The following is a 109,992-nucleotide window of genomic DNA, read 5'->3' on the forward strand; positions in this document are numbered from 1 at the left end:
GCGGTGGCCCAGGCGTGCGCCGCCAACAGCCTGGCGGTGGCAGTGCCCTGTCATCGGGTCGTACGCAGTGATGGCAACCTGTCCGGCTACCGCTGGGGCGTGGAGCGCAAGCAGGCGCTCCTGGCCCGGGAACAACAGCCCAGTGACCTGTAATGATCAGCCCTGGCTGCAGCCATCGCCCATGGCGCGGTACTCGATGGTGTGGCGCTGGCCCTGATGGTCTTCATAGGTCATGGTGGCCGGCACCACTTCGCAGACATTGGGCAGGGTCGAGAGGCTGATCACCCGGGCGATGTCCAGGTTGGTCGAATAGTCATATTGCTCGACCACCGGCTGCGCAGCAGCGGTCTTGACCTCGTCCGCCAAGGCGAACGAAGAGACACCCACCAATACAAGTGCAAGTAAGGTTTTCATGGTATTAGGCCTGCAAAGCAATCAAACGAAGTGTTTGACTTCATCAGCCGAGTTGGCGCGGAGAAGTTGTCATATCAACGAATGGACATAACACGAAGTACCGATCCCGTTACGCTTCTAGTTGCTGGGATGGGTCAAGTTTATAAGGTTGCGAAGGTGGTTGAAGCCCGAAGCCAGACATTCACTGTTACCGCCTCGGTAACAATAACAGCACGACAAGCCCTCGACAGCCTACCCAAGCCCGTGTAAAAGCCCGTGCCAGAGCCCTTGCTGGAAACCGCCGTGAGTGAAATACGCTACAGCCTGCTAAGCGCTGCCGAGCGCCCTTTGCTGAACAAATTCTATCGCGCCGAAGGTACGGCCATGCGTGCCAGTGCCAAGGGCGAGGCCTGGGTGGCGCGTGCGGGTGAGCTTGTCGCCGCAGTGAACATGAGCGCGGTAACCGAGGGGTTCTGGCTGACCGGCTTGCTGGTGGCACCCGCCTGGCGCGGCCGGCGCATTGCACGACAACTGATCGAGCATGCCTGCGCCGGCAAGCCGGGCACGGTGTGGCTGTTCTGCCACCCGGACCTGCTGGCCTTCTACCAGCCACTGGGGTTCAGCCCTGCCGGCGCACTGCCGCTGCAGCTCAATGAGCGCCTGGCGCGCTATCAGCGCAGCAAATCGTTGATCGCGTTGGCGCGGGATCAGTCGTCGCTGGCCGGGTCCAGCCCCGGGAACAGCACCTCGGTATAACCGAACTTGCTGAAGTCATGAATGCGCGAGGGGTACAGGCGACCGATCAGGTGATCGCATTCGTGCTGCACCACCCGCGCATGAAAACCCTCTGCCGAGCGCTCGATGGGCTGGCCCTGCGGGTCGACCCCGCTGTAGCGAATGTGCCGGTAGCGGCTGACCACGCCGCGCAGGCCGGGCACCGACAGGCAGCCCTCCCAGCCATCCTCGACCTCGGTGCCCACCGGGGTGATCACCGGGTTGAGCAGAATGGTCTGCGGCACGGGCTCGGCATCCGGGTAGCGCTCGCTACGCTCGAAGCCGAAGATCACCAGTTGCAGGTCGACCCCGATCTGCGGCGCCGCCAGCCCCACGCCGCCCACGTGCTGCATGGTGTCGAACATGTCGGCAATCAGCTGCTCCAGCTCGGCAGTGCCGAACAGGCGGGCCGGTACGGGCGGTGCAACGCGCAACAGGCGCTCGTCGCCCATCTTCAGGATTTCACGAATCATGCGGGGCTCGGCTCACGGGTTCAGGCGCGGAATCGGACGGGATGGAGTGATCGCGCCCCAGCCCGGAAACATGCTTTTTATCATGTTCCGGCGCATCGTCGTCGGGCATTTCCTTCTCGCCAGGGTCCTTGCCTTCGGCCGACATGTGCTCGATCACCGCATTCATCTCCGCCCCCAGCAGCAATACTGCGGCAGAAATATAGAAGTACAGCAACAGCACGATGATCGCACCGATGCTGCCGTACATCGCGTTGTAGTCGGCAAACGTCTTGACGTAGTAGCCAAACCCCAGCGACGCGATGATCCACACCACCACCGCCAGTACCGAGCCGGGGGTGATGAAGCGAAACTCCTGCTCCACATCGGGCATCACGTAATAGATCAATGCCACCGCCACCATCATCAGGATGATGATGGCCGGCCAGCGCAGGATGGTCCACAGCGTGACGATGAACTCCTGCATGCCTACCTGCGAGGCGATCCACTCCATCACCTGCGGGCCGAGCACCATCAAGGCGGCGGCGGCCAGCAGCATGCCGGCGATTCCGACGGTATACAGCACCGACAGCGGGATGCGCTTCCACACCGGGCGCCCTTCCACCACGTCATACGCGGCGTTCATCGCGCTCATCATCAGGCGCACGCCCGCCGACGCGGTCCACAGGGCGATCACGATACCTACCGAGAGCAGCCCGCCCTTGGATTGCTGCAACTGGTCGATCACCGGGTTGACCTGCTCCAGCGCCTGGGGCGGCAACACCAGTTCCGACTGCAGGCGCAGCCAGGTGAAGAAGTCGGGCAAATGCAGAAACCCGATCAGGGCGATCAGGAACAGCAGGAAGGGGAACAGCGAAAACAGCATCTGGTAGGCCAGGGCCGACGCATAGGTGGACATCTCGTCATCGAGAAACTCGCTTACCGTGCGCACCAGAACACGATGCAACGGCAGGCCGTGCAAGTTGGGGAAAATCATAGCGTCTCCTTTCGCCGCTCCACTGTCATAGGCAGTAATCCAAGCGTTGGGGGGTGTTTTACCTGACGTTAGTCTAGTAGACCACGTCTGTGAGGTTACGATTGATTGCCACAGACAGCAGAACGGCCACCCGAAGATGGCCGTTATCGGCTACACGCGCAGCCGGTCAGGGCTTTTTCACAGCATCCTTGACCGCATCCTTGGCCTTGCCCACTGCCTGCTGGGTTTCGCCCTTGACTTCCTGGGCCTTGCCCTCGGCGCGCAGTTTATCGTTATCGGTCACCTTGCCCACGCCTTGCTTGATGTTGCCTACCGCTTCGTTGGCCAAGCCTTTTGCTTTGTCCGAAGTGCTGCTCATGGCATTTCTCCTGAAGGGGAACAGATAGCTGTCAGTGTCGACAGTCAATGGACCCGCCCGCTTCTGCGAGAGTTTCAAATATTTTTGTGCGGTGTGGATTCCCACAATGGATAAACAGCGGGCGAATATCGCACCCAATCGTGCCTGGCCTGCGCCAGGGGCTGTCGGCTTTGCCTAGAATCGGGCACCAGCGCCCTGCAGCCCGGGCGCGATAAAAACAACAGACACAGTGATCACTACCCATGCGTATCTCCCCCTTGCTGGCAGCCCTGCTGCTGGCCGTACCTGCCCATGCCCTGCACGCAGCACCTGCCGTACAGCCCGCCGCCCTGACCACCCTGGTGGTCGATCGCTATGCCGACGACGAGCAGCCCGGCAGCCTGCGCTGGGCCATCGAGCGCAACAACCAGGCGCCCGGCACCTACCGGATCGAGATCCGCCCGGTCGGCCAGCCGCCCTACGTGATCAAGCCCGCTTCGGCCCTGCCGCCGATTCTCGGCCCGGTCAGCCTCGAAGGTGCGGCCTGGAAGCGCAGCGGCGAGTACATCGCCATCGACGGTTCGGCCTATATCGTCGGCAACGGCACGCGCGCATGCCCTGGCGCCGTGCCCGGACAGTTCGGCACCAATGTGCGCACCACCACCGGCCCGGGGCTGGTGATACGCGATACCCAGGGCGTGGAGATTTCGGGCCTGGATGTGCGTAATTTCTGCATCGGCATCCTGGTCAACCGCGCCAGCCACAACGTCATCCAGGACAACCGCATCACCGCCAACAAGGGTGGCGCCGGCATCATGCTGACCGGCGACGACGGCCAGGGCAATTCGACCGCCACCACCACGGTGAACAACAAGGTGCTGCGCAACCAGCTGGTGGACAACGGCGACGGCCTGGAGCTGACCCGCGGCGCGGCGTTCAACCTGGTGGCCGACAACCTGTTTCGCTCCACCCCGGCCAACGCGGAGCCCTCCCAGGGCATCGAGATCCTGTGGGGCAATGACAACACGGTGGTGCGCAACCGCTTCGAGGACTATTCCGACGGTCTGCAGATCAACTGGGGCCAGCGCAATTACCTGGGGGCCAACACCTTTACCGGCAACTCCATTGGCGTGAGCGTCAGCGGTGCGGGCAACATCCTCGATGGCAACCTGATCCACGGCAACCGCATCGGCGTGGCGCTGCGCCCGGAGCCGACCTCCACCAGCAACCGCCTGACCGCCAACCGCATCTGGAGCAACAGCCAGGATATCCGGCGCTGCGAAGCGGGCGGTTCGTGCGTGCCCGATCAGCGCACCGGTGCCATCGTGTTTTCGGTGCCGGCGCTGGAGCATGCGATCTATGTGGGCTCGCGTGGCATCGGTGTCGACCCGTCGGGCACCAACCGGGCGATCATCTGCACCGACAAGGCCGCACCGCAGGGTTGCCAGCCGGTACCCAATCACGATCAGGCGGCCCCGCTGCTCAAGGCAGTCAAAGGTGACCGCTTGCTGGGCCAGGTGAGTGGCGAGCCCGACAGCCTGTTGCGGGTGGAGGTGTTCGGCAATGCTGACTCAAAGGCCAGTGAAGCGGAGCAGTATCTGGGCGAAGTGATGGTGGCGACGGATGCCAGGGGTCAGGCGCAGTTCGAGTATGTATTGCCGCAAGCAGATGGGCTGCAGGCGTTCACCGCGACGGTCACCCGGTCCGACGGGGCCACCTCGGAGTTGAGCAAGGCGCTGGCGCGCTGAGGACCGCGGGGCGGCCATTCGTCGGCAGGGATTGTCTGCAAATGGTCGGCCCTGTCAGCAGGCCCCGCTTTAGTTTTCAGCGCAATCCCAGCACAATGGCCGACCTTTCAAGCGTCACCCGTAGGAACCTGCATGAAACTCGACAAACCCACCGCCATCGCCCGTCGCAACCAGGCGCTGGAACGCCCTGTGCTCAACAGCGACAACACCCTGTTTGCCGTGCTCGATACCAAGCGCAGCCTGTGGTGGTTCGATGTGCCGGTGAAGCTGGTGCTGCCCAAGAGCGTGGCCGACTGGGTCAACCTGCTGCTCTACACCCCGGAGACCGACCAGTTGCAGCACCTCAAGGTGCCGGTCAACTTCCTGCGTGCGCACCTGGAGAAGATGGAAGTACGCAAGCCGGGCAAGCGTCGCTCGACCATCAGCCTGGCGCTGAGCGCCGACCGCGACTCGCTGCTGCAGGACTTGCGTCCAGGCGGCGAAAACCTGAGTTTTGCCGCCTTCGTGCAGGTCTGATCAGACCAGTTCGATGCGGTCGGCGTGAATCACGATGCGCCCGTCCTTGTACAGGGCGCCGATCGCTTTCTTGAAATTGCCCTTGCTCACCCCGAACAGGTCGCTGATCACCTGCGGGTCGCTCTTGTCGCTGACCGGCAGCACGCCGTTGGCGGCCTTGAGCTTGTCGAGGATCTTGTCGTTCAGCGTGCTGGCCAGGGCCTGGCCGACCGGCTGCAGGCTCAGGGCGATCTTGCCGTCGCTGCGCAGCTCCTTGATGTAGCCCTTCTCCTGCTTGCCCGAACGCAAGAACTTGAACACTTCGTTCTTGTGGATCAGGCCCCAGTGCTTGTTGTTGATGATGGCCTTGAACCCCATCGGGGTTTCCTCGACCACCAGCAGGTCGACTTCCTGGCCCACGCTGTAGTTGGCCGGCAGCTTGTCGAGGTAGCGGTCCAGGCGCGCGGTGGCGGTGATGCGCCGGGTGCGCTTGTCGAGGTAGGCATGCACCACGCAGTACTCGCCCGCCTTCATCTGGCGTTTTTCTTCGGAGTACGGCATCAACAGGTCCTTGGGCAGGCCCCAGTCGAGGAAGATGCCGATGCTGTTGATTTCCACCACCTTGAGGCTGGCGAACTCGCCCACCTGCAGTTTGGTCTTCTCGGTGGTGGCGATCAGCTTGTCTTCGCTGTCGAGGTAGACGAAGACGTTGAGCCAGTCCTCGACCTCGGTGGGCGTGTCCTTGGGGATGTAACGGTTGGGCAGCAGGATCTCGCCGTCCGCCCCGCCGTCCAGGTACAGACCGAAATCCGTGTGCTTGACCACTTGCAAAGTGTTGTAACGCCCAACTAAAGCCATTTGCTGAAATCCTCGTTGCGAGGCTGGCATTCTACACGCTACGGGAACCGCCAGGCGCGCCGTTGTTCTATAAACACAAGCACGCCCCTGCAAGGATATGCACCCATGGATGCCTGCCTGTCCACGTTGTTTCGCTGCCTTTCGCTGCTGGTGCTGTCGACGCTGCTGCTGGTCGGCTGCAACCGCATGGACCTCGCCTACCGCAACCTCGATGTACTGGTGCCCTGGTCGCTGAGCGACTACCTGAGCATGAATCGCCAGCAGAAAGGCTGGCTGGACGAACGACTCAAGGCGCACCTGGCATGGCATTGTCGTACACAGCTGCCGGGCTATCTGACATGGCTGGGCGATATTCGACAGATGGTCGCGCACAACGAGGTCACCGACGCGCAGCTAAGGCTGCGCACCGAGCAGGCCAAGCAGGCCATCGCCGAGGTGGCCGACCAGATCATGCCGTCGGCCACGCAGCTGCTGCGCGGCATGGACGACCAACAGGTCAGCGACATGCGCGAGGCGTTTGCCGAAGACATTCGCGAGCGCGAGGCCAAGTACGTGAAGACGCCGCTGGCCAGGCAGATCGAGCAGCGCCAGCAACGCATGGAAAAACGCCTGACGCCATGGCTGGGCGAACTGAACCCGCAGCAGCGCCTGCGCGTGGCGCAGTGGTCACAGGCGTTGGGCGAACAGAACCGTCAGTGGATCGCCAACCGCGCACACTGGCAGGCGCAGTTCACTGCGGCGATGGAGCAACGGCGCAGCGAGGCATTCGAACCAAGGCTGGAACAACTGCTCAAGCAGCGCGAAAGCCTGTGGACGCCGGAGTACCGCATGGCCTACCAGCGTACCGAACAGGAGGCGCGCAGCCTGCTGGTGGACCTGATGGCGCAGAGCAGCGAGCAGCAACGTCAGCACCTGCAGGGCAGGCTGGCCAAGGTGCAGCAGGACTTCAGCAAGCTCAAGTGCCTGCAATCCTGAACCGATTCGCCGGCAAGGCCGGCGAAGCTGCTCAGTTCTCCCGGCACTTGCGCCGGTACGGGAACACATCGATCACCTTCCCCTCCCGTATCGCCGCCTGCAGCCCCTTCCAGTAATCGGCGTCATACAACTCGCCATGCAGCTGGCTGAACAGGCGCCGCTGGCCGATATCGGCAAACAGGAACGGCGGGAACTCCTCGGGGAACACGTCCAGCGGCCCGATCGAGTACCACGGCTCACTGGCCATCTCGTCCTCGGGGAAACGCGGCGGCGGGATATAGCGGAAGTTGGCTTCGGTCAGAAAGCAGATCTCGTCATAGTCATAGAACACCACCCGCCCATGCCGGGTAACGCCAAAGTTCTTCAGCAGCATGTCGCCGGGGAAGATGTTCGCCGCCGCCAATTGCTTGATCGCCAGCCCGTAGTCCTCCAGCGCCTCGCGCACCTGGGCCTCGTTGGCGTTTTCCAGGTACAGGTTCAGCGGGGTCATGCGCCGCTCGGTCCAGCAGTGGCGGATAAGCACCGTGTCGCCCTCCACCACCACGGTCGACGGCGCCACTTCCAGCAACTCGGCCAGGCACTCGGGCTCGAACTTGCCCAGCGGGAAGCGAAAGTCGGCGAACTCCTGGGTATCGGCCATGCGCCCCACGCGGTCGACGCTCTTTACCAGGCGGTACTTCTCGATGACCGTGGCGCGGTCGACACTCTTGGACGGCGAGAAGCGGTCCTTGATGATCTTGAACACGGTGTTGAAGCCCGGCAGGGTGAACACGCTCATGACCATGCCGCGCACGCCGGGGGCCATGATGAAGCGGTCGTCGGTACTGGCCAGGTGGTTGATCAGCGCCCGGTAGAACTCGGACTTGCCGTGCTTGTAGAAACCGATGGAGGTGTACAGCTCGGCGATGTGCTTGCCCGGCAGGATGCGCTTGAGAAAGCCCACGAACTCGGCCGGCACCGGCACATCGACCATGAAGTACGAGCGAGTGAACGAGAAGATGATCGACACATCGGCTTCATCGGTGATCAGCGCATCGATTTCGATGCCGTGGCCTTCGTGGTGCAGCAGCGGAATCACCAGCGGCCACTGTTCATCGTGGGTGAACAGCCGGCCCACCAGGTAGGCCCCCTTGTTGCGATAGAGCACCGAGGAAAACAGCTCCACCTGCAGTTGCGGGTCCTTGCACACCCAATCGGGCAGGTTCTCGCGCAACTGCGCCTCCAGGCGCGCCAGGTCGCCAGGCAGGTCGGCGAAGGGCACCGCGAAGGCGTAGTCGGCGAAGACCTGCGCGAGCATCTCGCCCAGCCCGCCCTGGGGGCGGTAGGTGCGGGTCTGCGCGGCGCGCTCATGGGCGCGCAGTGCCGGGCGCGTGGTATGGATGAACATGCAGCCGTCGCTGATCAGGTCATGGCTGAACAGGCTGCAGAAGATCGAGTTGTACCAGGTTTCGGAAAGCTCATCGTCCAGGCGCGGGTCGATCAGGCTGATGTAGGCGCTCTTGACCAGCGGCCAGAACGTCGCATCCAGCAGAACCTCGGGCTCGAAAGCGCCGGCCAGCCAGCCGCTGACCTCGCAGACCTTTTCCTCGTAGAGATTGATACGTGCCGCCGAGGCCGTCTGGATCTGCTGCCATTGCGCGAGCTCGAAGCGTTGGCGTGCCCCGTCGGTGATCTGGCGAAAGTGCTCACGGTAGCTGTCGAAGCCATCGAGAATCATCCGGGCGATGGCGGCGGCCGGCCATTGTTGGGGCATGGGTAAGACCTCTGCGGGAATTTCAAAGACCTGAGCTTAGCCAGTCACGCAAGGCTGCGATAGCCTACTTAGGAACCGTTTCGCGCCCTTCGCCGGCAAGGCCGGCTCCTACAGATGCCGCCCCCACAGCAGGAGCCAGCGGTGCTGGCGAAAGCGCCCGAATTGACACCGCAAGAAAGCGAGAGAGCCCACCCTGGCTTTTACCGTAAACTCCCGCCCCTGCCCCTGTTACCCGGAGAACCCCCGTGAGCCCCATCGCCATCACCCGACTGTTGATTCTCGCTGCCGTGTGGGGGGCCAGTTTTCTGTTCATGCGCATCATTGCGCCGGTGCTGGGCACCCTGCCCACCGCCTTCTTTCGCGTCTCCATCGCCTGCGCCGGGTTGCTGGTGATTCTCGCCCTGCTGCGCGTGCGCTGGGACTTCCAGGGCAAACTCAAGGCCTGCCTGTTTCTGGGCATGATCAACTCGGGAATACCCGCAACGCTCTACTCGGTGGCCGCACAGGTGCTGCCCGCCGGCTACTCGGCGATCTTCAACGCCACCACGCCGCTGATGGGCGTGCTGATCGGCGCGCTGTTCTTTCGCGAGGCCATGACCCTGCCCAAGCTGGGCGGCATCTTCCTGGGCCTGTTCGGGGTCGGGATTCTCAGTGGTGCGGGGCCGGTGGCCTTCGACGCCAGGCTCATGCAGGGCGCCCTCTCGTGTCTGGCGGCCACCACCTGCTATGGCTTCTCGGGGTATCTGGCGCGGCGCTGGCTCGACCAGCAGGGCGGCCTGGACAGTCGCCTGTCGGCGCTGGGCAGCATGATGGGCGCCACCTTGCTGTTGCTGCCGCTGTTCGGCTTCAGCGTGATCACCCAGCCACCTGCCAGCTGGGGCGGCTGGCAGGTGTGGTTGTCGCTGCTGGGGCTGGGCCTGTTGTGCACCGCCTTCGCCTACATCCTGTACTTTCGCCTGATCAGCGAAATCGGCCCGGTAAAATCCACCACCGTGACCTTCATGATCCCGGCCTTCGGCGTGCTGTGGGGCGCGTGGCTGCTGGACGAGCCCCTGTCGATGGCGCACCTGTATGGCGGGCTGCTGATTGCCGTGGCCTTGTGGCTGGTGCTCAAGCCGGCCCGCCAGGCCCGTCAGCTGGTCAGCGACTGATCCACCGTGTCAGGCTTGGTCGCGGGCTTGCGGAACACGAACAGCAGGCCCACCACGATCAAGCCCATGCCCAGCAGGCTCAAGGCCGCCAGGCGATTGCCGAAGATCAGGTAGTCCATCACCGCCGTCACCGCCGGCACCAGGTAGAACAGGCTGGTGACGTTGACCAGATTGCCCTTGGCGATCAGCCGGTACAGCAGCAAGGTCGCCAGCAACGACACCACCAGGCCCATCCACAGCACCGAGAACACAAAGCTGGCATTGGGGTTGACCGCCAGCGGCTGGAACGGTGCAAACAGCGCGCACATCAGCAGCCCCGCCAGGTACTGCAAGGGCAGCGTGCCCACCGGGTTGCTGGTGATGCGCTTCTGCATGATCGAGCCGAACGTCATGCTGGCCAGCGCCAGCAGCGCGAACAGCATGCCCGCCAGCGAGATGCCGCCCAGGCCGATGCCCTGGTACACCACCATCACCAGCCCGATCAGCCCCAGGCTCAGGCCGAACAGCCGGCTGAACGAACGCTTGCGCTCCATCAGCACCACCGTGAGGATAGGCTGCACGCCCATCACGGTGGCCATGATGCCGGGCGTCACCTTCAGGTCCAGCGCCAGCAGGTAGAAGATCTGGTAGGCGCCGAGCAGCACGCAGCCGGTGGCGATGGCTTGCAGCAACGGGCCGCGACCGCGTGGCCAGTGCAGGCGCAGCAACGGGCCGAGCAGCAGCAGGCCGACAAAGGCAATCGCAAAGCGGATCAGCAGAAAGGCAAAGGGCGAGGCCTGCGCCAGGCCGAGCTTGGAAACGATGGCGCCGCTGCTCCAGAGCAGGACGAACAGGCTGGTGGTGGCCGCCGAGGCCACGGATTGTTTCGAGATAACTGACATGAAATGCCACCTGTATTCGGGCAAGTAAGCCGAACGGTCGAGCTGCGCGGTGCAGCCGGCCGTATTCAGTAGGGTTCAGGTGTGGTGGGGGCGCAGCCAGTGGCCGCTCAGCCCAGCACTACAACCACGCCGGGTGGTGCGACAACGCACGCCACGGGGCTACTGACAGGTGGTGGGTAGTGGCTGATCATGACCGGCTGCTGGGACCCACGCACGACCACGACCGCGTCGGGCGCGGTAGCGAATACGGTGGTGGGGCAGGAAGCTGGCATGTGCAGGTCTTCGGTGAGGTGAACTGTGGGTGAATATAGCCACACTCGCGACACGGTGCAAGGCCCGCCCCGGCAGGGGCCAACCTTGCACCGAGTGTGGTCAGAACAGCCAGCGGTACAGCAGGTAAGCAACCAGCACCGCCAGCACCGGGCGCAGCACGCGGTAGGCCTTGGGGTTGGCGCGCTTGAAGGTCTTGACCCGGCTGCTGATCACGGTACTGAAGCGTTTGCTCCAGGCATACGCCTGGTTGATGCCGCCCACGCGCTCGTCGTCGGTGTTCTGCGGCGCGGTGGCCCGGCCCAGGAAGGCACTGACCTTGCGGTTGATGCGGGTCATCAGCGGGCTGGTCAGCGGTCGCTCGATATCGCAGAACAGGATCACCCGGGTGGTCTCGGTTTCGTTCTTCACCCAGTGCACGTAGGTTTCATCGAACATCACGTCTTCGCCATCGCGCCAGGCGTACACCTGGCCGTCGACATAGATGCGGCAGTCGTCCGAGTTCGGCGTGGACAGCCCCAGGTGATAGCGCAGCGAACCGCCGAATGGGTCGCGGTGCGGGTTCAGGTGGCTGCCGCCCGGCAGCAGGGCGAACATCGCGCCCTTGACGTTGGGGATGCTGTTGACCAGCTCGACGGTGCGGGGGCACAGCGCCTCGGCCGATGGCAGCGCCTTGTCGTACCACTTCAGGTAGAAGCGCTTCCAACCCTTCTTGAAGAACGAACCGAAGCCGGCATCGTTGTCTTTTTCGGCGGCTCGGATGTAGCCCTCGTCGAACAGGTGCATGGCCTCCTCGCGGATCACCTGCCAGTTGTCCTTGAGCACGTCCAGCTCGGGGAAGCGGCTACGGTCCAGGTAGGGCTTGGAAGGCACCCCCGAAAACAGGTACATCAGGGCGTTATAGGGGGCGAACAGCGCCGAATGGTTGACGAACTGGCGCAACACGGGCAAACGCGCCTTGCCGCGCAGGTGCACGTACAGGGTGCTGCCGAAGAACAGCAGCAGTACACCTGCCTTGGCGACAAAGGAAAAGGTCATGCAACACTCCTTGAATTTCGATCAGGCCATCGCTGCCGGATAATCGGACATGATAAACCGATCCGGCCCCGGTAAAAACAACCGGGGCCGGACATTCAGTGTTGGCAATTGTGCAACAACGCAGTGCGCCGAACATTGAGGCGGATCAGCCTCGGTGGAGCCTGGCGGTGGTTACTGCTGGTTTTCCTGCTCGGTGAACAGGTCGCTGAAGAGCATGCTGGACAGGTAGCGCTCGCCCGAATCGGGCAGGATCACCACGATGGTCTTGCCCTGCATTTCCGGCTTTTCGGCCAGGCGTACCGCCACGGCCATCGCCGCGCCACAGGAGATACCGCACAGGATGCCTTCCTCCTGCATCAGGCGCAGGGCCATGGCCTTGGACTCCTCGTCGCTGGCCAGCTCGACCTGGTCGACCATCGACAGGTCCAGGTTGTTGGGTACGAAACCTGCGCCGATGCCCTGGATCTTGTGCGGGTTGGGCTTGATTTCCTGGCCGGCCAGGGCCTGGGTGATCACCGGAGACACCAGCGGCTCGACCGCCACCGACAGAATCGGCTTGCCCTGGGTGTTCTTGATGTAGCGCGACACACCGGTGATGGTGCCGCCGGTGCCCACGCCGGCAACCAGCACATCGACCCCACCGTCGGTGTCGTTCCAGATTTCCGGACCGGTGGTCTTCTCGTGAATGGCCGGGTTGGCCGGGTTGTCGAACTGCGCCGGCATGAAGTAGGTGGCCGGGTCGCTGGCTACGATTTCGGCGGCCTTCTCGATCGCGCCCTTCATGCCCTTGGCAGGCTCGGTCAGCACCAGCTCGGCACCCAGCGCCTTGAGTACCTTGCGCCGCTCGATGCTCATCGAGGCCGGCATGGTCAGCATCAGCTTGTAGCCGCGCGCAGCGGCCACGAAGGCCAGGCCGATACCGGTGTTGCCCGAGGTCGGCTCGACGATGGTCATGCCCGGCTTGAGCCGGCCGCTGCTTTCGGCGTCCCAGATCATGTTCGCGCCGATCCGGCACTTGACCGAATAGCCGGGGTTGCGCCCCTCGATCTTGGCCAGGATGGTCACGCCCCGCGGGGCGATGCGGTTGATCTGCACCAGCGGCGTGTTGCCGATGGAGTGCGCGTTGTCAGCGAAGATACGGCTCATGGCTTGGGTCCTTTTGGCACCGTGCGAAAACTTCAAGGGTATGCCTGCCCCTGCGGTGCGTCCACCCCGAACGAACCGATGCGCCCATGCGGCGGTCAACCGATCATCCTCAATCACGGAACCCACGCCGATGAAACGCCGCTACCGCTGGCCCCTGTGGGGGCTGCTGGGCATTGCACTGTTGCTGCTGGCCCTGCACCTGACGCTGCCGATCCTAGTACGCAACTACTTGAACGAAAAGCTCGCCGACATGGGCGACTACCGCGGCCAGGTCACCGATGTCGACCTGGCCCTGTGGCGGGGTGCCTACAAGATCAACGGCCTGACCATCGTCAAGACCACGGGCAAGGTGCCGGTGCCGTTTCTGGAGGCGCCGCTGATCGACCTGTCGGTGAGCTGGCATTCACTGTGGTACGACCATGCCGTGGTGGCCGAAGTGACCTTCCTGCGCCCGAAACTGAACTTCGTCGATGGCGGCAACACCCAGGCGTCGCAGACCGGTAAGGGCACCGACTGGCGCGCGCAGCTGAGCAAGCTGCTGCCGATCACCCTCAACGAGCTGCGCATAGACGACGGCACCCTGACCTTTCGCAACTTCAATTCCAAACCGCCGGTCAGCCTTGAAGCGACCCAGCTCAACGCCAGCGTCTACAACCTGACCAACGTGGTGGACGTCGAAGGCAAGCGCGACGCCCGCTTCGAGGGCAAGGCCCGGCTGCCGGGCGACGCGCGGGTGGAAAGCACGGCCACCTTCGACCCGCTGAGCAACTTCGAGGACTTCCAGTTCCGCCTGCGCGCCACCGGCATCCAGCTGCGCCAGATGAACGACTTTGCCAGCGCCTACGGCAAGTTCGACTTCAATGCCGGGCACGGCGACGTGGTGATCGAGGCCGAGGCGAACAAGGGCCAGCTCAAGGGCTACATCAAGCCGTTGTTGCGCGATGTCGAAGTGTTCAACTGGCAGCAGGACGTGGAGAACAAGGACAAGGGGTTTCTGCGCTCGATCTGGGAAGCCCTGGTGGGCGGTACCGAAACGGTGCTCAAGAACCAGCGCAAGAACCAGTTCGCCACGCGCGTGGAGCTCAGCGGCAGCGTGCATCACAGCGATATCAGCGCGTTCGAGGCGTTTTTGCAGATTCTGCGCAACGGCTTCGTGCAGGCATTCAATGCGCGGTATGAACAGGGGCCGCCGAAAGCTGACTGATCCATCGCGGTACTGGCCCTTTCGCTGGCAAGCCAGCGACGAGGCCAGGCCTGCCACCCCGGTTCCATGACCAATCATCCACAGACTGAATACCCCGTCCGCGTTCACAGCCACGCAAGCCCCGCGTTATAGTCGTCGCATGATAGTCACCGCATGACCATTTTTTGAGGATCGGTACATGAAGTTCGAAGGCACCAGCGCATACGTCGCCACAGATGACCTGAAACTGGCCGTCAATGCGGCGATCACCCTGGAGCGCCCGCTGCTGGTCAAGGGCGAACCCGGCACCGGCAAGACCATGCTCGCCGAGCAACTGGCCGAAGCCTTCGGTGCCAAGCTGATCACCTGGCACATCAAGTCCACCACCAAGGCCCACCAGGGCCTCTACGAGTACGATGCGGTCAGCCGCCTGCGCGACTCGCAGCTGGGCGTGGACAAGGTGCACGACGTGCGCAACTACCTGAAAAAGGGCAAGTTGTGGGAGGCCTTCGAAGCCGAGGAGCGGGTCATCCTGCTGATCGACGAAATCGACAAGGCCGACATCGAGTTCCCCAACGACCTGCTGCAGGAACTCGACAAGATGGAGTTCTACGTCTACGAGATCGACGAGACCATCAAGGCCAAACAGCGCCCGATCATCATCATTACCTCCAACAACGAGAAGGAACTGCCCGACGCCTTCCTGCGCCGCTGCTTCTTCCACTACATCGCCTTCCCCGATCGCGCCACGCTGCAGCAGATCGTCGACGTGCACTACCCCAACATCAAGCAGGACCTGGTCAGCGAGGCGCTGGACGTGTTCTTCGACGTGCGCAAGGTGCCGGGCCTGAAGAAAAAACCCTCCACCTCCGAGCTGGTCGACTGGCTCAAGCTGCTGATGGCCGACAACATCGGCGAAGCGGTACTGCGCGAGCGCGACCCGACCAAGGCCATCCCGCCGCTGGCCGGTGCGCTGGTCAAGAACGAGCAGGACGTGCAGTTGCTGGAGCGCCTGGCGTTCATGAGCCGGCGCGGCAACCGCTGAGCCAACGGGGTCATTGCCATGCTGCTGAACCTGTTCAATGAAATGCGCGCGGCCAAGGTGCCGGTGTCGGTACGCGAGTTGCTCGACCTGCTCAATGCCTTGAAGCAGCGGGTGACCTTCGCCGACATGGACGAGTTCTACTATTTGGCGCGCGCCATCCTGGTCAAGGACGAGCGCCACTTCGACAAGTTCGACCGGGCCTTCTCGGCCTACTTCAAGGGCCTTGAAAACCTCGACCACCACCTGGAGGCGCTGATCCCCGAAGACTGGCTGCGCAAGGAATTCGAGCGTTCCCTGACGGATGAAGAGCGTGCGCAGATCCAGTCTCTGGGCGGTCTGGACAAGCTGATCGAAGCGTTCAAGAAACGCCTGGAAGAACAGAAGGAACGCCATGCCGGCGGCAACAAATGGATCGGCACCGGCGGTACCAGCCCGTTCGGCTCGGGCGGCTTCAACCCCGAGGGCATTCGCGTGGGCGATGCCGGCAAGCGCCAGGGCAAGGCGGTCAAGGTATGGGACCAGCGCGAGTACAAGAACCTTGACGACGGGGTGGAACTGGGCACGCGCAACATCAAGCTGGCCTTGCGCCGGCTGCGCAAGTTCGCCCGTCAGGGCGCGGCCGAAGAGCTGGATATCGACGGCACCATCGACCACACTGCGCGCGATGCCGGGCTGCTCAACATCCAGATGCGTCCGGAGCGGCGCAACAGCGTGAAGTTGCTGCTGCTGTTCGACATCGGCGGTTCGATGGACGCCCACGTGAAGATCTGCGAAGAGCTGTTTTCGGCCTGCAAGACCGAGTTCAAGCACCTGGAGTACTACTACTTCCACAACTTCGTGTACGAGTCGGTGTGGAAGAACAACCTGCGCCGCACCTCCGAGCGCACCTCGACCATGGACCTGCTGCACAAGTACGGCGCCGACTACAAGGTGGTGTTCGTGGGCGATGCGGCCATGGCGCCCTACGAGATCACCCAGCCCGGTGGCAGCGTGGAGCACTGGAACGAGGAAGCCGGGTATGTGTGGATGCGCCGCTTCATGGAGAAGTACAAGAAGCTGATCTGGATAAACCCCTACCCCAAGGACACCTGGGGCTATACCGCTTCGACCAACATCGTGCGCGAGCTGGTCGAGGACCGGATGTTCCCGCTGACCTTGCGCGGGCTGGAGGAAGGGATGCGGTTTCTCTCCAAGTAGCGGTGAACCCTTCGCCGGCCTTGCCGGCGAAGAGGCCCTGTCAGTCGGCAAACCTCTGCAGATAAACCTGCTGCTCTCGCCATGCCATCTCCTGCACCACGGCCCGCAACCGCACCACACGCCCCGGCAGCAACTGCGCCAGGCCGGCCAGCGCCAGCGGGGTCAGCGCCCCCAATCGCGGATAGCCGCCAATCGTCTGCCGATCATTGAGCAACACGATCGGCTGCCCATCCGGCGGTACCTGCACCGCGCCCAGCGGTATCCCCTCCGAGATCATCGGCTGCCCCTGATACTGCAACGCCGGGCCCAGCAGGCGCATGCCCATGCGGTCGGCGCGGGTGTCCAGGGTCCAGTCGCGGTTGAAGGCATCGAACAGGCTCTGCCCGGCAAACTCGCCGATCTGCGCCCCCATCACCAGGTCCAGCACGGTGCAGGTACCAGGCACGGGTCGAAGCCCTTCGGGCACCTCACGCACACCCGGCGCGTTGCCGGCGTAGCCCAGGCACTCGCCTCGGGCCAATGCCCTGCCCAGTCCCGTCAGCCCGCCCAGCTCCTCGCGCACCACCGTAGCGCAACTGCCCAGCACCTGCGGCGCAGCGAATCCCCCTGGCGCCGCCAGGTAGGCCCGCACACCCTGCAGCGGCTGGGTGAACTGCAGGCGCTGCCCCTTGTCCATCACGAAACTGCGCCACGGCGCCAGCGGCTGGTCGTCGAGCCGTGCGCCCAGGTCAGCACCGGCCAGTGCCAGGCAGCACGCCTGCTCGGCCACCAGCGTCAGCCCGCCCAGGGTGATCTCCACCACCGCCGCCTGCGGTGCATTGCCCAGCAGCCAGTTGGCCCAGCGCATCGATACCCAGTCCAGACCACCGCCCTGGGTCACGCCCAGGTGGCGCACGCCAAAGCGCCCGGAATCCTGCAACAGGCACAGCGGCGTGCTGGCCTCGATCAGCAAGCGGCTCACGGCGACACCTGCAGGGGCGTGTCGTCGCCGCCGAGTGCAAGGAATTCGGCACGCTCCACCGCCACGAAGCGCACCCGGTCGCCCGGCTGCAGCAGGCTGTAGCCCTCACGCTGGCGATCGAACAGGCGGCTGGGGGTACGCCCGATCAGGTTCCAGCCCCCGGGCGACACCGCCGGGTAGGCCGCCGTCTGGCGCTCGGCGATGCCCACACTGCCGGCTGCCACGCGCTTGCGCGGGGTGGCCAGGCGCGGCGCGGCCAGCGCCTCCTCGACCAGCCCCATGAACGCGAAACCCGGGGCGAAGCCCAGGGCGAACACCTGGTACTCGCGCGCGCTGTGGCGGCGGATCACCCCCGCCACGGAGTCGCCGCTGCGCTGCGCCAGCAAGGCCAGCTCGGGCCCGACGCTGGGGTCGTACCACACCGGAATGTCGTGGCGCTGCCCTGCCCCGCCCTCGTCGGGGCGAAGACCTTCGAGCGCCTGCGCGATACGCTCGCGGGCCTGGGTGGGCGACAGGTCGAAATGCACCATCACGGTGGTGTACGACGGCACCAGATCGATCAGCTGCGCCGCAAAGGCTGCACGCAGACGCTGAGTGGCAGCGAGCATCCAGGGCATGTTGGACTCGTCGATCGCATCGAACAGGCGCACCATCAGGCAATCGACAGCAACCACCTCGACGCGCCACTTCATGGCGCCGCCTGCGCATCGAGAGCCTGACGAATCTGCCGCACCGCAGCCACCGAGCTGGCATTGTCGCCATGCACACACAGCGTATGGGCCTGCAGGCGCAGTGCGCTGCCATCACTGGCAACCAGCGGTTCGCCCCGTGCCAGGCGCAGGGCCTGCTCGACGATCAGGGCCGGGTCGTGGTGCACGGCACCGGGCAGGCGCCGCGACAGCAGGCGTCCGGCGGGGTCGTAGGCACGGTCGGCAAAGGCCTCGAACCACAACGTGACGCCATATTCGTCACCCAGTGCCTGGGCCGCGCGATTGTCGGCCGTGGCCATCAGCATCAGCGGCAGGCTGCGGTCGTAGGCGGCCACCGCCTCGATCACCGCACGCAGCTTGCCCGGCTCGGCCATCATGTCGTTGTACAGCGCGCCGTGGGGTTTGACGTAGGCCACCTGGGTCTTCTGGGTACGGCAGATACCGTCCAGCGCGCCGATCTGGTAATGCAGCAGGTCGCGAATCTCTTCATTGCTGCAGGCCATCGAGCGGCGCCCGAAACCGGCCAGGTCCTGGTACGCCGGGTGCGCCCCCACCAGCACGCCCCCGGCCACGGCCAGCGCCACGGTGGCGCGCATGATGCCCGGGTCGCCAGCATGAAAACCGCAGGCGATGTTGGCGCAATCGATAAAGGGCATCACTTCGGCATCCAGCCCCATGCTCCAGCTGCCGAAACTTTCACCCATGTCGCAATTGAGTAGCAGGCGGCTCACGCGCGTTGCTCCTGTGTCGGGTGGGGGGGCGGCCCGGAGGCCGTCTAGCGCCAGCTCGGCTCCACCGGCTTGCGCCGACCGCCGAGGATCGCCCAGCCGATCAGCATCAGCAGGCTCTCGATCACCAGTGCCAGCAGCATGGCGCTGGCCAGGCCCCAGGCCATCGCCTCGGGCGCCAGCAGGATCTGGTAGCTGTAGCCCTTGAGGGTTTCCTCGCGCAAGGCCGGGTCGGCCGCCACCAGTACGTGCCAGGTGCGTACCAGCCACGGGCGCTGCAGGGTCTGCCACTCTTCTTCGAGCAGGCGATTGCGCGCCACCAGGCTGTCGATGCTGTCGGCATCGCTGTTGAACACCGGGTCGTCGCTGGCACGGTAGTGACGTACCAGCGCCTGCAGGTCGCCATTGAAAAAGCGCTGCGCGGTCTGGTTGAAGCCCTTGAGGCCCTCGCGCGATTCGAGCAGGTGCGCCTCGACCCGCTGGGTGTAATCGTTGATCAGCCCGGGGATCTGCACACCGACCAGCAGGCCGAAGGTAAACAACAGCAAACGCAGGTAACTTCTGAACATGAAGGCTGATCCTTAGCTGGCCTGACCCTGGGCAATGCATTCACCGCGCCGCCACAGGCCCCACTGGCCAGGCTCGTAGCGGTGCCAGATCTCGTCCTCGGTCAAGGCCTCGGTGGCAATGACGGTGACCACGTCGTTGGGCGTGGTCTCGGCCTGGAAGTCGACGATCATGTCCACGTCCTTGAGCCGCGCCGGGCCGAACGGTGCGCGCCGGGTGATGTGTACCAGCTTGGTCGAACAGAAGCAGAACAGCCAGTCGCCATCGCTGAGCAGGCAGTTGAACACGCCCTTGCCACGGAACTCGGCGCAGGCCTGCACCAGCACCGGGATCAGCTCCTCGACCTCGACCGGCTCGGGGAATGCCTCGCGGATGCGGTTGAGCAGGTCGCAGAAGGCGGCCTCGCTGTCGGTATCGCCCACCGGGCGGTAGAAGGTGCGTTGCCCCTGGAAGTCGCCCAGCTGGCCGTTGTGTGCGAAGCACCAGTTGCGCCCCCACAGTTCGCGCACGAACGGGTGGGTGTTGGACAGGCATACCTTGCCCACGTTGGCCTGGCGAATGTGGCCGATGACCACCTCGCTCTTGATCGGATAACGCTGCACCAGGTTGGCGACTTCCGACTCGCAGCTGGCCGCCGGGTCCTGGAACAGGCGCAGGCCACGGCCTTCATAGAAGCCGATGCCCCAGCCGTCACGGTGCGGCCCGGTACGTCCGCCACGCTGCATCAGCCCGGTGAAGCTGAACACGATATCGGTAGGGACATTGGCGCTCATGCCCAGTAATTCACACATGCAGGGGTCGCTCCAGGGCGGATCTTACAAACGCGGTTCGAGGCGCTCGCGGCTGCCGCCGGCGGGTGCTTCAGGGGGTTCGCTGCGGTAGCGGTCACGGCTGTCGGCGGCGAACGGCTGGTCGTCCAGCGGCTCGTCGGCATCGCGCCTGGCGGCGGCTTCGGCAGCGGCGCGGCGGGCCTTGGCACGGCGCTCCAGCGGCCAGCGCAGCAGCACGAACACGGCATACAGGATGAACGCGATCATGCCGTACATGGCCAGGTCGGACGCGGCGCGCAGCACGTTGTTGCCGACCTTGAAGGCCAGGTCCAGGGCAGTGATGGCAATGGCCGGGGCGAACTTCTCCTTCACCGGGTCGATGATGGTCGGGGTCAGCAGCAGCACTGCCATGATCACCCGCAGCGGCTCGCGCAACCAGCGCCACATCCACGCGGTCAGGCGAAAGCCCACCAGCAGGCAACCCAGGGCGGCCAGGGCATAGAGTCCCCAGGCGAGCAGATAATCGTTCTCGGTCATGGCGTCCGTGGCAAGCTAGGCAAATAGATGCTTATGATAACGACTTTTCAGCGCGCAGGCGCGCCCCAGCAAAGAGAACCCCGCATGTCCGCAGCTGCCAACGCCCCCCAAGCCCCGATCGCCCGCCAGGATGCCGGCACCGATCCCTATGCCTGGTTGCAGGCCCGGGACACCCCCGAGGTGCTGGCCTACCTGAACGCGGAAAACGCCTATCAGGAGGCGCAACTGGCCGACCAGGCCGGGTTGCGCGAGCAGCTGTTCGAAGAGATCCGTGGCCGCATTCTCGAAACCGACCTGTCGCTGGCCTCGCCCTGGGGCCCCTACCTTTACTACACCCGCACCACCGCCGGCGACGAGTACCCGCGTCATTACCGCTGCCCACGCCCGGCAGACGATTCGCCGACGGTCGATGAAAGCCGCGAAGAGCTGCTGCTGGACCCCAACCTGCTGGCCGCCGGTGGCTTCCTCAGCCTGGGCGCCTTCAACATCAGCCCCGACCACCAGCGCCTGGCCTACAGCCTGGATACCAGCGGCGACGAGGTCTACACCCTGTACGTCAAGGACCTGGCCAGCGGCGCGGTCGAGCAGCTGCCGTTCGAAGACTGCGACGGCAGCATGACCTGGGCCAACGACAGCCAGACGCTGTTCTTCGCCGAACTGGACGACACCCACCGCCCGCACCGGCTGATGCGTCATCGCCTGGGCACCCAGGGGGCGGTGCAGGTGTTCGAGGAGGCCGACGGTCGCTTCTTCCTGCACTGCTACCGCGCCAGCTCCGAGCGCCAGCTGATCCTGCTGCTCAACAGCAAGACCACCAGCGAGGCCTGGGTACTGGATGCGCACACCCCGGAACAGGCGTTCACCTGCCTGGCACCACGGGTCGAAGGCCATGAGTACTACCCTGACCATGGCCAGTTGAACGGCCACTGGCACTGGTTCATCCGCAGCAACCAGCAAGGCATCAATTTCGCCCTGTTCCACGGCCCGGCCGACACCCTGCCAACCCACGAGCAGTGGCAGGTACTGGTGCCGCACCGCGACACCGTGATGCTCGAGGGGCTGACCCTGAACGCCAGCGCCCTGACCCTGAGCCTGCGCGAGGGCGGCCTGCCGATCATCGAGGTGCGCCCCCACGGCCTGCCCACCTACCGCGTCGAGCTGCCGGATGCAGCCTACAGCCTGTACGTGCAGGACAGCCTGGAGTTCGACAGCCCACGCATCCGTCTGCGCTACGAAGCGCTGAACCGCCCTGCGCAGGTACGCCAGCTGACGCTTGCCGATGGTCAGCAGCAGGTGCTAAAGCAGACCCCGGTGCTCGGCCCGTTCGACCCTGACGCCTACGTCAGCCAGCGCCTGTGGGCCACCGCCGGCGACGGCACGCAGGTACCGATCAGCCTGGTTCAACGCCGTGAGGACCTCGGCAAGCCGGTGCCGCTGTACCTGTACGGCTACGGTGCCTACGGCGAAAGCCTGGACCCGTGGTTTTCCCATGCGCGCCTGAGCCTGCTGGAGCGCGGCGTGGCCTTCGCCATTGCCCACGTGCGCGGCGGCGGCGAACTGGGCGAGGCCTGGTACCGGGCCGGCAAGCAGGAGCACAAGCCCAACACCTTCAGCGACTTCATCGCCTGCGCCGAACACCTGATCGCCACCGGCGTGACCGATGCCGAGCACCTGGCGATCAGTGGCGGCAGTGCCGGCGGGCTGCTGATCGGCGCGGTGCTCAACCAGCGTCCCGAGCTGTTCAAGGCGGCGATTGCCGAGGTGCCGTTCGTCGACGTGCTCAACACCATGCTCGACCCCGATCTGCCGCTGACCGTCACCGAGTATGACGAGTGGGGCAACCCGCAGGAGCCCGAGGTGTATGCGCGCATCAAGGCGTATGCGCCCTACGAGAACGTGAAGGCCCAGGCCTACCCTGCCCTGCTGGTGGTGGCTGGTTACAATGACAGCCGCGTGCAGTACTGGGAGGCGGCCAAGTGGGTGGCCAAGCTGCGCGTGCACAAGACCGATGACAACCTGCTGCTGCTCAAGACCGAGCTGGGCGCCGGGCATGGCGGCATGAGCGGGCGCTACCAGGGGCTCAAGGACGTGGCACTGGAGTACGCGTTCGTATTTAAAGTGCTGGGCCTGGTGTAATTCAGGATTTCTGTTGTCTGAATCAGCAATTCGCCGGCAAGGCCGGCTCCTGCAAGCTATGCACTGGCCATTGCAGGAGCCGGCCTTGACGGCGAAAACCAGACACCACAAACCTCCAAGAAAAAGACCAACCGCGATGCCCGACCCGACCTCCCTGAACAACGAAATTCGCGACATGCTCATGGACTGCGGCCTGTTCGACCAACTGCTGCCGCCTGACTTTCAGACCGCTGCCGGCTACTTCAGCATCAGCACCATCGCCCAGGGCGAGGAAATCTTCCACGAAGGCGATGCCGGCACCTTCATGTGCATCATCCACTCGGGCCAGGTATCGGTACGCAAGACCGACCCCGACGAGCATCAGGTGGAGATCGCCACCCTGCGCAAGGGCCGCGCCTTTGGCGAGATGGCCGTGCTGGACGGCGAACGCCGATCGGCCAGCTGCGTGGCCGCCAGCGACTGTCAACTGCTCAACCTGGGCAAGGACTCACTGGAAAAAATGCTCAACGAAACGCCCAAGGTGGCCGCCAAGATCATCCGCGCCCTGGCCGTGGCACTGTCGCGTCGCCTGCGCATGCTCGACGGCCAGCGTCTCTCGCAGCAGGTCTAGCCCTCGCGCGGTTTGTCCTTGCCGGCATCCGGCGCAAGCCCTGGCAGCGGCTGGTCCTTCGGCGGGCTGGGCAAGGGAATCGGCGGCAACAGCGGCGCACCCGACGAGCCCTGCCCTGCACGAGGGATGGTCGACGGGGCCACCTGCGGGTAAGGGGTGGGCGTGGGCGTACCCGGTGCACCCGGTACCGGTGCGAGGGTGCGTGGCTGCAGGTCCGCAGCCTGGGCCTGGCCGAGCCAGGCAATCAACAGCAGGGCAATGCTCGCATGGCGCATGGGGCGGGCTCCTGGAGAGTGCTACCTACAGGCTACGCGCAAGCGCTGCGGTTTGCCTGTCCGAAATGCCCGTCATGGCGCTAAACTTCACGGCATAACCGTAACAAGCCCGAGAAAGGTACAACCATGAGTTCGGCAACCTCTTCCGCCGCCGCCACCGCGCGGCTGGACCGCATCCTCGCCGATGCCAAGCGCGACAAGGAAATGGGCTACCGCGACAAGGCCCTGCGCATGTACCCCCACGTGTGCGGCCGCTGCGCCCGCGAATTCACCGGCAAGCGCCTGAGCGAACTGACCGTGCACCACCGCGACCACAACCACGACAACAACCCCCAGGACGGTTCGAACTGGGAACTGCTGTGCCTGTACTGCCACGACAACGAGCACTCGCGCTACACCGACCAGCAGTACTTCAGCGAAGGCTCCACCGCCAGCCCAAGCATCGCCAAAGCCACCCATAACCCGTTCGCCGGGCTGGCTGGTCTGCTCAAGAAAGACTGACCCTGCGCCCCACCCGTGCCGGCAAGCCCGTATAATCGCGTCTTTTTTCTCAAGGGCCCCGGCACGTGGCGAACAAACGGTACAGCTGCATTGGTCTGTTCAACCCCAAATCAGCGGAGAACGTCGGTTCGGTGATGCGTGCGGCGGGTTGCTATGGCGTGAACTCGGTGTTCTACACCGGCAAGCGCTACGAGCGCGCCCGCGACTTCGTCACCGACACCAAGCGGGTGCACTATGACATCCCGCTGATCGGCATCGACGACCTGCAGAAGATCATCCCGCTGGGCTGCACACCGGTTGCCGTCGAACTGGTCGAGGGTGCCCGCCCGCTGCCCGAATACACCCACCCCGACCGCGCGATCTACATCTTCGGCCCTGAAGACGGCTCGCTGGATGCCGACGTGCGCGCCTGGTGCGAAGAGACCATCTACATCCCGACCAATGGCTGCATGAACCTCGCTGCCACCGTCAACGTGGTGCTCTACGACCGCATGGCCAAGGGCCTGAACACCCGCTCCGGGCCCAAATTCAAGTAATCCGGGGGAACGTCCTGGCAGCCCTGGCGGTCTGCTGACTATCCATGCCCCCACAGGAGTACGACCATGTCCCAGAACAAGACCCTGACCCTGGCCACACCGTTTCAGAGCAAGACCGAACACAACGTGCAAGGCTGGGAGCGCGCTGGCTCCCTGGCCACGGGTGTGGTGATGGTCGGCAAGGGGCTGCGTCGCGGCGGTTTCTTCGGCCTGATCCAGATCGCCATCGGCGGCGTGGCGCTGGCCCGGGGCATCACCGGACACAGTTCGGCCAAGAGCCTGATCGAGCGCGGGCGCCGCGACCTGGATCAGATCCGCAGCAAGATCGAACGCACCGGTGAAGAGCTCAGCGTGCTGAAGGCCAATGCGCAAGCGGCCACCCACAGCGCCACGGTCACCGGCAACGACTCGCTCAAAAGCCCCAAGGCCTAACGCAACAGCTTGGTGTCCAGCACCTCGGAGCCACGCCCCAGCACGTTTTCACTGAGCTGGATGAACTCCGCGGTGCTGACGCTGTTGAGGCGCATCAGGCCCTGGGTCACGTCGTCCAGCGAACGCTGGTTATGCGTGTGCAGGCGGATCTCGCGGTCCAGCGCCTGCAGCAGCAACACCGCACGGGCCACCCCCGCATCGGTGATCTGCTTGCCGCGCAGCGTGGTGACCTTTTCACCCTGCCTGGCCAGCCGGGCCTGCACCGCCTGGTAGCGGTCCTCGGTGATGCCGCCGGCACGGCGCAGCAGTTCGATGCCGTAGTATTCGGCCAGCCCCTCGCCAATCCAGTCACTGCGCTCCTGGTCGTTGACCTGGGCGAACACCCGCACCAGTTCGCGCAACAACGGGCTGCTGCCGTTCTCGTTGACCAACGGGCGATTGCTGTTGAGGTAGATCGAGTGGTAGCCGGCCCGGGTGCCGCGCCACAACTGGTCGCGGGCGCCCACCAGCAGCAGCTTGGGCGGGTTGCGCGGGAACACGCTCTGCAGCTGTGGCCACACGAAGGTCAGCAGGGTCAGGGTGTCCATGCGCCGCAGGCCCTGGCCCTGGGGCCCGGCGACGGTGACTTCGGTCTCGCCCAGACGGGTGCGCCGGCTGCCCAGGTTGCCGGCGAGCATCCAGCCGGTAGGTCGGTCGAACAACCGCGAAGGGTTGTCGATGCGGAAACGCTGCTTGCCAATCCGCGGCCAGGGCGTTTCGACACTCTTCCAGTCGCCCGGCAACTCGAACACCAGGCGCGCGACCAGCTCGGTGCCGTCCTGCTGGTCGAGGCGCGCGGCAGGCACCAGGTCATCGCCCCGGAACAAGGCCCATTGCGCAGTGATGCGGCTGTCGTAGCCGGCGTTCTTCAGGGCATGGTTAAGCTGTACCCGGTAGCTCAGGCTGGACACTCCTGCCCCCGGCTGCCACAGGCCACGGCGTGCTCCGGCCTGCAACTGCCAGGCGCCATCGGCCTTGAAATCGCTGTAGACGGCTTCCTTGCCCAAGTCGAAATCCAGGCTGCGCACCGCTGCGCCGTCGGCCAGGGTCAGGCGCACCTCGGCCTGCCCGCTCTGGGGCAGCAGGCGCACGTGGTAATCCAGATCGACCTTCTTCGCCCAAGCGCCATGGCTCGCCAGCAACAGCGCAGCCCCCAGCAAACAGCGACGTATCTCCATTCACATCCCCTTGCGCCGCAGCCTCAGCCGGCGCGGAAAATCAGATAGTCTTCCCAATCGTCTTCGGCCACGCTGTCTTCACTGAGCATGCGGCCAGACCACGAAATGCGTTGCTTGTGCACCTGCTCGCGATCGCCACTGACCAGGTGATGCCAGCTGGGCAGGTCCTTGCCCTCGCTGACCAACCGATAGCCACAGGTGGGCGGCAGCCACTTGAACTGGTCGGCCTTGCCCGGGGTGAGCTGGATGCAGTCGGGTACCGAGGCAAAGCGGTTGGGGTAATCGCTGCACTGGCAGGTCTTGAGGTCGAGCAGCTTGCAGGCAATGCTGGTGTAGTAGACGCTGTTGTCGTCTTCGTCCTCGAGCTTTTGCAGGCAGCACAGGCCGCACCCATCGCACAGCGACTCCCACTCCTGGCGATCGAGCTGATCGAGGGGCTTGCTGATCCAGAAGGGTTGGGTGGCAGGCATGGTGCGTTTTGTCCTGTTTCAATTCAAGTGCGCGCGCGTGGCGGCGCCAGTCTAGGGCGTGTGGCCGGGCTTTGCCAGACCGCTTGTCAGGGCTGGCGCCACGCAGTAGTTTGACAGGCTGTGTGTTTCCCCACCCCGTCAGGAACCCCTCCATGAGTGCCAACCCTCGCGTTGCCGACTATGCCATTGCCGAGCAGTTCATCCAGCGCTGGTCGCCCCGGGCGTTTACCGCCGAACCGATTGCCGAAGACACCCTGCTGAGCTTCTTCGAAGCGGCGCGCTGGGCCCCCTCGGCCTACAACTCGCAGCCGTGGCGCTTTCTGTTCGCGCGCCGTGACACGCCGAACTGGGAGCGCTTCCTGGGCCTGCTCAACGAATTCAACCGCAGCTGGGCCCAGCACGCCTCTGCGCTGGTGCTGGTGATTTCCAAGACCACCTTTACCGCCCCTGGCGCCAGCGAAGAAACCCCGGCGCTGTGGCACACCTTCGACACCGGCTCGGCCTGGGGCCACCTGGCGTTGCAGGCCAGCATCAGTGGCTGGCATACCCACGGCATGGCCGGGTTCGACCAGGCGCTGGCGCGCAAGGAGCTGAAGATTCCGGACGGCTATGAACTGCATGCGATGGTCGCCATCGGCAAGCTGGGCGACAAGGCGAGCCTGGCCGAGTACCTGCAGGCCCGTGAAGTGCCAAGCCCGCGCAAGCCGTTGAGCGAGCTGGCGGCCGAGGGTGATTTCAGCCTGTAGGGCTGAAGTTCGCGGCGCCCCTTTCGCCGGCAAGGCCGGCGCCTAAAGGATCTCCTGTAGGCGCCGGCCTTGCCAACGAAGGCTGCGACGCGGTTTCAGTCAGTAGCCCCGCTCGAAATCCACCTCGCCACGCAACGCCTGCCCCGCCTCGTATGCCCGCAGATTCTCCACGAACAAACGCACCATCGCCGTCGGCGAGGTCGGCGCCGAGCTGTGCCCGGTCAGCAGCAGGCCCCAGGCGGTCCAGAACGGATGACGCTGCGGCAGCGGCTCCTGGCGGCAGACATCGATCACCGCGCCCGCCAGGTGCCCCAGCTTCAGCGCCTCGACCAGGTCGGCATCGACCACCGATACCCCACGCCCGGCATTGATGAACAGCGCCTGGGGGTTGAACCTGGCGAACAGCGCGGCGTTGTACAGGTCGTGGGTGACAGGCGTGTCGGGCAGCAGGTTGACCACATAATCCACCTCGCCCACCAACCGCCCCAGCTCATCCAGGCCGGCCACCTCGACAAACGGCGCCTGTACGCGGGCCTGGCTGGCCACGCCATACAAGGTGACACCGAAGGGCAGCAGGAACTCGGCAACCTGCTGGCCGATGTCACCGGTGCCCACGATCAGCACGCGCCGCCCTTCCAGGCTGCGCCCCAGGCGCCCGTCCCACTTGCGTTCCACCTGGCTGAGCACGCGCGCGAGCACCTCGCGCTCATGGCCGAGCATGTAGGTGAGCACGTACTCGGCCATCACCTGGCCAAAGATGCCCACCGCCCGCGTCAGACGATAGCCACGCGGCAAGCCGTCGACCAACAGCGGGGTGATGCCGGCCCAGGTCGACTGCACCCAGGCAGGGCCGTGGCCCTGACGCAGCAGGGTGGCCAGCAGATCGGGCTGGCCGAGCCACACCGGGCACTCTGCTGCCAGCTTCGACAGTTCGGCAGAGTCGCCGCTGGTCACTACCTCGAGGTCCGGTGCCATCTCGCGCAGCAGGCGAGCGTAAAGGGCATGATCCTGTTCAACGATCAGAACGCGCATGTTTTGGATAACCTTGGCATAAACCACGGCGCTGGCCCGCTCACTGCGCGGGCCGCGCCATGCAAGACAGAAAAAAGCTCAGACCGGGTCGTTGCGCCGCAACAGCTCTTCGGGAAGATGCTCGATGTACTCGTCTTCAAGTGGCGGCATCTGCAGGTGGTAGCCCTGCTTCTCCAGATTGGCCAGCACCTGGGTGATGTCTTCGCGGGCCAGTTGGCGTTCGGGGGTCAACACCAGGTCGAAGGCATGCACCGGCTTGCCAAAGGCCGGCAGCAGCCCCTCGGGCACGCGCTCCAGGCCATCGGCCTTGAGCACGTAGAGGTACATTTCATTCTTGCGCGGGCTCTTGTAGATCGAGCAGATACGTTTCATGGCTGGTCTCCGGTGCCGGCCAGGCAATCGAGCAGCGCCTGGCCCATCCGCTCGCGGCGCCAGCCGCGCAACGAATCAGGCAGTTGATAGGGCCCGTTGGGGTAGCCGCTCTTGAGCAGCGCCTCGAGGGTTTTCTTTCGCAGCATCAGTTCGGGCGCGATGCCCAGGCGCTCGCCTTCGGCCTGGCCGATGGCACGCAGCTGCTTGAGCAGCGCCGAAGCCTCGATCGGCAAGGGCTCGGGCAGGGCCGGCGGCCACTCGCTGGGCGGCACGCTGGCGGCCTTCTTGATCAGCTCGAGCAGGAACTCGCCATCCTGGCGAATGGTGCGCGGGTGCATGTCTTCGATCTTGGCCAGGGCCGACAGATTGTCGGGCTGGGTACGGGCCAGAGGCCACAGCGATTGCTCGCGCAGCACCCGGTTGCGCGGCAGGTTGCGCGCACGCGCCTCGCGTTCGCGCCAGGCGCACAGCTCGCGCAGTACCGCCAGTTGCGCACGCGACAGCTTCCAGGCCAGCTTGGCATCACGGTACAGCTCGTAGGGGTCGGTTTCGCGGCGCAGTTGGGCTACCAGCTCGGCGCCGTCTTCCAGCACCCAGGCATTCTTGTCTTCGGACAGCTGCGGGCGCAGGCGCTCGTAGACTTCGGCCAGGTGCACGGCATCTTCGGCGGCGTAGCTGACCTGGGTTTCCGACAGCGGGCGCTGCAGCCAGTCCGAACGGGTCTCGCCCTTGGGCAGCTCGATGCCGAGTACTTCCTGCACCAGTCGCGAGTAGCCCATGGAGAACCCGAGATTCAGGTAGCCGGCGGCCAGTTGGGTGTCGAACAGCGGCGCCGGCAGGCTGCCGGTCAGGCGCATCAGCACTTCGAGATCTTCGCTGCAGGCATGCAGCACCTTGGTCACGGCGCTGTCTTCGAGCAGCTCGGCCAGCGGCTGCCAGTCGCCGATCAGCAACGGATCGATCAGAAAGGCACGCTGCCCGTCGCCGACCTGGATCAAACCGGCGATGGGGTAAAACGTGTCAACCCGCATGAATTCGGTATCAAGCGCTACATAAGGCAACTGCCGCCACTGTCGGCAGTGCTCGGCCAGGCTGCGGTCGTCGCAAATCCAGTGAATATCGATGGCCACAAGGCTCTCCCACGAACAATGGCGCGCAGTATATACGGCGCAGGCCACCGCCGGGAAACCGCTCGACCGCCGTTCCCTCGCCAGCCTGCGCACGCGGTCAGTGTGTAGCGACCACCGGACGGCAACTGGCGAACATGTCCAGTTGCGGGTCGTACACCGAGGTGTGCACCCGCAGCAGGCCGAGCATCGAATGGAACAGGTTGTCCTGGCTCAGCGGCTGGTTGCGCGAGCGCTGCAGACAGTCGGTATCGACGGCGTAGTCCTTGCGATAGCCATCGGAAAACCACGCCAGCATCGGTATGTGCTTCTGCTGCTCGGGAGCGAGCATGTAGGGCGTGCCGTGCAGGAACAGGTTGTACTCACCCAGCGACTCGCCATGGTCGGACAGGTACAGCATGGCGGTGTCGACCTTGTCTTGGCGGCTGCGCAGGACGTCGATCAGCGTGGCCAGCACGTGGTCGGTGTACACCAGGGTATTGTCGTAGCCATTGATGATGCTCTGGCGGTCGCACTTGTCCAGGGCATTGCTGCGGCACACCGGGGTGAAACGCTCGTAGGCCTTGGGGTAGCGCTTGAAGTACTCCGGCCCGTGGCTACCCATCTGGTGCAGTACCAGCACGGTGTCCTGCTGCAGGTTGTCGAGCATCGCCTCCAGACCCTTCAACAGGATTTCGTCGTGGCATTCGCTGTCGGCGCACAGGGCCGGGTCCTTGAGGTTGCTGACATCCTCGAACGCCACGCGATCGCAGGTGCCCTTGCAGCCGGACTGGTTGTCGCGCCAGTGCACCGCGATGCCGGCACGCTGCAGCACGTCGAGCAGGCCCTCCTGGTTCCTGGCCTTGCTGGCGTCATACTGCTTGCGGGTGAAGGTGGAGAACATGCAGGGTACCGATACCGCCGTTTCGGTGCCGCACGAATGCACGTCGCTGAAGGCCACCAGCCCCGCCTCCTTGCTCAGCTGAGGCGTGGTATCGCGGTCGTAACCGAGCAGGCCGAAGTTCTGTGCGCGGGCACTCTCGCCCACCACCAGCACGGTCAACGACTTGCGGGCCTGGGGCGTTACCGCCAGCGGGCGCACGGCATCTTCGCCAATGCGGCGCAACGGTACATGCGCGCTGCCTAGCTGCTCGCTGACATAGGCTACTGCGGCGCCGACATAGTTGCTGGGCACGACCATCAGGTGCAGTTCATGGTGATTGCGAAACAACGAGGAAAGCCCCTGGTAATTGAGCAATGCCACCGCGCCCAGTACTGTTGCGCTGGCCGTACCGACCACCAACTTGCTTAACAACTCGCGTGGGAAGGTGCGATAAAGAATCGGGGTTTTATATAAAAGAATACTCGGCACTACGCCCAGTAACAGGATATAGCCGGCCAACGTGAACGAGAGCAGATCACGCACTTCGGTGGCATTGGTTTCCATGGTATTGCGCAACATGCCCACATCGATCAACACGCCGTAGCGATTCATGAAGTAGGCCACCCCCGCGCTGACAAGGAACAACCCCGCCAGCACCGGCTTGAGCACGGGCCGGAAGGCCACCAGGGTCAGCACCAGGTTGAACGCGCAGAACACCAGCACGGCAAACGCCAGGCGCAGCACCAGGCCCGGGGCATCCCCCGGCACGATACTGAAAACATGCTGCCACAGTACCGCGTTGAAACCGATCAACAGGTACAGGCTGGCAATCAACGTTACCCATTCGGCACGCAGGGGTTTTAACTTGAACATGGCGCTTCGCTTCTTGAAAGTCCGGGACGATGTCATTGCAACATCAATTAAAAACAAGGCGGACTGTAGGCAGGGTGCCATCAATTTTTCGTGAAAAAGACGCCAACAAATAATTGCACTTTATTGAACGAAGGGCAGAACACTTCTTGTTCAGCCTTTATTCAGGAGCAGGGCCTGTCGCCCTGCTCCCGAACAGCGGTCAGGCGGGCAACAGCACCTTGGCGTAGCTGTCACGGTCCATGTCGACCAGCTCGACGCTCAACTGAAGCTCGCGACCGCTCACCTCGACCACCGCATCCTTGAGCACCTCGAGCAGGCTGCCCGAGAGCTGCTTCTTGACCTCCGGGGAGCGGCCGCTGAGCAGCGACAGCCGCACACAGACAAATGCCCGCTCGACCGGGGCCACGCCCACACGAAAATGTTCGAAGGCGCGCGCGCGACTCTTGATATCCAGTTCCTGGGCGAACTGACCACTGCCGACCAGCGCGTGATTCAGGCGCAGCAGAACCTTGTCGACTTCAAGCTCGCGCAGGTTGGCGCTGTATTCCAGGTGCAGATGGGGCATGACTCGGGCGTCCGTCGGGGGAAATGATTCGACAGACTACCCCATCTGCGGGGGGCGGCAAACGCGTCTATCCTGAAGGTTCATGCCCACCAACCTATCAGCAGAGGTGAAGAGATGCCGGTCAAACACGATTTGCTTGCAGACCTGAATCTGACCAGGGAAGCCTTCGACGAAAAAAAGAAAACCGATCCGCGGCTCAGTACGTTGCACGAGAAGTACAACGCGATCGACGCCCAAGTGGTCGAGGCAGAAAGCGGCAGCGCTACGGACGATCAGGTGACGGAACTGCGCAAGAAACGGCTGCTGACCAAGGATGAGATCGTCGACCATCTCAAGGCCTAGGCGTTGTACCGCTGGCCGTGCTGGATAAATCTTGGTTGACCACAACAGTTAATATCATTTTGATATCAACTTTTTGCCAGATAATTGGCAAGCCAAAAAAAACCCCGACACTTGGCGTGTCGGGGTTTCTTGATCAGGCCGCAATGGCCTGATCACGCCAAACTTACTGCTGCTGCGGCAGTTTGTCGATTGGACCGCAGCCACCAATAACCTTGGAGATGGAAACCGAAGGGTGGAACAGGTAATCGTACGAGCAGTTCTTTGGCTGGTTGTACACTTGGCCAGTGCAACCGGACAGCAGGGCAACACCCGAAACAACAGCGATTGCGACCGATGCCTTGATAAACTTTTTCATTCTAAATCCCTTAAATTACGATTCGCCGTCTTACTGATGGCGCGGCGATTGTAGGGAGGTCAGCACAATAAATCAAAAGATTTGTTACACCTTTCAAAGTCTTATGGAACGTTCGTGCTAGTTGCCCGGGCAGGGCCTGCGAATCGACTTCGACGGTCATTCTGATTTTCGGCTCAGATTCTCGAGCTTCACACCGGCGACACTTCGCCTGCTGCCGAGGCTTCGGCGGGCATGGCAAGGCGCAGTGCGCGCCTGATGTCTGCATTGATATCGTCGGTGTCTTCCAGCCCCACAGAGATCCGGACCAACCCGCGAGGTACGCCCATTCGCTCCAGGTCCGTGCCGCCTGCTCGGGCAAAACTACCGTAGTGATAACACAGGGATTCAATGTTCCCGAAGGTGGTACCTGTTCGTATCAATTGCAGTTGACTAACAAAGATTGTGCCCGCTTCCTGCGAAGGCAGCACAATGGCAATAAGACCTGTATGCAATGACGGATCAATGCCGTTGGCCTGTGCGCTCCTGGTCAACCATACGGCACGCCATTGCAACGTGGGAAACTCCTGATTCAACATGGCAATGACAGCAAGTGCATTGTCGGCATGCTTTTTCAATCTGAGCGCAAGTGTTCTCAAACCACGCACCGTAAGCCAGGCCGAAAACGGGTCGAGGATCAGCCCGGCACTTTCCCTGTGAGACTTCAATGCCTTGAACAGATCCGGGTCATTGGTACTTACCATCCCGCCCATTACATCGCCGTGCCCATTGATATGCTTGGTGGTGGAATACAAGGTCACTGCCGCCCCCAGCGACAACGGCTTCTGGCAAAGTGGCGTTAGAAAGGTATTGTCGACAACCAGAAGAACGGCGTTCTTCATGCAAAGTTTCGCCAGTTCCGCAATATTGATGTCCAGAAAAGCCGGGTTGGTGGGTGCCTCGATAAAGATCATTCTGGTGTCGGGCCGCAGGGCCGCCTGAAACGCCGCCGTTTCGTACGCTTCAATGACCGACAGCGTCATGCCACGCTGACGTGTTTCATGCTCAAGCTGTTCGATCACTTCATAGAACAGGCCGCGGGGCACGATGACGTGGTCACCTGCGCCCAGCAGCGCACGAAAGACCAGCAGGCAGGCGGTCATTCCGCTGTTGACTGCCAGACTGTAGGCGCAGTGTTCGATGGCACGAAACTTCGCCTCCAGGACGGAAACGGTGGGGTTGGCGTAGCGCTGGTAGGCAAAGTTTTCCCCCTCTGCATTGCCGAGCATGTCCCTCCCCGCTTCAACGGAGTCCAACAGTGCCGCGGAATTGCAGATCAGTGCGGGCACTGGAAACTGATCCAGGCCCGCCTCATGTTGCCCCAGGTGGATCGCGCGGGTAGCAGCGCCGAGTGGCGAAGACAGCAGATAATCACGGCGCTGCCGTTCACGCGGGCTCACGTTTTTGGTTGGGCTCATGAATGGCCTGATTCCGAAAGAGAGGGCTGATCCAGCCCGTTGATGATGACCTGCCCCTGGCGACCTGAGGGTGGTGCCGTTTACTCGTACTTGTAGCAAGGCACCACTTTTCCACCCAGCGAGACGATGGAGAACCTTTCCATTTTCGGCATGACGGCACAGGCCAGGCTCACTTGGGCCGCGCTGCAATGCAGCTCCTTTACCCAGATGGGATGATCCGCCTTGAAGCACTCGTGCTTCAGGTGCAGCAAATGTTGATCCAGTGGCATTCTGTCCGGGTCGCGTGGCATGGGGGCAGATGTCATCCTGGCGCGCTGCGTCGAATCAAACGCCAGGCGCAGGCACCGCAGCAGCCGTGGGTGCCGTGCCAGGTTGTTCCTTGAACCTGTCCATTCCCGGGTGACCTCTTCCAGGCCTTCGGCGACTTTGTATTGCTGCACCAGCTCCTTGATGGCGCGTGCTGCGGCGTGGCTCGGGTACAGCGAACAGCCACCGCCAACCACATGCACATCGGCGATTGTCTTGTCTGGGCAATAGGCAATGAAAACGGGATAGGGTATCTGGCTGGTGGCGTCGAACACTTCGATCGAGGCCCCGATGGCATCTTGCGCATCGCGCAAGGTTTGCAGCAATGCTTGCGGCATCGAGGCGTGAGCGATCTTTCTTATGGGTGTTTTGCACTCGTAAAAGAAGTGCTGTGCAATAAAGCGGCCGATACCGTGGCGCTCTATGACTTCGCTCGCGGCATGTATCGCCGCCTCGGCGAACCCGTAGCCTGCTGCCACACCCGTACCACAGGAATATCGGCGCGCAGCGCCATAGTCGGTATCATCGCCAGCGATGGCTTCATTGGCATACTGATGATTGATCAGGAATGACGGGTAGTGCAGATCAGCGCCGCCTGATGCTTCATGCGCCGCAAAGTGGATGACAGCCATCTGTGCAGTCTTCGAATGACGAAGCATCTGCACCGGCAGTACGCCCTGCAAGGCCGGTTGGGAAACAACCGAATCAAAACACTGCAAGGCGCTATGGGAGCGTAGTTGAAGTGGCCCCATGCTATGTTCATATGCTTCATACTTGGCGCCGATGCGCGCCTCTACTTCATACCCTTTTCCGCAGCCGACAGACTCCATGTCACGGCTGTCAAAGGGGAATTCAAGCGTTGCCACAGTGCTGGACAGCGGGCTACCGTAACGGTTCAGGGTTACCTGTATTCCTTCGTTGATAAAGTGCTGATCTATCACACTTTCTGCATCTTGCAATGACAACGTTCGTTCGGGAGCAATCATGTTCATCGGCTGGAATTTCCATATACGCTGAAAGAAAAATGAGGCGCAGCAAGCGCCTCATTCATTTTCATCACTCAGCCAGTACAGCAGCTTCTTCTGGCGTGAACTCTTCTTCCAGCTTGACGCTATCCACTTCGTCTTCAGCAGGTTGGTCGACCTTGAACTCGTTGATATACATGCAGCAGTACTTACCCATGGAAATATCCTTTTCATGATGGATTCATGTGCGCACTTGTTTTCAGGTGCAGGTCGAGAGTAATACCGGCCACTTTCACTGCCCATAGGAAAAGTCCTGACTCCAGGCGCGAATACGTGGTTTATGGGGTGTTACTTGAGTGCCAGAATGCGCCGAAACAGGGAACAGTGTTTCCTACGCACAATTGCTGTGCGCACGCGAAAAGCAAAAAGCCCCTGAAACCGTAGGTTTCAGGGGCTCTTGCATGTATGGCGGAGAGATAGGGATTTGAACCCTAGGTACTGTTGCCAGTACAACGGATTTCGAATCCGTCCCGTTCGGCCACTCCGGCATCTCTCCAGTGGCGCGCATGATACCAGCAGTTTTCCCAAACGCAAAGCTTCTTGTGAAAAAAATTCGCGTGGTATCAGGCGCTTGCGTCAGTCACGCGCTTACAGCGGCACGCCCAGACGCTTGGCAACTTCTTCGTAGGCTTCGATCACGTCGCCCAGACCCTGACGGAAGCGGTCCTTGTCCATCTTCTTGCGGGTTTCCTTGTCCCACAGGCGGCAACCATCCGGGCTGAACTCGTCACCCAGCACGATCTCGCCATGGAACACGCCGAACTCGAGCTTGAAGTCAACCAGCAGCAGACCAGCGTCGTCGAACAGCTTGCTCAGCACTTCGTTGACCTTCAACGACAGCGCCTTCATTTTCACCAGCTGCTCGGCGGTGCCCCAGCCGAACGCAACCACGTGGGATTCGTTGATGAACGGGTCGCCCTTCTCGTCGTTCTTGAGGAACAGCTCGAACGTCGACGGCTCCAGCTTGATGCCCTCCTCCACGCCCAGGCGCTTGACCAGGCTGCCGGCTGCGTAGTTGCGCACCACGCACTCGACCGGAATCATGTCGAGCTTCTTGACCAGGCATTCGTTGTCGCCCAGCAGCTTGTCGAACTGGGTTGGAATGCCGGCTTCTTCAAGCTTCTGCATGATAAAGGCGTTGAACTTGTTGTTCACCATGCCCTTGCGGTCGAGCTGTTCGATACGCTTGCCGTCGAACGCCGAGGTGTCGTTGCGAAACAGCAGGATCAAGCGGTCGGCGTCGTCGGTCTTGTACACCGACTTGGCTTTGCCGCGGTAGAGTTCTTCACGTTTTTCCATGATGGGCTCCGCTTGCTAAATTGAAATGGGCTAGGCGATTTCGCGCCAGTCGAGCCCGTAATCCTGATTCGCCACTTGCAGCCAGTCCGGGTCACACCCGAGGGCGTCGACGAAACATTGCCGGGCCAGCTGTGGCAGGTTGTTCTTGCTGCTGAGGTGGGCCAGCACCAGGTGCTGCAGGTTCTGCCAGCCCAACTCCGACACCAGGCGCGCGGCCTGGTGGTTGTTCAAATGTCCGTAGTCGCCACCCACGCGCTGCTTGAGGAACATCGGGTAATGCCCGCGGCCCAGCATGTCGCGACAATGGTTGGCTTCGATCAGCAAGGCGTCCAGGCCCTGATAGCTGTCGAGCAGGGCCGCGTCGTACGAGCCCAGGTCGGTCAGCACGCCAAACCGGCGGCGGCCATCGCTGAACACATACTGCAAGGGCTCCAGCGCATCGTGGCTGACGCCAACGGCGGCAATGCTCAATGCACCCAGCTGCAGGGTATCGCCAGCTGCCAGGAAGCCGCTGGGCTCCACGGGCTTGCGCATCCCGCGCAAGGTGCCACGACTGAGGTACACCGGCACATTGTAGCGCCGCGCCAGCAAACCCACCCCATGCACGTGGTCGGCATGCTCGTGGGTCACCAGCACCGCGCTCAACTGCGCCGCCGACACGCCGAGCAGCGCCAGACGCCGCTCGGTTTCGCGCAGGGAGAACCCGCAATCGACCAGTACGCAGGTACTGCCACTGACAATCAGCGTGCCATTTCCCTGGCTGCCACTTCCGAGTACGGCGAAGCGCACTTAACCCAGGTTGTCCTGGATGACGCTCAGCACGCGACGGGCCACATCGGCCGGGGCCACGGTGTTGATGTTCTTCTCGACCGTCACCTGCACGCTGTCACCCACCTTGCTCAGGCGTACCTGATAGCGCTCGGCGCGGGCTTCACGCTCTTCCTTGCTCGGCGCGCTGCCGAACAGGCGGCTGAAGAAACCAGGCTCCTGGTCCTTGGCCTCGGCTTTTTCGGCAAGGTTGATGTAGTACAGGCCCAGGCTGCGGTTGATGTCCTCAACCCGCCATTCGCCCTGTTCCAGGGCACGGCCGACGCTGGACCACGCGCGATCGAGGTCGGCGCCCAGGTTCAGTACCGGGTTGCCGCTACCGTCTTCGCTCAGGCTGACACGGCTCGGGGTATCGAAGTCACGGGCCGCCAGCAGCGATACCGAACCGCCCTTCTCGGCGCTGCGGGTCATGCTGGCAAGCATTTCGTCGACCAGTGCAGCGTCCACACCGGTGTTCTCGGCGCGTGCCGGAAAGTCCTGTTCGGTGGCGCTGCCGGCAGCACGCTCGACGGTCACCACATAGACTTCACTGGTATTGCGCTGTACGCCCGGCTCGATGCGAACCCGGGCACGGATTTCATTGCTGCTGCTGCCTGCAACACCGCCCAGGCGCTGGGCCATGGACGCCGACAACTCGTCGAAACGCTGCCAGGTGGTGCTGAACTCGCCGGTCTGCGGGCGCTCTTCGGCGATGCGGAAGCCGTTGTCCTCGAAGAACTGGTGGGCCACCGGCCACACCTCGGCCGGGGCGCGCTGGGCCAGGACCCAACGCGAAGCGCCGCTCTTCTGCAGGCTGAAATCGCTGATGTCGGCACCTGCCGCCAACGGCTGTGGACGCGGCACTTCGAACTCGCCCTTGACGTTGTCGTCGGCGACGTTGCGCGGAATCGGCAGCAGCGGGTCAAGACGCTTGACGTTGCTGACATCCGGCGGCAGCTGCATCGGCGGCTTTTGAGTGGCCTCCAGATAATCGCTGCCCCGGTCACGGAAGTAACCCTCTTCGCCCCAGAGCCAGCCACAACCACTGGTGCTGGAGATGATCAAGGCAAGGGCGGAAAGACCAGCCAATCGCTTCATGCGGTGTACGTCCTCAATTAAAACTTCAGGCCGCACTGGCGCATGGCCTGGCGTACCGTATCGTGACAGGATTCGCTCAGCCAGGTCAGCGGCAGGCGGATGCCCTTGTGCATCAGCCCCATTTCGACCAAAGCCCACTTCACCGGAATCGGGTTGGCTTCGACGAACAGGTCCTTGTGCAGGGGCATCAGTTTTTCGTTGATGGCGCGGGCCTCGTCGGCCTTGCCTTCGAGTGCGGCGTTGCACAGGTCGGCCATTTCGCGCGGGGCGACGTTGGCGGTCACCGAGATGTTGCCTTTACCGCCCAGCAGGATCAGTTCGACGGCGGTCGGATCATCGCCGGACAGCACGATGAAATCCTTGCTCACGCCATCCAGGATCGCCTTGGCACGCTTGAGGTCGCCGGTGGCTTCCTTGATGCCGATGATGTTGGGCACGCTCGAGAGACGGATCACGGTCTCGGCCTGCATGTCACAGGCGGTACGGCCGGGCACGTTGTAGAGGATCTGCGGGATGTCGACGGCTTCGGCAATGTGCTTGAAGTGCTGGTACAGGCCTTCCTGGGTCGGCTTGTTGTAGTAAGGCACCACCAGCAGGCAGGCGTCGGCACCGGCGTCCTTGGCATTGCGGGTCAGGTGCACCGCTTCGCTGGTGGAGTTGGCACCCGTACCGGCGATCACCGGAATACGGCCGTTGACCTGCTTGACCACGGCCTTGATGACTTCGATGTGCTCATTGACATCCAGGGTCGCCGATTCGCCGGTGGTACCGACCGCAACGATGGCGTGGGTGCCGTTTTCCAGGTGGAAGTCCACGAGTTTGCTGAGGCTGTCCCAGTCAAGACGCCCTTGTGCATCCATGGGTGTGACCAATGCCACCATACTGCCCGCAATCATGAAGCTGCTCCTGCCGGAAAAAGAGAGCGGTAATGGTACTGGCGCCACAGGGCTTGCACAAGCGAAGCAGGCGGCAGGAGCATTCCCCTCGGCGACCATTTTCGCTACCCTTCTCTCTTTGATCGGTACACAGCGGCCCGCCGGGCTGCCGACAACGCGCCCCGACAGTGCCCGAGCCCTCGATCCTGAGCCACGGAACCACGCCGACAAGCCTATTTGCCCCGTCACGTACCGACCGCTCATCGCTTTAGGAATGCTGCATGTCCACCCCCACCGTTCGCGAACAATTCCTTGTCATCAGTGCCCTGGGCGCCAACCCCATGGAACTGACCAACATTCTGTGCCGGGCCAGCAACGACAATCGCTGCTCGGTCGTCACCTCGCGCCTGACCCGCCACGGCGAGTGCAGCGCACTGGTGCTGCAGGTCACCGGTAGCTGGGACGCCCTGGCGCGTTTCGAAGCGGCGCTGCCGACCCTGGCCAAGAAGCACACCTTCACCGTGAATGTGGTGCGTAGCGCCGAACTCGAAGTGCGCCCGCTGTCGCTGCCCTACGTCGCCTATGTCAGTGCCGCGTACCGCCCCGACATCATCAACGAGCTGTGCCAGTTCTTCATCGACCACAACGTCGAGCTGGAGAACCTGACCTGCGACACCTATCAGGCACCACAGACCGGCGGCACCATGCTCAACGCCACGTTCACCGTGACCCTGCCGGCCGGCACCCAGATCAGCTGGCTGCGTGACCAGTTCCTGGACTTCTCCGACGCCCTGAACCTGGATGCGCTGATCGAACCGTGGCGCCCACAGAACCCCATGTAAGGAAACCCGCAATGGCCGTAGCACTCGACCAACCCGTCGCCGATTTCAAGGCGCAAGCCACCGGCGCCAAGACCGTCAGCCTGAGCGGCCTGAAGGGTCGCCAAGTGGTGATCTACTTCTACCCCAAGGACAGCACCCCGGGCTGCACCACCGAAGGCCAGGGCTTTCGCGACCAGTACGCGGCGTTCCAGGCGGCCAACACCGAGGTGTTCGGCGTATCGCGTGACGGGCTCAAGTCCCACGAGAACTTCAAGGCCAAGCAGGGCTTCCCGTTCGAGCTGATCAGCGACAAGGACGAAGCCCTGTGCCAGCTGTTCGACGTGATCAAGCTCAAGAAGCTGTACGGCAAGGAATACATGGGGGTGGACCGCAGCACCTTCCTGATCGACAGCGAGGGTGTGCTACGCAAGGAATGGCGCGGCGTGAAGGTGCCCGGGCATGTGGAAGCGGTGCTGGCGCAGGCGCAAGCATTGAACAAGGGCTGAAGCGCTTCGCCGGCGAAGCGTGCGCCGCGGCTAGAGCAGCGGCGCCACCACCGGCTCACGCCGCGGCCAGGCGTCGAGCACCGCCTTGAACAGCGTAGCCAGCGGGATCGCGAAGAAGATCCCCCAGAAGCCCCACAATCCGCCAAACAGCAGTACTGCGCAGATGATCGCCACCGGGTGCAGGCTGACCGCTTCGGAGAACAGCAGCGGCACCAGCACGTTGCCGTCCAGCGCCTGGATGATCGCGTACACCGCCATCAGGTAGATGAACTGGTCGCCCCAGCCCCACTGGAACAGGGCAATCAGGGTCACCGGTACGGTTACCACCACCGCCCCCACATACGGCACCACCACCGACAACCCTACCAGCAGCGCAAGCAGCGCCGCATAGTTCAGGCCCAGTGCGATGAACGCGATGTAGGTGGCCACGCCGCAGATCAGGATCTCGATGCCCTTGCCGCGAATGTAGTTGGCGATCTGGCGGTTCATCTCCTCGGCCACGCGGGTCATCAGGGCCCGCTCGCGCGGCAGGTAGCCGCTGACCCAGCGCGCGATCTGCTCGCGGTCCTTGAGAAAGAAGAACACCAGGATCGGCACCAGCACCAGGTAGATCATGATGTTGACCAGCAACGGCAGGCTCGACAGCGAGAAGGTCAGCGCCCATTGACCGAACTTGCCGATCTCGCCGCGCATCGCCTCGATGGCCTGCAGCACCTGCTCATCCGAGACCAGATGCGGGTAGCGCTCCGGCAGCAGCAACAGCAGCGACTGCCACTTGCCAAGCATGCCCGGCAGTTCGTTGAACAGGGTGATCAACTGGTGCCAGAGCAACGGCACCAGCACCAGCAGGAACACCGCCAGCGCGCTCAGGAACAGCAGGAACACCAGCCCCACCGCCACCTTGCTGGGCACCCGCAGGCGCTCCAGCGCATTGACCAGGCCCTGCATCAGGAACGCCAGCACCATGCCCGCCAGCACCGGCGCCAGCATGCCGCCCAGGGTCAGTATCGCGGTGAACCCCAGAAACAGCAGGACCGCCAGCACCACCGCTTCTTCATCCGAGAAATAGCGGTGCAGCCAGCCACGAAGCACTTTGAACATCGGTGATCCTTAAAGAGAAAGGTTCAGGCTTTCTTGAGCCAGTAGGTGTAGACCCCGGCGTCGGCCTGCTCATGCAGCAGCGTATGACCGGCCAGGCGGGCAAAAGTGCGGAAGTCGCGCTGCGAGCCGGCATCGGTGGCCACCACCTTGAGTACTGCACCACTGCCCAGGCGGTTGAGCTCCATCTTGGCCTTGAGCAACGGCAAGGGGCAATTCAGGCCGCTGGCATCCAGTTCGGCGTCGCAGGGTACGGCATCGGTCATCGGGCTTCTCCAGGCAGGTACATGCCCACGGCAGGTAGCGGCATGCACAGACCTCGTAGGATACCGCCACTGGTCGTCAACGTGTGAGCCGGCTACAGTAAGGTTCTTTGTCGACCCGAGCTTCGTGCATGAATTTTCTGCGCCCTACCCTGCTGACGCTGGCTTGCCTGCTGGCTCTACCGAGCCATGCCGACGACCTGCCGTCACTCGGCGACGCCAGCTCGGCCATCGTTTCCCCGCAACAGGAACACCAACTGGGCCGCGCCTGGTTGAGCCTGCTGCGCGGCAACGTGCGCCAGTTGTCGGACCCCCAGCTCAAGGACTACGTCGAAACCAGCGTCTACCGCCTTGCCGAAACCAGCCAGCTGCAGGACCGGCGCCTGGAGTTCATCCTGATCGACAGCAAGGAACTCAACGCCTTCGCCGCCCCCGGCGGGATCGTGGGGGTCAACGGCGGCCTGTTCCTGAACGCCCAGACCGAGGGCGAGTACGCCTCGGTGCTGGCCCACGAACTGGCGCACTTGTCGCAACGCCACTTCGCCCGCGGCGTGGAAGCCCAGCAACGCATGCAACTGCCGATGATGGGCGCCCTGCTGGTGGGCATCATTGCCGCCGCGGCCGGGGCTGGCGATGCCGGCATCGCCGCGATTGCCGGCACCCAGGCCGCCGCCATCCAGGAACAACGGCGCTTCTCGCGCCAGAACGAACAGGAAGCCGACCGCATCGGCATCCTCAACCTGGAAAAGGCCGGCTACGATCCGCGCAACATGCCGACCATGTTCGAACGGCTGATGCGCCAGTACCAGTACAGCGCCAAGCCACCGGAGTTTCTGCTGACTCACCCGGTTACCGAGTCGCGGGTCGCCGACACCCGCAACCGTGCCGAACAGGCCCCCAAGGGCGGTGTGGACGACAGCCTGCGCTACCAGTTGATTCGTGCACGCCTGCAACTGACCTACGAAGGCACGCCGGGCCTGGGTGCCAAGCGCTTCCGCGCCCTGCTGGACGAGAACCCCAACCTGGATGCGGCGCGTTACGGCCTGGCACTGGCGCAGATCAAGGGCGGCCAGCTCAACGAGGCCCGCGAGAGCCTCAAGCCCTTGCTCGCCAAGGCACCCAACGACATCACCTACAACCTTGCGCAGATCGACCTGGACGTCACCAACAACCGCCTGGCCGATGCCCAGCAACGGGTGGAGAAGATGCGAGCCCTGTACCCGGGCAACTACCCGCTGCAGCAGTCACGCATCGACCTGCTGCTCAAGCAGAACCGCCCGGCCGAGGCAGAGAAGGCACTGGATGCGCTGCTCAAGAATCGGCCACAAGACCCGGATGTCTGGTATGAGGTGGCGGAGGTTCGCGGCCTGTCGGGCAACACAATCGGCCTGCACCAGGCTCGCGCCGAATACTTTGCCCTGGTGGGCGACTTCGATCAGGCCTTGCAGCAACTCGACTACGCCAAGCAGCGGGCGGGCAACAACTTTGTGCTGTCGTCGAAGATCGATGCCCGTCAGCGCGAGCTGATGGAACAGCAGCGGATGGTCAAGGACATGATGCGCTGACACGCATCAAGGTAGCGCGCACACCATATCGCGGGTCAGCCCCGCCCCCTTGTGGGAGCGGGCTCGACCCGCGATGCTGCTTTCAGGCGTTGCCGGAGAGCTTGAGCCGCGCCGCCTGGGTGAAGTCCAGCATGCGCTTGAGTGGCTTGAGTGCCTGCGGGATAAGCGCCGGCTCGACGAAGATCTCGTTGCTGCCCTCGCGCAGGCACTGCAAGGTGCGCTCAAGGGTGTTCATCGCCATCCACGGGCAGTGCGCGCAACTGCGGCACGCCGCGCCGTTGCCGGCAGTGGGCGCCTCGACGAAGACCTTGTCCGGGCACAGCTGCTGCATCTTGTAGAAAATGCCGCGGTCGGTGGCCACGATGAAGGTCTTGTTCGGCATGCGCTGCGCAGCCGCAATCAGCTGGCTGGTGGAACCCACCGCATCGGCCAGGTCGATCACCGCCTCTGGCGACTCGGGGTGCACCAGGATCGCCGCGTCCGGGTACAGCGCCTTCATGTCCAGCAACTGACGCGACTTGAACTCCTCGTGAACGATGCAGGCACCGTCCCACAGCAGCATGTCGGCGCCGGTGTTCTTCTGGATGTAACGGCCCAGGTGCTGGTCAGGCCCCCAGATGATAGTCTCGCCATTGTCCATCAGGCTTTCGACGATCTCCAGCGCACAGCTGGAGGTCACCACCCAGTCGGCCCGTGCCTTGACCGCCGCCGACGTGTTGGCATACACCACCACGGTGCGCTCGGGGTGCTTGTCGCAGAACGCCGAAAAGTCCTCCACCGGGCAACCCAGGTCGAGCGAGCAGGTGGCCTCCAGGGTCGGCATCAGCACGCGCTTTTCGGGGTTGAGGATCTTCGCCGTCTCACCCATGAAGCGTACACCGGCCACCACCACGGTCTTGGCCGGATGCTGGTTGCCGAAACGGGCCATCTCCAGCGAGTCGGACACGCAACCGCCGGTCTCCTCGGCCAGGGCCTGGATCACCGGATCACAGTAGAAGTGGGCCACCAGCACGGCGTCCTGAGCCTTGAGCTCGGCGGCGATGGCGGCACGGTAGTCAGCCTCTTGCTCGGGCGTCAGCGGCTTAGGCTGCTTGGCGTCGAGGTGGGCCTGGACCAGAAGGCGTTCGGAAATCTGGGTCATGTTCGCAAGACCTGCAGGCGCTAGTGCGCGTAAGTCGAGTGTATCACCGAGCCCTGGCAAATCGGATAACGGTTCAGCCTGTACGACAGAACCAAAGACCCTCTGCGGCCTCGGGTTTTATGGGTTGCCGAAGGCTACAGTTAATCGAATGAATTCTAAAGGGTTTTTTGCCAAACCAGGCTGGCGGGGCAAGCCCGCCAGCCCAGCGGTCAGTTGCCTGCCGGTTGCAGGCCGCCGAGGCTGGACATCACCAGCGCGGCGAACTCTTCAACGGTCATCTTCTGCCCGTTGAAGGCCACCTGGCCATCGGCATAGTGCAGGTTGGCAATGATGTCATTGCCCTTGAGCGTGGCCAGCTTGGAATACAAGGCCATCTGCCCGACCATCTCGCCGGCCATTGCGGCCTGCTTGACCTGCGCCTCGTCCTGCCCTTCCAGGCTGGCCTGCAAGGCTGCCAGGTCACCGATCATCGGCTTGGACAGCGACAAGCTGCTCTGCAGTTTCTCGATCATCTGGCGCACCAGCTGATCGGAAGGCAGGTCGGCCGACGTCGGCTTGGCCAGGTCCAGGGTGAGGTTGAAGCGACTTTCACCGTTGGCGGTCTTGAAGGAAAGGTCCTCCACGGCCACCTGAGGCTTGCCCGCCAGCAACTGCATCATCTGCACCTGCATCAGCGCCTGCTCTTCGGCATTCAGCTCCAGCTCGGGCGGTTGGCCGGCAGCGGCCGTCTCCTGCAACTGGGGCATGTGCTTCTCATAGATCGCCATGATCGCCTGCAGCGCAGGGATATCGAAGCGGTTGACCGCCACCACCAGTTGCCCGCCGCCCACGGCCTTGCCGTCATAGGTGATGGCGTCGACCTTGTAGGCGGCCCTGGCATCGACCTTGTCGCCGTTGACCTTGTAGGTGTTGCGTTGCTCCACACCCTTGACGGTCAGCGGTACCTGGCGATCGCCAAAGGTGAAGGCGCTGTCGTCCAGGGTCACGTCGGCCTGGCCTTCATAGAAGTCGTAGGGCGTCAGGGTGAGGTCTGCAACCAGTTTCAGGCCCTTGAGGTCGAACTTGAGCGGCGGCGTCTCGCTATCGACCATCGACACCTGCAAGGTGCCCATGCTGCCATCGAGCTTGAGGCGCTTGCCTTCGAAGTCACCGCTCATGCCCAGGTCGAAGCCGGAGAACTTCACCGACGAACCGTCCTTGGCGATGTCCAGCGGCATCAGCCTCAACGTGCCGTCATACGACTGGTCATAGCCCAGGCTGAACTCGCCCTGCACCGGCGAGACATCACCGCTGGCCGCATACCACTCGGCTGTGGTGGCATCCTTCTCGATCGAGGTGCTGGATGCCGCCATCACCGGCATCAGCTTGAATGCCTTGACCCGCTGCCAGGGAAACGGCCCGTGCTCGATGCGATCGACCAGGGTCAGTTCCAGGTTGCTCGGCTCATCGCCCAGCTCCAGGTTCTGCACGGTGAACCTGTAACGCGCGACACTGCTGAACAGGTGTTGCTCCAGCGATACCAGCTCAAGCCGCGCCGTGGCACCCAGGCCCTTGAACGACTTTTGCATCTGCAGATTGGACTGTGCGGTAGCGTGCTCCAGCACGCCAGGCAACTGCTTGCCCGTATACCACGCCCCGGCCGTGCATACGGCCGCTACGGCGACGGCAAGCCCGCACACCACTCCCAGTGTTTTCTTCATGAATTGATCCGTTTGCTATCCATATTGAGGTGAAGCGATGTTACTCGTTGACGTCCATGAACTCCCGCGCCCAGACGATGTAGTCGCCGGGTACGGTGTAGGTATGGGTGAGTTCGGTGGCACTGAGGTCCGAGGCGCTGCTGGTGATGCGGCGCTGCTCGCGCAGGCAGTCGTAGGTGGCCTTGATCGCGGCGAAGTAGGCGCCATGGCCATCCACGGCGATACGCACGCCCAGCTCGGCCAGGCGCGTGTCGTCGTGCAGCTGCGGGTTGCCGTAGGTCACCAGCATCAGCGGCACGCTGACGTGGCGGGCAATCTCTTCGAGGTGATCGAAATCGCGGATGCCGACCATGCACACGCCGTCCGCGCCAGCATTCTGGTACGCGACCACGCGGGCAATGACTTCTTCGACCGGGATCAGCGCGGCATTGGTGCGCGCGATGATCGACAGCTCCTGGTCGACGCGAGCCTCCAGGGCAGCGCGGATCTTGCCCACGCCTTCGTCGATGCTGATCAGGTCGGTGGACTTGCGCCCGAACTGGGCAGGCAGCAGGGTGTCCTCGATGGTCAGCGCAGCCACGCCGGCGCGCTCGAGCTCGGTGACGGTGCGCATCACGTTCAGCGCGTTACCGTAGCCGTGGTCGGCGTCGGCGATCACCGGCAGCTGTGCGACACGCCCGATGCGCGTGGCCTGCTCGGCAAATTCACTCAAGGTGATCAGGGCAAAGTCCGGAGCCGCCAGCACCTGTAACGAAGCCACCGAGCCGCCCAGGATGCCGACTTCGAAGCCGAGGTCGGCGGCGATTCGCGCAGACATCGGGTCGAACACGGAAGCCGTGTGATAGCAGACCGGGGAGGCCAGGAGTTTACGAAAGGCACGGCGCAAATCTTGGTGGGAGGCTCTAGGCATGATCATTCCAGTTTCTTCATCTTCATTCTGGAGGAGAACATACCATTCCTGCCCGACACTCCGACAGTCGCCAGACCCGAACCCAAACAAAAATAAGCGAACAGAAAACGAAAACGCCCCCCCTCCAGAAGCCCTGCACGCGCTGCCCCCCCTCATTCTGAGGGGGAGACCAGTCGCGGCTTGCAGGGCTGTCGAGAGTGACCGCCCAAGGGCACTCTCAGACCGAGGCCACGATGAAGGTGCGCTTGAACGGGAACAGCGTGCGCCCGTCGTCCTCACGCGGGTAGTGCGCTTCCAGAAGCCTGAGGTACTTGCGCAGAAAGGCCTCACGGTCCTCGTCATCCAGGGAGCTGAGCACCGGGCGCAGTGCCGAAACCTTGACCCAGTCGAACACCGGCGACTGGCCTTCGACCACCTGCAGATGCTCGGTTTCCCAGATATCCAGCTTGCTGGTAAGCGGCGCCAGCAACCGGTAGTAGCAGTCCAGGGACAGGACATTGCGCGCCGACATGAACTTGCGCAGCTCCAGCGTGCCGATCACCCGGCCCGCAGGCCCGCATTCGCTCAGGGCCCTGAGCATCAGGTGGTACCAGGGTGCATCCCGCCAGTTGGGCATGTGCAGCGCCAGGTAGCCGCCGGCGTGCAGATTGCCGAGCAGCCGCGGCAGCAGGTTTTCGTGGTCCTCCATGAAATGCAGCACGGCAGCGGCGAACAGCAGGCTTGCCGGCTGCTTGGGCTCCCACTGGCCTATGTCGCTGTTCAGCCATTGGGCATTGACCGGCAGGGCTCGGGCCTCGGCGAGCATTTCTGCCGAGCTGTCGACGCCGAACAACTTCGCCTCTGGCCAGCGTTCGGCCAGCAGCCGGGTGGCGATTCCGGTACCACAGCCCAAATCATAGATGGACGCTGGTGCCTGCAACGGCAGGTGATCGAGCAGCTCGATCACCGGACGCTCCCTCAAACGCGAAAACTGCTGATAGCCTTGCGGGTCCCAGGTCGTACTCCCGCGCAGACCCTGTTGCTGTTTTACAAGCATTGCCACGTTCCTCTCGCTCCATGCGATCAATATTGCCGTCCAAGATTGTTCAACACCCTCAACATCAGCGCGATACCACGTCGCGTTTGCGGCTCGCGCAGCAGTTGCACCAGGCCCAGCAGGCTTGGTGGCTGGGTATCGCTGCTCTGCGCCTGCGCCATGCGCAGCGCGTTGCCCACGGTCCAGGTCAGGGCTGTCACGTCCTCGAACCCATGGGCCAGCTTGTCCACCATCGCGGTGTCGAGCAGGTCGACCAGGTCGGACCCCAGCGACAGCAAGTCGATGATGTTGTCCATGCGACCACTGACCAGCAGCGGTTCGAGTTTTTTCATCAGGGCGTCAACGCCCGGGTGAGCAAGGTGTTCCACGGTAGGTTCGAAGGTTTCCATATCGACGTACTCCTGCACCGCTCGACTCAGATCATTCCACGGGCAACCGCCCAGTAGAGGCCCCGGTTGAATCCATTGCGCAACAGGCCGCCCAGCTTGGTCGGCGGGGTGGGCACCACATCCTGCTGATAGTTGTAGGTCAGTGGCATGCCGGCGTTGAGGCCCATCTGCGCAACGGCCTGGACCTTCCCGTCGTAGACGGCGCAGGGGGTGCCCAGGCGGATCTCGCCGGCGATGTTGTTGGCCACCACCGGTGCCTGGTTATGGCAGGCACCGCCCGCCTTGCTGATGGGCAGGTCCATGGTGTCGCCGATCACGTAGACGTTCTCCAGGCCGTAGACCTGCAGGGTCTCGTGGTTGGTCGGCAACCAGCCCTCGTTGTTGGGGGCCTGGGACGCACCGCTCTGTATCACCGCGTCCACTGCACGAATGGGTGGGGTCGCCATCAGGATGTCGAACGGCTGCGCCTGGCCTTCGGCCGAATAGGCAATACGTTGATCCGGGTCCACGCGGTCCAGGGTGAAGCCACGCTGAAACCTGATGTTCTTCTGTTCAAAAAGGGTGGGCAACAGTTCTCCGGTTGGCCGCTGCATGAACAGACAGTTTCTGAGCAATTGCGCAGTGGTCGGATAGGTATAAACAATTTCAATGTTATTGCGAACACCGCGACGGCGCAGCAAGTCATCCAGCATCAAGGTAGTTTCCACCGGCGCAATACCGCACTGATGCGGAACATTGGGCGTCTGTGGGAAAGAAACGGATATGAAGATGCGCCCTTTTTCAATCGTCATCAGACGTTGCGCCAATTGTCGCGCCGCCTTGTATTGATAGAAATGATCCCCCGCCTCCTGCAGCCCCTCGATGCGCTCGGGAGCGGGTACGCAGCCCGTCGCGATCACCAGAAAGTCATAGCCCACGCGCCTTCCAGAGCGGGTGTGCAGGGTTTGCCCGGTGAAGTCGAAGCGGGTCACCTCCTCCACCTGGAAGTCGATTTCAGGCCGCAACAGCGAACGCTCGGGCCGTTTCAGGTCTTCCTGGAAATAGCTGTTGAAGGCAACGTACATGAAGGCAGGTTTGTAATAATGATCCGGCGAATTCGACAGCAGCTTGACCGTGACCTGATGCTTGAGTATTTCCGGGTATAGTTGTCTGACCAATTGATTGGCGAGCATCGTGCCGCCTACACCTCCCCCCACGACGACAATAGTTTTAGACATAGCCCCACTCCCTGGCTGGTTTTAAATCCATGCCAAGTACCATAGCAACTATAAAAAAATGCCATATACAGAATCGCTATAGCAAAACAGACATTAATTGCTGTTTCAAAAAACAGTACCCTTCCACCGGTGAAACTCTGCCCACTTCGCATTATTCCTTGGCACAGGCAGACTCTCCTCTGCCGCTGACTGCTTTGTGTGAAATTTTATTAACGTTTCAATTTTCACGCCTGATTGCTGTTGACTTCGCTCCCCCTCCTGAGTAAATTGCGCGGGCCGGAAATCCGGCCTTTTTTCAACTCACCAAAGAAGCCAATGGACATAGTATCTAGACGCTGTCTGGTCATTGCCGCTGCGCAACGCCAGGCACTTAACCCTGAAAATGACGGGACTCGACTCCGCGGTCGGGTAAGCTGCGCTAGGGCTTGATGCTCCAACGTGGCTTGCCTCCCCGGTTCGTCCGGTCGCGAGGCACACGTTATGTACTTCACTTCTTCTGCAATACCGGGCGTACGCGCCTTCACTTCAGCCCTGCGGGCCAGGCTTCTGCGCGCGCCCAGGCTGCCCGTGCGTGCGCCAAGCCTCCCCTGCGACTCCCCTGCCAGCAGCGCCTTGCGGGCCCGTTGGCGCATCTGCTCCACAAGCGGCCAACGCCAGCAGCGCTGGAGCCTGGACGACAGTCAGGACCCACCGAGTCGGGGCGCCGCCCTGTTTCTGCAGCACGCCTGATCCAGGTTTGCATGCATTCGGGGTGCGTACTTCCCCTTGAATAAACGGCAACTTTGCGCTTATTAAAAAACGAATTTCCTAGTTGGAAAATTCGCCGGCACTTTATTGCCTTCGCATTAATAAAAATCTGTGGAGCACATTATGGAAGAGGCCAGTAGTCGGTTCGCTGCCTGTGCACGCTCATTCAACAGGCAGCGAACGTCACCGCTAAAGATCCCACTCTTCGAATCGATCGCCTGCCCGCGACTCGACATACTTTCACTCGCCTATGATTAGTTGAGTTGTCGGTGTGTCGTGCCGCGAGCAGGCGGCAGGAGCACAGACCATGACTGTAAAAAACCCAACACCCCGCCACACCCACCCCACCCGTGACAGCAACAAGCTGTCGATGCGCGCCGCGCGCGAGGCCCAGAACGGCCTGGCCGTTACCCTGGCCAACGTCAACTCCAGCCCCGCCGGGCTCACCGAAGAAGAAGCCCAGGGCCGCCTGCAACGGGACGGCCACAACGAAGTCGCCCATGACCGTCCGCCCCATGCACTGGTGCAGTTGCTGCACGCTTTCAACAACCCCTTCATCTATGTGCTGATGACCTTGACCGGTATCAGTTTCTTCACCGACTTCTGGCTGCCGCTGCAGGCCGGCGAAGAAACCGACCTGACCGGCGTGATCATCGTGCTGGTGATGGTGTTGGCGAGCGGCGTGATGCGTTTCTGGCAGGAACACCGATCGGCCAAGGCCGCCGAAGCCCTGAAGGCAATGGTGCGCACCACCGCAGCCGTGCTGCGGCGCGAGCAGATAGGTGCCCAGGCGCGGGTTCGAGAACTACCCATGCGCGAACTGGTGGTGGGCGACATCATCCAGCTGTCTGCCGGCGACATGATCCCCGCAGACATTCGCCTGATCGAGTCCCGCGACCTGTTCATCAGCCAGGCGGTACTGACCGGCGAAGCCTTGCCAGTGGAAAAGTACGACACCCTGGGTGCGGTGCAGGAAAAATCCGCCAAGGCCCAGGCCGCCGACCAACAGGACCTGCTGGACCTTCCCAACATCTGCTTCATGGGCACCAACGTGGTCAGCGGGACCGCCACGGCCGTGGTGGTCGCCACCGGGGCTCGTACCTATTTCGGCTCACTCGCCCGCTCCATCGTCGGCTCCCGCGCGCAGACCGCCTTCGACCGCGGGGTCAACAGCGTGAGCTGGCTGCTGATCCGCTTCATGCTGGTGATGGTGCCCATCGTGCTGCTGATCAACGGCTTCACCAAGGGGGACTGGGCCGAAGCCTTCATGTTCGCCCTGGCGATAGCGGTTGGCCTGACCCCGGAAATGCTGCCGATGATCGTCAGCGCCAACCTGGCCAAGGGTGCGGCCGCCATGGCCAGGCGCAAGGTAGTGGTCAAGCGCCTGAACGCGATCCAGAACTTCGGCGCCATGGACGTACTGTGCACCGACAAGACCGGCACCCTGACCCAGGACCGCATCATCCTCGAACACCATGTCGATGTCGGCGGCAACCGCTGCGACGAGGTGCTGCAACTGGCCTGGCTCAACAGCCACCACCAGAGCGGCATGAAAAACCTCATGGACCGCGCCGTGGTCAGTTTCGCCGAGGACAATCCGCAGTTCACCCCTCCGGCAGCCTGGCGCAAGGTCGATGAACTGCCCTTCGACTTCGTACGTCGGCGTCTGTCGGTGATACTGGCCGATGCCAGTGGTGGTCACCTGCTGGTGTGCAAGGGCGCCGTGGAAGAGATGCTGGAGACCGCCAGCCGGGTCCGCCAGCAGGGCACTGCCGTAAGCCTGGATGCCGAGCGCCGTTCGGCCCTGCTCAAACTCGCCGAGGCCTATAACCGCGACGGCTTTCGCGTGCTGCTGGTGGGTACCCGCCAAATAGCCGCAGGCCAGACGCAGAGCCAGTACAGCGCCAGCGATGAGCGCGAGCTGATCATCGAAGGCTTGCTGACCTTCCTCGACCCGCCCAAGGAAAGCGCCGGCCCGGCCATCGCCGCACTGCGCGACAACGGCGTGACGGTCAAGGTACTCACCGGCGACAACCCCACCGTTACCGCCAAGATCTGCCGGGAAGTGGGCCTGGAGGCAGGCGAGCCGCTGCTGGGCCGCGACATCGAGCACATGGACGATGAGGTGCTCGCGCGCCGGGTGGAAGAGCGCACGGTGTTCGCCAAGCTCACGCCACTGCAGAAGTCCCGCGTACTCAAGGCCCTTCAAGCCAACGGCCACACCGTCGGGTTTCTGGGTGACGGGATCAACGACGCCCCTGCCCTGCGCGACGCCGACGTCGGCATCTCGGTGGACAGCGGCACCGACATTGCCAAGGAGTCGGCAGACATCATCCTGCTGGAAAAGAGCCTGATGGTACTGGAGGAAGGGGTGATCAAGGGTCGCGAGACCTTCGGAAACATCATGAAGTACCTGAACATGACCGCCAGCTCCAACTTCGGCAACGTGTTCTCGGTGCTGGTCGCCAGTGCCTTCATCCCCTTCCTGCCGATGCTGGCGATTCACCTGTTGCTGCAGAACCTGATGTACGACTTCTCCCAGCTGGCGCTGCCATGGGACAAGATGGACAAGGAGTACCTGGCCAAGCCACGCAAATGGGATGCCCGGAACATCGGGCGGTTCATGCTGTGGATAGGGCCAACCTCCTCCATTTTCGACATCACCACCTTCGCGCTGATGTGGTATGTGTTCGCCGCCAACAGCGTGGAAATGGCCAGCCTGTTCCAGTCGGGCTGGTTCATCGAAGGGCTGCTGTCCCAGACCCTGGTGGTGCACATGCTGCGCACCCGCAAGATCCCGTTCATCCAGAGCACTGCAGCCTTGCCGGTAATGCTGGCGACGGGGCTGGTGATGGCGCTGGGAATCTACGTGCCCTTCTCGCCGCTGGGCAGCATGGTCGGCCTGGTTCCGCTGCCGTGGGAATACTTCCCTTGGCTGGTGGGCACACTGCTCAGCTACTGCGTGGTCGCCCAGACCATGAAGACCTTGTACATCCGCCGCTTCAAGCAGTGGTTCTGAAGAACGTGGCTCAGGGAGAACGCCTATGCGCGTACTGATTTGCGCCGGCCGCCATTACGCCGACAGCCGGGTGTGCCGGCAGGTTCTGGAAGCTTTCCAGCGCCTGCACCCGGTGCAGGTGGTCATCCACGGTGGCAGTCAGTTCCTCGGTGCACATATCGAGGACTGGGCCCGGGAAAACGCAGCCGACATCGTGCGCTACCCACCCAACTGGCAGCACCACGGCAAACAGGCCGAACGCCTGCGCAACCGCTTCATGCTGGCCGATAGCCGACCGGACATCGTGCTCGCACTGCCCGGCGGGGCAGACACTGAAGAACTGCTCGACCAGGCCCGAAGCCAGGGCCTGCAGACACTCTCGGCAGGCAACCCGTAGACCGGTGACCCCCTCCCGCGCCAGCTCGCACCCAGCCGAGCTGGCGCGAACACAATCTCCAGGTCAACCCGCAGATCACGGTTCAATTGCTGAACAGGGAGGGAAAATCAACAGACGAAAAAAAACCCGCTTTCTCATGGAAAGCGGGTTTTTCGAAATGGTGGGTCGTGTAGGATTCGAACCTACGACCAATTGGTTAAAAGCCAACTGCTCTACCAACTGAGCTAACGACCCGTTGCGTGGGGCGTATAATACTGATTTCCTTAAGGAAATCAACACCCCACCGTAAAAAAAATCAAAAATATCGGGTTGGGTCGGTCACGCCGGCTGCCCGGAAGCCATCTGCACGCAGGCGGCAGCTGTCGCACTTGCCACAGGCACGGCCTTGGTCGTCAGCCTGATAGCACGACACAGTGAGGCTGTAGTCGACACCACGCGCCATGCCCGCCTGAACGATCTGAGCCTTGCTCAGGTTCTGCAACGGTGCCTGGATGCGAAAGCCCTGCCCCTCGACACCGGCCTTGGTGGCCAGGTTGGCCATGCGCTCGAATGCCTCGACGAACTCGGGACGGCAATCCGGGTAGCCCGAGTAATCCACCGCGTTCACGCCGATGAAGATATCCCGCGCCTGCAACACCTCGGCCCAGCCCAGCGCCAACGACAGGAACACAGTATTGCGTGCCGGTACGTAGGTCACTGGAATGCCTTCACCCGGCGTCTCGGGTACATCGATGCTGCTGTCGGTCAGCGCCGAACCACCAATCCCATCCAGGCTCAGGCCGATCACCTTGTGCTCGACTGCACCCAGGTCACGGGCAACTCGCGCAGCGGCGTCCAGCTCGGCGCGATGACGCTGGCCGTAGTCGAAACTCATGGTATAGCAGCTGTAGCCTTCGGCCTTGGCCATCGCGACCACCGTGGCCGAGTCCAGGCCACCAGACAGCAGGATTACCGCACGTTTCTCAGTCATGACATCACTCCCCAATCAGCGTCCCGGCTCGTCGTTCCACAATTGCTTGTGCAACTGCAGTTGAAAACGAACCGGCAAATTATCGGCCACGATCCAGTCGGCCAGGTCGCTGGCCTTGACCTGATGGTGGCTCGGCGAAAACAGCACCTCCCCGGCACGCTTCTCCAGACCATACTGGATCAGCTTGGATACCGCCCAGTCATAGTCTTCACGGGAACAGATGACGAACTTGACCTGATCGTTCGGGGTCAGCAGCTCGATATTCTCGTAGAGGTTGCGGTGCATCTCTTCGGAGCCCGGCGTCTTGAGGTCCACCACCCGACTGACGCGCTGGTCGACCTTCGAGATGTCCAGTGCTCCGCTGGTTTCCAGCGACACCTCATAGCCGGCGTCGCACAATTGCTTGAGCAAGGGGATGGCGTTGGGTTGGGCCAATGGCTCACCGCCAGTGACGCACACGTAACGCGGGCGAAAACCAGCCACCTGCTCGAGAATCGAGTCGAGGCTGCGCACGGTGCCACCACTGAAGGCATAGGCACTGTCGCAATACTGGCAACGCAAAGGGCAGCCGGTGAGACGTACAAATACCGTGGGCAGCCCAGCGGTACGCGTTTCACCCTGCAACGAGTAAAAAACTTCGGTAATTCGTAATGTGTCTTGCATAGTCGCCACGGGCGTAACAGCTAAACAGGCTGTCCGCCTCCGTCAGGCACTGCAGCGAACCCGGCATCGCGTAGTTCGCAGCAGCGTGTGTCAATAAAAGGGCATCGATTCTAACGAAAAAACCCGCGGCTAGCGCGGGTTTCTTCCAGGCGGGCAGTTCAGAGCTTCTGCAGGTCGCGCTGGGCCAACTGTGCGGCGGAGGTACCCGGGTACTGGGTGACCACCTGCTGCAGAATACCCTTGACCCGGTCGGTGTGACCCAGGCGGCGCTCGACATCGGCCAGCTTGTACAGCGAGTCCGGCACCTTGCTGTGCTTCGGATACAGCTGGCTGACCTTGGCAAACGCCTGGCCGGCGCCCTGCAGGTCGCCCTTGGCAAGGTTCACTTCACCCAGCCAGTACTGGGCATTGCCGGCGTACTGACTGTTGGGGTACTTGCGCAGGAAGGCATTGAATGCCTGGCTGGCCTTGTCGAAATCCTTGGCCTTGATCAGGTCGAAAGCAGCGTCGTAATAGAGCTTTTCTTTCGCCGGGTCGCCAGGTTCGCTACTGGCTGCAGGGGCGGTGGCCGCGCCTGCAGCGGCACCGGCGGCTACATCACCACCGGTGGAAGAATTCTCGGGAGTTGCAGCGGGTGCACCGCCGGCTCCGATACGCCGATCCAGGTCCTGGTAACGCTCCAGGCCTTCCTGTTTCAGGCGGGCTACATCGTTTTGCAGTTCTTCGATCACGCCTTGCTGACGCGAAATCTGATCCTGCATCTGCTGCAATTGCATGAACAGCTGACCCTGCGCCGAGGCAGGGGCCGAAACCCCTCCCCCGGCGTAGGCGCCGCTCGTACCATAACCCGCTGGCGGATAACTGCTTGCGCCGTTATAGCCAGCGTTGTCATCAACAACAGGAACCTCGGCCCAGGCCACGAGTGGCAGGGCGAGAGCCAGGACGGTTACAGCACGGCGGCACGTTCGCATATCGAATTACTTACGCAGTTCGACGCGACGGTTCTGAGCCCAGGATTGCTCGTCGTTACCGGTAGCAACTGGACGCTCTTCGCCGTAGGAAACCAGTTCCAGTTGGGCTGGGGAAACGCCTTGCAGTACCAGGTAGCGCTGTACGGCTTTAGCACGACGCTCGCCCAGGGCCATGTTGTATTCGCGAGTACCACGCTCGTCGGTGTTGCCTTCCAGGACGACGCGAGCGCCATTGCCTTTCAGGTCTTTGGCGTGAACGTCCAGAGCGCGCATGGCTTCTGGCTTCAGGTCCGAGCTGTCGTATTCGAAGTAGAAGGTGGTGATTGCGCGCAGAGCGGCTTCTTCGCTCAGGGAACCGTCAACAGCACCGGTGTTAGCGCCGTAACCAGCGTTTGGATCAACAGCGCCTTCACCAGCGTTGTCGCCGCCCTTGGAGGAGCAACCTACAGCTACAGCCATGGCCAGAGCCAGCGCAGCAAACTTACCAAACTTCAGCATTTCCATCGTGAAACTCCTAATGAACCCCAATGTGTTAAGTGTTACGTAAAGCGCCGCGTCAGTTCAGGTAAGGGGACCAGGACGGTTCTCTGACTTCGCCTTGAGCGGTAGGAAGCGGGAGCCTCACGCGTCCGTTGAGAGAGACGAGCATCAAGACTCCCCGGCCCTGCTGGCGGGTGGCGTAGATTAGCATGGTGCCGTTGGGCGCAACAGTGGGTGACTCATCAAGACTTGTTTCAGAGAGGATTTTTACACTTCCTCGCTGCAAATCCTGCGCGGCCACCTTGAAGTTGGTGAAACCTTGCTGGCGATGAATCATTACCAGGGTCTTTTCATCCGCCGACAGTTTAGGGTTGGCGTTGTAGTTACCCACGAAAGTTACACGCTCGGCACCACCACCCGAAACGTTGGTTTTGTAGATCTGCGGCTTGCCGCCACGATCCGACGTGAAATAGATGGTCGAACCATCCTTGCCCCAGAACGGCTCGGTGTTGATACCCGGGCCGGCCGTGACACGCGACATCTGGCGCGAAGCCATGTTCATCACATAGATGTCAGGGTTGCCGTCCTTGGACAGCACGAACGCCAGGCGCGAACCATCGGGCGACCAGGCTGGTGCACCGTTGAGGCCTTCGAAGTTGGTGATCTGCTCACGACGGCCAGTGTCGATGTGCTGTACGAAGATACGCGGACGACGCTGTTCGAACGACACATAGGCAATGCGCTTGCCGTCTGGCGCGAAGCGCGGCGACAGGATCGGCTCGCGCGACTGCAGCAGGGTCACGGCGCGGGCGCCGTCGTAGTCCGAACGCTGCAACGTGTAACGAGTGTTGTCCTTGGAGAAGCGTTCGGCGGTGACGTACAGCATGCGCGTGGAGAACGCACCCTTGATGCCGGTGAGTTTCTCGAACGACTGGTCGGCAATGTAGTGCGACATGTCACGCAGCTGGTCGGTAGTGCCCGAGACGCTGCCGGTCAGCACTTGCTGCTCGGTGGCGACGTTGAACAGCGCATATTGCACCTGCAGGCGACCGCCCGCTGGCACGATGCTGCCTACCATCACGTACTGGGCGCCCAGGGCCTTCCAGTCGCGGAAGATGACTTCGCTGGCCTGGCTCGGCTGGCTGATCATGTTCTGGCGTGGAATCGGCGCGTAGTAGCCGGAGTTGCGCAGGTCATTGCCAATGATATCGGCCATGTCCTCGGGCAGCACACTGCCACCCTGCAGGGCGAACGGCACGACCGCGATCGGCGTGGCACGGTCACTGCCGCTGGTGACCAGGATGTTCTTTTCTTCTGCAACGGCCATCCCTGCTGCGCAGCAGAGAACGACCAGCAGTCCTCTAAGAAGGTTAATCACAAGGCTAGATCCTCAGGTGTGAATGTCATCTTGAATGAACGATAGGGATTGAATTCGCTCGGTTTCAAGCCCTGCATTTCGGTCAGGCGGCCAATGTTCTTGACCGCTGCTACCGCAGAGGCATCGAACGGACCATCACCACTGGAGCGTGCAACGCTCACCGTGGTCACGGTGCCATCGGGCAACATGCCAATCTGCAGGACCACCGTCATGTTCTTGCGTGCAGAAGGTGGGCGCGCCCAGCCTTCGGCTGCGCGGGCACGAATCAGGTCGTCGAAGTCGCCGGCCACCTGGTCACCCTGCTCGTCGGCCAGCGCCTGCTGCCGTTCGGTGGAGTCGGACAACAGCTCGGCCAGGGCCTGGGCTTTCTTGTCTTCCGCCGCCTTGCGCGCCGCTTCTGCTGACTTCTTCTTGGCCGCATCGGCTGCGGCTTTCTTCTTGGCATCCTCGGCGGCCTTTTTCTTGGCCTCTTCGGCTGCCGCTTTTTTCTTCGCATCCTCGGCTGCCTTTTTCTTGGCATCCTCGGCGGCTTTCTTCTTGGCGTCTTCAGCGGCCTGCTTCTTGGCCTCTTCTGCTGCCTGTTTCTTGGCCTCTTCCTCGGCTTTCTTCTTGGCGAGGTCGGCCTGCTGTTTCTCTTCGACCTTCTTGGCTTCCTCGGCTTTCTTGGCCGCGTCGGCCTTTTTGGCCTCGTCGGCTTTCTTGGCCTCGTCGGCCTTCTTGGCTTCGGCCGCCTCGCGGGCTTCTTCGGCCTTTTGAGCCGCCTCTTCTTTCTTTTGTTCCGCAGCCTTCACCGCTTCCTGCTTCTGCTGCTCGACCTTCTTCTGTTCCATCTGCTCGACTTCGGTCTGGCGCGCCGCGGTTTTCTTCGCTTCACCCGCAATCTTCTGATTGGTCTGGGTGGTGGCCTGACTTTTGGACTTCAGCTGGTACAGGGTCGCCTGGACAATAGGCTTGGCCGGCGGCAGTTCCGGGGTCATGGCAAAGCTGACGAACAGCATGCCGAACACCAGAACGTGCAGCGCGATGGCCCAGACGCTGGGCCAGAAATAGCTTTCCGAGGCGGATGGCTCTCGCTGTTGCATCAGGGCGCCTCGGTAATCAGGCCAACGTTACCGACACCGGCCTTCTGCAACCCGCCCATGGCGCCCATCACCGCGCCATAGTCGACGGCCTTGTCGCCACGGATGAACACCTGGGTCTGTTTGCCCTGGTCACGTCCGGCCGCGATGATCTTGGTCACCGCGTCGGTCATTTGCGGCAAGGTCATGGCCTTGTCCATCTGCTTTTCGGTGTCGACTTCGCTGCCAAGGTTCCAGAAATAGGTCTTGTCGGCCTTGATCGAAATGGTAAGGATCTGGACGTTGTTGTCCTGCGGCAAGGCTTCGCTGGAAACCTTGGGCAGGTCGACCTTCACGCCCTGGTTGAGCATCGGTGCGGTCACCATGAAGATGACCAGCAGTACCAACATCACATCGATGTAGGGCACCACGTTCATCTCCGCGACCGGCTTGCGTTTGTGTCGAACTCGAGCCATGGGCTTTTACCTGATCACTCTTCGCTGGTGTGCACTTTACGGTGCAGGATGGCCTGGAACTCGTCGGCGAACGTGTAGTAGCGGCCGATCAAGACTTCACTGCGTGCAGCGAAACGGTTGTAGGCAATAACTGCCGGGATTGCGGCGAACAGGCCGATCGCGGTGGCGATCAGTGCCTCGGCGATACCCGGAGCCACAGTGGCCAGGGTCGCCTGCTGGGCCGAAGCCAGGCCGCGGAAGGAGTTCATGATGCCCCATACAGTACCGAACAGACCGATGTACGGGCTGGTGGAACCGACGGTGGCGAGGAACGGCAGGCTCTGTTCGAGCTTCTCTTCTTCACGCGAGATGGCCACGCGCATGGCCCGGCCAACGCCTTCCATCACGGCGTCAGGGTCGACACCCGGTTGCTGGCGCAGGCGCGAGAACTCCTTGAAGCCGGCACGGAAGACCTGCTCCACACCCGAGTCAGGGTCCGGGTTGCTGCCGGCCTGGCGGTACAGCTTGGACAGGTCGATGCCCGACCAGAAGCGCTCCTCGAAGCTTTCCAGCGCACGACGACCGGCACGCAGCATGGTGCTGCGCTGAAAAATCATGATCCACGAGGTCACCGATGCGGCCACCAGAATCAGCATGACCAGCTGCACCACGATGCTGGCATTACTGACCAGGCTCCACATGGAGGTATGGTCGACGACGTTAGCTTCCACGCTTAATCTCCTGCAATTGTTTGGTTACCCGCACCATCCGCCGCCACAAAGGCTGCACGCAGCTCGGAAGGAATGGCCCGGGGTTTGAACGTATCGGCGCGCACACAGGCCACCAGGAACTGCCCCTCGCAGAGCAGCGTTGCATCACGCTCGCGCCAGACCTGCTGCACGAAGCGCAGGCTGGCACGATTCAATTCAAGCACTTGTGCGGTGACCCGCAATTCATCGTCCAGGCGGGCCGGCGCGTGGTAGCGCGCCTCGCTGGAATGAACGACGAACAAGGTGTTCTGTTCTGCCATCGCAGACTGGGCAAAGCCCAGCTCGCGCAACCGCTCGGTGCGGGCACGCTCCATGAATTTCAGATAATTGACGTAATACACCACGCCGCCCGCATCGGTGTCCTCGTAATAGACGCGACAGCGATGTGCGAACGACTCAACCCCATTTTGCGCGCGCATACTCTAGTGCTAACTCCTCAGCTTGCCAATCCGCCCCACCAACTGTTTTTAACGGATTATGTCGTATTGCCAGCGCGACTCATGCGTGTCCGCCGATAGGACCACGAAAACGCCGGATAAGTCTGTCATTCATCGGCCAGGTCGGAAAAACCCTCGCCGTTGACCGACTCGCCCATGCGGCCCGGAATGTTCAGGCCAAAGTGCAGGTAGGCGTGCCGGGTCACCACGCGCCCACGGGGTGTGCGCATGATGTAGCCCTGCTGGATCAGGTAGGGCTCCAGCACGTCCTCGATGGTGTGACGTTCTTCGCTGATCGCCGCCGCCAGGCTGTCAACACCCACCGGGCCACCGTCGAACTTCTCGATCATGGTCAGCAGCAGGCGCCGGTCCTGGTGATCGAAACCACGCTCGTCCACGTCCAGCAGGTTCAGCGCCAGGTCGGCGATGGCCTTGGTGATGTCACCTTTGCCACGCACCTCGGCGTAGTCGCGTACACGACGCAGCAGGCGGTTGGCGATACGCGGGGTGCCACGGGCGCGCCGGGCGATCTCGAAGGCGCCCTCGTCCTCGATCGGCAGGCCCAGAATCCCGCCCGAGCGGCTGACGATGGTGGCCAGGTCTGCGGTGTTGTAGAACTCCAGGCGCTGCACGATACCGAAACGGTCGCGCAGCGGATTGGTCAGCATGCCGGCGCGGGTGGTTGCCCCGACCAGGGTGAACGGCGGCAAATCGAGCTTGATCGAACGTGCGGCCGGCCCCTCGCCGATCATGATATCCAGCTGGAAGTCTTCCATGGCCGGGTACAGCACTTCCTCGACGATCGGCGAAAGCCGGTGAATCTCGTCGATGAACAGTACATCGTGGGGTTCCAGGTTGGTCAGCAGCGCCGCCAGATCGCCCGGACGCTCAAGGATCGGCCCGGAGGTGCTCTTGATCGAAACGCCCATCTCCTGCGCGATGATGTTGGCCAGGGTGGTCTTGCCCAGGCCCGGCGGGCCGAAGATCAGCGTATGGTCCAGCGACTCGCTGCGCCCACGTGCCGCCTGGATGAAAAGCGACATCTGCTCGCGCACCACTGGCTGCCCGATGTACTCGTCCAGGCGCAATGGCCGGATCGCCCGGTCCTGGACCTCTTCGCGGTCGCGCCCGGTAGCGGCTATGAGTCGGTCGGCTTCGATCACTTAAATCATCCCCTTGAGGCTGCGCCGGATCAGCTCTTCGCTGCTCAGGCCCTTGGCATCGATGGCCGCCACGGCGCGGCTGGCTTCCTGCGGCTTGTAGCCCAGCGAGATCAGCGCGCTGACCGCATCGGTTTCGGCAGTGGAGGCACTTGCCACCGGCTGCGGGCCGTCGGACACCAGGGTAAACAGGCTTGGCGCGGTTTCCCAGGCCTTGAAGCGGTCCTTGAGTTCGACCAGCAGGCGCTCGGCGGTCTTCTTGCCCACCCCCGGCACCTTGACCAGCGCCGAGGTGTCCTGGGCCTGCACGCAGCGTATCAGGTCGTCGACCTCCAGGCCCGACATCAATGCCAGGGCCAGCTTGGGCCCTACGCCGTTGAGGCGGATCAGCTCGCGGAACAGCTCGCGCTCGCGCTTTTCGTGAAAGCCATACAGCAGGTGCGCGTCTTCACGTACCACCAGGTGGGTGTGCAGCGTCACTGCCTCGCCAACCTTGGGTAGGCGATACAGGGTGGTCATCGGCACCTCGAGCTCGTAGCCCAGGCCGTTGACATCGACAATCAGGTGCGGCGGCTGCTTTTCAGCCAGGGTACCGCGCAAACGTCCAATCACGTTCAGGTCCTTTATCCAGGGCGCCGGGGCGATCAAGCCCGCCATCAGCCGCCATGATTGCAAGCCGGCGGTGGCCGGCAAGCGAAATTGTGTTAACCGATGATGCTATCAGAGCCTTAGGCGGCCACTGCGGCTGCGTGCAGCGCCCAGCCCGTGCGGCACCAGGCTGGAACGGGTATGGGCATGGCACAGGGCGATGGCCAGGGCATCGGAGGCGTCTATCTGCGGCTTCTGGGTGAGCTTGAGCAGGTGCATGACCATCATCTGCACCTGTTCCTTGTTGGCCCCGCCCGTACCGGCGACCGCCTGCTTGACCTGGGTGGCACTGTACTCGGCGATCTCCAGGCCCTCTTCGACCCCGGCGACGATGGCGGCGCCGCGCGCCTGGCCGAGCTTGAGCGCCGAGTCGGCGTTGCGCGCCATGAACACCCGCTCGATACCCATGGTCACCGGCCCGTGCAACTGGATGATTTCGCGCACGCTGCGGTATACCACCTGCAGGCGCTCGGGCAGCTCGCCGCTGCCGGTACGGATGCAACCGGAGGCCACGTACTCGCACCCGCGCGCCGTGTGGCGCACCACACCATAGCCGGTAATCCGCGAGCCGGGGTCAATACCAAGAATCAGAGTCATATCGCCTGCGCAACCAGTGGCGCACCGGGGCGCCATTAAAAAGACAGAAGCCGGACCCGTCACGGGCACAAGGTACCTGCGGACGAATCCGGCCTCGAGTACGCCAGAACTGAACCTTAGCCGAGTTGTTCCATGACTTCGTCAGGAATTTCGGCGTTGGAATACACATTCTGCACATCGTCCAGGTCTTCAAGCATGTCGATCAGCTTGAGCACCTTCTGTGCGCCCTCCAGGTCGAGTTCGGCGCTGGTGGTCGGCTGCATGACGATTTCCGCGTCCGCAGCCTTGAAGCCGGCAGCCTCCAGGGCAGTACGCACCGCATAGAAGCTGGCAAACGAGGTGAACACGTCGAACGAGCCATCTTCGTTGCTGACCACGTCGTCGGCATCGGCCTCCATCGCCGCTTCCATCAGCGCGTCTTCATCGACACCGGCGGCAAAGCTGATCTGCCCCTTGCGCTCGAACAGATAGGCCACCGAGCCATCGGTGCCCAGGTTGCCACCGCACTTGCTGAAGGCATGGCGCACGGCCGCGGCGGTGCGGTTGCGGTTGTCGGTCATGGCCTCGACCATGATCGCCACGCCGCCCGGGCCGTAGCCTTCGTAGCTGAGCTCTTCGACATTGTCGGCTTCGGTTGCGCCTGCACCACGGGCCACGGCGCGATCGATGATGTCGCGGCTCATGTTCGCGCCCAAGGCCTTGTCCAGCGCCAGGCGCAGGCGCGGGTTGGAATTCGGGTCACCACCGCCCTGCTTGGCAGCGACGGTCAGCTCACGAATCCACTTGGTGAAGATCTTGCCTCTCTTGGCATCCTGGCGCTCTTTGCGGTGCTTGATGTTCGCCCACTTGGAATGACCCGCCATAACTGACTCCAGAAATCCTTGAAACAAAACCACGCCCCCGCCAGAAGAAAACCTGGCGTGGGCAATCAATTCGGTATGCCGTAACGCAAAGGCGCATCCAAGTGGATGCGCCCCGGGCCCGCTTACTCAGCCTTGGGCTGTTCGCGCAGACGGATGTGCAGCTCACGCAGTGCCTTGGCATCGACCAGGCCTGGGGCCTGGGTCATGACGCACGCCGCGCTCTGGGTTTTCGGGAAGGCGATCACTTCACGAATCGACTGGGCGCCGGTCATCAGCATCACCAGGCGATCCAGACCGAAGGCCAGGCCACCGTGCGGCGGTGCACCGAACTTCAGCGCGTCGAGCAGGAAGCCGAACTTCTCTTCCTGTTCCGCCGCCTCGATGCCCAACAGGCGGAACACGGCCTGCTGCATCTCTTTGCGGTGGATACGGATCGAACCGCCACCCAGTTCGGTGCCGTTGAGCACCATGTCATAGGCGCGCGACAGCGCGGTGGCCGGGTTGGCCTCCAGCTCTTCAGGGGAGCATTTTGGCGCGGTGAACGGGTGGTGCAGCGCCGTGAAGCTGCCGTCGTCGTTCTCTTCGAACATCGGGAAGTCGACAACCCACATCGGTGCCCATTCGCAGGTCAGCAGGTTGAAGTCGTTGCCGACCTTGATGCGCAGCGCGCCCAGGGCTTCGCTGACGATCTTGGACTTGTCGGCACCGAAGAACACGATGTCGCCATCGACCGCGCCCACGCGATCGAGAATCACGTTCAGGTTGGCCTCGGGGATGTTCTTGACGATTGGCGACTGCAGGCCCTCGACGCCCTTGGCGCGCTCGTTGACCTTGATGTACGCCAGGCCCTTGGCACCGTAGATGCCGACGAACTTGGTGTACTCGTCGATACGGCTGCGCGGCATGCTCGCCCCGCCCGGTACACGCAGTGCGGCAACGCGGCATTTCGGGTCGTTGGCCGGGCCGCTGAACACCTTGAAGTCGACCGCTTGCAGCTGGTCGGCCACATCCACCAGTTCCAGCGGGTTGCGCAGGTCAGGCTTGTCCGAACCGTAGCGGCGCATGGCCTCTTCGAAGGTCATGTGCGGGAATTCGCCGAACTCCAGGTCCAGGACTTCCTTGAACAGTTTGCGGATCATGCTTTCGGTCAGGCCCATGATCTCGGTCTCGTCCAGGAAGCTGGTCTCGATATCGATCTGGGTGAATTCCGGCTGGCGGTCGGCGCGCAGGTCTTCGTCGCGGAAGCACTTGGCGATCTGGTAGTAGCGATCGAAACCGGCCACCATCAGCAGTTGCTTGAACAGCTGCGGCGATTGCGGCAGGGCAAAGAAGCTGCCGGCGTGGGTACGGCTTGGCACCAGGTAGTCACGCGCGCCTTCCGGGGTAGCGCGGGTCAGGATCGGCGTCTCGACGTCGAGGAAGCCGTTTTCGTCGAGGAAGCGACGGATGCTGGTGGTGATGCGCGAGCGCAGACGCAGCTTCTCGGCCATCTCCGGACGACGCAGGTCGATGAAGCGATAGCGCAGGCGGGTCTCTTCACCCACGTCGGAGTACTCGTTGAGCGGGAACGGCGGGGTTTCCGCTTCGTTCAGCACTTCGAGCTCGTAGCCCAGCACTTCGATGGCGCCCGAGGCCATGTTGGCGTTGACTGCGCCTGCAGGGCGCGGACGCACCTTGCCGGTGATCTTCACCACGTACTCGCTGCGCACGCGGTCGGCGGCGGCAAAGCTTTCTGCGCGGTCCGGGTCGAACACGACCTGAGCCATGCCTTCGCGATCACGGATGTCGAGGAAGATCACCCCGCCGTGGTCGCGACGACGATGGACCCAGCCGCAAAGGGTAATTTCCTGACCTTCCAGGCTCTCGTTCAGTTGGCCGCAATAGTGGCTGCGCATCATGATGGTGGTTTCGCTTCTCGTCATTCGTGAATTCGGGTGTGGACCTTGCCGGCCCCAGGGGGCCCATAGTGCAAGACCCTGGCAGTACAGTTCAACTCAGTCGGACTTGTCGGCGCCCGCCAGGTTCTTTTTGGTGCCGGTCTTGAAGTCGGTTTCATACCAGCCGGTGCCGCCCAGGCGGAAGCCCGGGGCAGAAATCAGCTTCTTCAGGGCAGGTGCCTGGCAGGCCGGGCAATCGGTCAGCGGCGCTGCGCTGATCTTCTGCAGAACTTCCATCTGGTGGCTGCAGGAACCGCATTGATAGTCGTACAGGGGCATTGGCGTATCTCGTTGACCACTGCGCGGGCCGCGCCACGCAGCAAAAAGCGGGATTATATATGGTTAACCGGGGCTGTGCAGCCCGCCCGCCGTGCCAGCGCACGAATGGTTCAGGGCTTGGCGCCGCCCCTCAGCACGTAGACCACGCAGATCACCCGCACCAGGCCGCTGAAATTCTTGACGCCGCCGTGGCGAAGGTGGACTTCGCGGTCCACATGGGACAGCACCGCATTGACCGTACACCGGTTGGCGGCGGCAATGCGCTCGAGGATTTTCCAGTAGACCTCTTCCAGGCGCAAGCAGGTGGCGAAGCCGTTGAGTCGCACCGAACGCGACAGCGGGCGCGCCAGGCCCATATTGAAATCTGCCTGAAAAGGATCACCAGGGGCCATACGAAGTTGCTCGGCGGTGCATGCACGTTCATTCACGACTCGCGACATATTCATCCCACGCATTGACTGACAGGAAGTTCATCACCGGGATACTTGCTATCCAGGTACCTGCCTATGAAGCGCTGTTCATCGTATTGCAACCAGCAGACCGCGAGCCTGCGCAGCGTAGGAATAACCTTTTAGTTGAGTTCATGTACCACACCTGCTGAAACTGTTCCACGCCGGCCGCAGCACGCAGGAAGTACCCATTAAAAAAGCCCGATTCCTCTAAGGAAGAATCGGGCTTGCGTCTTTCAACAGGCGCCTTTACAGGCGCCGAACACTCACTTGGCCAACAGCGAGCGCAGCATCCAGGCAGTCTTTTCATGGGCCTGCATGCGCTGGGTCAACAGGTCGGCGGTCGGCTCGTCGCTGACCTTGTCCAGCAACGGGAACAGGCTGCGCGCGGTACGCACCACGGCTTCCTGGCCATCGACCAGTTGCTTGATCATCTCTTCGGCCGCCGGCACACCTGGCTCCTCCTTGATCGAGGACAACTTGGCGTATGTGGAATAAGTACCCGGCGCCGGGAAGCCCAGTGCACGAATTCGCTCGGCGATGGCATCGACTGCCAGGGCCAGTTCGTTGTACTGGCCTTCGAACATCAAGTGCAGTGTATTGAACATCGGCCCGGTCACGTTCCAGTGGAAGTTATGGGTCTTCAAGTACAGTACATATGTATCCGATAACAGATGCGACAAGCCGTCAACAATGGACTTGCGATCTTCTTCACTGATACCAATATCAATTGCCATGTACATTTCCTTCCTGTGATGTCAGTTCAACATGCTGGAAGCACTGTACCAAGAGTTGCGCGTGCCTGCAGCTCCGATTGCCGGTCTGGCGTGCGACACAGGGCTGCAGCCGCGCGGCCCGTTTGGCCCGCTGATTTGAGAAGCACCCGGCTTTGCTGTTAAATAGGCACCGTGCCGTCATTGCGCATTTTTTGTGCAATGGCGCATAGGCTGCAGCCACGCTTTGGCGCCTCATCGGTAACCGCGCACCGTGGGTTCAGCTCTTCCTGTGATATGCCTGAATAAAATGTGAGCCAAACCACCATGTTCAAGATCGTTCACCTGTTGACGGGCGCAGCTGCCTTGCTGCTGTCCCTGATTCCTAGCCTGAGGGGCGAAGCTGTCCCTTTCCTGCAACAACCCGATGCCATCTACCTGGCGCTGTTCGGGCTGCTCAACCTGATCCTGGTGCCTGTGCTGCCAATGCACTACCGCGGCGCGCGCCAGTACCTGCAACACACTGCCAGCGCGCTGCTGGTGCTTGCAGTGGTATTGCAAGCGGTCACTGTGCTGCTGCGCCCGGAGCTGGGCAATGTCGCGGCCATGGTCTGCGCCCTGCTGGCCGTGCTGCTGCATCTGGTGGCGGGCCTGGCCAAGGTTGGCCGTGCGCGCAGCCAGGCACCTGCCTACGACATGAGCAACCGCGACACGGGCACCGTGAAGTGGTTCAACACGTCCAAGGGCTTTGGATTCATTTCGCGGGATTCCGGCGATGACATCTTCGTGCACTTCCGGGCCATTCGTGGCGAGGGTCACCGGGTGCTGGTGGAGGGTCAGCGCGTGGAGTTTTCGGTGATGAACCGGGACAAGGGCCTGCAGGCCGAGGATGTGATTGCGGCACCGCGTCGCTGATCCTAGCGTGAAGAACCGCGACGGCCACTCGGCCGATCGCGGTTTTTTTACGCCTACTCACCCGCCCTGCTCTGCTGTCGATCTGCACTGAGCCTTTAGGCCCGCTGCGCGAGGCGCATGCATCAATAGTGCGGGGGCGGCGCTTCTTCCTCGTTGGACTCGTACTGCCCCACCATCTCCTCATAACGCTTGAGCAGCGCGCCCATCTGCAGCTGCAGCCGCTCAACCACCCGCTGCTGCTCCACCAGCACATCGTTCAGCGCCAGCAGCGTATCGTCCTGAAATGCCAGACGACTCTCCAACTCGGTTACCCGTGCTTCCAGGGTCATGATTCAAGCCTCGATCGGTTGAAGATAATCACCAAGCTCACGCTCGACGATGCGGCGCACATGAGCCAGCGCCTCGGCGGTATAAACCAGCGCCGGCACGCGCCCCCACACCGGGCCAGGCCATGCCACATCGCCCTGGCGTCGCACGATCACATGCATGTGCAACTGGCTCACGACGTTGCCCAGGGTCGCGACATTCATCTTGTCGGCATCGAACAGCCCGTCGAGCAACTTGGCCAGCAACGTGGTCTCTTGCCAGAGTTGCTGCTGCGCCTCTTCATCAAGTTCGAATACTTCGCTGACAGCAGGACGCCGCGGCACCAGAATGAACCACGGATAGTTAGCATCCTTACTAAGTAACAAGCGACAAAGAGGAAAGTCCCCCAGCGCAATCGTGTCTTGTTGCAAACGTGAATCAAGAGCAAACACAGAACAATCTCCTCGCACCTTTCAATCCCGATACCTGCACCCGGCAGGTGATTGACGCAAGGATACTCCCGATTGGAGTCACAGGCATGAGTACATGGCGCTCCATCCCAGGGCAGGCAGACCACACTGCACGCAGGAGGTCCGCTCACGCCGGTAACAAAACGCTACTTTTCGCACCAAAATAGCGCCTCGCGAACACAATCAGCACCGCCTCCTACCGAAAACTACTCACTTGTCCTACAAGCCGGTAACGTTTTGACTTCAAAGTCGATTTTTTGCTTATTCCGCGACGGCATCGACCCTCAAACCAAAAGATCTGTACACCCCCGGTTTTCGGGCACCACGCGCCCTTCGGCCGACGAAATGTGAAAATTTCATCAACGCACCGCGCAATTGAGCACGCTTGTTGCATTCATCTCTGCCCAACGTCGGCATGGCGCCTGCATAAGCAAGCCAAGTGCGACAAATAACAACAGCTGCAAGGGCAACCAGGGAGTTTTGGCATCAAAGGCTTGGCGTGATTGCACTGCCTTTGCTGCTCTGCGAAACAGCGCTGTAGTTGAACGCACCGGTCATGCCGGGGCGTAATTTGCGACAGGGATTTAACCGTTTGCGACGGGACCATAAAGTTAATGAAAGGTTCCCTTCGCAAGTATCGCCAACGACAGTCAGCGTGATATACATTTCGCCGACTCAAAAAAGAAAGAGCCGCCCCATAAAAAAACCAGGGGGCAAGGCCGTAATCTTCCAAAACCAAAGGAGCAAATCACGATGCGCGTGATGAAGTGGAGCATAATCGCCCTGGCCGTAGCGGCAGGCACCTCGCAGCTGGCCATGGCGTCTTCTCAGGATGAATCCAAGGGGTTTGTAGAAGACAGCAGCTTGAACGTCAAACTTCGCAACCTGTACTTCAGCCGTGACTACCGCAACGTCCCCAACACCGAGCAGAGCCGCGCTGCAGAGTGGGGCCAAGGCTTCATCGGCACCTTCGAGTCGGGCTTCACCCAAGGCACCATCGGCGTCGGCGTCGACGCAATCGGCATGCTGGGTCTGAAACTGGACGGCGGCAAGGGCACTGCCGGCACCGGCCTGTTCCCGACCGGCTCCGACGAACGCTCGCAGGACGACTACTCCAAAGGCGGCGCAGCCATCAAGTTCCGGATTTCCGACACCGTCCTGAAAGTGGGTGACCAGTTCACCTCGCTGCCAGTGCTGGCCACCGACGACAGCCGCCTGCTGCCTGAAATGGCCCAGGGCGCGTTGATCACCAGCAACGAAATCAAGGGGCTGACGCTCAACGCCGGTCGCTTCACCAGCATCACCGCACAAGACCAGACCAACCGTGACGGCGGCATCCACCTGACCAAGGCCGACGTACTGGGCGGCACCTACGCGTTCAGCGACGAGCTCAGCACCAGCCTCTACTACTCCAAGGTCGAAGACTACTGGCGCAAATACTACGCCAACGTGAACTGGAGCCTGCCGATCAACGACGAGCAGGGCCTGGTGTTCGACTTCAACTTCTACAACACCAAGAGCACCGGCGCCGCGCTGGAAAAAGCCTACGACGGCGACAAGATCGACAGCCGTGCATTCAGCCTGTCCGCCGCCTACACCATCGGCGCGCACACCTTCACCCTGGCGCACCAGCGCATCAGCGGCGACGGCGGCTACGCCTACGGCGTCGACGGCGGCGGTACCGTGTTCCTGGCCAACTCGGTGGCACGTTCGGACTTCAACTCCGAAGACGAGAAATCCTGGCAGGCTCGCTACGACATCAACATGGCCACCTTCGGCGTACCGGGCCTGAGCTTCATGACCCGCTACATCCGTGGTACCGATGCCAACGTTTCCTCCGGCAACAACGGCAAAGAGTGGGAACGCGACATCGAAGCCAAGTACGTACTGCAGGAAGGCCCGGCCAAAGACCTGAGCTTCCGCGTTCGCCAGGCCACCTACCGCTCCAGCGATGCGGTGTACAACAACTCGTCGCCTTCGATCGACGAACTGCGCCTGATCGTCGAGTACCCGCTGAGCATCCTGTAAGCCTTCCGGCTCACGGACCCCAGCTCGAAAAAGCCCGGCCCTGCCGGGCTTTTTCTTTTGTGTTGATGCACTTGGCGCAGTTTCCCGCGCCACCATCCTATACGTCACCGAATCGCCCCCGTACAATGCGGGGTCATTTCAGTTAAGCAACCGACAACGGCCTACCATGCGCACCAGTCAATATTTGCTCGCCACACAGAAAGAAACCCCTTCCGACGCGGTCGTCATCAGCCACCAGCTCATGCTGCGTGCCGGCATGATCCGCAAGCTCGCATCCGGCCTTTATACCTGGCTGCCGATGGGCCTTCGCGTGATGCGCAAGGTCGAAGCCGTGGTACGCGAGGAAATGAACGCCGCAGGCGCCCTGGAAGTGCTGATGCCGGCCATTCAGCCCGCTGAACTGTGGCAGGAGTCCGGCCGCTGGGAGCAGTACGGCCCCGAGCTGCTGCGCCTGAAGGACCGCCATGGTCGCGAGTTCTGCGTGGGGCCTACCCACGAAGAGGTCATCACCGATCTCGCGCGCAACGAGCTGAGCAGCTATAAACAGCTGCCACTGAACATGTACCAGATCCAGACCAAGTTCCGCGACGAGATCCGTCCGCGCTTCGGCCTGATGCGCGGTCGCGAGTTCATCATGAAGGATGCCTACTCCTTCCATGCCGACCAGGCGTCCCTGCAACAAACCTATGACCGCATGCACCAGGCGTACTGCAATGTGTTCACCCGCCTGGGCCTGGATTTCCGCCCCGTGCAGGCCGACACCGGCTCGATCGGTGGCAGCTGGTCCCACGAATTCCACGTGCTGGCCGAGTCCGGTGAAGACGACGTGATCTTCAGCGACAGCTCCGACTACGCCGCCAACATCGAGAAGGCCGAAGCGATCCCGCGGGAAACCGTGCGCCCTGCCCCCACCGAGGAGCTGCGCCTGGTCGATACCCCGGACGCGAAAACCATCGCCGCCCTGGTCGAAAACTACGGCGTGCCGATCGAGCGCACCGTCAAGACCCTGATCGTGCATGCCGCCGAAGAAGGCAAGCTGATTGCCCTGATCGTCCGTGGCGACCACGAACTCAACGAAATCAAGGCTGCCAACCTGCCACAGGTGGCCAGCCCGCTGGTGATGGCCAGCGACGCCGAACTGCGCGACGCCATCGGCGCCGGCGCCGGCTCCCTGGGCCCGCTGAACCTGCCGCTGCCGTGCATCATCGACCGTTCCGTGGCCTTCATGAGCGACTTCGGCATCGGTGCCAACATCGACGACAAGCACTACTTCGGCGTGAACTGGGAGCGCGACCTGCCCGTACCGGAAATCGCCGACCTGCGCAACGTGGTAGCCGGCGACCCGAGCCCGGACGGCAAGGGTACGCTGATGATCAAGCGCGGCATCGAAGTCGGGCACATCTTCCAGCTGGGCACCAAGTACAGTGAAGCACTCAAGTGCCAGGTGCTGGGCGAGAACGGCAAGCCGGTGACCCTGGCCATGGGCTGCTACGGCATTGGTGTTTCGCGCGTGGTTGCCGCTGCCATCGAGCAGAACTACGACGACAAGGGCATCATCTGGAGCGATAGCCTCGCGCCATTCCAGATCGCCCTGGTACCGCTGCGCTACGAAACCGCCGAAGTGCGCGAAGCCACCGACAAGCTCTACGCCGAACTGACCGCCGCCGGTTTCGAAGTGCTGCTGGACGACCGTGACAAGAAAACCAGCCCGGGGATCAAGTTCGCCGACATGGAACTGATCGGCATCCCGCACCGCATCGTGGTCAGCGACCGGGGCCTGGCCGAAGGCAACCTGGAATACAAGTACCGCAAGGACAGCGAGGCCCAGGCCTTGCCCGTGGCCGAGGTGCTGTCGTTCCTGCAAGCCCGTATTCGTCGCTGATAGCCAACACAAGAGTAGCCATGTTCAAGCGAATCACCTTCGGAGGCGCCGCCCTGTGCGGCGCCGTGCTGCTCAGCGGCTGCGCCAACCAGATGTCCCAGCGCAGCGAGCATGAGGAGCGGATCGAGCGCAAGCTGCTCGAGCACAGCCTGCAGATCGATGTCGGAGAGCCCAAGGTACTCGAGCTGCCGCAACGGCGCGTGCGCGTTCACGAACAGAAGAACTTCGAAGTCACCGAATTCGAAGTGACCCGTCGTTATGATCGCTACACGCCCTACCAACCCTGGCGCGAAATCTACGAGATCCCGCTGGGCGCAGTGGCCGTGGTTGCCGGTATCGGCGCCAATGTGGTCAATGTGTTCGCACTGGGCAACCTGCCCGACAGCGTGACCCATGACTGGCTCAGCTATGGCGTGGCCGGGCTCAACCCGTTCATGAACGTGCAGTCCAACGGCCGCGCACAACAGAACCTGGCCAGTATCAGCGAAGTGCAGAAGGACAAACGCCAGGAGTACACCAGCCTGCCGTGGGGCGAACGCCCGGTCGAGGTCAAGGCTGGCAAGCTCACCCACGAGCTGACCACCGACCGCAATGGTGTGTTGCGCCTGAACCTGCTCGACAGCCCGTTCACCGAACAGAACCTGACCCAGGTGGGCACCTTGCACCTGGCCGTGGCCGATGAAGAAAACAACGTGCGTGCCGCCGCCAGCCTGCTGCTCAGCCCAACGCTGCGCGGCAAACTGGTCGAAGCCCATGAGCTGATCTACGACGACCTTGAAGACGACGAGGTGAGCGAGTGGGTGCACCGGGTCAAGCGCTTGTCCGAACTGGGCCTGGAAGAGGAAGCCAGCGAGCTGGAACAGAGCCTGATCGAGCTGACCCGCAATGATCCGGAGCTGCAACAGGAGTTTCTCAAGGCGCTGACCAGGGATGCCGGCCGCCTGGTGGCAGACCCCGGCGCGAAGTAGCTCCAGCACCATGAACGCCAGGCATCGACCACGATGCCTGGCGTTTCACTCGGGCGTGAACAGCTCCAGCTGAACATGCGCCCCGCGCAAGTCGTGCAACCGCACGCCAATTCCCAGCAACCTGACCGGCTTGGCGCCACGCGCGAAAGCCTGGCTGAGCAGTTGCCGGTAGCTTTCAAGATCACGCCCCGCCCCCGCCTGCTCCAGGGTGGTCTGGGTGAAGTCATGGAACTTGACCTTGACGAACGGCTTGCCCGGCCGGTAACTGTCGTCGATCCGGGCCATGCGACCGCCCAGCGATTCCAGCAGTTCAGGCAGTTTTTCAAGGCAGCTGGCCAGGTCCGGCAGGTCGCTGTCGTAGGTGTTCTCGACGCTCACCGACTGGCGCCGGCTGTCGTTGTGCACCACCCGCTCGTCAATGCCGCGCGCCAGCCCGTAAAGACGCTCGCCGAAACTGCCGAACTCGCGGACCAGGGCCAGGCGGTCCCACTCGCGCAGATCCTTGCAATCGACAATGCCCAGGCGCCCCAGCTTGTCAGCCGTGACCTTGCCAACCCCATGCAGCTTGGTCACTGGCAAGCAGGCGACGAAGTCTTGCACCTGTGCCGGGGTAATCACGAACAAGCCGTTGGGTTTGCGCCAGTCACTGGCAATCTTGGCCAGGAACTTGTTGGGCGCCACCCCCGCCGATACCGTGATGTGCAGGCGCTGGGACACCCGCCGGCGAATGTCGTCGGCAATGCGCGTGGCACTGCCGGAAAACTTCGGGCTGTCGGATACGTCCAGATAGGCTTCATCCAGCGACAATGGCTCGATCAGCTCGGTGTACTCGCGGAAGATGTTGTGAATCTCCCGCGAGGCTTCCTTATAGGCATCCATGCGCGGCTTGACGATGGTCAGGTCGGGGCACAGCTTCAACGCGTGGTGCGACGACATCGCAGAGCGTACGCCAAAGGCCCGCGCTTCGTAGTTGCAGGTAGCAATCACCCCGCGCCGGTCGGCCGAGCCACCCACGGCCAGAGGCTTGCCGGCCAGCCGCGGGTCGTCGCGCATCTCGATGGCTGCGTAGAAACAGTCGCAATCGATGTGGATGATCTTGCGTTGGGACATGAATGACCGTTAACACCGTTGATTCGTACGCGCAGTATCTCACTCGTCACCACCGGCTGCACCCTGCACCCGTCATCCCGGGCAAATGCCCTGCAGCCCCCGCCTTAGCGCGCCCGCAGCCAGATCACAAACGCTAAGCAATTGAACAAAAAAGGATTTCTGGATTTTAGCGGTTGACACGTTCTGAGATATCTGTAGAATCCACTCCACAGACGCGGGATGGAGCAGTCTGGTAGCTCGTCGGGCTCATAACCCGAAGGTCGTCGGTTCAAATCCGGCTCCCGCAACCAAACATCAGAGAAGGCCACTTGAAAAAGTGGCCTTTTTTGTTGGGCGCTGTTTGGCCCATAGCAGGTTTTTGTTGTAAATCAACAATTAAGCATTGACAGCATCTCCATACGCTGTAGAATCCGCCCCACAGACGCGGGATGGAGCAGTCTGGTAGCTCGTCGGGCTCATAACCCGAAGGTCGTCGGTTCAAATCCGGCTCCCGCAACCAAACAACAGAAAAGGCCACTTTGAAAAAAGTGGCCTTTTTTGCGTCTGGCGAAAAGTACCTTCCCCTCCTCTCCATGCCCTTGCGGCAGCATGAAACTTCTTTAACTATCCTGATGGGCGCGGATCGGCATGATCGCGAGTAAGATTCAGACATTATTTTTCCATAGGGATTGGTAACTTGGTCGGATACATCGTCCAGTCGCGCGCAATCCAAAAAGGTGATTGATGCGCCCACAAACGCCCGAAGCAGAAACCCCCGTTAGCGCCGCCCAGCCCATCGCCCCGCATCGCCTGCGCTGGCTGGAACTGCTCAGCCGGTATCGTCAGCCGATCGGCCTGGCGGTCACCCTGCTACTGTTCGGCATCGCCCTGATTGCCTGTCGCCATCTGCTCAGCGAGCTGGATATCTATGCCCTGCACGACTCGCTGCTGAGTGTGCCCAAGCCCGCCCTGGCCGGTGCACTGCTGGCCACGGTCGCAGGCTTTGTCATCCTGCTGGGCTATGAATGGTCAGCCAGCCGTTATGCCGGGGTCCGGCTGCCTTCAGCCACCCTGGCCATGGGCGGCTTCTGTGCATTCGCCATCGGCAACGCGATCGGGTTGTCGCTGCTGTCCGGCGGCTCGGTGCGTTACCGGTTGTACGCCCGCCACGGCATAGGCGGTGCCGAAGTGGCCCGCATGACGCTGTTTGCCAGCCTGTCGCTGGGCTGCGCGCTGCCGCCGCTGGCAGCGCTGGCCACCCTGAGCAACCTGCCCGCCGCGGCCATGGCGCTGCGCACGCCGGCCCCGGTACTGGCCGCCATCGCCGTCGCGGTACTGGGCCTGAGCATGGCCCTGGCCTACGGGCTGTACCGGCGTCGACTGCCGGAACAGCCGCTGGCCGACAACCTGCTGGTACGCATACGCCGACGCACACTGCGCCTGCCGGGCGCGCGCCTGACCTTGCTGCAGCTGCTGATCACCGCACTGGACGTGGCCGCCGCCGCCACGGTGCTGTACCTGCTGCTGCCCGAGGCTCCGCCCTTCGGCGCGTTCCTGCTGGTGTACCTGCTGGCCCTGGCTGCCGGTGTGCTCAGCCATGTGCCCGGCGGGGTCGGGGTCTTCGAGGCCATCCTGCTGGCCGCCTTCGCCGACCAGCTGGGGGCTGCGCCACTTGCCGCTGCGCTGCTGCTGTACCGCCTGATCTATGTCGTGCTGCCGCTGCTGGTGGCCTGCGTGGTCCTGCTGGCCAGCGAAGCCAAGCGCTTTCTGTTCGCGCGCCAGGCCATGAAGGTGGCCTCCGGGCTTGCCGCACCGGTACTGGCGATTCTGGTGTTCCTGTCGGGCGTGGTGCTGTTGTTCTCCGGGGCCACGCCTGAAATCGACACGCGCCTGGAGCACCTGGGTTTCCTGGTTCCGCACCGCTTGATCGATGCCTCGCACTTCGGCGCCAGCCTGATCGGCGTGCTGTGCCTGCTGCTGGCCCAGGGCCTGCGGCGGCGCCTGTCGGCAGCCTGGATACTCACCACCGTGCTGCTGCTGGTCGGCGCCCTGCTGTCGCTGCTCAAGGGCTTCGACTGGGAAGAGGCCAGCCTGCTGACGCTTACCGCCTGCCTGCTGGCAGTGTTCCGCGGTTCGTTCTACCGGCCCAGTCGACTGCTCGAGCTGCCCTTCTCGCCGGTCTACGTGGTGGCCAGTGCCTGTGTGATCGGCGCGTCGGTGTGGCTGCTGCTGTTCGCCTACCAGGACGTGCCCTACAGCCACCAGCTGTGGTGGCAGTTCACCCTGGACGCCGATGCCCCGCGCGGGCTGCGCTCATTGCTCGGTAGCGCGGTACTGCTGGTGATCGTTGCACTGACCTGGCTGCTGCGTACCGCACGCCCGACCATCCACCTGCCTACAGGTGACGAGCTGCAACGGGCCAACCGCATCCTGCAGAGCTCCGACCAGCCCGATGGCGGCCTGGCGCTGACCGGCGACAAGGCGTTGCTGTTCCACCCTCAGGATGACGCCTTCCTGATGTACGCCCGCCGCGGGCGCAGCCTGGTGGCGCTGTACGACCCGATCGGCCCGGCCCAGCGCCGCGCCGAGATGATCTGGCAGTTTCGCGACCTGTGCGATATCCACCACGCTCGACCGGTGTTCTACCAGGTGCGTGCCGAGAACCTGCCCTTCTATATGGACATCGGCCTGACCGCGATCAAGCTGGGCGAAGAGGCCCGCGTGGACCTGCTGCGCTTCGACCTCGACGCCAAGGGCAAGGAGATGAAAGACCTGCGCTATACCTGGAACCGCGGCGGGCGCGACGGCCTGAGCCTGGAGATCCACGAGCCCGGGCAAGCCCCGCTCGAGGAACTGAAGGTGATTTCCGATGCATGGCTCGAAGGCAAGAACGTGCGCGAAAAAGGCTTTTCGCTGGGCCGCTTCAGCGCAGAGTACCTGCAGCACTTCCGCATCGCGCTGATTCGCTTCCAGGGCCAGCCGGTGGCCTTTGCCAACCTGCTGGAAACCCACAGCCGCGAGCTGGCCAGCCTGGACCTGATGCGCGCGCACCCGCAAGCACCAAAGCTGACCATGGAGTTTCTGATGATCGGCCTGATTCAACACTACAAGACGCATGGATATGCGCGCTTCAGCCTCGGCATGGTGCCGTTGTCCGGGCTGCAGCCGCGTCGCGGCGCACCTCTGACCCAGCGCCTGGGCTCGATGGTGTTCCAGCGCGGCGAGCAACTGTACAACTTCCAGGGCCTGCGCCGCTTCAAAGACAAGTTCCAGCCTGACTGGGAACCCCGTTACATGGCCGTACCCGCCGGGCTCGATCCCCTGGTGGCCCTGGCCGATACCGCCGCCCTGATTGCAGGCGGCCTGACCGGATTGGTGAAACGCTGATGATTCGACGCTACTGGCTTCATGTACTGGCCGCCCTGGTGCTGGCCCTGCTCGCGGCGGCCCTGGGCTTCTGGCTGTGGGCGCGCCCTGCCCCGCAACCGCACCTTGAACATTTGACCCTGGCCGATGGCAGCAGCCTGGTGCGGGTTACCCCAAGCACGCGAGGCAAGGACCTGGTGGCCGTGGCCGTGCCGCAGGACCAGGCCCTGAGCGACAAGCAACTGATCGACCTGAGCCAGAGTGCCCGCGCCCAGCTGGTACAGGTGATCCTGCCGCCGAGCGACTGCAACCTGCAGCAGCAGGCGCTGCAGCAGACCTTGCAACAGTTGCAGGGCACGCCGACGCTGGTTGCCGGCATCGGACCGGGAGCCGGGCTGGCCTGGAGCTGGCTGGCCGGGCAGACCAACGACAAGGCCCAGGCCATCTCCGTGGGGTTCAGCATCGAGCAGCCCGGCTGCAGCGCCGCGCTGCCCAAGTCGGCCGCCCATGGTCACTGGAACGTGGCCTGGAACGACAACCCGGATGACGCCAGCGCCGCCTTCGTGCGCGACCAGGCCAATGCACAGACCAGCATCAGCGATTACGACATCCACCTGCCCCAGGTGCTCAAGGCCCAGCTGACCCAGGCCCTGCTGGGCGTGGATGGCAATGCATTGAGCATTCCGGTGGTGGAGGTACCGGCCGGCCAGACCACCGACACCGTGACGCTGTTCCTGTCCGGCGATGGCGGCTGGCGCGACCTTGACCGCGACGTGGCGGGCGAGATGGCCAAGCTGGGCTACCCGGTGGTGGGCATCGATACCCTGCGCTACTACTGGCAGCACAAGACACCGGAGCAGAGCGCAGTCGACCTGTCCGAGCTGATGCAGCACTACCGCCAGAAGTGGGGCACCAAACGCTTCGTACTGACCGGCTATTCATTCGGTGCCGACGTGCTGCCGGCGATCTACAACCGCTTGCCACCCGAAGACCAGAAGCGCATCGATGCGGTGATTCTGCTGGCGTTTGCGCGCAGTGGCAGTTTCGAGATCGAGGTCGAGGGCTGGCTGGGCAATGCCGGCAAAGAGGCGCCAACCGGGCCTGAGATGGCCAGGATGCCGCCGAGCAAGGTGCTGTGCATCTATGGTGAAGAAGAAGCCGATGAAAGCGGCTGCACCGACCATACCGCCGTGGGTGAGCGCGTGAAGCTGCCCGGCGGGCACCACTTCGACGAAAACTACCCGGCCCTGGCCAAACGCCTGATCAGCGAGATCGAAACGCGCCAGGGAAAGTCCAGCGTCGCTGAACAGTAGAAGCCTCGCCGGCAAGGCCGGCTCCTGCAACGGATCGCATCCTGCAGGAGCCGCCTTGGCGGCGAAAGGCCCCGCTAGATCTCCACCTGCGTACCCAGCTCGATCACCCGGTTCAATGGCAGGTTGAAGAACCTCAGGTTGCCGTTGGCATTCTTCAGCAGGAAGGCAAACAGCACCCCACGCCAGCGCGACATGCCCACCAGCTTGGATGCGATCACCGTCTCGCGGCTGAGGAAGTAGGTGGTGCGCATGGGGCTGAAATCCAGCTCGTCCAGGTGACACAGCTTCAACGCCGCCGGCACGTCCGGCTCGTCCATGAAGCCGAAATGCAGGATCACCCGGTAGAACCCCTCGCCATACCCCTCCACCTCGAAACGCCGCTGTGGCGGTACCCGCGGTGAATCCTCGTTGACCACGGTGAGCAACACCACCTGGCGGTGCAGCACCTGGTTGTGCAGCATGTTGTGCAGCAGCGCATGGGGCACCGCGTCCGAACGCGCGGTCAGAAACACCGCCGTACCTTCCACACGGTGCGGCGGCTGCACGCGGATGCTGGCGATGAACACCGGCAATGGCAACGCGCCCTCATCCAGGCGCTCCACCAGGATCTGCTTGCCGCGCTTCCAGGTGGTCATCAGGATGAACAGCGCAATCCCTGCCAGCACCGGAAATGCCCCACCCTGCAGCACCTTGGGCACGTTGGCGGCAAAGAACAGCCCGTCGACGAACAGAAAGCCCAGCAGTACCGGTACCGCCAGCAGCGGTGGCCACTTCCACAGCAGCAACATCACCGCCGACACCAGGATGGTGGTGATCAGCATGGTCCCGGTTACCGCAACGCCATAGGCCGACGCCAGCGCGCCGGAGGACTCGAAGCCCAGCACCAGCAGGATCACCCCGACCATCAGCGACCAGTTGACCGCCCCGATGTAGATCTGCCCCTGCTCGTCGCTGGAGGTGTGCTGGATCTGCATGCGCGGCACATAACCAAGCTGGATGGCCTGGCGGGTGAGGGAGAAGGCCCCGGAAATCACCGCCTGGGAAGCGATCACGGTGGCCAGGGTGGCCAGCCCGACCAGCGGCACCAGCGCCCAGCCGGGGGCCAGCAGGTAGAACGGGTTGCGTGCCGCTTCGGGGTTCTCCAGCAGCAATGCGCCCTGACCGAAATAGTTGAGCACCAGCGCCGGCAGCACCAGCGCGAACCAGGCCCGCGCGATCGGTTTGCGGCCAAAATGCCCCATGTCGGCGTACAAGGCCTCGGCCCCGGTCAGCGCCAGCACCACGGCGCCCAGAATCGCCACGCCCATGCCGGGGTGGACGATGAAGAAGCGCACGGCCCAGATCGGGTTGAGCGCCTGCAGCACTTCGGGGCGCTGGATGATGCCGTGCACGCCCAGGGCCGCCAGCACCACGAACCAGGCCACCATCACCGGCCCGAACAGAATGCCGATGCGCGCGGTACCGTGCTTCTGGATCAGAAACAGCGCCACCAGCACGACCAGCGCCACCGGTATCACCCAGTGATCGATGCCATCGAACGCCAGTTGCATGCCTTCGACCGCCGACAGCACCGAAATCGCCGGGGTGATCATGCTGTCGCCATAGAACAGCGCCGCACCGAACAAGCCGAACACCACCAGCAGCGCACGCAACCTGGGATAAGGTGCAGCCGCTCGTCGGGCCAGCGCGGTCAGGGCCATGATGCCACCCTCCCCCTGGTTGTCCGCGCGCAGGATGAACAGCACGTACTTGATCGACACCACCCAGATCAGCGACCACAGGATCAACGCCAGGATGCCCAGCACACCATCATGGTTGACCGGCACCCCGTAGCCGCCGGAGAAGACTTCCTTGAGGGTATACAAGGGGCTGGTACCGATATCGCCGTATACCACCCCGACTGCCGCCACCAGCAGGCTCAGCGGCTTTGCCGCCGTATGCCCGGCATTGGCCTGACTGCTTGCCTGAACCATCAACCACTCCCGCAACCAAGACCCAGAGGCCGGCGAAATTCGCGCCAGGCGCTATCATTTTTGCAACCCGTCGCAGCGTGCCGAACGCAGCGCTGAACGACGCGGGAGCGATGGCGCGAAGCATAGCGCAGCGTTCGTCGCATTTCTGCTAGTCAAGCGCGTTGTGCCTCGCTAGAATTGCGCACTTTTTGATCAGAGGCGCCCCAAAGCGCCCGTCAGGGCTGCCACCTTCGCGTGCCAAGCAGCCCCTCTACACCGAGGTTAACCATGTCCACCACCGCCACGCCCACCACGCCAAAGGTCGGCTTCGTTTCCCTGGGTTGCCCCAAAGCCCTGGTCGATTCCGAGCGCATCCTGACCCAGCTGCGCATGGAAGGCTATGAAGTCGTGCCCACCTACGAGGATGCCGACGTGGTGGTGGTCAACACCTGTGGCTTCATCGACTCGGCCAAGGCCGAATCGCTGGAAGTGATCGGCGAGGCCATCAAGGAAAACGGCAAGGTCATCGTTACCGGCTGCATGGGTGTCGACGCCAACAACATTCGCGACGTGCACCCCAGCGTGTTGTCGGTGTCCGGGCCGCAGCAGTACGAGCAGGTGGTCAACGCCGTGCACGAAGTGGTGCCACCACGTCAGGACCACAATCCGCTGATCGATCTGGTGCCGCCCCAGGGTGTCAAGCTGACCCCGCGTCACTACGCCTACCTGAAGATTTCCGAAGGCTGCAACCACACCTGCAGCTTCTGCATCATTCCGTCGATGCGTGGCAAGCTGGTCAGCCGCCCGGTGGGCGAGGTGCTGAGCGAGGCCGAGCGCCTGGTCAAGGCCGGCGTCAAGGAGCTGCTGGTGATCTCCCAGGACACCAGCGCCTACGGCGTCGACGTCAAGTACAAGACCGACTTCTGGAACGGCCGGCCGGTCAAGACGCGCATGCTCGAGCTGTGCGAAGCGCTCGGCAGCCTGGGCGTGTGGGTGCGCCTGCACTATGTGTACCCGTACCCGAACGTCGATGACGTGATCCCGCTGATGGCCGCCGGCAAGCTGCTGCCGTACCTGGACATCCCGTTCCAGCACGCCAGCCCCAAGGTGCTCAAGTCGATGAAGCGCCCTGCCTTCGAAGACAAGACCCTGGCACGCATCAAGAAATGGCGCGAACAGTGCCCGGAGCTGATCATCCGCTCCACCTTCATCGTCGGCTTCCCCGGCGAGACCGAGGAAGACTTCCAGTACCTGCTCGACTGGCTCACCGAAGCCCAGCTCGACCGCGTCGGCTGCTTCCAGTACTCGCCCGTCGAAGGCGCACCGGCCAACGACCTGGACCTGCCCGTGGTTCCTGATGACGTCAAGCAGGACCGCTGGGATCGCTTCATGGCCCACCAGCAGGCCATCAGCAGCGCACGCCTGCAACTGCGCATCGGCAAGCGCATCGAAGTGCTGATCGACGAAGTGGAGGAGCAGGGCTCGGTGGGCCGCAGCTTCTTCGACGCCCCGGAGATCGACGGCAATGTGTTCATCGACGGCGACCACGGCTTCAAGCCGGGGGACAAGGTCTGGTGCGTCGTCACCGATGCCGACGAATACGACCTGTGGGCCGAGCCTGTCTGACGCTTTGCGACCTGGAAAAGCCCTGCCATCATGGCGGGGCTTTTTATTGGACTATCGTGTCCAGTACGGACACCCCAGGAGACCCTGCGATGCGCGCGCATTCCACCGTGCAAACCCCTAGCCCCCACGACTACCCTCGCCTGCTGCAGGTATGGGAAGCCTCGGTACGTGCCACCCACGATTTTCTCCCCGAAAGCTACATCGTGCTGCTGCGTGAACTGGTGCCCAAGTACCTGGATGCAGTGATGCTGATCTGCTGCAAGGACAGCCAGCAACGCATCACCGGCTTTGCCGGTGTAGCGGCCGGGCGTGTCGAAATGCTGTTCGTCGACCCGCAGTATCGCGGTCAGGGCATCGGCAAGCAGTTGCTGCGGCATGCCATCAATGAGCTGAACGCCGATGAGCTCGACGTCAACGAGCAGAATCCCCAGGCCATCGGCTTCTATGCCAGCCAAGGCTTCGAAGTCATCGGGCGCTCGGAAAAGGACGGCATGGGCAAACCCTACCCCCTGCTTCACCTCAGGCTAGGTCGTACACAGTCTGCGAGCACGGGCTGAAGGACGCTGTAAGGCCGATCCGAAAATCATCCCCTCACGGCATTAATAGCCGCCCGGCACGAATGTAGCCGGGCCTTCGCTCGCCCGGGCGGTTACAATGGGCGCCTTTCCCTGTGCCACGGCCGCCGTCATGTCTGAACCCATTCGTCTTTCCAAACGCCTTATCGAACTGGTCGGCTGCTCCCGACGGGAGGCCGAACTCTATATCGAAGGCGGTTGGGTGACCGTTGACGGCAACGTCGTCGACGAGCCACAGCTCAAGGTCGACGGCCAGGTCGTCGCCCTGCTGCCGGGCGCCAAGGCCGAAGCCCTGGAACCGGTAACCCTGCTGCTGCACCAGGCCGCCGACCAGGACAGCGAAAGCGCTCGCCTGAGCATGACCCCGGCCACCTTGTCCGAGGCCCACGCCGAAGGGCATCGCCCGCTCAAGGGCCACTTTGCCCGGCTGACCTGCGTCGCCGAGCTGCAACAGGGCGCCAGCGGCCTGCAGGTGTACAGCCAGGACTGGCGTGCCGTGCGCAAGGTCACCTCGGACCTGGCCAAGCTGGAGCAGGAGTATGTGGTCGAGGTCAGCGGCGAGATGGTCGCCCATGGTCTCGAACGCCTTAACCGCGGTTTCACCTGGAAGGGCCAGGAACTGCCCCGCATCAAGGCCAGCTGGCAGAACGAGACGCGCCTGCGCATGGTGCTGAAAAACCCGACGCCGGGGCTGATCGAACTGCTGTGCCGCAGTGTCGGTGTCAGCGTGGTCAGCATGCGCCGTATCCGCCTGGGCGGCGTGGCCATGAGCAAGCTGCCGCTGGGCCAGTGGCGCTACCTGTCCAGCAAAGAAAAATTCTAGGCCTCGCCACTCGGGCGTTGCCACTTGATCAGGATTGTCCAATGATTCACAACGATGTGCTGCGCAGCCTGCGCTACATGCTGGATATCAGCGATGCCAAACTGGCAGAGATCACCCGCATCAACGGTTTTGACGTCAGCGATGCCGACATTGCCAGCTACCTGAAAAAAGACGAGGAAGAAGGCTTCGTGCGCTGCCCGGACGAGGTCATCGCGCATTTTCTCGATGGCCTGGTGGTGTTCAAGCGTGGTCGCGACGAGAGCCGCCCGCCTCTGCCGGTCGAACTGCCGGTCACCAACAACATCATCCTGAAAAAACTGCGGGTGGCCTTCGAGCTCAAGGAAGACGACCTGCATGCCATTCTCAAGGCGGCGGATTTTTCGGTGTCCAAGCCTGAACTCAGCGCCCTGTTCCGCAAGGTCGGCAACAGCAACTACCGCCCCTGTGGCGACCAGTTGCTGCGCAACTTCCTCAAGGGCCTGACCCTGCGAGTGCGTGGCTGATTCGATCATGGCCTACAGTGTCGAGCCAGTCGGCTACGTGCGCTCCTGCTTCAAGGAGAAGTTCGCCATCCCGCGCCAACCGCAGCTGGCTCCGGCTGCGCGCGGGGTGCTGGAGCTGGTATCGCCTTTCGATCAGGGGGAAGCGGTTGCCGGGCTAGAGCAGGTCAGCCACGTGTGGCTGCTGTTCCTGTTTCATCAGGCCCTGGAAGAGAAGCCGCGCCTGAAGGTGCGCCCGCCGCGCCTGGGCGGCAACACGTCGATGGGCGTGTTCGCCACCCGCGCCACCCACCGGCCAAACGGCATCGGGCAGTCGGTGGTGAAGCTGGAGGGCGTCGAGGCCGGGCGACTGCTGCTGTCGGGCATCGACCTGCTGGACGGCACGCCGGTCATCGATATCAAGCCCTATGTACCCTATGCCGACAGCGTAGCCGGGGCGGTCAATCACATGGCCAGCGCCCCGCCTGCGCCGATCACGGTGCAATGGAGCGACTCGGCACTGCAGCAGGCCCATGCGCATGCGCTGCGTCTCGCAGAGCCGTTGGTGGAGCTGATAGAACAATGCCTGGCACAGGATCCACGCCCGGCTTATCAGGTGCCCCCGGTCGAGCGCGTGTACGGGGTCAGGTTCTGGGATGTGCAGGTACGCTGGCACTACCCTCAGCTGGATACGATCCGGGTGCTGGAGGTGGTGCGCGAGGCGTAGGGCCGGCGCCCGCAAGGTCGCAGGAACGCCGCGCCGGCGAATGCCGCACCACAAATCCAGGGCAAAAAAAAACGCAGACCACGGTCTGCGTTTTTTATTGGTACTGCCTGCTTACTTCTCGACGAACGCACGCTCGATCAGATAGTCACCTGGCTCGCGCATGCGCGCGGAGACTTTCAGGCCGAAGCTGTTCAGGACTTCGCTGGTTTCATCCAGCATGCTCGGGCTACCGCAGATCATCGCACGATCGTCCTGCGGGTTGATCGGCGGCAGGCCGATGTCGCTGAACAGTTTGCCGCTGCGCATCAGGTCAGTCAGGCGACCCTGATTCTCGAACGGCTCGCGGGTGACGGTGGGGTAGTAGATCAGTTTTTCACGCAGCGCCTCACCGAAGAACTCGTTCTGCGGCAGGTGCTCGGTGATGAACTCGCGATAGGCCACTTCGTTGACGTAGCGCACACCGTGGACCAGGATCACTTTCTCGAAGCGCTCGTAGGTTTCCGGGTCCTGGATGACGCTCATGAACGGTGCCAGGCCAGTGCCGGTGCTCAGCAGGTACAGGTGCTTGCCCGGGTTCAGGTCATCCAGCACCAGGGTGCCGGTAGGCTTCTTGCTGATGATGATCTCGTCGCCTTCCTTCAGGTGCTGCAACTGCGAGGTCAGCGGGCCGTCCGGCACCTTGATGCTGAAGAACTCCAGATGCTCTTCCCAGTTAGGGCTGGCGATCGAATAGGCGCGCATGAGCGGGCGGCCGTTAGGCTGTTGCAGGCCGATCATCACGAACTGACCGTTCTCGAAGCGCAGGCCCGGGTCGCGGGTGCACTTGAAGCTGAACAGGGTGTCGTTCCAGTGATGAACACTGAGGACACGTTCGTGGTTCATGTTGCTCATGTACGGGGGCTCCTGAAAAATAACGCAGCGCTGACCGTGAGCGCGATTGCGCGATAGTTTAGTGCGAGCGACAATATCTGTTAAATGAATTATCAAGATATGTCTTATCGGTTATATAGATATGCGATTTACACTGCGTCAACTTCAGGTCTTCGTGGCCGTCGCGCAACACCAGAGCGTCTCCCGTGCGGCCGGGATACTGGCGCTGTCGCAGTCGGCTGCGAGCACCTCCATCACCGAGCTTGAACGGCAATCCAGCTGTCAGCTGTTCGATCGTGCCGGCAAGCGCCTGAGCCTCAATGCACTGGGGCACCAGTTGCTGCCCCAGGCCGTGGCCCTGCTCGACCAGGCCAAGGAAATCGAGGATCTGCTCAACGGCAAGTCCGGCTTCGGCTCTCTGGCAGTGGGCGCCACACTGACCATCGGCAACTACCTGGCCACCTTGCTGATCGGCAGCTTCATGCAGGTTCACCCGGAAAGCCAGGTCAAGCTGCATGTACAGAACACCGCCCATATCGTGCATCAGGTCGCGCACTATGAAATTGATCTGGGTCTTATAGAAGGCGATTGCAACCACCCCGACCTGGAGGTTCAGCCCTGGGTCGAGGACGAACTGGTGGTGTTCTGCGCGCCGCAGCACCCCTTGGCACTCAAGGGTCGTGCCAGCCTTGAGGAACTGACCCATGAAGCCTGGATTCTGCGCGAGCAGGGTTCAGGCACGCGCCTGACCTTTGACCAGGCGATGCGCCACCATCGCTCGACACTCAACATCCGCCTGGAGCTGGAACATACCGAAGCGATCAAGCGCGCGGTGGAATCAGGGCTCGGGATCGGCTGCATTTCACGTCTGGCGCTGCGCGATGCGTTTCGTCGCGGCAGCCTGGTGGCGGTGGAAACCCCCGACCTGGACCTGGCGCGGCAGTTCTACTTCATCTGGCACAAGCAGAAGTACCAGACCTCGGCGATGCGCGAGTTTCTGGAGTTGTGCCGCAACTTTACTGCCGGGGTACGACGCAGCGACGAAATCGTGCTGCCGCACATTGCCTAGAGCAGAATCACCGCCCACACCACCGCCACGATGCTCAACGCCACGAACTGGGCAGCACTGCCCATGTCCTTGGCGTTCTTGGACAACGGGTGGCGGTCCAGGGAAATACGATCGATCGCGGCTTCCACGGCAGAGTTGAGCAGCTCGACGATCAGCCCCAGCAGGCACACCGCGATCAGGATCGCGCGCTCGGCACGGCTTACATCCAGCCAGAAGGCGACCGGGATCAGCACCACGTTGAGCAGCACCAACTGACGAAACGCCGCTTCGCCGGTAAAGGCGGCGCGCAGGCCGTCGAACGAATAGCCGGCGGCGTTGAACACTCGTTTAAGGCCGGTCTGGCCCTTGAAAGGCGACATAGAAAGCCACTTGAACCCAATGAGGAGCGATGCAGGCTAGTGCACGCCGAGTCAAAAAAGCGTGAAGGCCAGTGGCCTTAACTCGTTGAAACCGATTCCAATTGTTGCAGCAACAACGCGGCCTGGGTGCGCGTACGCACGCCCAGCTTGCGGAAGATCGCGGTGACGTGGGCCTTGATGGTGGCCTCCGACACACTCAGCTCATAGGCAATCTGCTTGTTCAGCAGGCCTTCGCACACCATGGTCAACACGCGGAATTGCTGTGGGGTAAGGCTGGCCAGGCCCTCGCTGGCGGCCTTGGCTTCAGCGGACACATCGATCTTCTCGAAGGCTTGCGGCGGCCACCAGACATCGCCATCGAGCACTTTCTTGACCGCATCCTGAATCTGCTCCAGCGGGCTGGATTTTGGGATAAAGCCACTGGCACCGAATTCTCGGGACTTTACCACCACGGCCGCCTCTTCCTGGGCCGAGACCATCACCACCGGGATTTGCGGATACTGACCGCGCAGCAGCACCAGACCCGAGAAACCATAGGCACCGGGCATGTTCAGGTCCAGCAGCACCAGGTCCCAGTCGTTTTTCTCGGCCAGGCGGGTTTCCAGTTCGGCGATGCTTGCCACCTCAACCAGTCGAACGTCCGGACCAAGGCCCAGGGTAACGGCCTGGCGCAGCGCACTGCGAAACAGCGGGTGGTCATCGGCAATCAGGATTTCGTATGTGGCCATCGATCTAATGATCCTGTTCTGTGCAGGCGCAGCCAGCGTGGGGGCGCCTGGCGGGGCAGCTCAAGGGCATCGGGCGGCAGTGCCGGAAGCCAAAAAGGCACGTCGGGGCCAGGAAAACAGCATTCAAGCCTTCGTCGTGCCCGAATCGGCGCCAAGGATGCCCAGCCCGGACCGGGTGGTCAAGTTCAAAGCCCGGTGGTTGTCTCGTAGCCCATGGCGCCAGTGCACACATTATGAAGCAAAGTGGCGTACTTGCCCCTTGAACTATAGGAAGGGCCGCAGTTTTTGGTGCACGGCATCGTCTTCATCCAGCACAAGCCTGTTCTTGGCACCCAGATAATGGGTGCTGAATACGTCCAGATAGGCATCCAGTGCCTGCGAGGCCTGCTGGTCATCGGCCAGCTCCAGACACATGGCTGCCACTTCAGCGGTACAGAAATGGTCGTCGCGCCGCGAGCGGCGCAATGTGTAGCGCGAGATCTGTTCAGGCTGCAGGTTGAGCACCGGGAACCGTTCCAGGTACGGGCTTTTGCGAAACATCTTGCGGGCTTCGGGCCACGTGGCATCCAGCAGAATGAACAGCGGGCGCTTGCCCGACGCTGGGGCGACGCTGCTGACCACTCGCTCCGGCGCCACGAATTCACCCGGGAAAACGATGTAGGGCTGCCACTGTGGATCATCGAGCAACGCTTGCAACTGTGCATCCACCGCCTTGCGTTCCCAGGCAAACGCCGTGGTGTCACCGATCACGTCGGCAATCAGCCAGCCCGTGTTCGTAGGCTTGAGTGGTTCGGTGTCATGCATGAGCAGGCAAATGCCCGAGTGCGCCTGCACCCGCGGGCGCCAGGCACACAGACAGTATTCGGGGATTACCCGGCAGCCGGGACAGCGTGGCGCACGCGAGCCGCGCGCGACGAAGGGTTTGACACTGCGCGCCAGGCGCTCGGCGCGCAGGCGCGAGACGGCATGGCTCATGACAGGGCGCAACGGTGGCAATGGGGATGGCAATAAAGGCAGGGCACGACGCAGGCTCAGCGAGACTAAAACCCCGGCAGTTTACCAGAGCCCGCCTCCACTGGCCGTATTTGCCGTGCAGCGTTGCGCGCTACTCCCTTATAATCTCCAGCCTGTACAGACCTGCCAGTACTGCCATCGCGCCTGTGACGGAACACTGCGCGCAATGACCGGTCAAATCGCCAGTTATCGAACCAGGAGAGATTCATGCTGCGTTTCATTGCCCCATCCTTGAGCCTGTTGCTTGCCCTGCCGTTGGGCGCGCATGCCGTCTCCAAGCAAGAGTACGCCCTGAACCAGAAGCTTCAAGAAGTCGCCAAGGAAAGCAGCGTGGGTACCCCTCGGGCAATCAACGAAGACATCCTCGATCAGGGCTACACTGTCGAAGGCAACCAGTTGATCAACCACCTCAGCGTTCGCGCCGGCCATGCACAAAAAATGCAGCAAAACCCGGAAGTCATGCGCGGCCAACTGGGAGACAGCGTGTGCCGTAACACCGGCTTTCGCCAGTTGATGGACCGCGGTGCCGTGCTGACCTACCGTTTCACCGAGTACAAGACCAACCGCCCGGTGATCGACCAGTCGTTCAACAAGGCCAGTTGCGTTTCCGGGCAGAAGAAGAAGTAACCAGCGTTCTCTGTTGCGCCGCTGCTCGCCATCGGCGCGCAGCTCAGCGATCAAGGCCTGAATGTGACGCGCACTCTACGCACGGTCACTACAGGCCTTGTCACTTCAGGCCCCGGTTGTTGGCCTGTACTGCGCAGTTCGGGCCCGGCTTGTCCGCCCGGCTCCCACCTGAACATCATGTACAGCCCATTGCCTGCCGCGTCCTCGCGAGCCCATGATCGACACCGGCATAACCCTGCGACAAGGTCTAGATTTATAGCCAGGACCTTTCACTTTGCGGACAAGCAGAGGGGCCTGACCGATGTGCGGCCAGGCCGAAGGTTTTGCTGCAAAAGGAGAAGTTGAATGCCGTACCAGACCAACGAATTGCTAGCCAACCATTTCAAGAACAATGCAATCGACCTGACCCACCTCGAACAACAGCTCAACCTGGTCGCCCCCAACAGCCCCAACCTGCCACTGTATCGGGACATGATGCTGACCGTGTTGCGCATGGCGCACGATGACAGCGACCGCTGGAGCGCCAAGATCACCCTGCAGGCACTGCGTGAACTCGACCACGCCTTCCGTGTGCTGCACCAGTACAAGGGGCGACGCAAGGTCACCGTGTTCGGCTCGGCACGCACCCCGGTCGAACACCCCATGTATGCCCTGGCCCGCGAGCTGGGTGCGACCCTGGCGCGCTCGGACCTGATGGTGATCACTGGTGCCGGGGGCGGCATCATGGCTGCGGCTCACGAAGGCGCAGGCGTGGACAACTGCCTGGGCTTCAACATCACCCTGCCCTTCGAGCAGCACGCCAATGCCACGGTGGATGGAACGGACAAGTTGCTGCCGTTCCACTTCTTTTTCATTCGCAAGCTGTTCTTCGTCAAGGAAGCTGACGCGCTGGTACTGTGTCCGGGCGGTTTCGGCACCCTGGACGAGGCCCTGGAAGTGCTGACACTGATCCAGACCGGCAAGAGTCCGCTGGTGCCGGTGGTACTGCTCGACTCACCGGGGGGGACCTTCTGGCAGGATGCACTGGACTTCATTACCCGCCAGCTCGAAGGCAATCGCTACATCCTGCCGAACGACCTGAAGCTGGTGCGCCTGGTGAACAACGCCGACGATGCGGTAGCGGAAATCAACCAGTTCTACAGCAACTACCACTCCAGCCGCTGGCTGAAGAACCAGTTCGTGATTCGCACACACCACCCGCTCAGCGAAGCGGCCCTGCTCGACATCCAGCAGTCCTTCGCCGACCTGCGCCTGAGTGGCGACTTCCATCAGCACGCCTATGCAGGCGAGGAGCATGACGAGGCACAGTTCAGCCACTTGTCACGCCTGGCTTTTGCCTTCAATGGACGCGATCAGGGCCGCCTGCGCGAGCTGGTGGACTTCATCAACCGCTCGGAAAACTGGGCAAAGCCTCAGCACAATGAAGCCCCGCAACGGGCACGTGAACCCCTCAAGGTCACCTGAACAGCCACACCGTGAACATGCCTGGCCTACCCCTTTTCGGGGTCGGCCATCGCTCAATCGTCCAGGCTGCGACCACTCAGCACACGACCGACCATCTCCATGGAAAAACCACGGTAGACCAGAAAACGGGTTTGCTGTGCGCGACTGCGCGGATCGGAGGGCAGTTGCCCGGAAAACTTGCGTTGCCATACATCGATCAGCAGGCTTTGCCAGTCGATGCCGCACTCACGCAAGGCCTGTTCGATATCACTACGCTGCAAACCGCGCTGACTGAGCTCTTCACGGATACGCGCAGGGCCATAGCCCGAACGGGAGCGGTAACTGATGAAACTTTCGAGATAGCGCGCTTCGCTGAGCAGACCCTCTTCCGTCAGACGGTCGAGTTCCTGGTCGATCAATTCGAGCTCAGCGCCGCGCTGACGCAACTTGCGCGTCAGCTCGACACGACCATGCTCGCGTCGCGCGAGCAGGTCCATAGCTGTCCGCCTTACGGCGACGGGGGTATCGAGTACGACGGACATGGTCTATCTGCAAATCAGAAGTTGGCGTCGGCGTCAGCGTCGACCAGATCATCTTCAGGTTCTGCAGCAGCCGTTTTACCAGCAGCCGCAGCTGCAGCTTCAACACCACCGGTCAGCAGCTTGTCACGGATCTGCTTCTCGAGGGTCGCGGCGATTTCCGGGTTCTCTGCCAGGAACTTGGCGGAGTTGGCTTTACCCTGACCGATCTTGCTGCCCTGGTAGCTGTACCAGGCACCGGCTTTTTCGAGGAAGCCGTGCAGCACGCCCAGGTCGATGATCTCACCGTTGCGGTAGATGCCCTTGCCATACAGAATCTGGAACTCGGCCTGGCGGAACGGCGGCGCCACCTTGTTCTTGACGATTTTGACGCGGGTTTCGCTGCCGACCACTTCGTCGCCTTCCTTCACCGCGCCGGTACGGCGGATGTCCAGACGTACCGAAGCGTAGAACTTCAGCGCGTTACCACCTGTGGTGGTTTCCGGGCTGCCGAACATCACGCCGATTTTCATGCGGATCTGGTTGATGAAGATCACCAGGCAGTTGGCGTTCTTGATGTTGCCGGTAATCTTGCGCAGTGCCTGGGACATCAGGCGAGCCTGCAGGCCCACGTGCATGTCGCCCATTTCGCCTTCGATCTCGGCCTTGGGTACCAGGGCCGCCACGGAGTCGACGATGATCACGTCGACAGCGTTGGAGCGCACCAGCATGTCGGTGATTTCCAGGGCCTGCTCACCGGTGTCCGGCTGCGAGACCAGCAGGTCGTCGACATTGACGCCCAGCTTGCCGGCGTACTCGGGGTCGAGGGCGTGCTCGGCGTCGACGAATGCGCAGGTGGCGCCGGCTTTTTGTGCCTGGGCGATCACCGACAGGGTCAGCGTGGTCTTACCCGACGACTCAGGACCGTAGATTTCGACGATACGGCCCTTTGGCAGGCCGCCGATGCCCAGAGCAATGTCCAGACCCAGCGAGCCGGTCGAGATTGCCGGAATCGCCTGGCGATCGTGATCGCCCATGCGCATGACCGCGCCTTTACCGAATTGACGTTCGATCTGACCCAGGGCCGCAGCCAAGGCACGCTTCTTGTTGTCGTCCATTGAAGTCCTCACGTAATCATCGATAGGGCCTGACGGCCACAACACCTGTATAAGTAGCCAGTATTATTCCACAGGGTTTTCTTTCCGCCTACCCCCGATTTGCGATTTACTCTGCGCCAAGCTGTAACAAGCCCTCTAGGGCGGCGATTACCGTTTGTCGGCGCACCGCATCGCGGTCGCCATCGAAGTGCCGGCGCTCGCTGGCCACATGCGCACCGTCGCCCCAGGCCAGCCATACAGTGCCCACCGGTTTGGCCGGCGAGCCGCCATCGGGCCCTGCCACACCGCTGACCGCCACGGCAAAGCGTGCCCCGCTGGCAGCCTGGGCGCCGCGCACCATGGCTTCGACCACTTCCTGGCTGACCGCACCGACCTGCGGGAACAGTGCCTGGTCTACCCCCAGCTGGCGAGTCTTCTGGGCGTTGGAGTAGGTCACGTAGCCCGCTTCGAACCAGGCCGAACTGCCAGGAATACGTGTGATGGCCTCGGCGATACCACCGCCGGTGCAGGACTCGGCCGTGGTGACTTGGGCATTGTAACGGCGCAGGTGTTCCCCCAGCCGGGCAGAAAGTGCGGTGATCGGGTCCATGGCGGGCTCCTTGAAGGTCTGGCGCCTACCCTACACCAGCTATCGGCGTGGCTGAACACTCAAGGTGTGAGCGCGCGTATGTAACCCTGGCAGGCGCGCAGGGCGATCAGTCCGGCGTCACCGGCATCGGTGATGGCGATAATTCGTCGAGCATGCGCCGGGTCAAGTCGGGCGCGTGGGGCGCCATGATCCAGGCCGCCGGCGCCGGGGGCGGCAGGCAGGTCGGGAGTGGCGTCGCGGTCGAGAAGGACCGACAACCGCAGATCAGCAGTAGCCAGCCGATCACGCAAGCGTGCCTGAGCCTGTTGTGCATCGAGAAGCTCCTGATAATGGGTATTGTCGTTCAAGTCCAGCTGGCGCTCCAGCACATGGCGTTGCTGGCGTTCGCCCTGCAGCTCGGCGGCAGCACGCTCGGCCAGTTGCTGGCGTTCGAATGCCCAGGCCTGTTGCTGCTGCGCCAGCTGGCGGCCCAGGCGCCAGCCCTGGACCTGCCAGGTCAATGCGCAGGCCAGCAGCACCAGGCTCAGCAGCACGCCAGCGTGCAAGCGGTTCAACACAGCACCTCGCGGGCGCGGGCCCAGAGTTTGAGGCGATCCTCCAGGCCATTGAGGCCACCGTTGATATGCCGCGTGATGCGGTTGAACTCACCGCGGTCGGCCAGCGCGTTAAGCCCGCGCGAGTGCCAGAACCAGGCAGCCGACTCGGCGGCCCAACGCGGTTGCTCGAGCAACTGCGGCAACTCCAGCAGACGCTCGTCGCCAAACAGCGCCATGCTGCAGGCGCGGTAGTTGTTGCGCCCTGTAACCTGGATCAGCCCCCTGCCGCAGTACCGCTGACCGTCGCCGTCCGCCTCCGGCGTGTTGCCCAGGCGCAGGGCCAGGGCGCCGGTGTCGTAACGGGACAGGTAGCGATCGCTGCCCAGCTCCTTCACGTAACGCAGGTGGCCCGACTCGTGGCCGATCTGCGCGAGGAAGGCGGCAATGCGTCGGGGGTTGTCGATTTCCCAACGGGCCATGGCGGTGTTCAGGGCGGGTGCAAAAATGCCGGCATTGGCGCCGGCACCGGGAAGAATCTGCATCAAGTTCTGCTGAGTGATGACCATCATCATTCTCCAAAATGCATAGGGGTTCAGGCCTGTCCGGCCTTGAGCGAACGACCGGCATTACCCTGCCCGCCCTTGGCCCTGGCCTTGCCTTGCTTGCCGCCATTGCACTCGACCGTGGTGCTCCACCCGGACGCGCTGAACACCTGCTCGATCGACTCGATCAGGTACTCGCCATCGAGGCCGGGCTTGAAGCCCTGGGCATCGAGGGTGCGTTCGACGAACAGGTCGGTGCGGCCCGGCATTTCCAGGCGCAGGCTGGCGGTGCTGCGGTTGAGCGCCGCCAGGCGGGCCTTGGCGGCCTGCTCGGCAGCGCTACGGTTGGGGTACAGGTGGCGGTCGGTGTGCACAGGCGACAGGCCGTCGGGCGCGTCGTCGTTGGGCAGGTCGACCACGCTCTGCTGGCCGGTCTTGCTGTCCAGATGACGCGTTTGCACGGCCTTGTGGGTGCCTTTGTCGGTCATGCGAAACTGCCAGCTGCGCACATCGCCACGGCTGATCATGACGTTGCCAAGGGCCTTGCCGCTGGCGCTCTTGCCGGCCTGGCGCGGCATCACCAGCAGCGCGCCGTTCGCTACCTTGGCGGTGCAGTCGAACAGGCGCCCCAGGCGGGTGATGAAGTTGAAGTCCGACTCGTTGAACTGGTCGATGCGCGGTATGCGCAGCGTCACCGGGCACGCTGGCTGCCAGCCATTGCGCGCGGCGATGTCGCGCACGATCTGCTGCAGGGTGACGTTCTCCCAGCTGCCGCTGCGGGTGGTCTTGCCGCTGCCGCGCATGTCGCTGGCCTTGCCTCGGATCACGATGCTGTCGGGCGGCCCGGACAGCTCCACCTCATCCACGGCGTAGCGCCCCAGGCGGGTCAATGCCTGGCCGGCGTAGCCCAGATGCACCTCGATGAAGGCACCGCGTGCCGGCAATGCCACCTCGCCGTCGCGATCGTCGATACGCAATTCGAACTCGTCCGAGTCCATGCCCGGCTTGTCGGTGGTACGCAGCGACAGCAGGCGATCATTGATCAGCGCGGTGATGTCCTTGCCATCGGCCACGATGCGAAACACAGGTTGCATGGTTGCTGCTCCAGAAGGGCCTGCCCGCGCACGCAGCGCTGGCAGGCAGGGGGGGCGCGCCAGCTCAGTCCCACAACTGCAGCAGGGCCTGGCGGGCGGGCGTCAATGCGGGCAGCCTGATGAGCACCCCGGCACCAAACGGCTGCGCCTGGTCGGCCAGGCCCTGGTTGGCATCGAGTACCGCTTCGACGCTGCCGTTGAGGTGCCCGTAGTAGTGCTGGCAGAGGCTGTCGAGCAGATCGCCGTCAGAGGTTCTGCAGATCGTCGCCATAGCTCACGAACTCCAATGAAAAGCCTTGTTTGCGAGGAATGCCGCCAGCCACCAGGCTGCTCTGGTCCTCCTCGATGCTGGTCAGGCACCAGTTGCCCAGTACCTCGCCGTAGCCGGTGGTCAGGCTCAGTGGCTGCAATTGCCGACCGATGCTGCGCAGCGCCTGCAACTGGCCGAGCCCGCTTTTGGCACCGGGAAAGATCGTGCCCTTGAGGGTGATGCGCTCTTCGCCCAGCCCCACCGCCTGCTGCGCCGGGTGGCGGCTCAGGCGCTCCTGGCCCGCCCAGCGAAAGCCGCTCTGGCGACGCAGTTCATCGAAGGTCGCGGTGTCGAGGTTGAAGTAGTAAGGCTGCGCCTGCGCCTGCAACGACTGCAGAATGAGCAGGTGCGGGAACGGCTTGACCACCTCGGCTGCCGGCGTGACCGACGGCGCGAAACTGCCGGTGGGCAGCAACGTGCCCAGCGACGGGCTGATGCGACCCGCCACCTTGTTGATGGCTGCGGCAGCCTTGGCCGCCTTCTGCTCGAAGATGACGATGCGCTCCTGCACCAGCGCAACCTTGGCCACGGCGCGGCTATAACGGCCCAGCACCTTGTCGACGCCCTGCTGCGCCCGGTTGATGGCGCGCATCGTGCGTTGCAGCCTGGCGCCGATCAGCGGCCCGACGTAGGGGATGTCCTCGAGCGCGGCAGCGGCTTCGGCGATATCGCTGATGGCGCCGGTCATGGGCTCCAGCATTTCGTCGGCACTGCGCCGGCCCGCCTCCCCCGCTGCGATCAGCGCCCGCAGGGCCGAGTGCAACTGGTCCATGTAGGTCATGGCAGCTCCTTATACAAATGTGGGGTCGGCCAGTTGCCGCATCGAAGCCTGACGGGTCAGTTCGAGGAACTGACGTCGAATGATCGGTTCGATGTTCATCGCCAACTGGGCCGGGTCGGTGACACTGCCCTGCACGGTGATGGGCATGTTCGGGGCGAAGGTGATCTGTTGGGCAATCGGCTGCGGCGCAGGGCTGATCGAAGGTGGCGCAGGCGGCAACGACAGAATTGTCATCGGCTCGCCAGCGCCGGGATTCATCGAACGAGCGACATCGCCCAACGACTTGGACAAGTGAGTGGGTTCGCCAGCAGGAGGCTTGGCAGCATCGTCGTCTGCAAACCACTTCTTGGCTAACGAGGAGCCCCACTCGCTGAACACAATTCCCCCGATCACCGAACCGATCGCAGGACCGATGACAGGAACGAAAGCGCCCAGCGCAGCCCCGGCCAGTGCGCCACCAAAACCGCCCACTGCCCCACCATATCCCTCGGCCTTCTGCTCGGTGGTTTCTGCAGTGAGGAAGGTCTTGCCGAACTTGTAGATGGCCTCGACGGCTGCGGGCGCTCGAGCGGCCTTGATCGCCGGAACAGCCTTGCCGAGGTAACCTTTGATGCTTTCCCAGCGTCCAACCGGAGCAGATGAAGGTCGGCGCCTGGAGGGGCTGTTCTTTCTTCCCCCTCTACCCCTTCTCGAAGTTATCGCGCCGCAGCAAAAGTCCTGGGCATTGACGACAAACACGCGTTGCGGCGCCCTTGCGCCTTTGGGAGCGTCGCCACCCAGCACGCCAGCCTTCCGTGGCCCTGCCCTGAAATCACTGGCAACAGCGATGATACCTATGGGCTGCGGCCCCTTTGCCGGGGGCCCGGTATCATCGCTCCCCGCCATCCTCCTGCTGAGCGGGTCGGATACCCGACCCGCCGCAGGTGTCCCATCGGTTGGCAGAGATGCAGGCGCTGCAGTCTCCAGTGAAGCAGCCGCAGCTGCCCCTGCGGGTGCCTGCGGTGCCGCTTGCGATCTGATGTTTACGAATACCCTGGCGGGCTTCGATTGCGAAAGCCGGCGCGCAACATCGGCGACCTGGAAACTGATCACCTGCAAGTGCCCGTCGATGCTCTTCAACAATGTCAGCCTGTGCCGGGAGCCCTGTGTTTCAGCAGCCTGTACGACGCCCCCGGTCTTTGCTTGAGTTCTCGCGCCTGGCGGGTCACCAGGAGCGCTGTCGAGCATCCCGTTGCCCAGCGTCTCGTGCCCGAGCGGGTACAGGTCGCCCTTGCCTTCGCTGCTCAATTGCCTGAGTTGCCGGATCCGCGCCTCAAGCAGCTTGAATGATGCGCCGATCGTCGAACTGACCGAGGCGCCGATAACCAGTTTCAACGCTAACGCGTTTGCCATACGGTCCCCCTGTGCGTGCAAAACCGGCTCACTCCGTGAGCCACCAGACCATGTCGTTGAACGACATGGTCATGATCTCGGTGGCAGAAAAATTCAGCTCACGGGCAAGCCGCCTGGCGGCCACCTTCTGAAGGGAGGGGTCAAAGCTCGTCGTCTTGCACCAGGCGAAAATAGCCCGCCTGCAGGCGGCCATAGTCCTTGAGCGCGAGGCCCTCCAGGTCTTTGATGCCCACCTCGGCGAGGGAGGCGAACAGGTTCAGCTCACGCTGCTCGTCGTCGCCGCTGCCGGCCGACTGAGCCGCACGAATGTCGCGTACCGTAGGCGAGCGCAACGACAGGCTGTCGACCTTGATGCCATTGGCTTCGCTCGGCCGGGTCAGCGCCACCACCACGCCGTCGGCGCTCAGCTTCATCCAGCTGGGGATCTTTGCTTGGGTCATGAGAAGTCCTTACAGGCCCAGGGCCGAACGTTGTGCCGCGAGCTGGTCGACGCCGTCGATCACGCGCTTCATGCCGATGGGGTCGATCTCGTAGATCAGGCGTCCGCCGACTTCCAGCTTGTAGTAGGTGACGGCGACGGTGTGCTTGACCTCGGCCTTGTCACCGGCCTTCCAATCGCCCATGTCGACTTCCTTGAGCGCGCCGCGCAGGGTCACGATCACCGGGGTGACAGCGCCCTTGAGGCCCTTGAAGGCACCGCGGAAGGTGCCGTTGAACGCAGAACCATCGGCCAGGCCGAAGAACTTCAGCGACTCACGGCGCACACCGGTAGTGGTGAAGCCGGCTTCCTGCTTCTCCATGCCCATGTCCATCTCGATGGGCATGTCCATGCCGCCCACCCGGTGCTCTTCCATTTTCAGGGTGAGCTTGGGCAGGGTCAGGCTGGTGACATCGCCCTGGAAGCTGGTGCCATCGACGAACAGGTTCAGGTTCGCCAGGGTTTCGGGAATCATTGCCATTGCTAGTGCTCCTTAAGCTGCGTTATCGAGAACTTCGGTCAGCCACTGGTTGGTGACCTCGACGCGGAAGTTGGGGTTTTCGGCCGGTGGTACGTCGGTGAAGCGGATGTTCCAGTACACCTTGCCCTGCTCCAGCTGGCTGGCACTGTTGAGTTCCGGGTCGGCGAACACTTCGAAGTTGATGATCGCGCCCTGGGCCTTGAGGTCGCGCATGAACGCCTGCAGGCCTTCGGTCACGTCCTTGACGTAGGTGGCGGTGATCGAGCGGTCGACTGCCCATTTGTGCCCGTAGAGAATCGCGTCCATCACGATGTCCATGGTGCGCACGCGGGTGACGAAGGCCCACTTCGGGTCGCTGCTCAGGGTGCGGTTGCCCCACAGGCGATAGCCGTCATCGCGGATGATGGTGGTGATGTTGGCGTTGTTGAGCAGGTTGGCGCGGCAGGTCTCGTCGCCATCGAGGAACTCGATGGGGCGGGTGGTGCCGGTGATGCCGACGAACTCCTTGTTCGAGGGCGAGGCCCAGAAGCCGTACTCGTTGTCGGTCCAGGCGAACAGGCCAGCGACCCAGGCCGAGGCCGCTGCATCGACGGTGGCGCTGGTGGTGGTGTCCCAGTACTGCACGCCCGGGTCGACCAGGAAGGCGCGCTTGGCACCGAAGTTTTCGGCGTAGGCCAGGGCGGCCTCGTCGGTGGTGGCCGGGCCGTCGATGATGGCCAGGCCGCGCAGCTTGTCGGCCAGGGCCACCAGGGCGGTGGCGACGGCTTGAGTTGCGCTGTGCTTTGGAGTGACCAGCAGGCGCGGCTGGGCGTTGAAACGGCTCTTGCCGTCGAGCAGCGCTTGCAGGCCGGTACGCTTGCCGTCGGCCAGCACGCTGCCGATGATGGCCGAGGTCTGCTCGGCGGCGTCGGCCACCTTGGCCACGCCGCAGGCGACGATGACCGCCTTGGCGCGCTGGTAGATGGCCTGGCAGGCACGGGTGATGGCCGCGTCGGCGCCGAAGGCGGCGATGGCTTCACGCTCGCTGGTGATCAGCACCAGGTCGTTGAACTTGGCGCTGGCGGTCGGGCCTTCGGTGAAGGTGTCCACCAGGCCGATGATCGAGGACGACGGCAACGCGATGGTGCGGGCGCCGGTGTCGACGTTGGTGACGGTGACGCCGTGAAAGAAACCACTCATGGGTAAACTCCGGGTATGAAAAAGGCCCTGCAATGCAGGGCCTTGTAAGGTTGGATCGGCAACTATCGGGGCGAACCGCCCGTTGCAGGTACAGGTGCGGTGGCCAAAATCAGGCGAGGAAGTCCCAGGTCAGCGAGATCGCGGCGACAGAGTTGTTCGAGACGGTCCACAGCCCGTAGCCAGCAGGGATAAGCAGTGGGTAGGGTTGGGTGTACTGCCAGTTGTTGCTACTGGCTACTCCGCCCATGATGGCGTGCACCGTCATGTCACCCAGACGAGCAGGTGCCTTGGGACCGCTGTACAGGTTGATGATGCCGCCGCCGGTGCAAATGGTGGCGGTGCGCAGATAGACGCCTTCCTTGTTTTCTTCCGGGCTGAAGACTTGAGTCACCGTGGTCGGGTGAGCGTTGAAGAAATGCTTGCCTACTTTTACTGGTTCCATGATTTTTTACCTATCGAGTCGAATGCTGGGTAGCGGAACATTCCGCGTTCATGTCGCTCACAGGCGATGGTTCGAGGCTCGTGGCCTTCATATGATTCAACGTTCCGCAGCGGGAACATTTGATCTGGAGTTCTGTGAACTCGCCCATACGGGCAAGCAGTCGTTTGCACCTGCCGCATCTGCATTCTTTCAACATCTGCGATGCCTTGTGATTATCTGCTGGAGGGTCTTGAAGAATGAAAAAGCCCCGACAGTGCGGGGCTTCAGGGGGTCATGCTTTCCAACCAGAGCAGCGGTACCGGCCGGTGCTCAGATACTGGGAACAGCTCAGACTGGGGCCAGTCGCGCAGGGCCTGGCGGTACTGCAGCAGCTCGGCGAACTGCTCGGCTGACAAGCTGGTAGTCAACTGCATGTCAAGCTCATCTCTATGGCGAGTGACTAACCATTCCGTAGCACCTATTTGCGAATCACGGCCTGCGCGCTCGCGGGCCGAATGTTCTTCCAAAGTCAGTACCACCGGCGGGGGCTCAATCAGAATGGGCAGCCCATCGGGGTCGTGGGAGCGTACCTTGCTCGGATCAGGATTGGCGATCACGTCAAGAAAAAGCGCTTCGGTGATAGGGCGGGCATCCGGTGGCATTTCCAGGTGAATGCCCTCCAGATAGGTAGTAGCGGTGGAGAGACTGTAGTAGCGCTGCATATTTATCGTCCTAGGGCGAGCCAACGTATGGATTGAGCGGCCTCTGCATAGATCACTGCACCCGACTTCGACAGTGAGTTCACCCACTGGTCGTTGTACTCGCCGACGGTCGCCTGGCTGGCTTGTCCGGTGAGCATCAACTGCAGGACACTGCTCGGAAATTCAAGAGGGAAGTTGAGGTCACGCACTCCCGCGTTACCTGACAGCACGCCCCACTGCACAGTGAACCCACCAAGCCAGGAAGGGAAAACCAGGTAGCCGTTGGTAGTGAAACTGGCCGTGAGCCCCCAGCGCAGTTTTTTGGGTGTAACGAGCACATCATCGGCTAATCCGGTGTCCACCTGCTCTTTAGTAGCAACGTGGTCACTGGCGAGTAAAGTCGACCAGTACAAGCTACTCACACCACCCACGATTGAGTACTGACCTATCCAGATCCTCCGAGAAGGCGAACTCAATCCATGCTCGAAAGCCAAGTAGTAAGTCGCGTCTGCACGCGGCGTAATCGCCAGTACTCCAATCAGCGTGTTGAACGAGGATGGCGGGCCCCCGGGGGTTGGGCTTGGGTGTCCACTTGCATATGCCTGATACAAGCCCGAGGGCACCGTTGCTTCAAAAGTTGTTAGCTTTGGAGCCACCTTGGCCGCCAAACCTATGGCATTCAGCTGCTTGAGGACCGACTGAAAAACACCAAGTGATGTCATCCATTTCGTGTTGTCGGATCCCGCCTCGGCCACTGGTTGAGTCGCCTTGTCAGCGACATTTACCTTGCCGGCCAGCGCATTATTCATGGTTGCGGCGAAGTTAGGATCATTGCCAAGAGCCGCAGCCAGCTTGTTCAATGTGTCCAAGCCTGCAGGTGCAGAACCAACCAACGCTGCCAAGGCGGCCTGGACAAAAGCCGTGCTTGCCAGCAGGGTCGAGCTGGTACCAGCGGGTGCTGTCGGGGCCTTTGGTAAGCCTGTAAATTCCGGGCTTACCAACGGCGCTTTGAGGGCCAGTGCCTGATCGATCTGGGCCTTGGTATAGACATCCGTCAGGCCGTAGCCTGCGACCGTCGTCGGGTTTGTCGCCGCAACGACGCGGCCGCAAGCATCAATCGTAACGCTACGGTAGGTCCCCGCAGCCACACCGGTACGTCCAAACGCCATTTCGAAGACCAGCGCTGTGACGCCCAGGGTAATGGGTGCATCCGTGGTCAGTTGCCAGGCGCTGTCACCGTTGGCCGTACCCCGCTCCACCAGCACCAGCAGGCCGGGCGTGACCTTGGCGCTGCTGTCCGCATCCGGGCAACGTGTCCACGCTCCACTGGCAACCAGATACAGGCCGTTGTCCTTGGCAGCGACCTGGTTCTTCACCAGCACGCGCGCGCCCGCCTGTAGCGCAACACCATCCATCGTCTGCAACCCGCTCAAGGTGATCGCGGCCGTGGTCGCAGCCAGCACCGAGTGCTTGAAGTCGCGCTTGGCCAGTTCCTCGGTCACGAACTCGCGGGTCGCCAGCACTACACCCGGATCGATCTTGAGTTGCACATTGCTGGCGCTGCTGACCACCAGGTTCATGCGCACCACCTGAGTGCGGCCCGAGCCCTGGTTGAGCAGCGGTTTGTAGGTAGGCGCACAGTTGGCCACCGCCACCAGGTCGCCGTCGGCGTCGTACAGCCCCACCTCGCGAATCCAGCGACCGCCGATCTCGGCCGGGATCACCTGCTCGGCGACGATGACCGCACTGTCCTTTTCGTCGACCTTGAGCTGGTTCAGCGGCGCCCGCCGCCACTCGTTGAGCAGGCTGGTCCAGCTCGCGTCGGGCATTGGCAGCGGCGGGTTGTCCAGCCCCGCCGGACTGGCGTCACCGACGGCCATGTGTGTGATTTTCCAAGGAATGCCCAGGGCATCCGCATTGGCCTGTTTCGCGGCCCCCACCTTGGTCAGGATCGCGTAGAACTGGGAGTTCTGATCAACCATTAGTAAATGTCCAGATAGTCAATGGTGTGTTCTCGCCCACCACGCCCGATGGCCCCCATGACCATGAGGTCGGCCGGCGCAGGCGGGTAGATGTCAAGTTCGTCGCCGTCTTGCAGCGCGGCGCCGAGGTAAAGCGACCCAGCGGTTTCCAGGCTGATGACCAGGCCACTCAGGTGTCGGCTGACGGGCCTGGCGTCGTCGATCAGCCAGGTCAGTTCCTGGTACGTCTGTTCGCTGATCCCCGCCTCGGACACGCCGATCTTCAGCGCGAACGTGCCGGGCACCGCCGGGGGCGTGGCCTTGAACCACTCGATCACTTCGATCAAATAGCCAAACGGCTCCACCACGCGGCGCAATGCGCCGATCGTGCCCTTGTGGGCATGCACGTAGAACGAGGAGCGAATCACCGAGCGCTTGATCGCCTCGGGCCAGGTGTCGTCCCAACGGTCCACCGACCAGGCCCAGGCCAGCTGGTACAACAGGTTCGCCGGGCAGGTATCGGGGTTGTACAGGGTGCGCAGGGTGACCTTGAGGTCTTCGTTGGAGGCCGCCTCGACGGCCCGTTCCAGCGGCGTGCTGTTGAGCGGCAGGAGGCTGTGCATGTCAGCCCCCCCGCGTCAGTTCGAACCCGGTGCACCAGGCCGCCTGCGCCTTGCTCGGGCGGATGTCGGTCCAGTTGCGCAGCTCCACCCGGCTCACACCGGCGATGTGCAGTTGCGCATCGATGGCCGAGCGCGAGACCTCCACGCCCAAGCGTCGTCGGGGGTTGACCCAGGCCTGCAGGCGCCGCTGGCACTCGGCCAGGGTCGCTTCGTTCTCCGGCCCCGTCCCGGCCATGTAGAGCACGGCATCGATGCGATAAGGAATCACCTCGGCACTGCGCACTTCCAGGCGGTCCGCCACCGGGCGTACATCGTCGTCGTTGAGGTAGGCGGCCACTTCGGCCAGCAACTGCGCACTGGCGATGCCGTTCTCCTCCAGGCTCAGCACCGTCACCTCCACCACTGCCGGTGACGGGCTTTCTGCAGAGGCATCGGCCACCTGCCCCGAGGCATTGCGTGCATGCAGGATGTAGCTGTTGCGCGGGCCGGCGGTGGTCAGGCCCTCGTACACCAGTTGCACCCGCTCGCGCAGTGCATCGTCTTCCTCAAGCACTTCGAGGGTCGGTGGCACACTGTTCGCGTCTTCGGCCTGTACCACCAGCCGCTTGAGCTGCACGTTGGCTGCCAGCTGGTCCAGGTCGCTGCCCTGGGCATAGGCAAGCAGCAGCGCCTTGGCGGCATCGTTGACCCGCGCCCGATTGAGCAGCTTGCGGTACGCGCCCACCTCCAGCAGTTTGGTTACCGGGTCGCTTTCCAGCAGCGCGTCCCAGTTCTCGCCCATGTGCGACCGAAAGGCCGCCAGGTCATCCTGGAAGATGTCCTCGAAGTCGAGGTCTTCCAGCACCTGCGGCGCGGGCAGCGCCGACAGTTCCACGTTGCTCATGCCGTTATCTCCAGCAGTTGGCTGTCGCCCAGGTACTGCCCGCTCAGTTGCAGGCTGATCTGCCCGCCCACTACCGCCACCACGCGCACCCGCTGCAATTTCAGGCGTGGTTCCCAGCGGGTCAGGGCGCGGGCGACCTCGGCCTGCACCGCACTCTTCCAGCCCTCGTTGACTGGCAGGTCGATGAAACGGCGCAGCTTGCTGCCGTAGTCGGGGCGCATGCGCCGGCTGCCCAGCGGGGTGGTGAGGATGTCTTCGATGGACTGGCGCAGGTGCCCGATGCCGGACAGCGTCTGCCCGCCGTGGCGGCTCATGCCGATCATCGCGGTACCTCCCTGGCCTGAATGCATTCACTAGCCATGTTGTCTCCAGGCATAAAAAAGCCCGCGTCGGCGGGCGGGGTTCAGTGCTTGTGATTGGCGGTGTTGCCGCCGGTGTCGATGATCTTGCCGGCCCCCAGAATGTCACCGGTCACACGCAGGCCACCGTTGATGCTCACCTCACCGGTCAGGGCAATGTTGGCGGCGTTCAGGGTGATTGCGTTGTCGGTGACCAGCAGCGAGCTGCCGGCCACCTTGAGGCTGACGGTGCCACCGGGCAGCTCGATGCTGTAGCTGCGGGCCTGCCAGTCGTAGACCAGCGAGCCACCGTCATCGAAGCGCCATACCTCGACGTGCTCGCGGTTGTCGGGTGGCGCGCCGGCATTGCCGTACAGGCCCGGTACGAAGGTACCCTGCGCCGGCTCACCGCTTGGGCTGAGCAGTGCGCCCTGCTCGTTCAGGCTCGGCGCACGCCAGTGGCGGGCCTTGCCTGCCGCGTGGCTGTGCCAGCGCACCCAGGCGCTGGTCCAGCCGGCGCCATCGGAGACCCGTACCCGCGCTGCTGCCAGGTCGATGCCGACCACCCGACATGGAATGACCAGCGCCGCCAGCATGCGGTCATGCATGGAGCTGGCGTAACTCATGCCATGTCCTCCGGTGCCTGGTAGCTGTCCTTGTGCGCGGGCCCTGTGTCGGGGCTGAAGGCGAACAGCAGCGAACCGGGTGGCTGGTCTGGCCAGGGCCACTGCAGGTCGCCAAGGTAAACGGGCTGCTGCCATTGCACCCGCCATTCCAGGGTGCCGGGTACTTCGGCAGGTATGGCCGTCTGCGCCTTCACCTTGAGGGTCGCCGCGACGAAATCCACGCCCCAGAACTGCTTGTGCAGCACAAGCGTTGATTTCGCCGCCAATGTGGCGGCTTGCAGGGCGGCGTGTTGCTGCTGTGCATCCACCAGGATGCGTGCCTCGAAACGCGCCAGGATGCACAAGCGTCCATCGCCGGGGTCAACGCTTGCCTCCATAGCGGTGATGGTGTGACACAGTGCCGGTTGCGGAGTGTGCTCGTTGACTGCGCTGAACGCTTCAACCGTCGCGAAATCAGGTACACCCGCCTGGAATGTTGCGGTAATGGCCTGGCTCAATAGCTTGAGTTCGTTCACAAGCCCTCCTTTCGTGTCTTCTTCGGCAAGCCGCCCACTGCGGTTGCAGCAGGCGTTGCGTTCACTGCGGCGACTACGGCTCGAACCAGCCGGTCGGCGCAATCCGGCCCTCGGAGCGCTTGGCTGCCAGCGTGCCGGCATTCTTGAAGTTGAAGGTCTGCGGGTACAGGAACGCCAGCGATACGCCACCGAACACGAAGCTGCGCGAGCCGCTGTTGTCCTTCAGGTCGTAGTTGGTACGTACATCGTGGTTTCCGCTGTCGGGCGAGAAGTACTCGGCGTAGTCACCGGTGGCAGAGGTGCTCATGACGCACCTGGAGTCCATTCGAACGCCGGTAGCCAAGGGTGCGATATACCCGGAGCAGTCCATCAAGGTGCCGACAGGGCCTGGACTTGCACCGGGCGTTTCGGGTCGTAGCAGGTAAATGCCTCTGGACACCACCTCGGTGCCGGTGTCGTAGATGTTGCGCACCTCATGGGTGTCCAGATAGAACGACGCCAGGTAGCAGAAATGTGCGAACCCGGGGGGCGCGGGCAACAAAAATGCGCCGAAGGACAGCGCCCCTATGTTGTCGAGCGTAAGGGTGGTTGCAGTGTTAGCGACGACGGTCGCTACCCGGCCGGACCACTGCCCGCCCTCACTGATGACCAGGCACTGCACACCGGCAAGATTGTTGTCGGCCATCCAGTCGTAGCTTTTTTCAGCGATATCGTGGGTACCCTCGCCGGCCTTGTTCAGCGTGATCACGTTGCCGCTGATACTGCCCACGCGCAGGAACGGCATGGTTTTCACCACGGCACTGGCGTCACCTTCATTGGCACAGGCAAAGGCGGCGTACCAGCTCTCTTTGCAGTTGCTGCGTTCGGCACCGAGACCGGCTGGCGCCACGCTGGCGACCTTGTCAGCCATCGCGAAGGTCGGAACCATGCCCCGTGTGTATTGGCCGCGAAAGCGAAAACCGCCCATCGCAACAAAACTCCTGCTCAGCCTGACCGACGTGGCAGAGCCGTAGATCACCGCGTCGCGCGGCCCCTGGGCCAGGGTTAGGCCGACGTTGCCGGCATTCTCGTACAAGCGGGTGTTATCAGACATAGGTTTCTCCGGACATGAAAAAGCCGCTGCAAGCGGCTTTCGATAGTGTTGCGATGATCATTGCTCCTGGTCGCGCTCACGCAGGTCGCGCTGCAGTGGCGCATCCGATGCCAGGGGCGGCACGCCCTGTGCCACACCCAGCCGCTTCGCAGCCCAGCGCTCGTAAAGCCCGATGGCCACGTCGGCGCCCGCCATGGCGGTCAGGCAACCAAAGGCTGCGGCGCTCCAGATCGACAGCCCGCTGGCATACAGCAGCATCACGGTCGATACGCCGCAGACCATGCAGGCCC

At 62.7% G+C, this 109,992-nt stretch carries 122 protein-coding genes and 4 tRNA genes (2 of these 126 running past the window's edge); 37 read left to right on the forward strand and 89 right to left on the reverse strand.

From position 1 onward, the window contains the following. Positions 1–153: the final stretch of a bifunctional DNA-binding transcriptional regulator/O6-methylguanine-DNA methyltransferase Ada gene (ada, locus tag QMX96_RS00230; RefSeq protein ID WP_282360379.1), read on the forward strand. Its footprint begins 918 nt before the window's first position; the window shows 153 of its 1,071 coding nt (coding positions 919–1,071); the start codon falls outside the window, past its left edge; the stop codon is at positions 151–153. A gap of 3 nt (positions 154–156) precedes the next feature. On the opposite strand, the gene QMX96_RS00235 is transcribed toward ada, so the two are convergent. Then, positions 157–414 (reverse strand): DUF2790 domain-containing protein, encoded by a 258-nt coding sequence (locus QMX96_RS00235; RefSeq protein ID WP_043864173.1) that lies wholly within the window; start codon positions 412–414, stop codon positions 157–159. Between the two features lie 282 nt (positions 415–696). Here QMX96_RS00235 and QMX96_RS00240 point away from each other — a divergent pair, with 282 nt between their 5' ends. Next, positions 697–1,149, forward strand: a complete 453-nt coding sequence (locus QMX96_RS00240) for a GNAT family N-acetyltransferase (protein WP_054914953.1) — start codon at positions 697–699, stop codon at positions 1,147–1,149. Here the strand turns inward: QMX96_RS00240 and def are convergent. The 3 genes from def to QMX96_RS00255 form a co-directional block, all read right to left on the reverse strand. Then, complete coding sequence (gene def / locus QMX96_RS00245; protein WP_123753001.1) at positions 1,101–1,640, reverse strand: peptide deformylase; 540 nt, start codon at positions 1,638–1,640, stop codon at positions 1,101–1,103. The two genes, QMX96_RS00240 and def, sit on opposite strands and share 49 nt — an antisense overlap. Beyond that, a complete protein-coding gene (locus tag QMX96_RS00250; RefSeq protein WP_043864176.1) occupies positions 1,630–2,613 on the reverse strand; it encodes a YihY/virulence factor BrkB family protein in 984 nt (327 codons plus the stop codon). Before QMX96_RS00250 ends, def begins: the two co-directional genes overlap by 11 nt. Positions 2,614–2,779: 166 nt before the next feature. Continuing rightward, a complete protein-coding gene (locus tag QMX96_RS00255; protein ID WP_043864177.1) occupies positions 2,780–2,971 on the reverse strand; it encodes a CsbD family protein in 192 nt (63 codons plus the stop codon). 242 nt (positions 2,972–3,213) lie between these two features. Between QMX96_RS00255 and QMX96_RS00260 the strand changes: the two genes are divergently transcribed. Together QMX96_RS00260 and QMX96_RS00265 are read left to right on the forward strand one after the other, a co-directional pair. Next, positions 3,214–4,698, forward strand: coding sequence for a right-handed parallel beta-helix repeat-containing protein (locus QMX96_RS00260; protein ID WP_282360387.1), 1,485 nt, complete (start codon positions 3,214–3,216; stop codon positions 4,696–4,698). Between the two features lie 132 nt (positions 4,699–4,830). After that, positions 4,831–5,214, forward strand: coding sequence for a hypothetical protein (locus QMX96_RS00265; RefSeq protein ID WP_043864179.1), 384 nt, complete (start codon positions 4,831–4,833; stop codon positions 5,212–5,214). Here QMX96_RS00265 and QMX96_RS00270 read toward each other — a convergent pair whose 3' ends face one another. Further along, positions 5,215–6,051 (reverse strand): S1-like domain-containing RNA-binding protein, encoded by an 837-nt coding sequence (locus tag QMX96_RS00270; RefSeq protein WP_043864180.1) that lies wholly within the window; start codon positions 6,049–6,051, stop codon positions 5,215–5,217. It lies immediately after the preceding gene. Positions 6,052–6,237: 186 nt separating this feature from the next. On the opposite strand from QMX96_RS00270, the gene QMX96_RS00275 reads away from it, so the two are divergent. Beyond that, the gene (locus tag QMX96_RS00275) at positions 6,238–7,026 is read left to right on the forward strand and encodes a DUF6279 family lipoprotein (protein WP_282360721.1); all 789 of its coding nucleotides are present in this window, start codon (positions 6,238–6,240) and stop codon (positions 7,024–7,026) included. A 31-nt stretch (positions 7,027–7,057) separates the two neighbouring features. Here the strand turns inward: QMX96_RS00275 and aceK are convergent, their stop codons facing one another. Then, positions 7,058–8,779 (reverse strand): bifunctional isocitrate dehydrogenase kinase/phosphatase, encoded by a 1,722-nt coding sequence (gene aceK / locus QMX96_RS00280; RefSeq protein WP_282360390.1) that lies wholly within the window; start codon positions 8,777–8,779, stop codon positions 7,058–7,060. A gap of 245 nt (positions 8,780–9,024) precedes the next feature. Here aceK and QMX96_RS00285 point away from each other — a divergent pair, with 245 nt between their 5' ends. Then, positions 9,025–9,930, forward strand: coding sequence for a DMT family transporter (locus QMX96_RS00285; protein WP_043864183.1), 906 nt, complete (start codon positions 9,025–9,027; stop codon positions 9,928–9,930). Here QMX96_RS00285 and QMX96_RS00290 read toward each other — a convergent pair. From QMX96_RS00290 to cysK, 3 genes are all read right to left on the reverse strand, one after another. Next, positions 9,912–10,811 carry a DMT family transporter gene (locus QMX96_RS00290; protein WP_043864184.1) on the reverse strand — a complete coding sequence of 300 codons (900 nt, stop codon included), beginning with the start codon at positions 10,809–10,811 and terminating at the stop codon, positions 9,912–9,914. The two genes, QMX96_RS00285 and QMX96_RS00290, sit on opposite strands and share 19 nt — an antisense overlap. A 372-nt stretch (positions 10,812–11,183) precedes the next feature. Further along, positions 11,184–12,119 carry an aspartyl/asparaginyl beta-hydroxylase domain-containing protein gene (locus QMX96_RS00295; RefSeq protein WP_043864185.1) on the reverse strand — a complete coding sequence of 312 codons (936 nt, stop codon included), beginning with the start codon at positions 12,117–12,119 and terminating at the stop codon, positions 11,184–11,186. A gap of 171 nt (positions 12,120–12,290) precedes the next feature. Beyond that, positions 12,291–13,265: a cysteine synthase A gene (cysK, locus tag QMX96_RS00300; protein WP_043864186.1), complete on the reverse strand. Its 975-nt coding sequence runs from the start codon at positions 13,263–13,265 to the stop codon at positions 12,291–12,293. A gap of 130 nt (positions 13,266–13,395) precedes the next feature. Between cysK and QMX96_RS00305 the strand changes: the two genes are divergently transcribed. From QMX96_RS00305 to QMX96_RS00315, 3 genes are all read left to right on the forward strand, one after another. After that, positions 13,396–14,469, forward strand: coding sequence for a DUF748 domain-containing protein (locus QMX96_RS00305; protein WP_282360395.1), 1,074 nt, complete (start codon positions 13,396–13,398; stop codon positions 14,467–14,469). 178 nt (positions 14,470–14,647) lie between these two features. After that, positions 14,648–15,493, forward strand: a complete 846-nt coding sequence (locus QMX96_RS00310; protein ID WP_043864188.1) for a MoxR family ATPase — start codon at positions 14,648–14,650, stop codon at positions 15,491–15,493. An 18-nt stretch (positions 15,494–15,511) separates the two neighbouring features. Next, positions 15,512–16,690: a VWA domain-containing protein gene (locus QMX96_RS00315; RefSeq protein ID WP_253087235.1), complete on the forward strand. Its 1,179-nt coding sequence runs from the start codon at positions 15,512–15,514 to the stop codon at positions 16,688–16,690. A 40-nt stretch (positions 16,691–16,730) separates the two neighbouring features. Here QMX96_RS00315 and QMX96_RS00320 read toward each other — a convergent pair whose 3' ends face one another. Genes QMX96_RS00320 through QMX96_RS00345 form a run of 6 tightly spaced genes read right to left on the reverse strand, consistent with a single transcriptional unit; the run spans position 16,731 to position 20,963 of the window. Further along, complete coding sequence (locus tag QMX96_RS00320) at positions 16,731–17,651, reverse strand: biotin-dependent carboxyltransferase family protein (RefSeq protein WP_196932133.1); 921 nt, start codon at positions 17,649–17,651, stop codon at positions 16,731–16,733. Next, the gene (pxpB, locus tag QMX96_RS00325; protein WP_210014570.1) at positions 17,648–18,343 is read right to left on the reverse strand and encodes a 5-oxoprolinase subunit PxpB; all 696 of its coding nucleotides are present in this window, start codon (positions 18,341–18,343) and stop codon (positions 17,648–17,650) included. The genes QMX96_RS00320 and pxpB overlap by 4 nt, the downstream gene beginning before the upstream one ends. Beyond that, positions 18,340–19,092: a 5-oxoprolinase subunit PxpA gene (locus tag QMX96_RS00330; RefSeq protein WP_058541522.1), complete on the reverse strand. Its 753-nt coding sequence runs from the start codon at positions 19,090–19,092 to the stop codon at positions 18,340–18,342. The genes pxpB and QMX96_RS00330 overlap by 4 nt, the downstream gene beginning before the upstream one ends. A 44-nt stretch (positions 19,093–19,136) precedes the next feature. Further along, positions 19,137–19,658, reverse strand: coding sequence for a DUF2937 family protein (locus tag QMX96_RS00335; protein ID WP_054914961.1), 522 nt, complete (start codon positions 19,656–19,658; stop codon positions 19,137–19,139). 12 nt (positions 19,659–19,670) lie between these two features. Beyond that, positions 19,671–20,447 carry a class II glutamine amidotransferase gene (locus QMX96_RS00340; RefSeq protein WP_043864194.1) on the reverse strand — a complete coding sequence of 259 codons (777 nt, stop codon included), beginning with the start codon at positions 20,445–20,447 and terminating at the stop codon, positions 19,671–19,673. Positions 20,448–20,471: 24 nt separating this feature from the next. Continuing rightward, positions 20,472–20,963 carry an MFS transporter gene (locus QMX96_RS00345; RefSeq protein WP_100634621.1) on the reverse strand — a complete coding sequence of 164 codons (492 nt, stop codon included), beginning with the start codon at positions 20,961–20,963 and terminating at the stop codon, positions 20,472–20,474. A gap of 84 nt (positions 20,964–21,047) precedes the next feature. Here QMX96_RS00345 and QMX96_RS00350 point away from each other — a divergent pair, with 84 nt between their 5' ends. After that, positions 21,048–23,099 carry a S9 family peptidase gene (locus QMX96_RS00350; RefSeq protein WP_282360407.1) on the forward strand — a complete coding sequence of 684 codons (2,052 nt, stop codon included), beginning with the start codon at positions 21,048–21,050 and terminating at the stop codon, positions 23,097–23,099. Positions 23,100–23,235: 136 nt separating this feature from the next. Next, entirely contained in the window at positions 23,236–23,709 is a 474-nt protein-coding gene (locus tag QMX96_RS00355) for a cyclic nucleotide-binding domain-containing protein (RefSeq protein WP_088514493.1), read from the forward strand. On the opposite strand, the gene QMX96_RS00360 is transcribed toward QMX96_RS00355, so the two are convergent. Next, positions 23,706–23,984: a hypothetical protein gene (locus QMX96_RS00360; RefSeq protein ID WP_043864198.1), complete on the reverse strand. Its 279-nt coding sequence runs from the start codon at positions 23,982–23,984 to the stop codon at positions 23,706–23,708. The two genes, QMX96_RS00355 and QMX96_RS00360, sit on opposite strands and share 4 nt — an antisense overlap. A 126-nt stretch (positions 23,985–24,110) precedes the next feature. Here QMX96_RS00360 and QMX96_RS00365 point away from each other — a divergent pair, with 126 nt between their 5' ends. From QMX96_RS00365 to QMX96_RS00375, 3 genes are all read left to right on the forward strand, one after another. Further along, positions 24,111–24,485 carry a YajD family HNH nuclease gene (locus QMX96_RS00365; protein ID WP_282360410.1) on the forward strand — a complete coding sequence of 125 codons (375 nt, stop codon included), beginning with the start codon at positions 24,111–24,113 and terminating at the stop codon, positions 24,483–24,485. Between the two features lie 65 nt (positions 24,486–24,550). Further along, the gene (locus QMX96_RS00370) at positions 24,551–25,021 is read left to right on the forward strand and encodes an RNA methyltransferase (RefSeq protein WP_043864200.1); all 471 of its coding nucleotides are present in this window, start codon (positions 24,551–24,553) and stop codon (positions 25,019–25,021) included. Positions 25,022–25,087: 66 nt separating this feature from the next. Next, positions 25,088–25,453: a DUF2892 domain-containing protein gene (locus tag QMX96_RS00375; RefSeq protein ID WP_043864201.1), complete on the forward strand. Its 366-nt coding sequence runs from the start codon at positions 25,088–25,090 to the stop codon at positions 25,451–25,453. Here QMX96_RS00375 and QMX96_RS00380 read toward each other — a convergent pair. After that, complete coding sequence (locus QMX96_RS00380) at positions 25,450–26,670, reverse strand: hypothetical protein (protein WP_282360412.1); 1,221 nt, start codon at positions 26,668–26,670, stop codon at positions 25,450–25,452. The two genes, QMX96_RS00375 and QMX96_RS00380, sit on opposite strands and share 4 nt — an antisense overlap. Before the next feature lie 23 nt (positions 26,671–26,693). Further along, complete coding sequence (locus QMX96_RS00385) at positions 26,694–27,140, reverse strand: YcgN family cysteine cluster protein (protein ID WP_043864203.1); 447 nt, start codon at positions 27,138–27,140, stop codon at positions 26,694–26,696. A gap of 152 nt (positions 27,141–27,292) precedes the next feature. Between QMX96_RS00385 and QMX96_RS00390 the strand changes: the two genes are divergently transcribed. Next, positions 27,293–27,886 (forward strand): nitroreductase family protein, encoded by a 594-nt coding sequence (locus QMX96_RS00390; RefSeq protein WP_043864204.1) that lies wholly within the window; start codon positions 27,293–27,295, stop codon positions 27,884–27,886. A 99-nt stretch (positions 27,887–27,985) separates the two neighbouring features. Here QMX96_RS00390 and QMX96_RS00395 read toward each other — a convergent pair whose 3' ends face one another. The 5 genes from QMX96_RS00395 to QMX96_RS00415 form a co-directional block, all read right to left on the reverse strand. Next, a complete protein-coding gene (locus QMX96_RS00395) occupies positions 27,986–28,918 on the reverse strand; it encodes a D-2-hydroxyacid dehydrogenase (RefSeq protein ID WP_274096455.1) in 933 nt (310 codons plus the stop codon). 78 nt (positions 28,919–28,996) lie between these two features. Further along, complete coding sequence (locus QMX96_RS00400) at positions 28,997–29,290, reverse strand: YcgL domain-containing protein (RefSeq protein ID WP_043864206.1); 294 nt, start codon at positions 29,288–29,290, stop codon at positions 28,997–28,999. After that, positions 29,287–30,420, reverse strand: coding sequence for a ribonuclease D (gene rnd / locus QMX96_RS00405; RefSeq protein ID WP_043864207.1), 1,134 nt, complete (start codon positions 30,418–30,420; stop codon positions 29,287–29,289). The genes QMX96_RS00400 and rnd overlap by 4 nt, the downstream gene beginning before the upstream one ends. 97 nt (positions 30,421–30,517) lie before the next feature. After that, positions 30,518–32,152, reverse strand: a complete 1,635-nt coding sequence (locus QMX96_RS00410; protein ID WP_123752993.1) for a phosphoethanolamine--lipid A transferase — start codon at positions 32,150–32,152, stop codon at positions 30,518–30,520. Between the two features lie 199 nt (positions 32,153–32,351). Then, complete coding sequence (locus QMX96_RS00415; protein ID WP_058541519.1) at positions 32,352–32,717, reverse strand: 5-carboxymethyl-2-hydroxymuconate Delta-isomerase; 366 nt, start codon at positions 32,715–32,717, stop codon at positions 32,352–32,354. A 114-nt stretch (positions 32,718–32,831) separates the two neighbouring features. Here QMX96_RS00415 and QMX96_RS00420 point away from each other — a divergent pair, with 114 nt between their 5' ends. Then, positions 32,832–33,059 carry a YdcH family protein gene (locus tag QMX96_RS00420; protein WP_043864210.1) on the forward strand — a complete coding sequence of 76 codons (228 nt, stop codon included), beginning with the start codon at positions 32,832–32,834 and terminating at the stop codon, positions 33,057–33,059. Between the two features lie 163 nt (positions 33,060–33,222). Here the strand turns inward: QMX96_RS00420 and QMX96_RS00425 are convergent, their stop codons facing one another. From QMX96_RS00425 to dapA, 9 genes are all read right to left on the reverse strand, one after another. Next, positions 33,223–33,414, reverse strand: coding sequence for a YhfL family protein (locus QMX96_RS00425; protein WP_043864211.1), 192 nt, complete (start codon positions 33,412–33,414; stop codon positions 33,223–33,225). 188 nt (positions 33,415–33,602) lie between these two features. Continuing rightward, positions 33,603–34,868 carry an aminotransferase class I/II-fold pyridoxal phosphate-dependent enzyme gene (locus QMX96_RS00430; protein WP_282360426.1) on the reverse strand — a complete coding sequence of 422 codons (1,266 nt, stop codon included), beginning with the start codon at positions 34,866–34,868 and terminating at the stop codon, positions 33,603–33,605. 80 nt (positions 34,869–34,948) lie between these two features. Then, entirely contained in the window at positions 34,949–36,166 is a 1,218-nt protein-coding gene (locus QMX96_RS00435; RefSeq protein ID WP_282360428.1) for a YcaO-like family protein, read from the reverse strand. A gap of 64 nt (positions 36,167–36,230) precedes the next feature. Then, positions 36,231–36,356 (reverse strand): hypothetical protein, encoded by a 126-nt coding sequence (locus QMX96_RS00440; protein ID WP_254996984.1) that lies wholly within the window; start codon positions 36,354–36,356, stop codon positions 36,231–36,233. A gap of 249 nt (positions 36,357–36,605) precedes the next feature. Next, positions 36,606–36,695 (reverse strand) — tRNA-Ser (locus QMX96_RS00445). Positions 36,696–36,787: 92 nt separating this feature from the next. Then, positions 36,788–37,498 (reverse strand): phosphoribosylaminoimidazolesuccinocarboxamide synthase, encoded by a 711-nt coding sequence (gene purC / locus QMX96_RS00450; RefSeq protein ID WP_010223163.1) that lies wholly within the window; start codon positions 37,496–37,498, stop codon positions 36,788–36,790. Between the two features lie 30 nt (positions 37,499–37,528). Beyond that, complete coding sequence (locus QMX96_RS00455; RefSeq protein ID WP_043864220.1) at positions 37,529–38,287, reverse strand: MBL fold metallo-hydrolase; 759 nt, start codon at positions 38,285–38,287, stop codon at positions 37,529–37,531. Then, complete coding sequence (bamC, locus tag QMX96_RS00460; RefSeq protein ID WP_196932126.1) at positions 38,288–39,403, reverse strand: outer membrane protein assembly factor BamC; 1,116 nt, start codon at positions 39,401–39,403, stop codon at positions 38,288–38,290. Between the two features lie 17 nt (positions 39,404–39,420). Next, entirely contained in the window at positions 39,421–40,299 is an 879-nt protein-coding gene (gene dapA, locus QMX96_RS00465) for a 4-hydroxy-tetrahydrodipicolinate synthase (protein WP_043864222.1), read from the reverse strand. Positions 40,300–40,559: 260 nt separating this feature from the next. On the opposite strand from dapA, the gene QMX96_RS00470 reads away from it, so the two are divergent. Then, the gene (locus QMX96_RS00470; RefSeq protein WP_043864223.1) at positions 40,560–41,120 is read left to right on the forward strand and encodes a glycine cleavage system protein R; all 561 of its coding nucleotides are present in this window, start codon (positions 40,560–40,562) and stop codon (positions 41,118–41,120) included. Between the two features lie 11 nt (positions 41,121–41,131). Beyond that, positions 41,132–41,605 carry a peroxiredoxin gene (locus QMX96_RS00475; RefSeq protein WP_282360450.1) on the forward strand — a complete coding sequence of 158 codons (474 nt, stop codon included), beginning with the start codon at positions 41,132–41,134 and terminating at the stop codon, positions 41,603–41,605. Positions 41,606–41,635: 30 nt separating this feature from the next. On the opposite strand, the gene QMX96_RS00480 is transcribed toward QMX96_RS00475, so the two are convergent. Continuing rightward, positions 41,636–42,706: an AI-2E family transporter gene (locus QMX96_RS00480; protein ID WP_043864225.1), complete on the reverse strand. Its 1,071-nt coding sequence runs from the start codon at positions 42,704–42,706 to the stop codon at positions 41,636–41,638. Positions 42,707–42,729: 23 nt separating this feature from the next. Next, a complete protein-coding gene (locus tag QMX96_RS00485) occupies positions 42,730–42,969 on the reverse strand; it encodes a sulfurtransferase TusA family protein (protein ID WP_043864226.1) in 240 nt (79 codons plus the stop codon). A gap of 128 nt (positions 42,970–43,097) precedes the next feature. Between QMX96_RS00485 and QMX96_RS00490 the strand changes: the two genes are divergently transcribed. Next, a complete protein-coding gene (locus QMX96_RS00490) occupies positions 43,098–44,531 on the forward strand; it encodes a M48 family metalloprotease (protein ID WP_043864227.1) in 1,434 nt (477 codons plus the stop codon). Positions 44,532–44,613: 82 nt separating this feature from the next. On the opposite strand, the gene nadA is transcribed toward QMX96_RS00490, so the two are convergent. The 6 genes from nadA to QMX96_RS00520 all read right to left on the reverse strand — a co-directional run bounded on the left by nadA (position 44,614) and on the right by QMX96_RS00520 (position 50,924). Next, the gene (nadA, locus tag QMX96_RS00495; RefSeq protein WP_043864228.1) at positions 44,614–45,672 is read right to left on the reverse strand and encodes a quinolinate synthase NadA; all 1,059 of its coding nucleotides are present in this window, start codon (positions 45,670–45,672) and stop codon (positions 44,614–44,616) included. A 209-nt stretch (positions 45,673–45,881) separates the two neighbouring features. After that, complete coding sequence (locus QMX96_RS00500; protein WP_058541515.1) at positions 45,882–47,372, reverse strand: YdgA family protein; 1,491 nt, start codon at positions 47,370–47,372, stop codon at positions 45,882–45,884. Positions 47,373–47,412: 40 nt separating this feature from the next. Next, entirely contained in the window at positions 47,413–48,282 is an 870-nt protein-coding gene (locus QMX96_RS00505) for an oxaloacetate decarboxylase (protein ID WP_043864299.1), read from the reverse strand. A 217-nt stretch (positions 48,283–48,499) separates the two neighbouring features. Continuing rightward, positions 48,500–49,318 (reverse strand): methyltransferase domain-containing protein, encoded by an 819-nt coding sequence (locus tag QMX96_RS00510; RefSeq protein ID WP_282360460.1) that lies wholly within the window; start codon positions 49,316–49,318, stop codon positions 48,500–48,502. A 26-nt stretch (positions 49,319–49,344) separates the two neighbouring features. Continuing rightward, positions 49,345–49,707: a DUF1641 domain-containing protein gene (locus tag QMX96_RS00515; RefSeq protein ID WP_058541513.1), complete on the reverse strand. Its 363-nt coding sequence runs from the start codon at positions 49,705–49,707 to the stop codon at positions 49,345–49,347. A gap of 26 nt (positions 49,708–49,733) precedes the next feature. After that, positions 49,734–50,924, reverse strand: coding sequence for an FAD/NAD(P)-binding oxidoreductase (locus QMX96_RS00520; RefSeq protein ID WP_058541512.1), 1,191 nt, complete (start codon positions 50,922–50,924; stop codon positions 49,734–49,736). A gap of 1,054 nt (positions 50,925–51,978) precedes the next feature. Here QMX96_RS00520 and mgtA point away from each other — a divergent pair. Both mgtA and QMX96_RS00530 read left to right on the forward strand, forming a co-directional pair. After that, a complete protein-coding gene (mgtA, locus tag QMX96_RS00525; RefSeq protein ID WP_282360463.1) occupies positions 51,979–54,690 on the forward strand; it encodes a magnesium-translocating P-type ATPase in 2,712 nt (903 codons plus the stop codon). Positions 54,691–54,715: 25 nt separating this feature from the next. Then, positions 54,716–55,066, forward strand: coding sequence for a DUF2493 domain-containing protein (locus QMX96_RS00530; protein ID WP_058541510.1), 351 nt, complete (start codon positions 54,716–54,718; stop codon positions 55,064–55,066). 158 nt (positions 55,067–55,224) lie between these two features. On the opposite strand, the gene QMX96_RS00535 is transcribed toward QMX96_RS00530, so the two are convergent. From QMX96_RS00535 to QMX96_RS00620, 18 genes are all read right to left on the reverse strand, one after another. Further along, positions 55,225–55,300, reverse strand: a tRNA-Lys gene (locus QMX96_RS00535). A gap of 61 nt (positions 55,301–55,361) precedes the next feature. After that, complete coding sequence (gene queC / locus QMX96_RS00540; RefSeq protein WP_058541509.1) at positions 55,362–56,036, reverse strand: 7-cyano-7-deazaguanine synthase QueC; 675 nt, start codon at positions 56,034–56,036, stop codon at positions 55,362–55,364. A 15-nt stretch (positions 56,037–56,051) separates the two neighbouring features. Beyond that, positions 56,052–56,699 (reverse strand): 7-carboxy-7-deazaguanine synthase QueE, encoded by a 648-nt coding sequence (queE, locus tag QMX96_RS00545; protein WP_043864236.1) that lies wholly within the window; start codon positions 56,697–56,699, stop codon positions 56,052–56,054. A 158-nt stretch (positions 56,700–56,857) separates the two neighbouring features. Further along, positions 56,858–57,670: a tol-pal system protein YbgF gene (gene ybgF, locus QMX96_RS00550; RefSeq protein WP_054914972.1), complete on the reverse strand. Its 813-nt coding sequence runs from the start codon at positions 57,668–57,670 to the stop codon at positions 56,858–56,860. 6 nt (positions 57,671–57,676) lie between these two features. After that, a complete protein-coding gene (gene pal / locus QMX96_RS00555) occupies positions 57,677–58,174 on the reverse strand; it encodes a peptidoglycan-associated lipoprotein Pal (RefSeq protein ID WP_042121796.1) in 498 nt (165 codons plus the stop codon). A gap of 52 nt (positions 58,175–58,226) precedes the next feature. Further along, complete coding sequence (gene tolB / locus QMX96_RS00560; protein WP_213085823.1) at positions 58,227–59,477, reverse strand: Tol-Pal system beta propeller repeat protein TolB; 1,251 nt, start codon at positions 59,475–59,477, stop codon at positions 58,227–58,229. Between the two features lie 47 nt (positions 59,478–59,524). After that, on the reverse strand, positions 59,525–60,610 hold the full coding sequence (tolA, locus tag QMX96_RS00565) for a cell envelope integrity protein TolA (protein ID WP_043864239.1): 1,086 nt from the start codon (positions 60,608–60,610) through the stop codon (positions 59,525–59,527). Next, positions 60,610–61,062, reverse strand: a complete 453-nt coding sequence (gene tolR, locus QMX96_RS00570) for a protein TolR (protein ID WP_043864240.1) — start codon at positions 61,060–61,062, stop codon at positions 60,610–60,612. Before tolR ends, tolA begins: the two co-directional genes overlap by 1 nt. 14 nt (positions 61,063–61,076) lie before the next feature. After that, a complete protein-coding gene (gene tolQ / locus QMX96_RS00575) occupies positions 61,077–61,772 on the reverse strand; it encodes a protein TolQ (protein WP_043864241.1) in 696 nt (231 codons plus the stop codon). Positions 61,773–61,774: 2 nt separating this feature from the next. Continuing rightward, the gene (ybgC, locus tag QMX96_RS00580) at positions 61,775–62,230 is read right to left on the reverse strand and encodes a tol-pal system-associated acyl-CoA thioesterase (RefSeq protein WP_043864242.1); all 456 of its coding nucleotides are present in this window, start codon (positions 62,228–62,230) and stop codon (positions 61,775–61,777) included. A 125-nt stretch (positions 62,231–62,355) separates the two neighbouring features. After that, positions 62,356–63,411, reverse strand: coding sequence for a Holliday junction branch migration DNA helicase RuvB (gene ruvB, locus QMX96_RS00585; protein ID WP_282360481.1), 1,056 nt, complete (start codon positions 63,409–63,411; stop codon positions 62,356–62,358). Continuing rightward, positions 63,412–64,020, reverse strand: a complete 609-nt coding sequence (gene ruvA, locus QMX96_RS00590) for a Holliday junction branch migration protein RuvA (RefSeq protein ID WP_043864300.1) — start codon at positions 64,018–64,020, stop codon at positions 63,412–63,414. A gap of 108 nt (positions 64,021–64,128) precedes the next feature. Beyond that, entirely contained in the window at positions 64,129–64,653 is a 525-nt protein-coding gene (gene ruvC, locus QMX96_RS00595; RefSeq protein ID WP_043864244.1) for a crossover junction endodeoxyribonuclease RuvC, read from the reverse strand. Between the two features lie 116 nt (positions 64,654–64,769). Continuing rightward, positions 64,770–65,516 (reverse strand): YebC/PmpR family DNA-binding transcriptional regulator, encoded by a 747-nt coding sequence (locus QMX96_RS00600; RefSeq protein ID WP_043864245.1) that lies wholly within the window; start codon positions 65,514–65,516, stop codon positions 64,770–64,772. A 122-nt stretch (positions 65,517–65,638) separates the two neighbouring features. Continuing rightward, positions 65,639–67,414, reverse strand: coding sequence for an aspartate--tRNA ligase (gene aspS, locus QMX96_RS00605; protein WP_043864301.1), 1,776 nt, complete (start codon positions 67,412–67,414; stop codon positions 65,639–65,641). Positions 67,415–67,510: 96 nt separating this feature from the next. Then, entirely contained in the window at positions 67,511–67,732 is a 222-nt protein-coding gene (locus QMX96_RS00610; protein WP_282360486.1) for a zinc ribbon domain-containing protein, read from the reverse strand. A gap of 110 nt (positions 67,733–67,842) precedes the next feature. Next, positions 67,843–68,172: a ribbon-helix-helix domain-containing protein gene (locus tag QMX96_RS00615; protein ID WP_043864247.1), complete on the reverse strand. Its 330-nt coding sequence runs from the start codon at positions 68,170–68,172 to the stop codon at positions 67,843–67,845. A 275-nt stretch (positions 68,173–68,447) separates the two neighbouring features. Continuing rightward, a complete protein-coding gene (locus QMX96_RS00620; RefSeq protein WP_043864248.1) occupies positions 68,448–68,918 on the reverse strand; it encodes a Dps family protein in 471 nt (156 codons plus the stop codon). A 303-nt stretch (positions 68,919–69,221) separates the two neighbouring features. On the opposite strand from QMX96_RS00620, the gene QMX96_RS00625 reads away from it, so the two are divergent. Next, entirely contained in the window at positions 69,222–69,809 is a 588-nt protein-coding gene (locus tag QMX96_RS00625) for a cold-shock protein (RefSeq protein ID WP_043864302.1), read from the forward strand. A gap of 122 nt (positions 69,810–69,931) precedes the next feature. Here QMX96_RS00625 and QMX96_RS00630 read toward each other — a convergent pair whose 3' ends face one another. Next, a complete protein-coding gene (locus QMX96_RS00630) occupies positions 69,932–70,138 on the reverse strand; it encodes a SlyX family protein (protein ID WP_043864249.1) in 207 nt (68 codons plus the stop codon). Positions 70,139–70,141: 3 nt separating this feature from the next. Then, positions 70,142–70,567, reverse strand: a complete 426-nt coding sequence (locus tag QMX96_RS00635) for an HIT domain-containing protein (protein WP_282360490.1) — start codon at positions 70,565–70,567, stop codon at positions 70,142–70,144. Positions 70,568–71,338: 771 nt separating this feature from the next. On the opposite strand from QMX96_RS00635, the gene QMX96_RS00640 reads away from it, so the two are divergent. The 3 genes from QMX96_RS00640 to QMX96_RS00650 all read left to right on the forward strand — a co-directional run bounded on the left by QMX96_RS00640 (position 71,339) and on the right by QMX96_RS00650 (position 75,463). Then, positions 71,339–72,613: an OprD family porin gene (locus tag QMX96_RS00640; RefSeq protein WP_043864251.1), complete on the forward strand. Its 1,275-nt coding sequence runs from the start codon at positions 71,339–71,341 to the stop codon at positions 72,611–72,613. Positions 72,614–72,779: 166 nt separating this feature from the next. Next, on the forward strand, positions 72,780–74,495 hold the full coding sequence (locus tag QMX96_RS00645; RefSeq protein ID WP_043864252.1) for a proline--tRNA ligase: 1,716 nt from the start codon (positions 72,780–72,782) through the stop codon (positions 74,493–74,495). Positions 74,496–74,515: 20 nt separating this feature from the next. Further along, positions 74,516–75,463: a hypothetical protein gene (locus QMX96_RS00650; protein ID WP_078480043.1), complete on the forward strand. Its 948-nt coding sequence runs from the start codon at positions 74,516–74,518 to the stop codon at positions 75,461–75,463. Between the two features lie 45 nt (positions 75,464–75,508). On the opposite strand, the gene dinB is transcribed toward QMX96_RS00650, so the two are convergent. Next, positions 75,509–76,573 carry a DNA polymerase IV gene (dinB, locus tag QMX96_RS00655; RefSeq protein WP_043864254.1) on the reverse strand — a complete coding sequence of 355 codons (1,065 nt, stop codon included), beginning with the start codon at positions 76,571–76,573 and terminating at the stop codon, positions 75,509–75,511. Between the two features lie 213 nt (positions 76,574–76,786). Here dinB and QMX96_RS00660 point away from each other — a divergent pair. The 4 genes from QMX96_RS00660 (at position 76,787) to QMX96_RS00675 (ending at position 81,231) form a co-directional block, all read left to right on the forward strand. Next, a tRNA-Met gene (locus QMX96_RS00660) sits at positions 76,787–76,863 on the forward strand. 132 nt (positions 76,864–76,995) lie between these two features. Then, a tRNA-Met gene (locus tag QMX96_RS00665) sits at positions 76,996–77,072 on the forward strand. 224 nt (positions 77,073–77,296) lie between these two features. Continuing rightward, complete coding sequence (gene mprF, locus QMX96_RS00670) at positions 77,297–79,939, forward strand: bifunctional lysylphosphatidylglycerol flippase/synthetase MprF (protein ID WP_058541507.1); 2,643 nt, start codon at positions 77,297–77,299, stop codon at positions 79,937–79,939. Then, entirely contained in the window at positions 79,939–81,231 is a 1,293-nt protein-coding gene (locus QMX96_RS00675) for an AcvB/VirJ family lysyl-phosphatidylglycerol hydrolase (protein WP_282360501.1), read from the forward strand. Before mprF ends, QMX96_RS00675 begins: the two co-directional genes overlap by 1 nt. 74 nt (positions 81,232–81,305) lie before the next feature. Here QMX96_RS00675 and QMX96_RS00680 read toward each other — a convergent pair whose 3' ends face one another. Continuing rightward, positions 81,306–83,204, reverse strand: a complete 1,899-nt coding sequence (locus tag QMX96_RS00680; RefSeq protein ID WP_058541506.1) for a potassium transporter Kup — start codon at positions 83,202–83,204, stop codon at positions 81,306–81,308. Positions 83,205–83,471: 267 nt separating this feature from the next. Between QMX96_RS00680 and rimO the strand changes: the two genes are divergently transcribed. From rimO to tsaA, 5 genes are all read left to right on the forward strand, one after another. Further along, on the forward strand, positions 83,472–84,809 hold the full coding sequence (rimO, locus tag QMX96_RS00685; protein WP_043864258.1) for a 30S ribosomal protein S12 methylthiotransferase RimO: 1,338 nt from the start codon (positions 83,472–83,474) through the stop codon (positions 84,807–84,809). Between the two features lie 89 nt (positions 84,810–84,898). Beyond that, the gene (locus tag QMX96_RS00690; protein ID WP_054914976.1) at positions 84,899–85,366 is read left to right on the forward strand and encodes an acetyltransferase; all 468 of its coding nucleotides are present in this window, start codon (positions 84,899–84,901) and stop codon (positions 85,364–85,366) included. A gap of 130 nt (positions 85,367–85,496) precedes the next feature. Further along, positions 85,497–86,207, forward strand: a complete 711-nt coding sequence (locus tag QMX96_RS00695; RefSeq protein WP_088514533.1) for an rRNA pseudouridine synthase — start codon at positions 85,497–85,499, stop codon at positions 86,205–86,207. Positions 86,208–86,248: 41 nt separating this feature from the next. After that, the gene (locus QMX96_RS00700; RefSeq protein WP_043864260.1) at positions 86,249–86,710 is read left to right on the forward strand and encodes a DUF1456 family protein; all 462 of its coding nucleotides are present in this window, start codon (positions 86,249–86,251) and stop codon (positions 86,708–86,710) included. 7 nt (positions 86,711–86,717) lie between these two features. After that, the gene (tsaA, locus tag QMX96_RS00705) at positions 86,718–87,413 is read left to right on the forward strand and encodes a tRNA (N6-threonylcarbamoyladenosine(37)-N6)-methyltransferase TrmO (RefSeq protein WP_058541503.1); all 696 of its coding nucleotides are present in this window, start codon (positions 86,718–86,720) and stop codon (positions 87,411–87,413) included. Between the two features lie 111 nt (positions 87,414–87,524). On the opposite strand, the gene fpr is transcribed toward tsaA, so the two are convergent. Further along, positions 87,525–88,304 carry a ferredoxin-NADP reductase gene (gene fpr, locus QMX96_RS00710; RefSeq protein ID WP_043864261.1) on the reverse strand — a complete coding sequence of 260 codons (780 nt, stop codon included), beginning with the start codon at positions 88,302–88,304 and terminating at the stop codon, positions 87,525–87,527. Between the two features lie 121 nt (positions 88,305–88,425). Between fpr and QMX96_RS00715 the strand changes: the two genes are divergently transcribed. Continuing rightward, a complete protein-coding gene (locus tag QMX96_RS00715) occupies positions 88,426–89,352 on the forward strand; it encodes a LysR family transcriptional regulator (protein WP_043864262.1) in 927 nt (308 codons plus the stop codon). On the opposite strand, the gene QMX96_RS00720 is transcribed toward QMX96_RS00715, so the two are convergent. From QMX96_RS00720 to QMX96_RS00730, 3 genes are all read right to left on the reverse strand, one after another. Further along, positions 89,349–89,711, reverse strand: a complete 363-nt coding sequence (locus QMX96_RS00720; RefSeq protein WP_054914977.1) for a diacylglycerol kinase — start codon at positions 89,709–89,711, stop codon at positions 89,349–89,351. The genes QMX96_RS00715 and QMX96_RS00720 overlap by 4 nt on opposite strands. Positions 89,712–89,788: 77 nt before the next feature. Next, positions 89,789–90,439, reverse strand: coding sequence for a response regulator transcription factor ErdR (gene erdR, locus QMX96_RS00725; protein WP_043864264.1), 651 nt, complete (start codon positions 90,437–90,439; stop codon positions 89,789–89,791). A 264-nt stretch (positions 90,440–90,703) separates the two neighbouring features. Continuing rightward, on the reverse strand, positions 90,704–91,414 hold the full coding sequence (locus QMX96_RS00730; RefSeq protein WP_043864265.1) for a tRNA-uridine aminocarboxypropyltransferase: 711 nt from the start codon (positions 91,412–91,414) through the stop codon (positions 90,704–90,706). Between the two features lie 246 nt (positions 91,415–91,660). Between QMX96_RS00730 and QMX96_RS00735 the strand changes: the two genes are divergently transcribed. Then, positions 91,661–92,080 carry a quorum-sensing-regulated virulence factor family protein gene (locus QMX96_RS00735; RefSeq protein WP_043864266.1) on the forward strand — a complete coding sequence of 140 codons (420 nt, stop codon included), beginning with the start codon at positions 91,661–91,663 and terminating at the stop codon, positions 92,078–92,080. Between the two features lie 345 nt (positions 92,081–92,425). Then, positions 92,426–93,544 carry an LOG family protein gene (locus QMX96_RS00740; protein WP_043864267.1) on the forward strand — a complete coding sequence of 373 codons (1,119 nt, stop codon included), beginning with the start codon at positions 92,426–92,428 and terminating at the stop codon, positions 93,542–93,544. A 53-nt stretch (positions 93,545–93,597) separates the two neighbouring features. Here QMX96_RS00740 and recX read toward each other — a convergent pair whose 3' ends face one another. The 23 genes from recX to QMX96_RS00855 form a co-directional block, all read right to left on the reverse strand. Next, positions 93,598–94,065: a recombination regulator RecX gene (recX, locus tag QMX96_RS00745; protein WP_043864268.1), complete on the reverse strand. Its 468-nt coding sequence runs from the start codon at positions 94,063–94,065 to the stop codon at positions 93,598–93,600. Positions 94,066–94,079: 14 nt separating this feature from the next. Beyond that, positions 94,080–95,159 carry a recombinase RecA gene (gene recA, locus QMX96_RS00750; protein ID WP_282360523.1) on the reverse strand — a complete coding sequence of 360 codons (1,080 nt, stop codon included), beginning with the start codon at positions 95,157–95,159 and terminating at the stop codon, positions 94,080–94,082. A 106-nt stretch (positions 95,160–95,265) separates the two neighbouring features. Continuing rightward, positions 95,266–95,748 (reverse strand): nicotinamide-nucleotide amidohydrolase family protein, encoded by a 483-nt coding sequence (locus QMX96_RS00755; protein ID WP_054914980.1) that lies wholly within the window; start codon positions 95,746–95,748, stop codon positions 95,266–95,268. A 59-nt stretch (positions 95,749–95,807) separates the two neighbouring features. Beyond that, on the reverse strand, positions 95,808–96,302 hold the full coding sequence (locus tag QMX96_RS00760; protein ID WP_282360529.1) for a lysis system i-spanin subunit Rz: 495 nt from the start codon (positions 96,300–96,302) through the stop codon (positions 95,808–95,810). Then, positions 96,299–96,850 carry a glycoside hydrolase family 19 protein gene (locus QMX96_RS00765; RefSeq protein WP_104572115.1) on the reverse strand — a complete coding sequence of 184 codons (552 nt, stop codon included), beginning with the start codon at positions 96,848–96,850 and terminating at the stop codon, positions 96,299–96,301. Before QMX96_RS00765 ends, QMX96_RS00760 begins: the two co-directional genes overlap by 4 nt. 26 nt (positions 96,851–96,876) lie before the next feature. Continuing rightward, complete coding sequence (locus QMX96_RS00770) at positions 96,877–97,920, reverse strand: contractile injection system protein, VgrG/Pvc8 family (RefSeq protein WP_275730966.1); 1,044 nt, start codon at positions 97,918–97,920, stop codon at positions 96,877–96,879. Positions 97,921–97,984: 64 nt separating this feature from the next. Next, positions 97,985–98,191: a tail protein X gene (locus QMX96_RS00775; RefSeq protein ID WP_058541500.1), complete on the reverse strand. Its 207-nt coding sequence runs from the start codon at positions 98,189–98,191 to the stop codon at positions 97,985–97,987. Further along, positions 98,166–99,011, reverse strand: coding sequence for a phage tail protein (locus tag QMX96_RS00780; protein WP_054914985.1), 846 nt, complete (start codon positions 99,009–99,011; stop codon positions 98,166–98,168). Before QMX96_RS00780 ends, QMX96_RS00775 begins: the two co-directional genes overlap by 26 nt. Positions 99,012–99,020: 9 nt before the next feature. Further along, positions 99,021–100,403 carry a hypothetical protein gene (locus QMX96_RS00785; RefSeq protein WP_282360546.1) on the reverse strand — a complete coding sequence of 461 codons (1,383 nt, stop codon included), beginning with the start codon at positions 100,401–100,403 and terminating at the stop codon, positions 99,021–99,023. Between the two features lie 140 nt (positions 100,404–100,543). After that, positions 100,544–100,843, reverse strand: coding sequence for a phage tail assembly protein (locus QMX96_RS00790; RefSeq protein WP_043864277.1), 300 nt, complete (start codon positions 100,841–100,843; stop codon positions 100,544–100,546). 9 nt (positions 100,844–100,852) lie between these two features. Further along, the gene (locus QMX96_RS00795) at positions 100,853–101,362 is read right to left on the reverse strand and encodes a phage major tail tube protein (RefSeq protein WP_043864278.1); all 510 of its coding nucleotides are present in this window, start codon (positions 101,360–101,362) and stop codon (positions 100,853–100,855) included. Between the two features lie 12 nt (positions 101,363–101,374). Beyond that, positions 101,375–102,541, reverse strand: coding sequence for a phage tail sheath family protein (locus tag QMX96_RS00800; protein ID WP_043864279.1), 1,167 nt, complete (start codon positions 102,539–102,541; stop codon positions 101,375–101,377). 109 nt (positions 102,542–102,650) lie between these two features. Continuing rightward, positions 102,651–102,983 (reverse strand): hypothetical protein, encoded by a 333-nt coding sequence (locus tag QMX96_RS00805; RefSeq protein WP_088514470.1) that lies wholly within the window; start codon positions 102,981–102,983, stop codon positions 102,651–102,653. A 10-nt stretch (positions 102,984–102,993) separates the two neighbouring features. Beyond that, a complete protein-coding gene (locus tag QMX96_RS00810; RefSeq protein WP_104572112.1) occupies positions 102,994–103,179 on the reverse strand; it encodes a Com family DNA-binding transcriptional regulator in 186 nt (61 codons plus the stop codon). Between the two features lie 67 nt (positions 103,180–103,246). Beyond that, positions 103,247–103,684 (reverse strand): phage tail assembly chaperone, encoded by a 438-nt coding sequence (locus QMX96_RS00815; RefSeq protein WP_282360553.1) that lies wholly within the window; start codon positions 103,682–103,684, stop codon positions 103,247–103,249. 2 nt (positions 103,685–103,686) lie between these two features. After that, entirely contained in the window at positions 103,687–105,645 is a 1,959-nt protein-coding gene (locus QMX96_RS00820) for a phage tail protein (RefSeq protein WP_058541497.1), read from the reverse strand. Further along, on the reverse strand, positions 105,645–106,247 hold the full coding sequence (locus tag QMX96_RS00825; protein ID WP_058541496.1) for a phage tail protein I: 603 nt from the start codon (positions 106,245–106,247) through the stop codon (positions 105,645–105,647). Before QMX96_RS00825 ends, QMX96_RS00820 begins: the two co-directional genes overlap by 1 nt. Before the next feature lies 1 nt (position 106,248). Further along, positions 106,249–107,130: a baseplate J/gp47 family protein gene (locus QMX96_RS00830; RefSeq protein WP_104572111.1), complete on the reverse strand. Its 882-nt coding sequence runs from the start codon at positions 107,128–107,130 to the stop codon at positions 106,249–106,251. Further along, complete coding sequence (locus QMX96_RS00835) at positions 107,127–107,453, reverse strand: GPW/gp25 family protein (protein ID WP_282360560.1); 327 nt, start codon at positions 107,451–107,453, stop codon at positions 107,127–107,129. Before QMX96_RS00835 ends, QMX96_RS00830 begins: the two co-directional genes overlap by 4 nt. Before the next feature lie 80 nt (positions 107,454–107,533). Then, positions 107,534–108,094: a phage baseplate assembly protein V gene (locus tag QMX96_RS00840; protein ID WP_043864286.1), complete on the reverse strand. Its 561-nt coding sequence runs from the start codon at positions 108,092–108,094 to the stop codon at positions 107,534–107,536. Beyond that, positions 108,091–108,609, reverse strand: coding sequence for a hypothetical protein (locus QMX96_RS00845; protein ID WP_282360562.1), 519 nt, complete (start codon positions 108,607–108,609; stop codon positions 108,091–108,093). The genes QMX96_RS00840 and QMX96_RS00845 overlap by 4 nt, the downstream gene beginning before the upstream one ends. 73 nt (positions 108,610–108,682) lie before the next feature. Further along, positions 108,683–109,702 (reverse strand): hypothetical protein, encoded by a 1,020-nt coding sequence (locus QMX96_RS00850; protein WP_148071543.1) that lies wholly within the window; start codon positions 109,700–109,702, stop codon positions 108,683–108,685. A 57-nt stretch (positions 109,703–109,759) separates the two neighbouring features. Beyond that, positions 109,760–109,992, reverse strand: the 3' portion of a protein-coding gene (locus QMX96_RS00855; protein WP_100633082.1) for a phage holin family protein. Its footprint extends 151 nt past the window's final position; the window shows 233 of its 384 coding nt (coding positions 152–384); the start codon falls outside the window, past its right edge; it ends in the stop codon at positions 109,760–109,762.

The organism is Pseudomonas sp. PS01300, from assembly GCF_029960155.1.
GTDB classification, from domain to species: Bacteria; Pseudomonadota; Gammaproteobacteria; order Pseudomonadales; family Pseudomonadaceae; genus Aquipseudomonas; species Aquipseudomonas palmensis.

Bases quoted from the DNA above. Each gene is read 5' to 3' on its own strand.
- fpr (WP_043864261.1), bottom strand. From the start codon at position 88,304: ATGAGCAACATGAACCACGAACGTGTCCTCAGTGTTCATCACTGGAAC.
- QMX96_RS00630 (WP_043864249.1), bottom strand. From the start codon at position 70,138: ATGACCCTGGAAGCACGGGTAACCGAGTTGGAGAGTCGTCTGGCATTT.
- aspS (WP_043864301.1), bottom strand. From the start codon at position 67,414: ATGATGCGCAGCCACTATTGCGGCCAACTGAACGAGAGCCTGGAAGGT.
- QMX96_RS00360 (WP_043864198.1), bottom strand. From the start codon at position 23,984: ATGCGCCATGCGAGCATTGCCCTGCTGTTGATTGCCTGGCTCGGCCAG.
- QMX96_RS00620 (WP_043864248.1), bottom strand. From the start codon at position 68,918: ATGGCAATTGATATTGGTATCAGTGAAGAAGATCGCAAGTCCATTGTT.
- QMX96_RS00820 (WP_058541497.1), bottom strand. From the start codon at position 105,645: ATGGTTGATCAGAACTCCCAGTTCTACGCGATCCTGACCAAGGTGGGG.
- QMX96_RS00780 (WP_054914985.1), bottom strand. From the start codon at position 99,011: ATGACCTACATGGACCAGTTGCACTCGGCCCTGCGGGCGCTGATCGCA.
- QMX96_RS00260 (WP_282360387.1), top strand. From the start codon at position 3,214: ATGCGTATCTCCCCCTTGCTGGCAGCCCTGCTGCTGGCCGTACCTGCC.
- rimO (WP_043864258.1), top strand. From the start codon at position 83,472: ATGTCCACCACCGCCACGCCCACCACGCCAAAGGTCGGCTTCGTTTCC.
- QMX96_RS00730 (WP_043864265.1), bottom strand. From the start codon at position 91,414: ATGAGCCATGCCGTCTCGCGCCTGCGCGCCGAGCGCCTGGCGCGCAGT.
- purC (WP_010223163.1), bottom strand. From the start codon at position 37,498: ATGGAAAAACGTGAAGAACTCTACCGCGGCAAAGCCAAGTCGGTGTAC.
- QMX96_RS00510 (WP_282360460.1), bottom strand. From the start codon at position 49,318: ATGCTTGTAAAACAGCAACAGGGTCTGCGCGGGAGTACGACCTGGGAC.
- nadA (WP_043864228.1), bottom strand. From the start codon at position 45,672: ATGACCCAGATTTCCGAACGCCTTCTGGTCCAGGCCCACCTCGACGCC.
- QMX96_RS00850 (WP_148071543.1), bottom strand. From the start codon at position 109,702: ATGTCTGATAACACCCGCTTGTACGAGAATGCCGGCAACGTCGGCCTA.
- QMX96_RS00310 (WP_043864188.1), top strand. From the start codon at position 14,648: ATGAAGTTCGAAGGCACCAGCGCATACGTCGCCACAGATGACCTGAAA.
- QMX96_RS00680 (WP_058541506.1), bottom strand. From the start codon at position 83,204: ATGGTTCAGGCAAGCAGTCAGGCCAATGCCGGGCATACGGCGGCAAAG.
- ruvC (WP_043864244.1), bottom strand. From the start codon at position 64,653: ATGACTCTGATTCTTGGTATTGACCCCGGCTCGCGGATTACCGGCTAT.
- cysK (WP_043864186.1), bottom strand. From the start codon at position 13,265: ATGAGCCGTATCTTCGCTGACAACGCGCACTCCATCGGCAACACGCCG.
- QMX96_RS00640 (WP_043864251.1), top strand. From the start codon at position 71,339: ATGCGCGTGATGAAGTGGAGCATAATCGCCCTGGCCGTAGCGGCAGGC.
- QMX96_RS00830 (WP_104572111.1), bottom strand. From the start codon at position 107,130: ATGAGCAACGTGGAACTGTCGGCGCTGCCCGCGCCGCAGGTGCTGGAA.
- QMX96_RS00790 (WP_043864277.1), bottom strand. From the start codon at position 100,843: ATGACCCAAGCAAAGATCCCCAGCTGGATGAAGCTGAGCGCCGACGGC.
- QMX96_RS00650 (WP_078480043.1), top strand. From the start codon at position 74,516: ATGTTCAAGCGAATCACCTTCGGAGGCGCCGCCCTGTGCGGCGCCGTG.
- QMX96_RS00365 (WP_282360410.1), top strand. From the start codon at position 24,111: ATGAGTTCGGCAACCTCTTCCGCCGCCGCCACCGCGCGGCTGGACCGC.
- QMX96_RS00840 (WP_043864286.1), bottom strand. From the start codon at position 108,094: ATGAGTTACGCCAGCTCCATGCATGACCGCATGCTGGCGGCGCTGGTC.
- QMX96_RS00390 (WP_043864204.1), top strand. From the start codon at position 27,293: ATGAGTGCCAACCCTCGCGTTGCCGACTATGCCATTGCCGAGCAGTTC.
- QMX96_RS00250 (WP_043864176.1), bottom strand. From the start codon at position 2,613: ATGATTTTCCCCAACTTGCACGGCCTGCCGTTGCATCGTGTTCTGGTG.
- QMX96_RS00410 (WP_123752993.1), bottom strand. From the start codon at position 32,152: ATGTTCAAGTTAAAACCCCTGCGTGCCGAATGGGTAACGTTGATTGCC.
- QMX96_RS00355 (WP_088514493.1), top strand. From the start codon at position 23,236: ATGCCCGACCCGACCTCCCTGAACAACGAAATTCGCGACATGCTCATG.
- erdR (WP_043864264.1), bottom strand. From the start codon at position 90,439: ATGGCCACATACGAAATCCTGATTGCCGATGACCACCCGCTGTTTCGC.
- QMX96_RS00425 (WP_043864211.1), bottom strand. From the start codon at position 33,414: ATGAAAAAGTTTATCAAGGCATCGGTCGCAATCGCTGTTGTTTCGGGT.
- QMX96_RS00835 (WP_282360560.1), bottom strand. From the start codon at position 107,453: ATGATCGGCATGAGCCGCCACGGCGGGCAGACGCTGTCCGGCATCGGG.
- QMX96_RS00520 (WP_058541512.1), bottom strand. From the start codon at position 50,924: ATGTCTAAAACTATTGTCGTCGTGGGGGGAGGTGTAGGCGGCACGATG.
- QMX96_RS00505 (WP_043864299.1), bottom strand. From the start codon at position 48,282: ATGCCTAGAGCCTCCCACCAAGATTTGCGCCGTGCCTTTCGTAAACTC.
- QMX96_RS00735 (WP_043864266.1), top strand. From the start codon at position 91,661: ATGCTGCGTTTCATTGCCCCATCCTTGAGCCTGTTGCTTGCCCTGCCG.
- QMX96_RS00765 (WP_104572115.1), bottom strand. From the start codon at position 96,850: ATGGTCATCACTCAGCAGAACTTGATGCAGATTCTTCCCGGTGCCGGC.
- dinB (WP_043864254.1), bottom strand. From the start codon at position 76,573: ATGTCCCAACGCAAGATCATCCACATCGATTGCGACTGTTTCTACGCA.
- tsaA (WP_058541503.1), top strand. From the start codon at position 86,718: ATGGCCTACAGTGTCGAGCCAGTCGGCTACGTGCGCTCCTGCTTCAAG.
- QMX96_RS00480 (WP_043864225.1), bottom strand. From the start codon at position 42,706: ATGTTCAAAGTGCTTCGTGGCTGGCTGCACCGCTATTTCTCGGATGAA.
- QMX96_RS00295 (WP_043864185.1), bottom strand. From the start codon at position 12,119: ATGACCTTTTCCTTTGTCGCCAAGGCAGGTGTACTGCTGCTGTTCTTC.
- QMX96_RS00475 (WP_282360450.1), top strand. From the start codon at position 41,132: ATGGCCGTAGCACTCGACCAACCCGTCGCCGATTTCAAGGCGCAAGCC.
- QMX96_RS00645 (WP_043864252.1), top strand. From the start codon at position 72,780: ATGCGCACCAGTCAATATTTGCTCGCCACACAGAAAGAAACCCCTTCC.
- QMX96_RS00530 (WP_058541510.1), top strand. From the start codon at position 54,716: ATGCGCGTACTGATTTGCGCCGGCCGCCATTACGCCGACAGCCGGGTG.
- QMX96_RS00340 (WP_043864194.1), bottom strand. From the start codon at position 20,447: ATGTGTGAATTACTGGGCATGAGCGCCAATGTCCCTACCGATATCGTG.
- QMX96_RS00420 (WP_043864210.1), top strand. From the start codon at position 32,832: ATGCCGGTCAAACACGATTTGCTTGCAGACCTGAATCTGACCAGGGAA.
- recA (WP_282360523.1), bottom strand. From the start codon at position 95,159: ATGGACGACAACAAGAAGCGTGCCTTGGCTGCGGCCCTGGGTCAGATC.
- QMX96_RS00690 (WP_054914976.1), top strand. From the start codon at position 84,899: ATGCGCGCGCATTCCACCGTGCAAACCCCTAGCCCCCACGACTACCCT.
- QMX96_RS00415 (WP_058541519.1), bottom strand. From the start codon at position 32,717: ATGCCCCATCTGCACCTGGAATACAGCGCCAACCTGCGCGAGCTTGAA.
- QMX96_RS00715 (WP_043864262.1), top strand. From the start codon at position 88,426: ATGCGATTTACACTGCGTCAACTTCAGGTCTTCGTGGCCGTCGCGCAA.
- QMX96_RS00265 (WP_043864179.1), top strand. From the start codon at position 4,831: ATGAAACTCGACAAACCCACCGCCATCGCCCGTCGCAACCAGGCGCTG.
- QMX96_RS00785 (WP_282360546.1), bottom strand. From the start codon at position 100,403: ATGGCAAACGCGTTAGCGTTGAAACTGGTTATCGGCGCCTCGGTCAGT.
- QMX96_RS00700 (WP_043864260.1), top strand. From the start codon at position 86,249: ATGATTCACAACGATGTGCTGCGCAGCCTGCGCTACATGCTGGATATC.
- QMX96_RS00805 (WP_088514470.1), bottom strand. From the start codon at position 102,983: ATGGAACCAGTAAAAGTAGGCAAGCATTTCTTCAACGCTCACCCGACC.
- recX (WP_043864268.1), bottom strand. From the start codon at position 94,065: ATGTCCGTCGTACTCGATACCCCCGTCGCCGTAAGGCGGACAGCTATG.
- QMX96_RS00625 (WP_043864302.1), top strand. From the start codon at position 69,222: ATGTTCAAGATCGTTCACCTGTTGACGGGCGCAGCTGCCTTGCTGCTG.
- QMX96_RS00440 (WP_254996984.1), bottom strand. From the start codon at position 36,356: ATGGGTAAGTACTGCTGCATGTATATCAACGAGTTCAAGGTCGACCAA.
- QMX96_RS00430 (WP_282360426.1), bottom strand. From the start codon at position 34,868: ATGAGCCCAACCAAAAACGTGAGCCCGCGTGAACGGCAGCGCCGTGAT.
- QMX96_RS00345 (WP_100634621.1), bottom strand. From the start codon at position 20,963: ATGACCGAGAACGATTATCTGCTCGCCTGGGGACTCTATGCCCTGGCC.
- QMX96_RS00485 (WP_043864226.1), bottom strand. From the start codon at position 42,969: ATGACCGATGCCGTACCCTGCGACGCCGAACTGGATGCCAGCGGCCTG.
- QMX96_RS00515 (WP_058541513.1), bottom strand. From the start codon at position 49,707: ATGGAAACCTTCGAACCTACCGTGGAACACCTTGCTCACCCGGGCGTT.
- QMX96_RS00290 (WP_043864184.1), bottom strand. From the start codon at position 10,811: ATGTCAGTTATCTCGAAACAATCCGTGGCCTCGGCGGCCACCACCAGC.
- mgtA (WP_282360463.1), top strand. From the start codon at position 51,979: ATGACTGTAAAAAACCCAACACCCCGCCACACCCACCCCACCCGTGAC.
- QMX96_RS00490 (WP_043864227.1), top strand. From the start codon at position 43,098: ATGAATTTTCTGCGCCCTACCCTGCTGACGCTGGCTTGCCTGCTGGCT.
- QMX96_RS00675 (WP_282360501.1), top strand. From the start codon at position 79,939: ATGATTCGACGCTACTGGCTTCATGTACTGGCCGCCCTGGTGCTGGCC.
- ybgC (WP_043864242.1), bottom strand. From the start codon at position 62,230: ATGCGCGCGCAAAATGGGGTTGAGTCGTTCGCACATCGCTGTCGCGTC.
- QMX96_RS00435 (WP_282360428.1), bottom strand. From the start codon at position 36,166: ATGAACATGATTGCTCCCGAACGAACGTTGTCATTGCAAGATGCAGAA.
- QMX96_RS00470 (WP_043864223.1), top strand. From the start codon at position 40,560: ATGTCCACCCCCACCGTTCGCGAACAATTCCTTGTCATCAGTGCCCTG.
- QMX96_RS00600 (WP_043864245.1), bottom strand. From the start codon at position 65,516: ATGGCGGGTCATTCCAAGTGGGCGAACATCAAGCACCGCAAAGAGCGC.
- QMX96_RS00385 (WP_043864203.1), bottom strand. From the start codon at position 27,140: ATGCCTGCCACCCAACCCTTCTGGATCAGCAAGCCCCTCGATCAGCTC.
- QMX96_RS00315 (WP_253087235.1), top strand. From the start codon at position 15,512: ATGCTGCTGAACCTGTTCAATGAAATGCGCGCGGCCAAGGTGCCGGTG.
- QMX96_RS00755 (WP_054914980.1), bottom strand. From the start codon at position 95,748: ATGGACCCGATCACCGCACTTTCTGCCCGGCTGGGGGAACACCTGCGC.
- tolB (WP_213085823.1), bottom strand. From the start codon at position 59,477: ATGGCCGTTGCAGAAGAAAAGAACATCCTGGTCACCAGCGGCAGTGAC.
- QMX96_RS00375 (WP_043864201.1), top strand. From the start codon at position 25,088: ATGTCCCAGAACAAGACCCTGACCCTGGCCACACCGTTTCAGAGCAAG.
- QMX96_RS00255 (WP_043864177.1), bottom strand. From the start codon at position 2,971: ATGAGCAGCACTTCGGACAAAGCAAAAGGCTTGGCCAACGAAGCGGTA.
- QMX96_RS00800 (WP_043864279.1), bottom strand. From the start codon at position 102,541: ATGAGTGGTTTCTTTCACGGCGTCACCGTCACCAACGTCGACACCGGC.
- QMX96_RS00400 (WP_043864206.1), bottom strand. From the start codon at position 29,290: ATGAAACGTATCTGCTCGATCTACAAGAGCCCGCGCAAGAATGAAATG.
- QMX96_RS00275 (WP_282360721.1), top strand. From the start codon at position 6,238: ATGGACCTCGCCTACCGCAACCTCGATGTACTGGTGCCCTGGTCGCTG.
- QMX96_RS00335 (WP_054914961.1), bottom strand. From the start codon at position 19,658: ATGTTCAGAAGTTACCTGCGTTTGCTGTTGTTTACCTTCGGCCTGCTG.
- QMX96_RS00695 (WP_088514533.1), top strand. From the start codon at position 85,497: ATGTCTGAACCCATTCGTCTTTCCAAACGCCTTATCGAACTGGTCGGC.
- pxpB (WP_210014570.1), bottom strand. From the start codon at position 18,343: ATGAAGTGGCGCGTCGAGGTGGTTGCTGTCGATTGCCTGATGGTGCGC.
- QMX96_RS00380 (WP_282360412.1), bottom strand. From the start codon at position 26,670: ATGGAGATACGTCGCTGTTTGCTGGGGGCTGCGCTGTTGCTGGCGAGC.
- QMX96_RS00610 (WP_282360486.1), bottom strand. From the start codon at position 67,732: ATGCCCCTGTACGACTATCAATGCGGTTCCTGCAGCCACCAGATGGAA.
- QMX96_RS00350 (WP_282360407.1), top strand. From the start codon at position 21,048: ATGTCCGCAGCTGCCAACGCCCCCCAAGCCCCGATCGCCCGCCAGGAT.
- aceK (WP_282360390.1), bottom strand. From the start codon at position 8,779: ATGCCCCAACAATGGCCGGCCGCCGCCATCGCCCGGATGATTCTCGAT.
- queC (WP_058541509.1), bottom strand. From the start codon at position 56,036: ATGACTGAGAAACGTGCGGTAATCCTGCTGTCTGGTGGCCTGGACTCG.
- tolA (WP_043864239.1), bottom strand. From the start codon at position 60,610: ATGCAACAGCGAGAGCCATCCGCCTCGGAAAGCTATTTCTGGCCCAGC.
- QMX96_RS00815 (WP_282360553.1), bottom strand. From the start codon at position 103,684: ATGCAGCGCTACTACAGTCTCTCCACCGCTACTACCTATCTGGAGGGC.
- ybgF (WP_054914972.1), bottom strand. From the start codon at position 57,670: ATGCGAACGTGCCGCCGTGCTGTAACCGTCCTGGCTCTCGCCCTGCCA.
- QMX96_RS00775 (WP_058541500.1), bottom strand. From the start codon at position 98,191: ATGGCGACGATCTGCAGAACCTCTGACGGCGATCTGCTCGACAGCCTC.
- QMX96_RS00235 (WP_043864173.1), bottom strand. From the start codon at position 414: ATGAAAACCTTACTTGCACTTGTATTGGTGGGTGTCTCTTCGTTCGCC.
- QMX96_RS00770 (WP_275730966.1), bottom strand. From the start codon at position 97,920: ATGCAACCTGTGTTTCGCATCGTGGCCGATGGCAAGGACATCACCGCG.
- dapA (WP_043864222.1), bottom strand. From the start codon at position 40,299: ATGATTGCGGGCAGTATGGTGGCATTGGTCACACCCATGGATGCACAA.
- QMX96_RS00740 (WP_043864267.1), top strand. From the start codon at position 92,426: ATGCCGTACCAGACCAACGAATTGCTAGCCAACCATTTCAAGAACAAT.
- queE (WP_043864236.1), bottom strand. From the start codon at position 56,699: ATGCAAGACACATTACGAATTACCGAAGTTTTTTACTCGTTGCAGGGT.
- QMX96_RS00720 (WP_054914977.1), bottom strand. From the start codon at position 89,711: ATGTCGCCTTTCAAGGGCCAGACCGGCCTTAAACGAGTGTTCAACGCC.
- mprF (WP_058541507.1), top strand. From the start codon at position 77,297: ATGCGCCCACAAACGCCCGAAGCAGAAACCCCCGTTAGCGCCGCCCAG.
- QMX96_RS00795 (WP_043864278.1), bottom strand. From the start codon at position 101,362: ATGGCAATGATTCCCGAAACCCTGGCGAACCTGAACCTGTTCGTCGAT.
- QMX96_RS00500 (WP_058541515.1), bottom strand. From the start codon at position 47,372: ATGAAGAAAACACTGGGAGTGGTGTGCGGGCTTGCCGTCGCCGTAGCG.
- def (WP_123753001.1), bottom strand. From the start codon at position 1,640: ATGATTCGTGAAATCCTGAAGATGGGCGACGAGCGCCTGTTGCGCGTT.
- QMX96_RS00395 (WP_274096455.1), bottom strand. From the start codon at position 28,918: ATGCGCGTTCTGATCGTTGAACAGGATCATGCCCTTTACGCTCGCCTG.
- bamC (WP_196932126.1), bottom strand. From the start codon at position 39,403: ATGAAGCGATTGGCTGGTCTTTCCGCCCTTGCCTTGATCATCTCCAGC.
- pal (WP_042121796.1), bottom strand. From the start codon at position 58,174: ATGGAAATGCTGAAGTTTGGTAAGTTTGCTGCGCTGGCTCTGGCCATG.
- QMX96_RS00615 (WP_043864247.1), bottom strand. From the start codon at position 68,172: ATGTCGCGAGTCGTGAATGAACGTGCATGCACCGCCGAGCAACTTCGT.
- QMX96_RS00305 (WP_282360395.1), top strand. From the start codon at position 13,396: ATGAAACGCCGCTACCGCTGGCCCCTGTGGGGGCTGCTGGGCATTGCA.
- QMX96_RS00825 (WP_058541496.1), bottom strand. From the start codon at position 106,247: ATGCACAGCCTCCTGCCGCTCAACAGCACGCCGCTGGAACGGGCCGTC.
- QMX96_RS00810 (WP_104572112.1), bottom strand. From the start codon at position 103,179: ATGTTGAAAGAATGCAGATGCGGCAGGTGCAAACGACTGCTTGCCCGT.
- tolR (WP_043864240.1), bottom strand. From the start codon at position 61,062: ATGGCTCGAGTTCGACACAAACGCAAGCCGGTCGCGGAGATGAACGTG.
- QMX96_RS00270 (WP_043864180.1), bottom strand. From the start codon at position 6,051: ATGGCTTTAGTTGGGCGTTACAACACTTTGCAAGTGGTCAAGCACACG.